We start from the raw sequence: 115,343 nt of genomic DNA, 5'->3' as shown, positions 1-115,343 counted from the left end.
GACTTTCTTTAAAACTTAAAAGTCCTTTTTTATGTTGATTATGAAAATCTTACATTTCTCAGTTTCATTTATTTTCTAAAAAAATTGCTTTTTTTAAAAAGAAAGCGTATTTTTGCCCCAAATATACAAAGTTCGCTGTTTGATGAGTGATTTAAAAAAGTTGGTAGCGTTATTAGAAGAGAAAGCCATTGTCTTACAGAGCAAATTCAATAGTCTTAGGGAAGAAAATGGCAAGCTAAAACAAACCATTGAAGAACTTCGCAGTGAGAAACAGTCGCTTGAAAGCACTATCACTACACTGAAAGAGAAAAACGAAACACTCGCCATAGCCAACCGTATATTAGGCAGTAAAGATAATAAAAGAGAAACCAAATTGAAGCTCAATACGCTCATTCGCGAAATCGATGCGTGTATCACTCAGCTCACTAAACAATAGCAATGGAACAGGACGGATTGAGAATTAAACTTTCGGTAGCCGATAGGTTATACCCTTTAACCATTGCTCCACAACAGGAAGAGGGTTTTAGAAAAGCCGCTAAAAAGATAAACGATATGATTCAAGATTTTGAAACCGTTTATGAACTGCGCGATAAACAAGATGGCTTAGCAATGTGCGCTATCGCTTTGGCAAGAGAAATAGAACAAGCCAAACTCAACGAAACGCACGAAGATGAATCCCTCAAAGAAACCTTAGCACAGGTGTACAACGCCTTAAACCAAATAGGTTAAAACACGTTCCTTTACATAGAAAACTTACTGCCTATATTGATTGTCCTTTCGGTAAACTCAACATTAACATTTCACAAAAGGGAGAGTTACAGCGGCTAAAGCGTGCCGGTCTTCAGTTGCCGGATACTTGCCCCACTGAGTATCCCTAAACCTGTTTTTCAGAGTTTTACGTGAAACATATTAATCAATATAGGCATTTTTTATATCAATATTTTATTTTTTAAACAACAAAGATGGATAGTACAGTTATTATAAGTATTGCAGTTTTTATCATTGCCCTTTTCATAGGGTTCGCTATCGCCAAATCGCTGGAAAAGAAGAACGCCTCTAAAATCATTCTCAACGCTAAGAATGAAGCCGACGTTCTTCTGAAAAACGCTAAAGCCGAAGCTGAAAATATCAAAAAAGACAAGATATTCCAAGCAAAAGAGAAGTTCCTTGAACTAAAAGCTGAACACGAAAAAACAATCACTGCCAAAGATAAAAAAATGGCAGAGGCTGAGAAGCGTATACGCGATAAAGAGTCACAAGTGTCCAATGAATTGGCACAAAATAAGCGCCTAAAAGATGAGTTGGAAAAGAAAACAGAAGAAGCCGACTTTCGCTTGCAGACACTCGATAAAAAACAAGAAGAAATAGACCGCCTACACAAAAGTCAGGTACAACAATTAGAGGTTATTTCAGGCTTGTCTGCCGAAGAAGCTAAGAAACTACTCACCGATTCATTGCGCAGTGAAGCCCAAGCCGACGCGATGGCTTATATCCAAAATACCATTGAAGAAGCCAAGCTCACTGCTCACCAAGAAGCCCGCAAAATCATCATTAATACCATTCAGCGTATAGGCACTGAGGAAGCAGTAGACAATTGCGTATCGGTATTCAATCTCGAGTCTGACGAGGTGAAAGGTCGTATCATCGGTCGTGAAGGGCGCAATATCCGTGCCCTCGAAGCAGCTACTGGGGTCGAAATCATTGTAGACGATACCCCCGAAGCGATTATTCTCTCTTGCTTCGACTCGGTACGTCGCGAAATCGCACGCCTTTCTTTGCACAAGCTCGTAACCGACGGGCGTATTCACCCTGCACGCATTGAAGAAGTGGTTGAAAAAACTACCAAACAAATAGAAGAAGAAATCGTTGAAATAGGTAAACGCACCGTAATTGACCTCGGTATCCACGGATTGCACCCCGAGTTAGTAAAATGTGTAGGACGTATGAAATACCGTTCGTCATATGGGCAGAACCTCTTGCAACACTCTCGCGAAGTAGCCAAGCTCTGCGGAGTAATGGCAGCTGAGTTAGGCTTGAACCCTAAACTTGCCAAACGTGCCGGACTTTTACACGACATCGGTAAAGTACCGCAGATAGAAAGTGAGACTCCTCACGCTCTCCTCGGTATGGAATGGGCAGAGAAATACGGCGAAAAACCCGAAGTGTGCAATGCTATCGGGGCACACCACGACGAGATTGAGATGACCTCCTTGCTTTCGCCTATCGTACAAGTATGCGATGCTATTAGTGGAGCTCGTCCAGGAGCACGTCGTCAAGTACTCGATTCGTATATACAACGTCTCAAAGACCTCGAAGATGCTGCTTTCACTTTCCAAGGCGTGAAGAAAGCCTATGCAATCCAAGCAGGTCGTGAGTTACGTGTAATCGTAGAAAGCGAAAGAGTAACCGACGATAAAGCCGCAGAACTTTCATTCAACTTATCGCAAAAAATCCAAACCGATATGACCTACCCAGGTCAAGTGAAAGTAACGGTAATACGTGAAACTCGTGCTGTGAATATCGCGAAGTAAAGTTATATGAACTATATACAAGACTACCTATATCAAATTATTGCTACTGCCATTACATTGGTGGTCTTTATTGCTTTGCGTTACTTGGTGAACTCCATCATCAATAAGTTCGGAAAAAAAGCGGAGTTCGTAGAGAGTCGTACTCATTTAGTAAAGAAGTATATAGACTATTTTATTTATGCGCTAGCTATCCTTACCATTGTCTCTATTTGGGGAATAAAAACCGAACAGCTATTCCTTTTTGTTACTTCGATACTTACCGTAATAGGGGTAGCATTTTTTGCCCAATGGTCGATTTTGAGCAATATTACAGCGGGGATTATCGTGTTTTTCTCTTCTCCGTTTAGAATAGGTGATACGATTAAGATTTTAGATAAAGATTATCCTATCGAGGCTAAAATAATCGATATAAAATCTTTCTATACTCTTTTGAAAACAACAGAAGGCGAACAGATAAGTTTGCCGAATAATCTTTTGCTCCAAAAAGGGATTGTAATTGTTTCGGAAAAGAAATATGCGGTGAAGATAAAACCGTAAATTGCTTACGTGCTTTGCTAATAACAAAAACCCTAATATATGCTGACCAATTACATCAAACGTTCCGTGATTATAGCCATCGCATTGGCGGTAGGCTTTTTGCTCTATGGGTTGCTTCCTTATGAAGAGCCTACTAATAAAGGCTTGGCACTCCTTGCCTTTGTAGCTATCTTGTGGCTTACCGAAGCCATACACATTACCGTTACAGCACTCTTAGTTCCTGTATTGGCAATACTCTTGGGCTTAGAGAGTACCAAAAGTGCCCTACAAGCTTTTGCAAACCCTACAATCTTCCTATTCTTTGGAGGTTTCGCTATTGCTACTGCCCTGAGCGTACAAAAGCTTGACAAGTACATCGCTCATAAGGTGATTGCTATAGCCAGAGGCAATTTCCTGTTAGCGGTATTCTTCCTCTTTTTGGCTACTGCTTTGCTCTCTATGGGTATCAGCAATACAGCTACTGCCGCAATGATTATTCCTTTGGCAATTGGCTTGCTCAAAAACATCGACTACGAAAGTAATAAAGGTACGTATGCTTTTGTGATACTCGGGGTTGCTTATAGTGCGAGCATAGGAGGTATGGGTACCTTGGTGGGTAGCCCACCGAATGCCATTGTCGCCTCTCAACTGAATATCACATTCTCAGAATGGTTGCGCTATGGTATGCCTACAGTCTTAGGTTTAATGCCTTTGATGATTGGTACGTTGTACGTAGTGTTCCGTCCGAAACTAAACATTAAAATCACCTCTACTGAAGGTGTAGTAGATAAGCTCAACGGCAAGCAGTATCTTACCATTCTCATCTTCCTTATCACAGCCCTTTGCTGGATATTTAGCGACCTGATTAACGAAACACTCACATCTTTTATAGGCATCGAGAAAATCAAAGACTTTGATGCAGTGGTAGCAATGATTGCTGCCGTGTTCGTATGTTTCTTTGGTGTGGCCGAATGGAAACAAATACAAGAAAACACCGATTGGGGTGTGCTAATGCTCTTCGGAGGTGGACTCTCACTAAGCGTTATCCTTACACAATCGGGGGCAAGTAAGGCATTGGTAGACTCTGTGCAGTTCCTCATCGCTGATAGCAACTATTTTGTAATAGGACTTATGGTAGCTACCTTCATCATTTTCCTAACTGAATTTACCAGTAATACCGCCAGCGCAGCTCTCTTAGTACCTATCTTCATTTCGGTAGCCGAAAACTTAGGAGTTAATCCTTTGGGTCTTTCACTTATTATAGGTATAGGAGCCTCTTGTGCCTTTATGTTACCTGTGGCTACGCCTCCTAATGCCATAGCTTACGGCACGGGCAAGGTAAGTCAACGCGATATGATAAAAGCAGGTTTTGTATTGAATATTCTTTGTATTATCTTTATATCAGTAGTAGCCTACTACTTTTGGAGATAATAGTTAAGATTAATGATAATAAAAAAGCGGTCTACTAAGACCGCTTTTTTATTTCAAATATATTTAAAATCTTATTGTATTAGCAATTAATCATTAAATACTAATAAAATTAATCATTGTTTTACCAACCTGGGTTTTGTTGCCAGTTGGCTCTACCTTGTTCATAGAGAATATCACTTGGAGAAAGAGGCCAAACCATTTTATAATTCCCTGCAGGGATATTAAGCTGATAATACTGGTCAGCAGGATCTGATACAATAGCACTGAGGTTCTGAGGGGTACCACGTACTACGCCCAAATTCCAACGCTTGATATCTGCCATACGGAAGCCCTCAAAAGCGAGTTCGCGGTTGCGTTCGTTTTGAATCTCTGCCCAAAGGTCGGTATAGGTTACACTACCAATACCACGAGCGGTGCGCAATCTGTCTAAGTAGGTTTTAGCATTAGTTTGATCGCCGTTTTTATAAGCGGCTTCGGCTGCTATTAAGTATATCTCAGCAATACGAAATACCTTAGGACGATGCATATAAGTAGGGGAGATACCTGATGTTTGTTTTAGAAGAGGATTGTCAGGGTATTTATTTACCAAATACAAATCGGTGAAAGTAGCACTACCATAATTAGCAAAAAGTTTTTTGATGTAAATAGACTTACGATAATCGCTGTTATTATACAAATCTACGAAATCTTGAGTAGGTATTGCTTTTGGCAAATACCTTATTTCATACCTACGCAATCTATTGTTCCACTCTCTTTGGTAGCCCAAATAAATATCATTGGCTGATGGTAACTCTGCTGTATTACCTACATCGTATTTAGCATAAAGCTGTACAATACTTTCTGCAGTATCATCATCTTTCCATACCTTTTCTAAATCACTACTACTACTCACTAAGCTATAACGACTACCTATAATTGAAGTAGCTGTGGCATAAGCCTCTGCCCACTTGCCTCTATAAAGCAATACACGTGCCTTGAGTGCTGCAACTGCATCTTTGGTAAACTTCTCTGACCCTAAAGCACCTGTTACATCACTAAGGCGAGTTTCGGCTTGTGCTATATCGGCCAAAATAAAGTCGTAAGTCTGTCCTACTGTACTTCTGTTAGGAAAATTGTTGATAGTAGGCCCGCTTAACAAAGGCAATCCATAAGCAGAAGCCTCGTCGGTAGGGCAATAATGCGTAAGCAGATAGGTGTAGTAATAAGCACGTGCCAAATACAATTCGCCCATATTGTGCTTTATTTGTGCCGAATCGGTGCGGTAATTTTCTTGGGGAATAGTAATAGTAGGAATCCCCTCTAAACCTATATTTATATTTTGTATTGCCCCAAAATAGCGTTGCCAAATAGTTGCTGTAGCTGCATTATTGACAGTAAACAACGTCCAGTTTTGAAAGTTTGTAATCGTTTCGTTAGTACCGTCTCTTAAGGCCATATTCAGGAAATCAGCTTGCAAGTCGGTAGCATACATAGCACTTCCGTATATGTTTGTACGCAACTTACCATACATACCATTCACCCAAAATTGAGCATCTTGTACGGTTTTAAAAGAGTTAGCTTGGCTCAAATCTTCATAAGGTTGTTGGTCGAGGTTGAAACAGCCGGTAAAGAACAGAGGAGCTACTACTAAAATTATTATTTTATAAATCTTTTTCATTGTTTTACATTTTTAAAAATTAACATCTACTCCTAAGGTAAATTGACGAGAAGGAGGATAGCCACCTGATGAAATAGCATTATTGTACTCAGGGTCTGCACCTTCGTATTTGGTAAGCGTAAAGATATTGCGGGCGGTAGCATATAAGCGTACTCCTTCAAAGAAATTCAATTGTTTGATAACTTCTTTTGGGAGACTATAGCTAAGGGTAATATTTTTCAAACGCATAAATGAGGCGTCTTGTATCATACGCGCATCCGATGAATTTACGAAAGTGGTAGTGTTTATCTTAGGGTGGCGGGTGTTATCACCTGGATTTTTCCAATAGTCTAATATTTTTCTACTTAGGTTGTGATCGCCAAACTGGTCAGGATTTTCGGTGTACTTCATATCGTAGTTCCACTTATATTTTTCTAACGAAAAAGAGAATGCCATATCGAGCGAGAAAGTTTTATAGCTGATATTCCAGCCGAATCCACCATTGATAGGAGCTTGCATTTTCTTGCCTGTGGTTTGTCCTAATTTACTAGAGTCGTAAGTAGTTGTTACTCTATTATCATCAGTTACTTGCTCCATACGGTCATCACCTGGTATGTAATACTCCATTTGTCCGGTGGTAGGGTTTACGCCTTTGGGAATAACGGCTGCCCATTCAAGGGCACGACCTAATTTATACCCTATTTCAGAAGAAGGAACCACATTAGAGGTTTTATTGCCAAAAAGAGCGGTTATTTCTTGCTTGTTATAGTTTACGTTGAAGTAAGGACGAATGCTCAAGTCTTGATTTTCACTTCTGTAGACTACTGATGAGAAAGTGAAGTCTATCCCACGGTTGCGCATACCCCCTGCATTGTCAAAGAATTGATTTTGCCCTGAAGTACTATTGAGCTCACGGCTTGAAATCATATCGTAAGTCTCGCGGTCGTAGTATTCTATATTGAAAGAAGTACCTCTATCAATCACAATATTAAGCCCTACAGTAGTTTTGCGTTGCTCTTCCCAACGTAGATCAGGATTACCCAAGCCACCTACTGTATAAGCTGTTTTACCTTGATAGAAATTGTCTGGTTTTATGGTAGTGATATGTTTGTAGCCTCCTAAGGCATTTCCTGAAAGCCCTGTACTGAAACGCAAATTGAGGTCTGAAAGCCATTTTACATCTTTCAAAAAGTTCTCTTGTTTGAGTTTCCACATCGCTCCTATTGCCCAGAAGTTACCGTAGTGGTTGTTCTTACCAAAAGCTGACGAACCATCACGGCGCATTGATAGGTCTAAGAAGTAACGAGTGTTATAAGAGTATTCTACTCTTCCGAAATAAGAATTGAAAGTACTTACAGTCTTTTGGTCTTCTATTCTTTTATCTTTACTACCGTGTCGGAGCATTGTTAGCCCTTCTGAAGGTTGTCCGAAAGTAGTAGCATCTAATTGTTTACTGCTATTTTCAACCGACTCTTGTCCTAATAACACATTGAAGCTATGTTTTTTGTTTTCTCCTAATAGGAAGCGATATTCTAACGTGTTAGTAATTGTTTTTCTGAGTGTACGACTGTTAGACACTGAAGTGTAAGGATTAGGGTCATCGAAAAACTTATAATCTATAAACGAAGGTAACTCTTTTAGTTCTGATTCGCCATACCCGTATTGTATCCCTCCTTGTGTTTTGAATATGAGGTTTTTAATAGGCTCTATAGAGACGAATCCCGAAGGCAAGAAGTCATCGGAAAAAGAGTTGCTAGGGTGTGTTTCGGCATAGTAGTCGGGGTGGTAGAAACCAGCTGAACGACTGGTGATGCCAGGGATATAGTTTTTGCGTCTACCATCTTCGTAAGTAGGACTGTAAAGTGGCAAAGCTATCACCTTAGGGGTGTTGAGGGTGGAACCTCCTTCGCGCTCGGTATGTCCTGCTGCAAATGAGAAGCCTGTTTTTAACCATTTAGTGATTTGGGTATTGATACTACCATTGACAGTATAACGACGGTAATCGCTGCGAGGTGCTGTAGAACCCTCTTGGCTGAAGTGCCCAAACGACAAATAATAAGTACTATTATTAGTACCTCCTGAAATAGAGACATCAGTACGTATCAACGGTACAAAATCTCTGAAAAAAACCTTATCCCAACGGGTATTGTAAGGATTATCGGCTAAGATTTTATCTGCTGACTGTCTCGCTACATCCTTGTTTGAACTGAACTTACCTACAGCCAAGTTTACTGCTTCAGGATTTTTTTCTATCCAAAAGTCCATATACTCGCGTGGGGTCATCATATCGTCAAAAAACTTACGGCTAGCGTTAGTAAGCGCTGTAAAACCGAGTTGGTGACTGATAGTTACGCTTGTACGCTCGTTATTACGCCCTTTTTTGGTGGTGATAAGTATCACCCCATTGGCGGCACGAGCCCCGTAGATAGAGGTAGAAGCGGCGTCTTTAAGTACCGTAATACTCTCTATATCGTTAGGGTTGAACCTGCTCATCACACTACTGCTTACCGCTATTCCGTCCATTATATAGAGAGGTTCTTGGGTTCTTTCGCCTCGTAGTGCGCCTTGGAAGTTGTTATACCCGTGGATAAGGATATCGCTATTGCTACCTGGGCGACCTGAATCGCTGGTTACCACTACCCCTGCTAATCGTCCTTGTAAGGCATCGGATACGCTGGCTACCGGAGCGGCACTCACATCTTTACCTTGTACTTGTGCCACTTGTGCAACGGTGCGACTGGCGAGCTTAGGAGCTCCATAGCCGGTAACCACCATCTCTTCAAGCTCTTGTACATCTTCTTTAAGCACTATGTCTAATCGTTTGGTGGAGGCAGTTATTTTTCTCTCTACTGTCTTCATTCCTAAGATCGAAAAACTCAATGTTTCTCCCACTTTGGTTTGGATAGTATAATTCCCGTCCATATCGGTAGCGGCACCGCGCTGGGTACCCTTGATTAATACCAATACACCTAATAAAGGCTCACCTTTTTCATCTTTTACAGTACCTGAAACCTCTATGTTCTGTGCTGTAACACTAAAAATTACCAGCAAGAAGAGAGCCCAAGAGTACAACATTCTCAGTTTTGTCATCTATATTTAATTTTGCGCAAAAGTAGTAAAAAGGTTTCAATAATGCAAGAGTTTTTAATATAAGTAATTACATTTGTTAATTTGTAATGTTTTAGGACTCTTTTATTGGTATTTTTAACCGTCTTATTCGTTGTATATTAAATATTGTTTTTGTACCTTTGCCCCGCTGTAAGAAAACCGCCTAAATGTTTCTTTATGTCGAAAAAACTATTGATAGCCCTTGCTGTTCTATTATGCCTTGTGGGTATTGTCTTTCTATTCTTCAAAACTACTAATCAGGAGGCGTATACCTCCGTAGAGGATATTAATAAAGAAACTCCTCAGGGCTACATAGGTTCGGCTTCCTGCAAGCAGTGTCACCTAAAAGAGTATAATGAATGGACGCTCTCCGACCATTACAAGGCAATGCAAATCGCTAACGATAGCACCGTACTCGGCAATTTCAATAACGTTACCTACACCGCCGATGGCATCACTTCTCGTTTCTTCAAGCGCGATGGCAAATTCTTTATCCATACACAAAGCGAAGATGGCTCTTACAAAGACTATGAGGTATTGTATACCTTTGGTTATTACCCCCTACAACAGTATATTACCGATTTTCCTAACGGCAAAAAGCAAGTCTTCCGTCAGTCGTGGGATAGCCGTCAAAACAAGTGGTTTCACCAATACGCAGGCGAGGTGATTCCCCCCGATGATTACCTGCATTGGACGCAAGCGGGACAGAATTGGAACCTAATGTGCGCCTCTTGCCATAGCACAAACCTGCAAAAAAACCTCAACCCTTATACCAACTCCTATCACACTACTTATAGCGAACTTACCGTAAGTTGTGAATCCTGCCACGGAGGGGCTAAAACGCACGCCGAGAGTAAGGGGAAAACTCGCACGTTTGTCCTTGCCTCGCAAACCCAAGAACTCAATGCCTGTATGCCTTGCCATACGCGTAGGGGAGAGGTAACCCAGCACCACGCTATGGTAACAGAGGTAATGGACGAATATCTGCCCGAAGTGCCCGTAACCGACCTTTATTTTCCCGACGGACAAGTGTTAGGTGAAAACTATAAATATTCGTCTTTCTTGCAAAGCAAAATGTATCACCAAAACGTGCGCTGTACCTCTTGCCATTCGCCTCACACAGGTAAGCTGAAAGCCGAAGGTAGCAAAGTGTGTTTGCAGTGTCACGCACCTAAGTACGCTTCTCAGGCACACACGTTCCATAAGGGCAACCCAGCCGAAACCGATTGCCGTGTGTGCCATATGCCTACCCGCACTTATATGGGCAACGATGTGCGTCACGACCACAATTTCTACGTCCCTCGCCCCGATTTGTCTGCTCAGTATGGCACACCCAACGCTTGCAATGCTTGTCATACCGATAAAACCGCAGGGTGGGCAGCCGAAGCTGTTGCCAAGTGGTACGGCAAACAGCGCAAACCGCATTTCGCCGAAAATCTTATTAAAGGAAGTAAAGGAAATATCACCGCACTCAGTAGTCTGTTAGAAGACAAAACAACCCCCGCCATTGTGCGTGCGGGAGCCATTCACTATCTGGGCAATCACCCTTCTGAAAAGAGCTTTGCGCTTATTAAAAAAGAACTCCACAATCCCGACCCACAAACGCGTTATCGTGCCGTGGTGGCTATTAGCGAATATCCTCTAAACCTCTATGAAAATGATTTGTTGCCCTTACTTACCGATAAGGTGAAGGCGGTGCGTATGCTCGCCGCTAATGCCTTGCTCACCCAAAAAGGATTAGAGGCTTGCAGGGTCTATAATGGATTTGAACAAGCACACCAAGAGTACAAGGAGTTTGTGCTCTCACAGTCCGATTTTCCATTAGGAAGTGCTACGGCAGGCGACTATTTTGTGAAGATAAACGATACCGATAACGCCATTCGTTTCTACGAGCGCGCTCTACTGAAAGACAAACAGCTGAACTACATTCGCCTAAACCTCGCCGTTCTTTACAGTGGCAAAGCCCAAAACGACAAGGCAGAAAGCTTCTTAAACGAAGCCTTGAAGTACGAACCCAAAAACGCCCAAATCTATTACGATTTGTATTTGCTCTACAACGAACTTGGGCGCGAGGCAGAAGCCAAAGTTGCGCTTAGTAAAGCCAAAGCCTTAGGATTTAAGGGTAGGTTTTAATCCTTAAAGCATACCGCTTACAATACTCCTACTGCTTACAACCAGCCCTTCTCCGCTTCTTAATCATTAATCATTAACCATTAATCACTAATCATTAAATCCTAATTGGTATATTTTTTGCAATGGTCTTGTTACTATGAAAATACAATTAAAACGCGTATACGAAGCAGAAAGCCCTGAGGACGGCTTTCGTATCTTAGCCGATAGGCTTTGGCCTCGTGGCATCAAAAAAGAAGCGCTTCATTTAGATTTTTGGGCAAAAGAGGTAGCTCCCTCCACAGCTTTGCGCAAACGCTATCATCAAGACGGCAAATTCGAAGATTTTAAAGCAGATTATACCCAAGAACTCTTGGCAAACCCCGCTTTTGCATCTTTCTTAGAGATGCTTAAACCTCATAAAGTAATCACCCTCCTCACCGCTTCCAAGCTGATTGAAAAAAGTGCCCTCCCCATACTCGAAGAGGCAATCTCCAAAAACTCCCTAAAAACCTCTTAAAATAACATTAGCCGAGTATCTGACTATCAATAGCCGAGTGTGTGTATAGAAGAATATTTTCCCCACATTACCTCCGACTTTCCGTCACTACATTCCCCCTTTGAAGGGGGCTAGGGGGATGTTTCTTTCGCTTCCCTGTCACTACATTCCCCCTTTGAAGGTAGCCAGCAAGAGATTTTCATCACATTTCCTTCGTCTTTCGTCTCTCGTCATTCGTCATTTCTTCCCTTTTCCATCATACTCCCCCCTAGTGCCTATGGCCTAAGGCCTAGTGCCTCTTCCTCTTTCTTTCGCCTCGAAACCCCGTTTTCACCATTTTTTACATCGCTGTATTATACTATTAATCAACCTCTTATATACCCTTCCTATACCAATCGTCCAAGATTCGTATAAGCTTCCTATAAGCTCTCTATAAGCTAACCCCACCCTTCTTACACCCTTTTTTCATCAAAATTCCTCTCAGCTCTCTTCCGTTCTTCTCCGTTTCCTTCCGAACGCACCTAATAGTCTCAACACGTCGCTTTTTCATCTCAAACTTTGCCCAAGTTTCAAACTTGGCAAAGTTGAATAAACTGACAATAGCTCCGCTGGTTCACAAGGCGTAGCCTTGATTTTGTTTAAAATTTGTTTAATTTCTGAGGCACAGCCTCATTCCTCTAACACAACCTCACAACCCATTTACCAATTCTCTCATTTCCTCATTCTCTCATTTTCTAATTTCCTAATTTTTACCGCTCTTTTGGCATTTTTGGTATTATCAGTATTATTCCCTATCTTTGCACCATAAATAAACAAACTAATGGAAAACAACAGACAAAAGAAAATAGCAGGCATTATTCAAGAAGAATTAGCCAAAGTGTTGCAGCAATCCATACGCGATGCAGGGCAACAAAACCTACTCATCTCGGTAACCAAAGTAAATGTAACCGTCGATTTATCGGTAGCCAAGGTGTACCTCAGTGTATTCCCAGAAGCAAAGGCTGCTGAGGTGCTCAAAGGCGTAACCTCCAATGCGCCCCTCATCAAGCACGAACTGTCGCAAATCACCAAACACCAATTCCGTCGTATGCCCGAGTTGTATTTTTATATCGACGATTCTTTGCAATACATCGAAGGTATTGAGCAATCCCTCAAAGAGGAAGAAAACCCCATCGAAAACCGAGACTTGCTCTACAAAAGAAAAATGACGTAAAAATATTAAAAATAAAAGTTTGCTAATTTAACCTGCAAAAAATGGAAAACCAAAAAGGAGAAATCTTATTCTATCAGCGAGAAGATGGTTCAGCCCAAATAGATGTAAGACTCGAAGAGGATACCGTATGGCTTACACAACAATTAATGGCTGAGCTTTTTAACACTTCCAAACAAAATATAAGTTTACACATTCAGAATATATTTGAAGAAGGGGAACTTATACCCGATTCAACTGTCAAGAAATTCTTGACAGTTCAAAAGGAAGGTCCCCGAGATGTTAGAAGACCCTCAAAGGCAATGGAGGAGGTAATTTTAGAGAGTTTAAAAGTATTAGAAAAGAACACAGCTAAATTATTAAAGAAATAAAATGCTTTTAAAACAATTATTACAAGAGAAAGAAACAAAGCTAAAGGGCGGTATTTATCACCGCACTCAAATAGATTTTTGCTATAATTCCAATCATATAGAAGGTAGCCAGCTCACACACGAACAAACGCGCTATATTTTCGAAACCAATACCATTGGCATTACAGAACAAGCGGTAAAAATTGATGATATTCTCGAAGCTATTAATCATTTTAAGGCTTTTGATGCAATGTTGGAATGCGCTACTGAACCTCTTACCCAAGAGATGATTAAAACCTTTCACAGCATTCTCAAAGCAGATACTTCCGATAGCAATAAAGATTGGTTTGCCATAGGCGACTATAAGAAACTACCTAACGAAGTAGGAGGCAATGCCACCTCTCTGCCTGAAAATGTAGAACAGGAAATGACCGCTTTGTTAGTCGATTACCACCAAAAACAAACCAAAACCTTTCGTGATTTGGTCGATTTTCATTGGCGTTTTGAAACCATTCACCCCTTTCAAGACGGCAACGGACGCATAGGGCGTTTGTTGCTCTTTAAAGAATGTTTAGCTAACAACATAGTGCCTTTTATCATTACCGAACAACTCCGTTGGTTCTACTATCGCGGGCTACAAAATTGGCAACAAACAGAAGGCTTTTTGCTCGATACTTGCTTAACAGCACAAGATGAGTACAAGGCAGTAATGGCGTATTTTAGAATTTGCTAATTCCCAAATTTTGCCTTTTTGCTAATTACTCCATACCTTTGCACTTTTCATTAACCACTAACCATTAATCACTAATCATTAACAATGACTTCTATTTTCTACATAGCAAGGCGTTATATGTTCGCCAAAAGTTCGCAGAACGTTATCAACATCATCAATAGGGTTACGGCTTTTGTGGTAGTGTTGGGCGGTGCTGCCCTCTTTATTGTGCTCGCCGGCTTCGCAGGTCTCAAAAACTTTACGCTTTCCTTCTCCTCTACTTTCGACCCCGACCTAAAAGTGTTTCCTAAAACAGGCAAATACCTATCACTCACCAATCAAGATACGCTCAAATTAAGCCAACTCTCATCGGTAGTACACTTTACCAAAGTGTTAGAAGAACAGGTGTTTCTCACTCACAACCAAAAAAACCACATCGCCTATATCAAGGGAGTAGATGCTGAGTACCCCAAAGTAAACGATGTCGATAGTATCCTCGTGCTGGGCAATTGGGAGCTCTCACCTCCCAGTGTGATAGTGGGCGCTACTATTTTCAATAATCTCGGTTTAAATCTCCTCGATGGTTCTTCCCCTCTACAAATAGTAGTTCCCAAGGCAGGCAAAGGCAGTATCTTAAACGACCCAATGCCCTACCGTCAAGCCTTTTCAGTAGTACAAGGCATCTACCAACTCACGGAAGAATTAGATAAGAAATACGTATTTTCATCATTAGACGAAGCCCAATTCTTATTGGGGCTAAGTAAGGGTCAGGTCTCAGCGATAGAAGTGAAATTAGCTCCAAATGCTGATGAAAAGCAAGTCGTCGAACAGCTCTCACAACTCTTTCAAGAGCCCGTAGTAGTGAAAAACCGCGCACAGCTAAACGATGCGCTTTACCGTATGCTCAATACCGAAAATATAGCGGTGTATCTGATTTTCATTTTGGTGCTCATCATTGCACTTTTCAACCTCGTAGGTGCTATCATTATGATGATACTCGACAAGAAAGACGACCTGCAAACGCTCTATGCACTCGGTATGAACGAAAAACAAATGCGACAGATATTCTTCTGGCAAGGCACGATGGCATCGGTAATCGGCGCTCTGATAGGCATTGCCTTAGGCGTTGCGGTAGTCCTCTTACAACAACATTTCCAGTTTGTAATGATAAGCCCTACCTTAGCCTACCCTGTCGCCATTACTCCTTTAAATGTACTCATTGTATTGGCTACGATTGTAGTTTTGGGCGTTTTAGCCTCTTTAGTAGCTTCCTCACGAGTACGAGTAAAATAAAAAGAAATAATAGACCTTCTTTTTTTGGCGCAATTATTGCAGGATAATCACACACCCAATGATTTTTGAAAATGAATTTAATAATAGACGAAGGTAATACGTCCATAAAAGTAGCGCTGTTCAAAAAAGGAATACAAACATTCTTTCTTTCCTTTGCCAAAGACGGTTTTCAAGAATCTTTTTTAAGCAAAGTACCTTTAAACGAGGTAACTCATTGCATCATCGCTTCGGTGGTAACAGAAGTTAAAGAGCGTTTCTCTTTCTTAGAACAACTCCTGCCAGATGTGTTATACCTCACAGCTGAAACCCCTGTGCCTTTCGTCAATAAGTATGCAACCCCTCACTCGTTAGGTATCGACCGTTTGGCTCTGGTAGCAGGTGCGGTGACACGTTTTCCCAACCGCAACGTACTCATTATCGACGCGGGTACCTGCATTACTTTTGATATAGTTACCGATAGAAAAGAGTACCTCGGGGGAGCTATCGCCCCAGGGATAGCAATGCGCCTAAAAGCGATGCACCATTTCACTTCCAAACTGCCATTAGTATCCGAACAGTTTTTTGATACTGAACAGTTTATAGGAAATACTACCGAAAGCTGTATGCTCTCAGGTGTCTATCACAATGTGGCGTGCGAAATCGAGGGAGTGATTAAAAAATACGAAGCAAAATTCCCTTCGCTTATCACTATTTTAACAGGGGGTAATCAAAATTATTTGCAAGAAAGAATAAAAAATCAGATATTTGCAGGCTCATACGTGTTGCTCGAGGGGCTCAATGCCATCTTAGAATATCAAACAAAAGAAGGAGAGGCACACGTTACTAATATTGGATAAATATTTATGAACAAGAAACTAATCACACTTATTAGTGCTTTATTTACAACCGTTTACGTGAGTTTTGCGCAACAAACTACTGAGTCGCCTTACTCTTTTTACGGAGTCGGTGAACGCAATTTTAACGGTATAGCCGAGGAAAGTGCTATGGGCGGAATTGGTGTTTATGCCGATTCTACTCGTATCAATATGCAGAATCCTGCCTCACTTTCACACTTAAAATTCACCGCTTTTTCAGCCGGATTTACAATGCAAAGCAAAAATATTGTTACAAATGAAACAAAAATAGGTACTAAATCCTCCGCCTTCGATTATTTTACACTCGGGTTCCCTATTCTCGAAAACTTTGGGGTATCGTTTGGGTTGGTGCCTTACTCATCGGTAGGTTATAAACTGAAGCACACCACAAGCGAAACAGTAAATCAGTTTGAAGGAAAAGGAAATGTGAATCAGTTTTTTCTTTCCTCTGGGGTAAAGATATTTGGCGGATTCAGTTTAGGAGCTTCTTTCCGTTATAACTTTGGAACCATTGATATGACCGACCTCTTGCAACAAAAAGATGTACAATTCTATACCCAAGAGTTTAGCAAATCACGCCTAAAAGGAGGTGCTTTTAACTTAGGTTTGTATTACGAAGAGACTTTGAAACACCGCTTGCGTTTGTATACCTCATTGGTATATACACCACAAAGCAAACTGTCTTCTGAAAACCAACGCAATATCTCTACCTTAGGCTATGTAACAGGAAATAACAGGCGTTCCGCACCACAATTGGCAATACGCGAAACACGTGCTTTAGATTTAGAAGCCTTAGGGCTCAAAAATACCTCACTCACCTTACCCACTCAAATAGAGTTTGGATTAGGTTTAGGAGAACACCAAAAATGGTTTACAGGGATTGAATATACCTATGCGAATACAAAAGCATTTTCAAATCCGTTCCTTACTACCACCAATGTCAGTTATACCGACGGATACAAAATAGCCTTAGGAGGTTTTTGGATTCCTAACTACAATTCCTATTCAAGTTACTGGAAAAGAGTAACCTACCGTATAGGTTTGCGCTATGAAAATACAGGAATTGTGCTCAATAATCAAAACATAAACGACTTTGGCACGTCTTTTGGACTTAGTTTACCCGTAAAAGGATTTTCAAATCTTACCCTTGTGGGAGAATACGGCATAAGAGGTACTACCTCAGCCAATTTAGTAAAGGAAAATTATTTCAACTTAAAAATAGGTTTCACTTTAAACGATAAGTGGTTCCAACGAACAAAATATCAATAAAAAACAAACAAAGAATGAGAAGAAGAATTTTATTAGCCACAGTAGTTGCAAGTTTCTTTTATGTTGCCTATGCACAAGCACAAGATTGCAAAAACAACGAAGAATTAAAGCAAAAACTCTCTATATTTAGTGAGTATGCCAAAGCCAAAAATTACAAAGAGGCTTATCCTGTATGGAAGGAAGTATATACCCAATGCCCTTCTTTACACTATGCTACCTTTGCCTATGGCGAACGCATCTTGCAAGACAAAATGAATACAACCACAGGTGCTGAAAAGACTCAAAATGCTAAAGAATTGTTACAACTCTACACCGATTATAACAAAACATTCCCTACGCGTCTTTCAGCTACTGAAATGCGTATTCGTCAAGCCCTCTTGATGTTCGATGAAAAAATAGGAACAGATAAAGAGATTTACGATCTTTTGCATAAAGCCTTTACCGAAGATAAAGCTAACTTTAAAAACGAAAAGGCTCTGTATTTGTACTTCTCTGAATTAGTTTCTTTACACGAAAAAGGACAAAAAGAATTGCAAGAAGTATTCGATGCTTATGATAACGTATCCGATAAGATTCAAGACGAAAAGAATGAGCTTTCTGAAACTATCAACAAGTATTTAGCTCAAGAAGAAGCAGGTACTCTTAGCGAAAAGGACAAAAGGCTCTTGGACGGTTGTCGTAAACGCGTAGATAACTACGAAACTATTGCAGAGAGCGTAGATGCTAAACTCGGTCAGCTTGCTGATTGTAAAAACCTTATTCCTCTTTACACCAAGAACTTTGAGGCAAATAAGAACAATGAAGAATGGTTACGCCGTGCAGCAGGTAAAATGTCCGATAAAGATTGTACCAAAGACCCTCTATTCGTGAAAATCGTAACCTCATTGCACAACGTAAAACCGTCAGCAAACTCAGCTTACTATTTAGGGGTAATGAATGACAAAGCAGGAAATTCTGCCAAAGCTATTCAGTATTACAATGAGTCAGTGAACTTAGAGACAGATAACTTTAAGAAATCAAAATTGCTCATTCGTATTGCCTCTAAACACAGTAAAGCACAAGCGGTTGCCTATGCTCAAAAAGCACTTTCTTACAACCCTTCAAACTCCGATGCTTATCGTATTATGGCGCACGCCTACGCAAGCTCAGCTAATGAATGTGGTAGTACTCCTTTTGAAAAAAGAGCCGTATATTGGTTAGCTGCCAAAACTGCTCGTAAAGGAGGTTTGGAAAGTTTAGCTGCTCGTTACGATGCTTTAGCTCCTTCAAAAGTAGATGTATTTGAATCTGGTTTAGCAGGTAAAAACATTACTTTTAAATGCTGGATAGGACAATCTATCACAGTGCCACGTTTGTAATTCATATGAAGGTATTGATTTTAGATATTACGAAAAGTATTGCCGTACTAATGAGTATGGCAATGCTTTTTTCGTGTAATAACGATATGCGCAATCTCCAACAGCTGAGCATTCAAAAGAAATTCCCGCAAGGAGAAGCCTTTGATTTTAAACTCGTATACACCGATTCTACTAAGGTGGTTGCTGTTGTTACCAGTAAATTAAATAAAGATTTTACCAATCAGCGTATGCCGTACTCTGAATTCCCAGAAGGGGTGAAAGTAGAGTTTTACGACCAAGCACGACATAAAAATATCGTAGAAGCTAACTACGGCATTATCTATCCGAGCTCCGATATGGTAGAACTGCGCGACAATGTAGTACTCACTACTTATGACGGTAAGAAGCTAAAAACATCTCAGCTCTTTTGGGACCAAAAAGAAGATTGGATTTTTACCGATAGAGAATTTAGTTTTACCGATGAAACTAAAGGTACTGTTACTAATGGTATAGGTATGGATTTCGACAAGAAATTTTCGACTGTAAAAGCGCATAAAACTACAGGTATCTTAGCTATTGAAGATAACGAAGAAGAATAACAATATAAAATAATATGAACGCACGTATATTTTTTGAATATGCCTATTTGGCAATCGCTCTTTACTGTGCCTATGAAGTTTATAACTTGTGGGGCACTGTTGACCGCACTCAGTGGTATTTGTACATCGCCTTTGCTTTGGGAGCCTTGGCAATGTTTTGGTTCAGACGTCAAACCCGACTTAAACGCAAAAAATAATGATTGATATTATTGGTTATGCTGCTTCACTATTTGTGGTGCTCAGCTTTTTGATTAAAGATAACCTTGTGTATATACGCCTTACTAATTTGGTGGGGTGTGCTCTCTTTGTTGTTTACGGTTTCTTAATCAATAGTATTCCAGTGATACTGCCTAACAGCTTTTTAATAATAGTACAAATAGTATATATTTGGCGAGAATTACGCAAGAAGAAATAAAAGAACTTTCTTGCATAATTATTATTTATCTTCATATAAAATCTTTCAATAAAAAAACGTTTCTTCCTATACAAAAACACCCTACTTTTGCACCCGTAAAACAAAACACAATATTATATGTCATTTGTAGGAAAACAATTCCCCAATATCGAAGTGAATGCTATGAGCGACCTTGGGGATACATTCAAAATAAACGTGCTTTCAGAAGCAGTGAACAACAAAAAGAAAGTTCTCCTTTTCTGGTATCCTAAAGATTTTACCTTTGTATGCCCTACTGAGCTTCACGCTTTCCAAGAAGCTTTGGCTGAGTTTGAGAAACGCAATGTGAAAGTAATAGGTGCTTCTTGCGATACTCCCGAAGTACACTTTGCTTGGCTCAATACTCCTAAAAACAATGGAGGTATAGAAGGCGTAACTTACCCTATCCTTGCTGATAGCAACCGCAACCTCGCTCGTATTTTAGGTATTCTCGACTCTCGTGAAATTTACGACGAAACAGCTGATGCTTATCTTCTTGAAGGTGATGATGTAACTTTCCGTGCTACTTATCTTATCGATGAAACGGGAAAAGTATTTCACGAAAGTATTAACGATATGCCATTAGGACGCAATGTAAAAGAATATCTGCGTTTGGTAGATGCTTATACTCACGTACAACAACACGGTGAAGTATGCCCTGCTAACTGGGAAGAAGGTAAAGAGGCTATGCACGCCGACCGCAAAGGAGTAGCCAGCTACTTGGCTTCTCACTAAAAAGTAAACAACACTCTTATAGATAACTTGATCATTGTAAGGAACTCATTCTCCCCCTCTTCTCTTTGCGAGAGGGGGGATGAGAATGAGAAAATCACACACTAAAAAACTCATCACTATTTTATTTTTATAATGACAGAACTTACCCAAGATAACTTGCAAGAAATAATAGCCTCTAACCCTCTTGTATTCGTACAATACGGCGCAGGATGGTGTGGTAATTGCAAGATAATGAAACCAAAGTTTAAAAAGTATGCCAGCGAAACTCCTAATGCTACTTTTATTTATGTAGATGCAGAAGCTTTCGCAGAGTCGCGCAAATTAGCCAAAGTAGATAATTTGCCTACCTTCGCTGCTTTTAAAAACGGTACTTTGGTGAACCAAATACAAACGAATAAAGCCGAACTCTTAAAGCTATTTATAGATGAGATTACCGGTAATTAAACACATCGTTCAATTTATTGAGACAAACGACCAAGATTACGTAAATGAGACAGTAGAAACGCTCGAAAATCTCATAGAATGTGAGCAACTCAAAGATGAGGAGCTGGACGTAATAGGCGAATTGCTCTCGAACTTCTACGGAGCTATCGAGGTAGACAATATGATTAAACAAGGTACTCCACAGAAAGACGCCCTTAACAGCTTTATGAAGCGTGTAGTAGGGTCTATTGACAAGTAAAATTATTATTATTTCTTTCACTAACTAGAAACGAAAGAGCCGTTCAGAGATGTCTGAACGGCTTTTTCTATTTTATATACTCCCAAAGGTAAGACGAAGAAAGATTAGACCGACACAACATCAGTTTGAGTTAAAATAACCTGTGAAAGCTCGGGAGTTAAGGTATGTTAGAACGTTAAATATTTGTTAAACACTTTGCTTTATATCTCTTTTATAACTACCTTTGTAGGGTAATTTAACTACAAAACGGAATTATTCATTTTAAAAACGTATATATTATGAAACAAAGAGTACCTGTATCACAAATTATGAGTAAGGAGTTAGTAACTCTTACTCCTACTCAATCGCTTTATGAGGCTGAGCGACTGTTTAAGAAGCATAATATTCGCCATATTCCTGTGGTGGAAGGAGATAAGCTTATAGGTATCGTAAGCTATTCTGACCTTTTGCGCATTAGTTTTGCTGATATGACTGATGGCGAAGAGGAGGTTACTTCGGTGGTGTATGATATGTATACTATTCCGCAAATTATGGCTAAAACACCTCTTACGGTGAGCGCTGATACCTCGATTAAAGAAGTGGCTGAAATACTAGCCGACCAAAGTTTTCACTCTATACCGGTGGTAGATAATGGCAAGTTAGTGGGATTGGTTACAACCACTGACCTTATTAAATATCTTTTGGAACAATACTAAGTGCGAGCCATACAGACGGGGAAAAATTAGAAAATTAGAAAATGAGAGAATTAGAAAATGGGGTACGAAGTTAAGTTAGAGAAATGAGGCTGTGCCTCAGAAATTAAACAAATTTTAAACAAAATCAAGGCTACGCCTTGTAAAACAGCGGAAGAGATTAACTTTGCCAAAGTTTGAAACTTTGGCAAAGTGTGTACTCCTAAAAGTGACACATCTAAGGAAGCGGAAAGAAACGGAGAAATTCAAAAGGTAGTTGAGAGAGATTTTGGTGAAAAAAGGCTGTAAGGAGGGTGGGGGTAGCTTATAGAGAGCTTATAGGAAGCTTATACGAATCTTGGACGATTGGTATAGAAGGGGTATGTAAATAGTTGATTCATACCATAATACAACAAGGCTAAAAATGCCAAAAACGAGGTTTCGAGGCGAAAAAAATCGCTCCTTATAAAGGAGCTGAGGTATTGCGGAGTGCTTTGAAAGTAGGGAAGAATAGCTATACTATTTTTATAAAAAAAGCGACTCAAAAATGAGTCGCTTTTTTGATTCTCGGCTATGAGCTCTCATTGACTTCCTCGCTACCCTCAGCTGTCCTCATTTCTAACAACTAACTACTAATGAATAAAATTTGCTGATTAACAATTTATTATTACTTTTGCATCTAAATTCATAAAATATTACATTCAATGAAAAAAATTTTATTCAGTATCGCAGCAATAGCAATGCTTGTAGGCTGTGGCAGTAAAGACGATGATACTCCTCCTAATGGCGGTAATGGCAATGGCGGTAATGGTAATGGTACTACTACCCCTACCACTCAAAACAACTATTTACCTGCTAAAAAAGTAAAGGAGATTGTTTCTAACTTTATTGAAGTTAAAAACAGAGATTACAATGGTAATGACCCAGCTCCGTCTATTTCAAGTGTTTTACAACCTACTCTCAATAGACAAGAGTTTGTATTGAAAATGGTTCGTTTTCTGTATGAGTATGACAATCAAGGGAGAATCAAAAAGATTACTACCAAAGAAGAGGGAGAGAATGATATCGTAAAAACATTTGATTATAAGGCTACCTCTGTAAAAATTACAGTACCTAACGAAGATACAGGGGTTATAGAAACCGTAGAATGGGGGCTTAATGCAGCAGGGAATGTATTGGCTTTAGGGACATACGACAGCAAACAACGTTTAGCAAATGTTAACGATGTAGGTGTTTTTGAGTGGACCAATGATAATTTGACCAAAATCATTGAGAAGAAAAATAGAAATGGTAAAGTCATTACTTATGGGAGTAAGCTTAGCTACGGCAATGAGTTGAACAAAAATAAGTTTTTGATGTACAACTTTGAAGGGGATGCTGTGAGTAGCTATATGCAGTATTTTAATTTTCAAATAGGTTGGATACAGGGGGTAGCTCCTAAGAACTTGCTAAAACAAGTGGTTTTAACAAAAGAGGAAGCTCCGTTAAATTATATCTGTAACTATACTTATACTTTTGACAACGATGGTTTTGTAAAGACTATTAACGAAACCCGAAATGCAAGAGCTGGTAGTAATACAGGTCTTGGTTATTTTACTGATGCTGATTATTTAACAAAATTAAACACACTTATTACTAACATTCAAAATGGTACTGAGAAAAGCAGAGAGTATCGATTGGTAAGTGATAAAGACGATGAAAAAGTGTTTGATATTATTATCCCTATAAAAGTAGAGAAAGATAAGAATGGTAAAACTATCGACTTAACAGTGAATAAAGTAGCTCGCCACACTTTCAAACTTAAAACTAAAAATGGAACACAAGTAATAGATAATATTGGTATTGATATTAGTTATAACAGTGATATGACTACTACTTATCAGTTGAATTACTAATATTTGTAACAAAGTTTCCAATATACAAATAATGAAAAAGCGACTCCTTTTTGAGTCGCTTTTTTGTATCTTAGAAGAGTGTTTGCAAAATGCCCCTACAAAAACGATATAAATATAACTATTCATCAGTTTATTTAACTTTGGCAAAGTGTGAAACTTTGGCAAAGGTCGTAGCACGACACGCTTTTAGAAAATTTGGTAAGGTTGATAACGAATACTAAATCTTTACTTTCAAACCTACAAACACGGTGCGAGGTAGCGAAGGACCATAGATGTAATCGGCGTCGCGTTCAGCACCTTTGTCGAAATCTTTTTGATATTGGTTGAAGAGGTTTTTGATACCACAACTTACTTCTAAGGGGAAGAAGCTCGGGAATTTAAATTCATAAGCGGTGTTCACACCTACGTCCCACATTGCGGGAGTGGTCTCCAAACGCGTATCAGGAATATAGCCTTTTAAGTGAGTGGTTTTCATACTTCCTGTATATACGGTTACAAAGTTGATATCCCAATTAGGGCGTGGTTTATAGGTTGCCATCAGGTTGCCATACACACTTGGCGTGCGGAGAATTTCATCAGTATAGACGTTTTCTTCGGGGTTTTGCACACTATTGTATTTAGAACTTTGGATAGTGGTGGCGAGTTGTACCATAAATTTGGGATTGGGACTATATTTCACTTCTATATTTACTCCCTTCACTACGGCACCATCGGAATTGCGTTTCTCACGGATAGGCAATCCGTTTTCTAAACCTGCATCTTCATAAGTAAAACGATCGTGCAAAGCTGTATAAAACCCTTCAATCATCGCTACAAATTGGTGGTTGTCGTGAGCGTGGTTATACTCAAAAGAAGCGGTAAAGCTATCGGAGGTCTCTTTTTTAAGATTATCGGCGAGTTTTACGCGTCGTGCTTCACCTCCTTGCAATTCGCTGTGTACATCTTCTGAATAGAAGAAAGGCGCTCTAAATCCTCTTGAATACGAACCCCGAGCAATGAAATTCTCATCGATATTGTAGAGCACGCTCGCACGAGGGTTGAGCGCTGTAACACTTTTCTTCATTATATCGGAATTGACATTGTCGAATCGGACACCCCCGAGCACTTTGATTTTGGGAGAGATACGCCAATCGGCTTGAGTGAAGAGACCAAATGTATTCGCTTTTTGGTTTACGGCAAGCACATTAGGATTCTGACGCTTTTCGGCTATCTTGTCGTATTGATATTCGGCGCCTGACGTCCATTGCAAATTGCCGTTGCCCGTAGGCAAATAAGCCGTATGCTGTCCGCCGAGTAACCATATGTTTTCTTTAGTAACGCCATAGTTGCCAGAAGAGGCTACTATATCGGTGCCATCGAAGCTGCCGTAATAGTTATCGGCGCGAGTGCGTTCGGCACTGGTATAGGCGGTGAACTTATGGTTATAAGCAGGAGAAAAGTAGTCGAAACTTGCATTACCCCCTAACATTTGCGTGCGAATGCTCTCGGCAAGGTCAGCAAGGTGTTCGGGTTCGTCGAGTTTATTACCTCCGCGACGGTTTTCGTTGCTCACGTTCAGTTCGGCGGTGAGCTTATGACGGTCGGTGAAATCGTTAAAGAGTTTTGCTCCTGCATTGAGGTTGCGCAAACGAGTGATTTCGGTAAAATCATCGCCATTATCGTCGTAAGACTGACGTGTGCGTTGCATAGCGTGGAAAGAGATACCGCGCATATAGTTCTCGCTCACGAGAGAACCGTTGAAAGCACTCACCACATCGGCTGATTTACCGCCTATGAGGTTGCCCACAATACCTGCTTGTGCCTCGTTTTTGGTAGGGTTTTTAGTAATCACGTTGATAGTTCCGGCAATGGCATTAGAGCCAAAAAGCGCTGAGCCACCTCCACGGATTACCTCTATGCGCTCAATCATATTGGCAGGGATTTGGTCTAAGCCATACACACCATTGAGCGAGCCAAAGATAGGACGGCTATCGATGAGGATTTGGGAATAAGCACCCTCTAACCCATTGATGCGCACTTGGGAAGTACCACAGTTCTGACAGTTTACTTCGGTGCGCAAACCCGGTTGGAATACCAGACCTTCCATCAAGGTATGAGCTTTGACGTTTGCTAGTTCGCGATTGGTAGTAACACTCACCAGTACAGGTGCGTCCTTACGGTTTTCTTTGGTTTTGGTAGCTGTTACGACCACTTCTTCCATTCCGACTACATCTTCTTTGAGAGAGACATCTTGAGAGAGGGTCTCTTCTTCTGTGATAACCACTTTATCGTTATAAGGAATATACCCCAACGAACGCACTTTTAGCCTATATTCGCCAGCGGGTAAGGAAAGAGAATACTGACCATTGCGGTCGGAGGTTGTCCATTTTTTGAAGGTTTTACCTTCGAGTTGGACAGTTACGGCTTCTAAGGGCTGCCCCTCCGCCGTGATAGTACCTTTGATAGTACCTTCCTGAGAGAAACTCAAAATACTAAAAGCTAAAGAGATAGCTAATAAAAAAGTTTTCATATATTACTAATATCATTATTTTAGGGCAAAGGTAGTATATTTTTAGATACTACAAAAATAAATTAAAAATTATTTTTAGGTTAAAGTAAAAATAATTACGCTATGAACATTAGAGGTTGAAAATCAACGGTAGTTGTTTACATTTTGCGAAATACACCTTGTGTGTGGTTACATCTATGTTAGCCGATTATAAACGTTCCTCCCTATTCACATACTCAGCTACGCCAGCTCGCTGACTTCCTTCAAAGGGGGAAGTAGCGATGCTTATCATACACGAAGAACATAACTCTTAATAAAACAATATACTATTTTTCTTCAACTCTTAATTCGCTTTGTACATATCGAACTGAGTTATAGTTGATAATTTTGCGCAATTGCTCTGTGAGACCTCTGACGGACTTTAAATAAACTTTAAACGGAACTACAGTGGGTTTTTAGTGGCTCTACAGTGGCTCTACAGTGGCTCTACAGTGGCTCTACAATAAATTACAATTGAAGATTAATTGAGTTTATGAAGAAAATAGGGGGCTTTGCTACTATACTTTGGAGTAACGTAGGTTTGATGTAAGAGAAGTGTGACTTACGCTACAGAAATCTTACAAATCTTTACAAATCGGACAAATAGATAGCAAACTTTCTGGAAATCTCGCACGGATTGCACGGATTACACGAATTTAGCAGAGATGATTTTTTTGTAAAACATTATCGTTTCACGGATTACTCAGCTAAAGCTGAGTAATTTCACGGAACAGTAACGGGAAGCAATTGTAAATAGATGCTGTATAAAAAAGGCTGTTCAATAATATTGAACAGCCTTTTTTATAATATGAAAACAATATTTTTTTATTGTTTATATAACTTTGCACTAATTGTCTGTGCGACTCGTACTATTTTTGTTGAGCGTCAATTATTGCAAGGGTAGCGAGATTTACCATTTCGTCGACAGTAGAACCGATAGTGGTGATGTGAATAGGTTTAGAAAGACCTAAAATCACAGGGCCTATGGTGTCTAAGTGTTGGGTTTCTTTGAGGAGCTTGTAACTGATATTCGCCGCTTCGAGGTTAGGGAAGATGAGTACATTAGCCCCTTTGCCCTTGTTGAGCTTAGAGAACGGATAGGTCTTAGCAATCTTCTCAGGATTGAGAGCAAAATCGGCTTGGATTTCACCATCGACTACTAAATCGGGGTGGTGCTTGTGGAGGTAAGCTACTGCCTGACGCACTTTCAGGCTACTTTCGGATACTGCCGAACCAAAGTTAGAATACGACAACATCGCTACCGAAGGTTTTAAGCCGAAGAACTTCACGGCACGTGCGGTAAGCAAGGCGATGTTAGCCAACTCTTCGGCAGTAGGGTCGATATTGATAGTAGCATCTGAAAGGAATAAAGGCCCCTGTTTGGTGAGCATAATGCTGGTGGCAGCGATACGCTCTACACCTTCGTCCTTTTTAATGATTTCGAGTGCCGGACGAATCGCATTAGGATAAGCGTGAGAGTAACCAGTAATCATTGCATCGGCTTGACCGGTTTCTACGAGCATCGTACTAAAGTAATTGCGCTCGCGCATTAGGCGTTCGGCTACTTCGTAGGTGATACCACGGCGTTCGCGCAGTTTCCAATAATGCTTTACAAACTTCTCACGACGTGCTTTTTCGGCATCACTTTTGGGGTCGATTACATCTACACGACCGGTGAAACCTATTTCGTATTTGAGCGCTTTTATCACTTCTTTATTACCCAAAAGCACAGGAATACCGATACCATCTTCATAAATGCGTTGAGCAGCTTTAAGCACTTCTATTTGGTCGGCTTCAGCAAATACTACGCGTTTAGGATTTCGTTTGGCACGGTCTTGCAATAGGCGTATTTCTTTGCTACCTACACCAATCCTGTCCATTAGTTCGCCTTTATAGGCTTCCCAGTTAGTAATAGGTTTTTGTGCTACACCTGATTCCATAGCGGCTTTGGCAATAGCGGGCGGTACTTCGTATATCAAACGAGGGTCGAACGGTTTAGGAATAATATAGTTACGACCAAAGGCAAGATTTTCACCTCCGTATACCAAACTTACTTGCTGAGGTACAGTTTTCTTGGCAAGATCGGCGATAGCATGTACCGCAGCGAGTTTCATCTCTTCGTTGATTTTAGTAGCGCGAACGTCCAACGCTCCGCGGAAGATATAAGGGAAACCGAGCACGTTGTTCACTTGGTTAGGGAAGTCGGAGCGACCTGTTGCCATAATGATATCTTTGCGGGTTTGGATAGCCAAATCGTAATCGATTTCAGGAATAGGGTTTGCCATTGCAAATACAATAGCGTCCTTATTCATAGAGAGCAACATCTCGGGGGTGAGTACATCTCCCTTAGAAAGACCGATGAACACATCAGAACCTTTTACCGCTTCTTCGAGAGTGCGAAGGTTGCGGTCGGTAGCAAATTCGGCTTTTTGTTCGGTGAGGTTAGGAGCGTCTTTACGAATCACACCCTTACTGTCGCACATTACGATGTTCTTAGGGTTGGCACCCAAAGCCACGTACAAGCGTGTACAAGAAATAGCAGCGGCTCCTGCGCCATTTACTACTATCTGCGCTTTGGCAATATCCTTACCTACTATTTCTAAGGCATTGACAAGAGCTGCTGCCGAGATGATAGCTGTACCGTGCTGGTCGTCGTGCATTACAGGGATATCCAATTCCTCTTTTAGGCGACGTTCAATCTCGAAAGCCTCAGGTGCTTTGATATCTTCGAGGTTGATACCCCCGAAGGTAGGAGCAATAGCTTTTACGGTTTCTACGAACTTATCGACATCGGTAGCATCTACTTCGATGTCGAACACATCGATACCTGCAAAGATTTTGAAGAGCAAACCCTTTCCTTCCATTACAGGTTTAGAGGCTTCAGCACCTATATCGCCTAAACCGAGCACGGCAGTACCGTTGGAAATTACGGCTACGAGGTTGCTCTTGGCAGTATACTTATAGGCGTTGCTTTTATCTTCGGCAATTGCCAAGCAAGGTTCGGCTACTCCAGGAGAGTAAGCCAACGCGAGGTCGTGTTGTGTAGAATGTTTTTTGGTAGGCACAATAGCGATTTTACCAGGTTGTGGAAACTCGTGATAATGTAGTGCCTCTTCTTTTTTTCTTTGATCCATTTGATTTAGGTAAGAGGTAAGAGGTAAGAGGTAACAGCATTTGTTACCTAATTACGTGTTACCTATTATTTGTTTAGGGGGCAAAGGTAATAAATAATTACGAATGACGAATGAGGAATAGTGAGAAAGTTATTTAATTTAGATTTTATATGGTCATTTTAGTAATTTCCTTTGCTTCAATGGTAACGCTATCGCCTAATTGTAAGGCTTTTTTATACCAATATTTTTTAGGTTTGTCTTCACTATCCATACACTCGGTAGCTACAAAATCTACAAATATTTCACACTTGTCTTTATCATTTAGCAACGTAGCAATCAAATGAATACTTCCTTTCCTTATATGAGCAGAAAGCACCTCTTCTCCAACTATCACTTCAAGACCTATGTTTGAAGGAACTTTGACAAAGTTTTCTCTATTAGCTCTATTTTGAAGAGAAGTCGCAATTTCATTACTAGTAAGTTCTATAACTTTTACAGTAATGGTATTGTTTATAGGTAATTCCTCATCTAACCAAACTGTATGGCTGTCAGTCTCTTTATCGTATCCTCCAAAATTAATAGCTAAATAATTTCGGTCATCTAAAGCTAACCGTTCTATAATAACAGAGATAACTCCATCTTGAATTCCTCCTACAAGAGATTTTTTATTAATGATAACTTCAAATCCTATCATTGGCAATTCTAATTTCTTTGTACAATACAATTCTATGGTTTATTATTCATTATTTAGGGCATACATAACCAATACCTAACCAGACATTACTGTCTTTAACATCTATTTCCACAAAAGAGAGGAAAAGGAAGAAAACCAATAACCCTAAGTTTAATTTTACTTTATTTTTTATGTTAATTATAATATTTAATATAACTCTGTATGGTTGTATATAAAAATAGCCCCTATAATCATCGTTGTAAATAATATACCTACCGATACGACAAACACTGTATCAATCGGGAAAAAGCGTCTTCCTATCTCAAAGGGGAGTACTCCTGATAAGAAAACAAATAAAAAGCAAATAATAGGCTTGATTTCTTTCTTTTTAAAGAGAGCTTTTTGTTGGTATATCCTTTTACAGGAAGGACAAGTTATAGTTCCTTTTGTAGAGGTACAAAAAGTTTTAAAACCAATATGTGTATTACAAGCTGGGCATTCCATTGGTTAAATGTTTTTAGTTTTAAGACGATGCAAAACTACAAAAAAAATCTGTTTTTTCTTTTCTCTTTTATGTCTAGAACATTCTTTGATAAAGCACAAACTTTCTTAAATTCCTTCTTATTTATAAAATATATCTAGGATTTATCTATTAGGCTGGATACTTATTACTTTTATAAGGGCATTAGAAATGATATAAACCAGCAGTGCAAATACAACAAGATTTATTGATAAGACAAATAAATTCTTTTTTAAGGAAGGGTAGGTTAGTTAACTTCCTTCAATCATTTTGTTGTCTGTGATTTCATTGAGCTTTTCGAGAGCTTGCACATATTGAGTCACACCAACTTTCCTCACCGCAAAACTATTTGCTTGGAGTTCTTATTATTTCTTCATCATCTTTGCTGAAAATATAAAAATAAGTAGTACAATCACTCCCATTACCCACCAAAGGAGTTGCTGATGAGATTTTTCGGCAGGAGTGGAAGATGCTTTTACAGAAGCGCTTTCTGTTTTGGGTTGTTTGAGGACTTCGCCATATTGCAATTCGGTGAGTTGTTTGGGGATATCGGTTATGAAGTGCTCTATATCATATTCGGGGGTGTAATCATCTTCTTTGCCATAAGCTAAATAATAGGTGCGATTAGGGTCTAAAAAACGAGCTGCTAAGGTATAACGTATTGCATATACTACGACTTCGCTAATAGGAAGAGGTTCGTTATCTCCGTTTTCTATTATTATTTGTCCGTATTTCACAAGAATATCATCAAAGGAGAAGGTATTATTGGTTTTAGAACTAAGAGGCGCTTCTCTTAAATCGTAAGAACAATAACTATCACAACGCTTTTGCGCATACGATTCGGTAACAGAAGTAGCGAGATTTAGCTTCCTGTAATAATCATAAGAGGCTTGAGGGACAACGCGTATCTTACAGATGCGAAGAGCCTGAGGCAGACTGAAGTTTATGTAACTGCATTTGGTTTCTTTACTGTTTATTACTGAGAAATTGACCTTGTGCTTTACGATATTATTAGTGTCGATTACTGTATAAGGGACTTCGATAGTATCAGTAGCCGATACGCCATAAATACGGAGGTCTGTGCCATAACTTTGAAATTGTGCAAAGGTATGGTCGGGTAAAATGAGTTTATGCCAAGCGTTCCCCTTTACACCTTTCAGTTCTTGCTTATAGGTGTAAGAAGAGAGTTGTGCATAAGTTGTAGCAGTTAGGAGTGTAAAGAGCAAAAGAAAGCGTTTCATATCATTGCTTATTAAAATATCTGTGCAAAGATAGCCTGTTTTAACTAAAAAAGCAAATGTTTTGGGTTATTACCACAGTTTTGCCACCAAAAAACACACTACTATGCCATATAGTACGGGCAAGAGTGTAGCAATGAGCGTCCATTTCTTGCTATGGGTTTCTTTGTATATCGTATAGATAGTAGTACTACAAGGATTATGTAACAAGCTGAAGAGCATTAGGTTCACGGCGGTGAGGAGCGTCCAACCCCCAGCGTGTAGCAAGGTACCTACTTGAGAGGTTGAGGCTTCCATTAGTACGCCTGCCCCCTCGCCTACTGCTGTTTGCCCTAAGACCATAGTGGTGAGCATCAGCACGGTGGGAATGACGATTTCGTTGGCTGGAATGGCAACGATATAGGCAAGCAGAATTACGCCGTTTAAGCCTATAAACACGCCTATGGGGTTTAACCCTTGAATGAGCCAGAGAGCAATGGGCTGGTGAGCTATTTGGAGATTGCATATTAGCCATATTACTGCTCCCGCAGGCGCAGCAAATACAACAGCGCGCCAGAGTACGATAAGGGTTCTATCGATAAGCGATGTGTAGAGCGTTTGGAAGAAGCGCGGTGGACGATAAGGAGGCAACTCTAATACAAAGAACGACGATTCGCCTTTGAGAAGTGTCTTGCTCAATAGCCACGAGGTGAAGAATGAAAAGACAATACCCAACACGGCTATGCCTATGACAGCAAGCATTGCTACTGTATCGCTCCACTGCTTGGGCACTAAAGCCCCGATGAACAATGTAGCGATGAGTATTTGGGTAGGCCAACGACCGTTGCAGAGCGAAAAGTTATTGGTGATAATAGCAATGAGTTTTTCACGCGGACTGTTGATAATACGTGTTGCTACCACTCCTGCGGCATTACAACCAAAGCCCATACTCATTGTAAGGGCTTGCTTGCCGTGAGCGCCTGCTGTGCGAAAGAGCTTATCGAGATTAAAAGCCACACGAGGCAGGTAGCCAAAGTCTTCGAGGAGGGTGAACAGCGGAAAGAATATAGCCATTGGGGGTAACATCACTGAAATGACCCATACCGTAGCCAAGTACACTCCATCGATAAGGAAACCGCTAAGCCACCAAGGGAAATGCAAGACATTCGCTCCATTTTTCAGGAGCGGATAGAGCCACCCTACAAATAAATCGGAGAGCCATTGCGAAGGGTAGTTAGCCCCGATAATGGTAATCCACAGCACACCTGCCAAGAGCAGAAACATAATAGGGAAACCCCAAATTTTATGTGTTACGATTTTATCTATTGCGCGGTCGATACGGAAAGAGCGCGCAGTAAAATCGGTACTGACGGAGGCATTGGTAAGGGCAGTAGCTTGGGCGTAGATTGCTTCTACCAAATCGTTGCGGTACGTATCGCCTAAGAGATGATGATATTCTTCGGCAATACGCAAGATACGCGCCTGCCTTTCGGGATTATTTTCAGCAGAAAAAGCTCCTTCTTCTATACCTTTTTGTACGCTCTCATCACCTTCGATGAGTCGCATTGAGAGCCAACGTGTATTCGGTAAATCGGGATTTAGTTCAGAAAGTGCCTTCTGTAACTCAGCAATGGCTTCGGCATTTTGCTTAGGAAGGTCGATAAAGGTTTGTTTCTTCGTTTGGAATTTACCACTTACCACTTCTTCGATAGCAAAGAGCAAATCGGCGATACCTTCTTTGGTACGTGCAGATGTTGCCACTACGGGAATGCCCAAATCGCGTGAAAGGGTGCGCGTATCGATATTGATGTGATGCCGGCGCGCCTCGTCCATCAGGTTGAGACAAAGCACTGCTTTATCGGTGATTTCGAGTATTTGAAGTGCCAAGCTGAGGTTGCGTTCTAAACGACTTGCATCTACTACGATGACTGTTACATCGGGTTTGCCAAAGAGAATAAAGTCGCGTGCTACTTCTTCGTCTTCGGAAGTAGAAAGCAGAGAGTAGGTGCCAGGTAGGTCGATGATGCGGTATCGTTCCTTATGGAATGAGAAACTGCCTTCGGCACGTGTTACGGTTTTACCAGGCCAGTTGCCGGTGTGTTGGCGCAAGCCGGTAAGAGCGTTGAAGACGGTGCTTTTGCCGGTATTAGGATTCCCTGCGAGGGCAATGGTATAGTTATAAGTGCCTGCCTCTTCGCCTAAGGGTTTTAGGGAAGCGGAGGGGTTGAGGGCACAAGTATCGCAAGTGTTTTTCATAGTTGTAGTATAAAGCCGAACGTTTGTTTGATTTGTTTATATTTATTTTTTCTTATTTACAAGGATTATCAACTTTGCCAAAGGTGCGAGCCGCACAGGCAAAAACTTTGGGAAAGTGTAGCACTCCTGACACCTAACCCCTATCCTCTGCCACCTGAATCAGCACACAGAGGGCATCAGTTTTGCGGAGGGCGATTTGGGTGTTGTGAATGCTATACGCAACGGGGTCGGATAAGGGACTGACGTTCTCTATCTTGATTTTTGACCCGCGTACGAAACCTAAGTCGAGCAATCGTTGCCTTACTTCTTGTCGGCTTTCAGGGGTAAATCCTGCAATGACAGCGGTTTGTCCTATTTTCAGTGAGGCTAAGGTAATGGTCATATAAGCGTTTGTATTATCAAAATATATTTTTAGACAAGCAAAATTACAATCTTTTATTGAATTGACAAAATTATTTTAGATTTTTAGGTTTGAGACCTTAGACCATAGGCAGTAGGAATGGCGACGCAAAAGCGATGAGCGGAAAATGAGGAAATGGGATAAACGCCAGAAATGCCAGAAATGCCAATAATACCAATAATACCACTAATCAACTTTGCCAAAGGTGCGAGCCGCACAAGAGAGGGAAATTAGAAAATTTGGAAATGAGGAAATTAGCAAATGTGGAGGGTTGGAGGATTCGGAAGGAAACGGAGATTTCCAAAAGGAGGTTGGGAGAGATTTTGGTGAAAAAAGGGTGTAAGGAGAGTGGGGGTAGCTTATAGAGAGCTTATAGGAAGCTTATACGAATCTTGGACGATTGGTATAGGAAGGGTATATAAATAATTGACTCATAATATAATACAACGATGCAAAAAACGGTAAAAACAGGGTTTCGAGGCGAAAGAAAGAGGAATCCTCACCCCGTCCCTCTCCCAAGGAGAGGGGGAATGTAGCGACGGAAAGGGGGGGAATGTGGGGACGGAAAGGAGAAGAGATAATTAGAGAATTAGCAAATTGGGAAATGAGAAAATGGGGTAGTGTGGGGTGTTATGACGATTTTTTGGTGAAGATAAAATAATTTTGTACTTTTGCGCCCTCAAACTAAAAATACTAACACATATGAAGAAATTTTTATTTGGGGCATTTGTTGCCCTTGCCACAATGATTTCGTCTTGCGGAAGCAAAGATGATAAAACGCCTGAGCCTCCACAGAAAACTGCCGAACTGATAGGAGCGTGGCAAATGGAATCGTCTACCATAGACGGGAAACCGAAGGCGGTTTCAGAATGTACACTAAAAGAAACGATTGTTTTTACTGAAAAGACAATGGAACGTCTTTCGTTTAAGAAGAGAAATGGTAATTGCTCCTATGAGAAACAAGACCTTTTGACTTACACTCTTTCGGGAAACACCTTTACAACCAAAGATGGTACCACCACTTTTACCATTACTGAGGGTAAACTTGTGATAGAGGGAGTCTATACAGATGTACAAGGAAACAAAAAGCCTTCTACCACTACCTATAAAAGAATTACCGAAAAAGAATTGACAGCTCTTAGAGCGATGGAGTATAAAGCTCCTGATTACAAAAAACAACTGATAGGGGCGTGGCAAATGGAATCGGCAACTCTTGATGGTGAGAAGTTAGAGCTTTCGGAGTGCTCTTTAAAAGATGCTGTTATTTTTACTGAAAGCACGGTAGAAGAGCTTATCTTTAGAAAGTATGACGAATATAATTGTACCTATAAAAAACAAGAAATAAAACCCTATACTATATCGGGGACAACTATTACACGTGAAGGTAAGACAGTTACTTTTACTGTGACTGAAACTAAATTTGAGATAAACGGAACTGGATTAGATGAACAAGGAAAAATGCGTTCTTTTTCATATACCTATAAGAAAATCAGCAAAAAAGAATTGACAGCCCTTAGAGCGATGGAGTATAAAGTTCCTGAAAAAACTACCGACCCCAAAGCACTCATAGGGGCGTGGCAGATAGAAAAAGCTACCTTTAATGGACAACCTATCGAAAAAGAACCCTGTGAAGATAAACAAGTAGATATTTATACCGCCAATACAGTAACTAATTATGACTTTGGCTTCAATAGTAATACTAATCGTTGCGAGTTTGAAAAAGGCAGAGCGGTGCCTTATACTGCTTCTAATGGTACGATTACTAAAAAAGACGATACTCCTGAGAACTTTTTTGTAAGAGGAAATAGGCTTGTTATTTCATTTATAGATAAAGATGATGACGATAATAAAGGAACGTATGAGTATACATTTAGGAAACTTACAGAGGCAGAACTTGCGGAGATAAATAAATTGGAGAAGAAATAAAAGAAAGATACTAAACGCTGATAATCAGTGATAAAGACATTATAGATACGTTAAAGTTTTGTTAAACTCTGGAATTATTTTGTTAGTTAAAAAAAACGCCGTACCTTTGCCGACGCAATGAGGGTGGTAGCTCATTGTAAAACTTCAAATAATAGTTTTCATAATTTAAAGTTTTGGTTGGTTAATGGAAAAGTCCGATAGTAATATCGGGCTTTTTTTTTGCAGAAAAAGTATTGTTATTTAAAAAAGATTTTATACTTTTGCGGAGAAAAACTGATATAAAGAATGACACCCATATACAGCCAATTACTTATTCCGTTTCTCATTGCAATGGCAGTAGCCATTACGATGGGAGGTAGTGGTACGGCTCCTGCATTCTCGGCAAGCTATGGCGCTAATGTGATTAGAAAGACTGTTATCCCGGGGTTATTTGGGATAATGGTGTTTGTAGGAGCGTTTTTGGCAGGGAAGAAAACGGCAGGTACAATGGGGAGTGGCATATTACCCTCGGAGTATTTGGATTTTACGGTGGTATCGATAGCCTTATTTTCGATAGCGGTAACGATGCTTATTTCGAACATTTCCGGGATACCGCAGTCTACCAGTCAGGCAGCAGTATTAGCCTTAGCGGCACCAGCGTTGTATTTTGAGAAGTTAGACACGAATAAGCTCTTTTTGGAGATTATACCTGCGTGGTTTATATTGCCTGTGATTGCTTATTTTCTGAGTTATTTTGCAGGGAAATACATTTACCAGCCGATGCGCAGGCGAGGGCTGACGATACAGCGGGCGCAGAATGAGAACAAGAAGCGTATTTGGGATGTGGCGTTGGTGATAATGGCTTTGTATGTATCGTTTGCGATAGGCTCTAACAACGTAGCTAATGCGACGGGACCTTTGTATACAATGACGATTAATGAGTTACACATTCGCGAGAGCGACCATATTGTTATCTTGATGTTGGCTACCTTGGTGGTAGCACCGTGTTTTGGCATTGGTGCTTCGCTTTTTGGACATAAGATACTGAAGAATACAGGGAAGGAAATAATACTTTTTGGGAAGTTTGAAGCGGTGATTATCGCATTTATATCGGGGAGCTTGTTGTTACTGGCTTCGATTGTAAAAGGAATACCCACCTCATTGGTACAAGTGAATGTAGCAGCTATCTTAGGAATAGGCGTAGCGAAGATGGGACATAAGAATATTTTTCGCAAGACTCAAGTAAAGCGATTCTTTGCGATGTGGATGATAGCGCCTATTATAGCCTTCTTTTTGTCGTTGTTATTGGTTTTTTTAGCTGATAAGAACCAAATGTTATAAACAAAATACTTAAAGAATTGTTAAAAAATAGGATGGGAGAAGAGGAAATATGAGAAACAAGAGAAGGAGGAAATAGAGTGTATAAAACTATAAATCAAACATATATAAAAAATACACAAAAAATAGAATATTAATATATAGTTAAAATTGAGAAAAGATGATACTACATTAAAAAAAAGTAGTATCTTGCGCCCGAATTTTTATGCTAACAAGTGTTTTTACTATGAAAAGAAATTTATTAAAAGTACCTGTTTATATGGCCTTAGCAGGATTGTTGCTCGCAGGTTGTGGCAAGAAGACTGATAAGAACACATCGAGTGCGACAGGTTGGAAAATCAACGCGAAAGAAGGTGGTTTTCAATACAATACAGATTTTAAAGACCAAGAGACAGGTCCTGGTCTTGTGCTCATTGAGGGAGGTACCTTCACTATGGGGCAGGTGGAAGACGACATAATGCACGACTGGAATAACACACCTACCCAACAACACGTACAGTCTTTTTATATGGACGAAACAGAGGTAACCAACAAGATGTATATGGAATACCTCGATTGGTTAAAACGTGTGTTCCCACCAGATGAAGAGCAATATAGAAATATATATATAGGTGCCCTTCCTGATACCTTAGTATGGAGAAGCCCTCTAAGTGCTAATGAAGCAATGGTTAGCAATTACTTGCGTCACCCTGCTTATGCTGAGTATCCTGTAGTAGGGGTAAACTGGGTGCAAGCAGTACAGTTTAGTTCTTGGCGTACTGACCGTGTGAACGAGGCAATCTTGGAACGTGATGGTTATCTTGCAAAAGATGCTCGTTACCAAGTAGATGCTACTAGCACATTTAGTACCGATACTTACCTAAACGCCCCATCACAAACTTACGGAGGTAAGATAGCTGGTGAAATGGGAGGTAAGAAAACTAATAAAGAAGGAGAAGCAACTTATGCTAAACAAACTAGCGGTATTTTATTGCCTGAGTATCGTTTGCCTTCTGAAGTAGAGTGGGAATATGCTGCTAAATCTTTGGGTGGTATTCGTGAATATAACTCATTGCAAGGTAGAAAGAAATACCCTTGGGATAGCCAATACACTCGTTCTACCAAACGCAGAACTCGAGGAGACCTCTTAGCTAACTTTAAACAAGGTAAAGGTGACTACGGCGGATTGGCAGGTTGGTCAGATGATAAAGGTGATATTACTGTAGCAGTTAAAACTTACCCACCTAATGACTTTGGTTTATATGATATGGCAGGTAACGTAGCCGAGTGGGTAGCTGATGTTTATCGTCCTATTGTTGATGATGAAATAACAGATTTCAACTATTACCGCGGTAACGTGTATATGAAACACGCTATTGGTGAAGACGGAAAACAGATAGTAGTAACTCCTGAGAATGTGAAGTATGACACTTTGATGAACGGTAAAATTATCGCTCGTAATTTGCCAGGTAACCTTGCTACTGTTCCTATCGACTCAAACGAAACCTATTTGCGTTATAACTTTACACACTCCGATAACCGTAGTTATCACGATGGTGATAAATCATCTACACGCAACTATCGTAACCAAAATGACTTGATGGCAGAAGGTTCAGAGTATACAAACTCAATGTACAATGCTCCTCGTCCTAAAAGACCAGGTAGCGATATCAGCGGTAAGGGCTATGATACTTCTAACGACCGTACTTCACTTATCGACGACGAAGTACGCGTATACAAAGGAGGTTCTTGGAGAGACCGTGCTTATTGGCTTGACCCAGCACAACGTCGTTTCTTACCTCAGTACATCGCTACTGATTATATAGGGTTCCGCAACGCTATGAGCCGTGTAGGTTCAAAAGCTAAAAAGAACCATAAAACTCCTAAAGGATAAAAACCATAAAATATTTCATAGGCAAAGAGTCTTCTTGAACTTTTCAAGAGGGCTCTTTTCTTTTTTTACAGAAAGTAAGAGAAACAATTTGTTTAACTCAAAAAAACGCTGTAGTTTTGCATTATAAAAGAACTAATAGTTTATGATAGAAGAGCTTTATCAAAGATATATAAATTCAGCGGGCGTAAGTACTGATACCCGCAATATAACACCTAATAGTATTTACTTTGCCTTAAAAGGAGCTTCGTTTAACGGCAACACCTTTGCTCAAGAAGCTCTTGCCAAAGGAGCCTGCTATGCAGTTATTGATGACCCTGCTTATCACATCGCCGATAAAACACTTTTGGTAGACGATGTCCTCACTACACTCCAACAGCTCGCTACCTATCACCGCAGGAAGCTAAAAACACTCGTTATTGGTATTACCGGTAGCAATGGAAAAACCACCACAAAGGAGCTTATCAAGTCGGTATTATCACAACAACTGAACATAGTAGCTACACAAGGCAACCTAAACAACAATATAGGAGTACCTCTCACTTTGCTCACAATTAAACCAGAAACGGATATTGCTATTGTGGAGATGGGTGCCAATCACCCCGGTGAAATTGCCTTCTTATGTTCTATTGCTGAACCCGACTACGGCTATATTACCAGTATTGGTAAAGCGCATTTAGAAGGCTTTGGTTCTTTTGAAGGCGTCATAAAAACCAAAGGCGAGCTCTATGATTACCTCAAAACACACCATAAAACCATTATTGCCAATGCCGATAATCCTATCACCGAAGCACTTTTGGAAAACTATAACAATGTGTACAGTTTTGGAGTAGGCGAAGGGGTAAACGTCTCTGCGCAATGTCTCAGCACTCAACCCGTGAAAATACAGTTTGCTGACTCGTCCCTACAAACCACCACAGAAGGATTCCCTGCCAATATAGAGGGCTTTACTGATACTCCCACTGTCGCAACTTCTCATCTGGTAGGAAGCTATAACTTCACTAATATTGCTGCTTCGGTGGCTTTTGGGCGTTACTTCAAACTCTCTACAAAGGCTATTCAGAAAGGCATAGAGAGCTATATTCCTCAAAACAATCGCAGTCAGCTATTGCAATGGGGTAGTAATACAGTTTTGCTCGACGCCTATAATGCCAATCCTAGCAGTATGACTGCTGCTATCGACAATCTTCTTTCTATGAACAGCTTCCCTAATAAAGTGCTTATTCTCGGCGATATGTTTGAGCTTGGCGATTACGCTACTCAGGAGCATCAAAGCATTGTCGATAAACTCAAAGAGCACCAATGGGCAGGGGTATACCTCATCGGAAAGAATTTTAAACAAACTAAAGCGCCTTATCCGCAGTATGAAACCTTTGAGGAATTCCGAGAAGTCTTTAAGAAGCTTTCTTTTCAAGACAGCCTAATACTCATCAAAGGTTCAAGAGGAATGGCGTTGGAAAGACTTATAGCCAACTCTTAAAGAGCATAAAAAAAACAGCGAAGGGCTGTCGGCATTGCCGACAGCCCTTCGCTTATCCTCTGATAACTACTGATTGTGTTTCTTCACATAATCAATAATTCTTTCTGTAAGATTGATATGGTCAGTACCCCGTACACCGTGTGCGTGCATCGGGTAGATAAATAACTCTATAAAGTCGTTTTTCTTGATAGACTCACGTGTAATACTCATCAGGTGCTGAGGCACTACTACATCGTCTACACTGCCGTGAATAAATAGTAGTGGACGCTTCAAGTTCGTAAGGTATTTGCCCACTCGGCTATTCTCGTAACCCTCTGGGTTTTCCTGTGGGGTGTCCATATAGCGCTCGCCATACATCACTTCGTAATACTTCCAATCGGTTACAGCCCCTCCTGCCACAGCAGTTCTGAATATTTCAGGGTGACGAGTGAGCAAGCTCGAAGCCATAAATCCTCCAAAACTCCAGCCGTGTACTGCTATCCTATTCCCATCTACATAAGGCAGACACTTCAAATAATCCACCCCTTTAAGCTGGTCTTTTACCTCTATTTCTCCCAAACGACGGTGGATTACGCTCTCAAAAGCAAAACCTCTGTTTTCACTACCGCGGTTGTCTAAGGTAAACACAATATACTGTTCGTTTTCTACAAAAGCGTGTAACCACAAGTAAGTATCTGCCAACCATTCGTTTTTCACCTGTTGAGCGTGTGGTCCTCCATATACATAAATCAGCACAGGGTACTTTTTGTTAGGGTCAAAAGTCTTAGGTTTGTGCAATTTACCGTAAAGAGGCGTACCGTCTTCGGCTTTCAGCGTTACAAACTCAGTGGTGCCTACTGCAATACCTTCCAGCGGATTCTTAGCCGTAAGCAAACGCTGTCTACTGCCTTTATCTGTATTTACAAGGTCTATATTTTGTGGAACGCTGATACTGCTATAGCTATCCAAAAGATATTTCCCGTCACTGCTCAGCTGTACGTTATGAGTTCCTGCTTCGGGAGTAAGAGCACTCACCTTTTTAGGGTTTTTGAGCTCTATCTTAAAGCAATGTTGCTCACGTGGGTCAGCACCTGTACCGGTGATAAATACGTATTTCCCTTGTGCGTCGAAACCTAAAATATCTTGCACTACCCAACGGAAATTGCTAACTTGCTTAATGAGCTTACCGTTCACATTATAATGGTATACATTTGTAAAACCATCGCGCTCGCTTAGCCATAAAAACTCATTTGCGTTATTAGGCAAGAACACAGCTGGCTTTTCGGGCTCTACCCATTTAGCGTTGCGCTCTTCAAAAATTGTATTTACCTTTTTGCCCGTACGTGCGTCGTAACGGTTTAAGGCAAAGTGGTTCTGCGCTCTGTTTATTTCCGCCAAAAGGATATATCGCTCATCAGGGCTCCAAGCCAAATTCGTGAGAAAGTGCTCATCGGTAGTGTTGATGTCTAAATAAGAAACCTTCCCGCTTTGGAAATCGTAAATCCCTACTGCTGCCTGCTCGCTGGGCTGACCTGCCATCGGGTATTTAATCGCTTTTAAGGTAGCAGGAGTAGTGGTAATATCCACCAAAGGGTAATCAGCCACCTTGCTTTCATCTTTCTGATAGAAAGCTAAATAATTGCCCTTAGGCGAAAAGAATATACCTTTATGAATGCCAAATTCGTTGCGGTGAATCGATTTACCCGCTACAATATTCGCATCAGTAAAAGCAGTAACCGCTTGTTTTTCATTCTTTTCAGTAGCCAAATACAAATTATTATCTAAGGTATATGCCACCGATTTTGTAAGAGGATTGTATTCAGCGTTTTCAGCCCCTTGGGGTAGCGTGATACTACTGAGCACATTCTTGCGCTCGTAATTGTAACGGTAATAAGTATTATCCACTTTTAAAACCATTTCCTCTTTACCGATATAGGTGATAGGAGGTAACGAACCACTGCTTCGCAAGTAGCTTTGCAACCACTCAAACCCCATTGTGAGCTCACTGCCAATAGCGCCCACTTTTTCACCTTTGGGGTTGAAAATCTCATACGTATCACCTTTGCTGTACAGATACAGGTCAGTGCCCTCAATCCACTGCAAATTATCCAAAGTTTCAGGAGAGAGCAAGCGGTATCCCATTTCAGAAGAAGGGTCTTGTACCGCGTGAAAAACCGCTTCGGCAACCGTCAGTTTACGGTCTTGAGCTAACGCCGAAAGCGTAATAAAAGCTACGAATAGCGAAGTAATAACTCTTTTCATAATTCAGTTTTACCAATGTAATGAATTGTTTTTACAGCGCAAAAGTAAAACATTCTCTTCAAATAGCCAAAGCCTTCACCACTTATTTTTACCCTTTTTCTCGAAAAAAATCCCTATAAATTTGGTCAATTCATTTTTAAATACTACTTTTGCACCGTCTTAATTAAAAACAGACAGGTCTCATAGCTCAGCTGGTTAGAGCATCTGACTCATAATCAGAGGGTCGTTGGTTCGAGCCCAACTGGGACCACCCTCAAAACAAAAGCACTTACAAACGTTTGTAAGTGCTTTTTTATTATACCCCAACTTCGGTTTGACTACATTTTCCATCACCACACACCTCCCTTTCTTTTCGCTGTCCTATCGCTGGCGCGAGCTTGTAGCTCGTGCCCATTTGGTTCCTCCTAACCTCTCTAGAACCTTTTACAACTCCTCTTTGGTCACCACAATTCCCCCTTTTCCGTCCCAACATTCCCCTTTTGAAGGTAGCCAGCGACAGCTGGGTATGTGCCCTGCGAGAGCGGAGTATGTGAGAAAGGGGAGTTTGTCACCTTTCCCAGCTTGTCCCCCTTCGGGGGTTCGGGGGCTTACCGAATAAATGACTCGTCACAGTTCCCCCTCATTGAGGGGGCTAGGGGGAGGTTTCCTCCGCTTTTTCGTCACACTCCCTCCTAGTGCCTATGCCCTAAGGCCTAGTGCCTCTTCCTCTTTCTTTCGCCTCGAAACCCCGTTTTTACCGTTTTTTGCATCGTTGTATTATACTATTAATCAACTGCTTACATACCCTTTCTATACCAATCGTCGAAGATTCGTATAAGCTTCCTATAAGCTCTCTATAAGCTACCCCCACCCTCCTCATAGCCTTTTTTCACCAAAAATCCTCCCAACCTCCTTTTGGAAATCTCCGTTTTCTTCCGAATCTTCCAACCCTCCACATTTGCTAATTTTCAAATTTGCTAATCTGCTAATTTCCCCCCGCCTGCCGTGCTACGGCTGCCTGTCGTGCTACGACTGCCCGTGCGGCTCGCACCTTTTTTTCACTATTTATTATTATTCAAAATAATTTTCTTATCTTTGCACCCAAGTTTTCATTACATTAATGTTAACCTAATACAAAGGCAATCCACAAATCTATCAATTAAATTGCCCATCGGTACACATCACAATTGTCAATTGAAAGACTATTCGTGTAATTTGTGCGAGACTTAAAAACAGTGAAGCTGTTCATTTACTCGATTTTTTTAAAGATTGGTAAGATTTCTGTAGCCTAAGCTACACTTTTCTTACATCGAACTCACGTTAAAAACAAACATTTTACAAAGCATTACCTTGATTTTGCTTAATTTCTGAGGCACAGCCTCACCTGTTCACATCAAACCTTTTTGTCTAATTTATAAAACAATCTGTTGTCGTGCTACGACCCACAGCAATAAGATGAAAAAAAAGATTCTATCCATCATTGCCCTGCTCCTTATAGTAATAGCAGGTTATTTCGTATGGCGAAAATACATCGCCCCCACCCGTATCGCATTGGTGAACTTCATCAGCTATCAGGCGTCCAATATCGCCCTTTCTAATTCCGATAAGTTTATCAAAATCGAAGAAGTCCCTCTCGACCAACTCGATAAACTCAAAAACTACGACTTCGTCCTCGTATGGGCAATGGGACTCAAAATTAGCGACGAACAGCGCAATCAGCTCATCGATGCTGCTAACCGCGTGCCTTTTCACAGTTTCGCTGTTACCAATCCCGATAACGATATCAGTAGCCTCAACGAAACCGAACTCAAACACGTAGGCGACTATCTGATGAGTGGCAATAAGGCAAACTACCAAAACCTCGTTCGTTATGTCCGCAAATATATCGACAAGAAATGGTTTGCTACCGAACCCGCACCGCCTATCGAACGCAAAGAAAACGTCTATTTTCATTTAGACGACGAGCGCTCTTTCAGCTCTCTTAAAGAATATCAAGAGTATATTCAGAAGAATAATTTCTATAAAGAAGGCGCTCCTCACATCGCCATAGTAGCAGGCTTACACGAGCCTTTTGGCGGAAATAAAGAACACCTCAATGGGGTAATAAACGCCTTGCAGAACGAGGGTATGAACGTCTATCCTTTCACCGCTCAAGAAAAACGCATCGACTTCCTTACCGAAATCAATCCCGATGCTATTGTCTATTTTCCTCACGGACAAATGATGATGGGGCAACCCGAACTGTTTATCAATTGGGCTAAGGAGCACAACGTACCCCTCTTCACGGGACTATCGGTCTTAGCAATGAAAGACGATTGGGAAAAAGACCCTATGGGTATGTCGGGCGGCTTTATGGGGCAAACCATTGTAATGCCCGAGTTAGACGGGGCGCTCTATCCTTATGTAGTCATCGCCCAAGAACAAAACAAACAAGGTTATTACTTCCTCAACACTATCGAGAACCGCGCCCGGAAGTTTGCCAAAATCATTCATAACTTCACCTATTTAAAACGTAAACCTAATGCCGACAAGAAGTTGGCGATTGTTTACTTTAAAGGTGTGGGGCTTACACCTGCTGCCGCTCAAGGGTTGGAGGTCGAACCTTCACTATTCCGCTTTTTACATCAACTCAAAAACGAAGGTTATAACGTAGGAACGCTTCCCGCTACACAAGCCGAATTCAACCAGCTACTGCTCACGCACGCCGATACTTATAGAGCCAATGCCAAAGGCGATATCGAAAAGTTCATCAGTACAGGTGCTCCTGCTTTGGTAGAAGCTCACGAATTAGATGCTTGGCTCAAAAAAACTTTACCCGAAAAACTCTATAAGCAAGTAATCGAAAAGAACGGCGCTGTACCGGGCACTTACCTCAATACTTCTAAGGACGGTAAAAATTATCTGGCAGTAGCCCAACTCACTTTCGGTAATATCACCATTCTGCCTCAACCTCCTGCCGCGATTAGTACTGATGATGATTTTAAAGTGTTGCACGGTGTAAAAGAAATCCCACCTTATGCCTATATGGGGGCTTATCTTTGGATACAAAATGGCTTAAAAGCCGATGCGCTCATTCACTTCGGTACGCACGGCTCATTGGAGTTCACCCCTAATAAACAAGTAGCCCTCTCCGATTACGATTGGGCAGATATCTGTGTGGGTACCGTACCTCATTTCTACTATTATACTATCGGAAATATAGGCGAAGCGATGATGGCAAAACGCCGTTCGTACGGCAGTATTGTGTCTTATCTTACCCCTGCTTTCACCGAAAGCGATATGCGCAATACCTTTAATAATTTAGAGAACACCATTCTTTCTTATCAGAAAGCAAAGAACCCTATCGATAAACAAACCATTGGGTTACACATCAAAAAGTTAGCCGTAGCAATGGGCTTACATCGTGATTTGCGTTTGGATAGTATCCTCTCCAAACCGTATACCGAAGCCGAAATCGACCGTCTTGCTAACTTCGCCGAAGAGATTGCCACCGAAAAGATTAATGGCGAATACTACGTAATGGGAGTCCCTTATACTCCTGATAAAATTAATTCTACCGTCTTGGCTATGAGTGCCGACCCTATTGCGTACAGTTTGGCTACCTTAGATAAGTACCTCGGTAAAGTCACCGAAGCCGACCTTAAACGCAAAGCCTTTTTCACAACTCATTATCTAAACCCTGCTAAGAGCTTAGTAAACCAAATACTCGCAGGCAAACCCATTACTACTGAACTGATTTGCAACTATGCTCATATCTCTGCTGACGATTTGCAAAAAGCCAAAGCTACAATGGCTAAAGAAGAAGGAAGTGGTATGCCTTATTTCTTACAACAGCAGATGAAAAAACAAGCGACGGCTTCAGCAACCACTACTGCTACTCACACAACAGCCACAGCTTCGGCTACTGCTAAGAAACCTGATGCCGTAGGTCGTCCTACCAAAATCAAAGCTCCAGCCAAAAAAGAAGACCGCAAGCCTCTTACTAAGGAAGAGCTGGCTGCTCTCAACGCTCAAAAAGCTAAGATAGATTATGCACGTGCCTTGGTAGATATCGAAAGAACCATTACCAATGTAGCCCTCTATAAAGACGCCTTGCAAAACAGTCCGCGTTTAGAAGAAAAGGCTTTCTTCAATGCTCTAAATGGTGGTTACACCCCTCCTTCCTCAGGAGGTGATGCAGTAGCCAATCCTAAAGGCGTACCTACCGGTCACAACCTCTATGGGGTGAATGCCGAAAGTACACCGTCTAAACTCGCGTGGGATAGAGGCGTAGCTTTAGCCCAAAATGTAATTAGTGAATACCAAACCAAACACCACGAATATCCCAAGAAGATAGCCTATACCTTTTGGAGTTCTGAATTTATAGAAACCGAAGGCGTTTCTATCGCCCAAGCCCTGTATATGTTAGGTGTTGAACCCGTATGGGATAGCTTTGGTCGTGTAGGCGATGTGCGCGTCATTCCTTCTGAAGAGTTGGGTCGCCCTCGTATCGATGTGGTGATTCAAACCTCAGGTCAGTTCCGCGATTTAGCAGCTTCTCGTTTGTTCTTGCTTACCAAAGCCATTCAAATGGTATCAGCTCTTCCCGAAGAAGCGTATGCCAATGAAGTGAGCGCAGGTAGTGTAGATATCGAAAAACAATTGGTAGAAGCCGGAGTGTCGCCCAAAGAAGCCCGCGAACTTTCTACCGAACGTATCTTTGGTGGCTTGCAAGGTCGTTATGATACAGGCACTAAGGAGTTGATTAATTCCGGCGATAAATGGGAAACTCAAAAGGATATCGCTGAGGTTTATATGCATAATATGGGCGCTTTCTACGGCAGTAAAGACAATTGGAGCAAATTCCAAGAAGGTATGTTCCGCGCCGCTATCAAGAACGCCGATGTGCTCATTCAGCCTCGCCAAAACAACACTTGGGGAGCGCTTAGCCTCGACCACGTCTACGAGTTTATGGGGGGTATGAATGCTGCTATCAAAGAAGTAAACGGCAAAGACCCCGATGCCTACCTCGCCGATTATCGCAACCATAAGAATATGCACGTGCAAGAACTCAAAGAAGCCGTAGGGGTCGAAGCTCGCAGTACAATATTCAATCCTAAATACATCAAAGAAATGATGAAGGGTAAGGCTTCAAGTGCCGGGCAAATAGCCGAAATCGTTACTAATATGCACGGTTGGGAAGCTACTCGCCCCGAACTCATCGACGATGCAATGTGGAATGAGGTATATAACACTTATATAGAAGATAAACATCACCTGGGCATCACCGATTTTATAAAGAAAGAGAACGTAGCAGCCTTGCAAGAGGTAACTGCTGTAATGCTCGAAGCTACCCGCAAAGGTATGTGGAAAGCCTCCGATGCCCAAATCAGTAAACTTGCCGATATCCATACCGACCTTACTAAGCAATTCGGTGTAAGCTCTTCTCATTTCTCTTCCGAAAATAAGAAGTTGCAGGATTATATCAGCAAAAAGGCTTCTCCTGCCAATGCCCAAGCGTATCAGCAACAGCTCACTCAATCGCACCAAGGCAGTCAGGCACAAGCCAATACCCAAGATGCTAAAGTCCTCAAAAAAGAAGAAACCACTGCCGGAAGTCCTCAAGAAAAAGTATCACTCAGCGCCCTTTGGATAGGCGGAATAGTGCTCCTCGCTTTCGTCGGTCTCATCATCTTTATTCGCAAAAGAAGAAGATAATTTAAAGTTATAGCAAATAAGAAAGGCTACCCAATAGAGTAGCCTTTCTACTTTTAATTTCATTATAAATTTAATAACTCCTCCACGTACTCCCTACTGTTCGAGAGTCGAGGTACTTTGTTTTGCCCGCCAAGCTTATCCTTGTGTTTGAGCCAGTCGTGAAAAAGCCCCGTGCGAGCCTTGTGCACTTTGGGCATATTCAGCGTCATATTGTTGTAGCGTTTAGCTTCGTAATCCGAGTTGAGTTTTTGCAGTTCGCGGTCTAATATCTCGGTAAATTGCTCCAAACTCTCAGGAGGGGCATCAAACTCTATTACCCATTCGTGCCCGCCTTTCAGCTTGTCTTGCATAAATATAGGCGCTACCGTGTAGTCTATCAAGTGACTATTAGTCTGCTCACAAGCCTTTTCTAACGCGCGTTCCGCATTCTCTACGATGAGCTCTTCTCCAAATACATTAATAAAGTGCTTGGTACGACCCGTAATCTTAATCCGATAAGGCACTACCGAAGTAAACCTTACCGTATCTCCTATCATATAGCGCCACAAACCGGCATTGGTAGTAATCACCATCGCATAGTTCTTCCCTATTTCCACCTCACTCAGCGGAATTGCCTTTTGTCCCGCAGTACCAAAAGTCTCCATCGGTATAAACTCATAGAAAATCCCGTAGTCGAGCATTAGCAACATCTCGTCCGAATTGTTGCGGTCTTGAATTGCAAAGAACCCTTCGGAAGCGTTGTATATTTCGTAATAACGAAAACTATCCGAAGGAATAATATGCCTATACTGTTCGCGATACGGTATAAAGCTCACCCCCCCGTGAAAGTATACTTCTAAGTTTGGCCACAACTCCAAAAGATGTTCCTTTTGGGTTTCTTCTAAAATCCGATTTAAAAGCACTAACATCCAGGAAGGAACCCCCGCAATACTAGTCACATTCTCTGTTTTCGCCTCTTTGATAATCGCTTGTAACTTACTCTCCCATTCACTCATCAGCGATACTTTGTTGCTGGGGGTACAACTCCATTCTGCCCAAAAAGGCAGGTTTTCAATCAAAATCGCCGATAAATCCCCAAAATAAGTACCGTTTTGTTCATACAGTTGCTTGCTCCCCCCCAGTCGCAAACTCTTGCCTTTAAACAGATTCGAATCCTCATTGTTATTTAGGTATAAGCACAGCATATCCTTCCCCGATTTGTAATGACACAGTTGCAGTGCCTCCTCACTTACCGGAATAAACTTACTCTTAGCGTTAGTAGTCCCACTGCTCTTGGCAAACCATTTTATCGGCGTATGCCAAAACACATTCCGCTCCCCTCGTCTTGCCCTTTCTACGTAAGGCTCAAAGGCTTCATAAGAAACTAATGGTGTATTTCTACTGAATTGCTCATAGTTTTTCACCTCAGCAAAGTTATATAGTTTGCCGAGTTCAGTGTCTTTGGCAGCATCGAGAAGCTCCAAAAGCACACGTTCTTGCACCTTATGTGGGTGCTCTACGAACTCTTGTATTTGGTCAATACGGCGTTTTAAAAACCACGAAGTAATAGAATTGAATAAAGCTAATGGCATATCCTGTATAACAAATTACAAGTGACAAAAGTAATAATTATTTCTGAACTAACAAGAACCTACTATTACAATTAAGTTACAAAAGTAACTTTTCTCCGCCGGTTTGTTGTCTTTCTGCAAGTTAAACATCTTATTCTTTTCAATAATCAGCAAGCAACCCTCCCCTAAGCGCTATCTTCCCCCGATAACAAAAAGTCCATTCTATAAATATCCCCTTCCTCTATCCGCCCCATTAAGCAACTTCTCCCGTCCCTAATTCCGCTTTTGAAAGGTTGTCCACGATAGCCAAGTAAGTGAATAGGGAGATGTTATTCCCTTATTGCTTATTCCCTAAGCCCCCACACTTCCCCATTTTCTCATTTTCAAATTTGCTAATTCTCTAATTTCTCTTCCCCTTTTCCGCCACCACACTCCCCCTATTACCTCCGTCATTCATCATTCGTCCCCCGTCACTACACCCCCCCTCCTTGGGAGAGGGACGGGGTGAGGATTCCCTTTTCTTTCGCCTCGAAACCCTGTTTTTAACATTTTTTACACTGTTGTATCATATTATGAATCAACTCTTTATATACCCTTTCTATACCAATCGTCCAAGATTCGTATAAGCTTCCTATAAGCTCTCTATAAGCTACCCCCACCCTTCTTACACCCTTTTTTCATCAAAAATCCTACTTCTCCTCTTCCGAACTTTTCCGTTTCCTTCCGAAAGCTCCTAATGGTTCCAACACATCGCTTTTTCATCTCAAACTTTGGCAAAGTTTTAAACTTTGCCAAAGTTGATGTTCTAAAAAGTTACCTCACAAGGCGCAGCCTTGATTTTGTTTAAATTTTGTTTGATTTCTGAGGCACAGCCTCATTCCTCTAACTCAACCTCACACCCCATTTTCTCATTTTCTAATTTCCTAATTCTCTAATTTTTAACCCTTATCCTGCTACGACTTGCTAATTTGCTAATTACGTTGTATCTTTGCACCCAATAATAAAAGAAAACATCAAGAATAAATACACCGCAAGAATTGTGGCGCAACAAGTAATTAGTAATAAACACCGCAAACTTTGCCAAAGTTGAAACCCACTAAAAAATGACAGTAAAAATAAAAAACCTATCAAATAACGAGCTCCCTTCATATCAAACCGAAGGAGCCGCAGGCGTAGACCTAAGAGCTAATTTGCCTAACAGCAACATCACCTTACAACCCTTAGAGCGCACCCTGGTGCCTACCGGCTTATTCTTAGAAATACCCGAAGGTTATGAAGCACAAGTGCGTCCGCGTAGCGGTATGGCAATCAAGCACGGCATTACAGTAATCAATAGCCCAGGTACTATCGATTGTGATTATCGTGGCGAGGTGAAAGTACCTATCGTAAACCTATCCAATGAACCCTTTACCATTGCCCACAGCGACCGTATTGCCCAAATGGTATTTGCCAAGTATGAGAAAGCCACTTTTGAAACTGTAACCGAGCTTTCACAAACTGAAAGAGGTGCCGGAGGCTTCGGAAGCACCGGAGGTAATTAAGCAAATAGTCTCATTGAGAAATAATATATTATGAAAAAAATCATCTTAATCCTTACAGTCTTGCTATTGGTGAGCTGTAAAACCAAACAAGCAGTGGCAACCCCCGCTGGTAGAACAAGCGTTGATAAACAAGCCAAAGAAATTATCAACCGCCACCTAAAATCGTTTCCTGCTTTTAAAACACTTAGCGCTAACCTGCAAGTAACTTATAAAGACGGTAAGAATGAACAGAGTTTACCTCTATCTTTCCGTATGGAGAAAGACAAAACAATATGGATATCCGCTCCTTTGGGAGTAGCCAAAGCACTCATCACCCCCGAAAAAGCCGAATATTATAACCGTTTAGACAGTTCTTTTTTCAGCGGTGATTTTAGTTATATCAGCAAACTGTTAGGCATTGATGTAGGTTTTAACGAATTACAGAACCTATTATTAGGCAATGCGCTTTACAGTCTCAACTTTAAAAGCGAAGGTTTTATCAAGCTCCTCCCTGAGGACAACAACCGCTATAATATTGAAGTCACCGGCGAGTCGCCCGTAGAAGTGATTTACCGTTTCCTACCTGATAATTACCGTGTGGAGGTTACCGAAGTAAATCATTTGGGAGCAAACCAAAAGGCAATAGCAACTTACAGCTATCAGCAAGTGGGGGAACTCTTATTACCTCTCTCCATTAAGATAGTTGCCAGCGAGGGAGAGAATAGCACCCAAATCACTTTAGAGTTCAAAGGATTGGATTTAGATAAAAAACTGTCCTTCCCCTTTAAAATCCCATCGGGAATGAAAGAAATAACAATAAACAAGTAACAAATGTGTCACAAACTTTGCCAAAGTTCTTGCCTGTGCGGCTCGCACCTTTGGCAAAGTTAAAAATACGTTAAACTGTCCGTCGTGCTACGACCTATGAATATACTAAAAATTACACTGCTTTTGCTTTGCTTTCCGCTACTCCTTACAGCGCAAACTAAGCAAAAAGAATTAGAACAACGCAAGAAGGCACTGCTCGAACAAATCAAGCAGATGTCCGCTTTACGCCAACAACAAAGTCAGCAACACAAAACTACCATTCAGCAGATAGAAGTTGCTAATGAGAAGATATTAGCGCGCACACGCCTAATACAAATCAATCAGCAACAGGCGAATTTGCTTTCCAAAGAAATAGCTGACAACGAGGAACAACTGCGTACCCTCAAAAAAGAATTGGAATACCACAAAGGCGAATACGCTAAGATTATCAAACAGTCGTTCAAAAGTAAATCGGCACAAAACCGATTGTTATTCTTGCTCTCTTCTGAAAGTTTTTCGCAAGCCTACAAGCGATTGGCTTATATGAAACAGTATGCCAACTATCGCAAAGAGCAGGTGAGCCTCATACGAGAAAAGACTGATAAAATAAAGACAATCAACAATACTTTGGTAGCCCAACGCAATACTAAAAACCAAGTATTGGAAGAACAACGCCAAGAGCAAGCTACTTTGGAGACTGAGAAAAAGGAATTGGAAGTGTTGGCTACCAATATCCGTGCTGCAGAGCGCAACTATGAAGCACAGATACGCGAAAAACAAAAACAAGCTAACGCTATCGACCGCGAAATACAGCGTCTGATTCGTTTAGCTATTATAGAGGCAAATAAACGTGAGAAAGAGCGTTTAGCTGCTTTAAACAGAGGAAAAAACGCTCCTAAAACTACTTCTTCTCCTTCCTCAGGTTCCAATACTGAAATTATTTTTGTACTTACTCCCGAATCGCGTAAAGTAGCCGATAGCTTCGAAGCCAACAAGGGTAATCTTATTTGGCCAGTGGCAAAGGGCTACAAATCGCAAGGTTTTGGGGTGTATTACGACCCTGTATATCCTGAGTTGCAACATTACAATAATGGGGTGACCATTGCTACTGAAAAAGGTTCAGAAGCCCGTTGTGTGTTTGAAGGCGAAGTATCAGCCATACAATCGATACCAGGAAGTAACAAAGTAGTGCAGGTGCGACACGGTAACTACATCACTATTTATTACAATCTCACTGATGTGTATGTAAAGAAAGGAGATAAGGTAAAAGCCAAAGAGCCTCTTGGCAAAATCTTCACCGATAGCAATGGCAAGACTGAAATGAAGTTCTTTATATATAAAAACACTACCCGCCTCAACCCCGAATTCTGGATACATAAAATGTAATAACATAACAAAATCCCTACAAAAGAAAGTAATCTTTTGTAGGGATTTTTATTTGAGTGCTATTGTTAGTTCCAGTAGTAAGTTAAATATTCAGTGTTATTTTTTTCTTCTCATGATAATTGTCCTCCTAAAAATTATTTCTTTTTATAACTTGCAATTATTTTGTATATTTGCATTGGAATTAGCTTTTATAAAAAAGGTGAAGCTAATAAAGTAGAATGTTTAACAAATTAAATTTAGGTAAAATGGGAGAAAAACATCGTATATTAAAAATTCTCAATAAAGAATATAATGACAAAAGTTATAGTGGAACCAATTATACAGAGGAAGGTAAATCTTTGAGTGAACAGGATTTACATAGAAAAACAAATATCCATCTTGATAAATTGAATCTTATTTTAAGCTCTTTAAAAAGTTATGATTATATAAAATCTACTAAACTATGTGATGGCAAAAACTTAACCTATTACTATATTACAGATAAAGGTAGAGATGCATTATTAGAAAGAAGGTTTATATGGTACTTATCTTCGTCAAATTGGGCATTTATAATATCAATCTTTTCATTAATAATAGCGTTTTTACAATTGTTTTTTCCTCGTTAAACAATAATAGACAAGTCTGCTCGGTCCGACAAGTCGGCCTTGTCCAATACCTTGCTAATATGAGTTCCTTCCCTAAAACAAACTCAACTGTTCCACGGGCAGTAACTGAAACGTTTTGCGGTGGTGCTCAGTAGCACCGTACTCGGCAATAGCTTTGCGGTGTTCGGGGGTGGGATAGCCTTTGTTTTGCTGCCAATGGTACTCAGGGAACTGCTGGGCAAGGTCTTCCATATAGGCATCGCGGTAGGTTTTCGCAAGTATCGAAGCCGCTGCGATGGTTTGTATTTTGCCGTCGCCTTTCACCACACAAGCATAAGGAATTTTCTGGTAAGGTACAAACTTATTGCCGTCTACTGCAATAAATTCGGGGGTAGGGGAGAGCTGAGCAATAGCGCGGTGCATAGCCGTGATAGAAGCGCGGAGGATATTCAGCTCGTCTATTTCGGCAGGGAGTACGTGACAAACAGCATAAGCTACCGCCTCGCTCTCAATGATAGGTCGCAAGAGGTTGCGCTGTTTTTCGGTGAGTTGTTTAGAGTCGGTGAGGAGGTCGTTTTTGAAGTCGGGGGGCAATATCACAGCGGCAGCCGTTACAGGACCCGCCAAACAGCCGCGCCCCGCCTCATCAGTGCCCGCTTCTAATGAAGAATGATAGAATAATTGTAACATAATCAGGTTTTCAGGTGTCAGGTTTCAGGTGTCAGGGGATAGGTGTTAGGTTTTGTAATCTAACGTCAGTTCGATATAACAGAATATTGATTTACAGCTTTGTAACATAATATATTCACAAAATAATTCACCGTCAGGTGAAAATTCGTGAGATAATATAAAGTAAAGAGTTTTTATACAGTCTCAATTTCGTGAAAATTCGTGAAATTCGTGGGAGATTTAAAATATTTTGCTGATTGTTAAACAATTACTTACGTCGAACTCACGTTAATCTAATAACCAGATTGTCCTCCTTTGGCAAATGGGGCTACTAACGACTATTATCTTTCAATTTTTGATTGATATTATATCTGCCTCCCTTTGTGAAAAAGCAATATAAAAACCCGATTTATTAACTAAAATCGGTTTTTTCTTAATTTTATTTTTGTGTAATGAATCTCGAGTAGTAGCTTACATCAAATATTTCATTTGTCCCTGAAATTTCGTTGTAGGTAGCTACGCTAATAACAGATAAGGCTATGATTCCTGCAAAAAACAGCACTTTTCTTTCTGAAAATATAGCACAATACACCAAATATACAACAGCAGGTACGAAAAGCAAATAAGGAAGTACTACCCTTATATTGTTGAGAAACAAAGCAGCTACCATTAAAATTAACAGAAAAGGAGTGTGCATAAGTAATAACCCCTTGCGTGTCTCTTCTTTACTTTTTCTTCTGAACAAAAAGTAAGAAACTGTCGCCGATAGAGTTGAGAATACAACCAACATATAAGGTAGGTATCCGTTGAAGATAAATCCCGCTAAAATGTAAAGCGATACGACTATCAAGTTGTTTTTAAGAGCCTGTTTCATAATATGATTTTTTAAGATTAGAGTACAAATCTATATAATAAGAATCTAACAACCAAATAATTAATAAAGTTTAACTTTTTAATAGGGTAGAAAACTAAAAACAATCACTGTGCCAAATAATTGCTTTTCTTTATTTAGTTATATTTTATTGTTTTCAGTGTGCAACTATTTTAGCATATAACCTAATAACCATTTCTTTTTTGGATTGTCCCTCTTCGGGATTGTTGGCAATTGCCGAGTAAGTGAGCCGAGGGGTCTATCCCCTAATCCCTATCCTCTATCCCCTAAAATTAAAGTAGAGCAGTTCCCTCCAAAGCCAAAGGAGTTGGAAAGAACGTGCTGTATAGGTTTGTATTTCAGTTCGATTTGCGGACGGATAGGCACTTCTTCCATTGGAGTGCTGAAGTTGAGATTAGGGAATACCACCCCGTATTGTAAGGCTAAAACGCTAAATACCGCTTCTACTGCCGAAGCTACTGCCAAAGTATGCCCCGTAAAGGCTTTGGTAGAACTAAAATCGGGGACGTGCTCACCAAAGATACGCATTAAAGCGCGACTTTCGGAGAGATCGTTGTTTACGGTAGCAGTGCCGTGCGCATTGATATAATCGATATCAGCAGGGGTTAATCCTGCTGTTTGTAGGGCTTTTTGCATTGCTAAAAACGCACCTTCACCATCGGCGGAGGAGGCTGTTTGGTGATAAGCATCATTGGCATTGCCCCATCCTTTGATTTCTGCTAGTATAGTAGCCCCGCGTTGTAGGGCATTTTCTTCGGTTTCCAATACCAAAAAAGCACCTGCTTCCCCTAAGTTTAAGCCCTTGCGATGTTGGTCGAAAGGAGTGCAATCGGTATCCGAGAGAATCATCAGGGTATTAAAGCCATTGATAGTGAATTTAGAGAGGGCATCGGCACCACCGGCAATGAGGCAATTGGCTCTGCCAGTACGAAGCAGGTTGATAGCCGTTATGATGGCATTTGCCGAAGAAGAGCAAGCAGTACTCACGCTGGTTACAACGCCTTTTATGCCTACATAATTGGCGATTTGGTGAGTTACTTCGCCTATGTTGTGAGTAGTGATATAGCGTCGCAGGGGTTCATCATCGCCATATCGGAAAAAATAGTTTTCGGTCATATCCATACCCCCCACAGTAGATGCCATAATAAGTCCGCAGTGAGAGAGGTCTTTTGGGGTAAGACCAGCATTGGCAATCGCTTCCTGCAAGGCGATAATCCCCAAGAGAGAGGTGCGTGAATAGGCGTTCACTTCGGGTAATCGCAAAGCAGTAATAAGCTCAGCGTTCGTGCGTTTGATTTCGCCTACTTTGATATGGTCACGGTGAATGGTTTCTACATTTTCAATCCTGCTGATACCTGCTTGGCGATGGGTAAGGGCATAAAAATGCTCTCCGACAGTGTTACCTATCGAAGAGTTAATACCCATTCCCGTGATGACTATTTTTTTCGGCATCGCTATTTGGTGCGGTGAGCGGTGATGTAATCAGCCATTGTTTTCACCGATTGGAAGATTTCTTTTCCTTTTTTAGGGTCGTCTAAGCGGATACCGTAATTCTTGTCGAGTAGTACAATAAGTTCGAGAGCATCAATAGAGTCGAGGGCTAAGCCAGTGCCAAAAAGAGGCTCGTTTTCATCGATATCCTCAGGGGTTACTTCTTCTAAGTTGAGTACTTCAATAATCTTGTTCTTGAGTTCTAAAATAAGTGCGTCCATTATAAATAAGTTATTAGGGGGCAAAGATAGTGAAGAATTAGCAAATGAGCAAATTTGAAAATTAGCAAATTGTGCAATGAAGGTTATAAAGCATTTGTAATTCTGTTCTCTATACTTTTAGCTAAAGAAACTATGGTTTCATCATAGTTTTGAGGTGTTTTTAAAATCTCGTTTAAATGATGCTTTATCTTCATTAATATTTCTGTTCCTATAGCACTATATCTTATACTATCGGATAATTGTGTTGCTATTTCAGTATGTCTTTTCTGCTTTAAAATGTTGATAAGATGGTCAGTCTCTTTGTATAAATCCATAAATTCTTTATAAACGTGATGAAAAATAACTGATTGTTGTTGTAATTAACTTAGCCAAAGTTAAAATTTAGGCTAAGTTTGTGATGCTACACATTTTCTAATCTGCTAATTGGCAATTTTTACTAATCTATTAAAGTTGCTATGGCTCTATAATCGCCCTCTAAGAACTCTACCCACGCCATTAGTACACTTTCGGCTTTGCCTTGCGCTAAAAGCGAGTTGCTGTATTGCTCTAAAAAGGGTTGCGCCTCCTCGTAACTATCGAATACAAAAAAACTGTTCTCGGTTTTCAGCTGGTGGCGTATGCTTATCTCGCCTAAACAGATGTTGGGTAAGGTGTAAACAAACACAGCGGGACTGGGGTAATATTCGTGTGGGTTCGCGATAGTAGCTTGATGTTTGAGGTCGGTATCAAGACTGGCAGAACGATTGGCGAATACAAGGGCAACGCTATTTTTCTCCGACTGCGAAAACGGACGCAAGAGGACTTCGGCTGCTAAAAAAGCGAGCTTGCTGAGGTTATCCATTTTGAAGAACTTGGGATAATCCATTTGCAGGGCTTTGAGGGCTTTTTTTGAGAAATCGACGAAAGAAGTACTTTTATCGGAGAAAAGCACAGAGTCGTTGAGGGTTATGGTATTATTTTCTATCGTACAAGTTTTCATATTTTAAGTGATACTATATAAGGGAGCTCCTATGAGTTCAAAATCTTTCTTATTCAAGGTATAGATACTCATATCATAATAAATAGCAGTAGCTCCTATCAATGTGTCGGCAACTTTTGAATGAGGTTTTTGGAAAACAAGTTTCATTGCGACGTTACAAATATCATCGTTGATGTTAATTACTGGAATGCTATTTATTACTGCTTTTAGCTTCATTCGCTTAGCCCTTTCGATACCCTCATAGAAAGCGGGCCATTTCATCAATGGTTATCGTTATTTCTGCACTACTATTAAGAATATAACGGCTTATTACATTCGTATCGCAAATTACCTTTTTCATTTTATCGGATAGGGTCACAAGGAGCAATTAACCCTTTTTTATAAAGGTCGGCTCCCACTTTTTGGGCTTCTTTTATAAGAGTAGTTAGGTTTTCTTCTTGATGAGCGTCTTCTTTTTCTTCTTTTATAAGAGCAAAACCTATTTTTTTATTACCTACATCTAAGGTAGTTTGCTTTTTTTTCTTTTCTAAAACATCTGTTCCCATAATATTCATAATTTTCTGCAAAGATACAAATAATTTGCCAATATACTAACGTGATTTGTAAACATTTCTTATGATATTTTAGAAATATCTAATCACTATTGACTTTTATAACTAATGCTGTGTTGCTTCCGCCAAAACCTGAGGCGGTTTTTAGGAGGTGTTTTACTTCTGTGTGTTGGGTTTGTTTTAGTACATTGATGGGCTGTGAAACGCCTAAGGTTTCATAATTTAGGCTCTTTAAGAGGATTTTATGGCGAGCAAATTCGATGGTGAGTACGGTTTCGAGCAATCCTGAAGTGCCTAAGGTATGACCGAAGTAACCTTTATAGCTGTTTAGCGGAGGTGACAAGAGTCCGGCGCGCATAAAGGCATTGCTCTCCATCTCGTCGTTATAAAGGGTGCCGGTGCCGTGAGCGTTGATGAGGTCTATCTGTTCAGGGCGTAACTTTGCCTCATCGAGGGCGTTTAGGACGCTTAAATAAAGCCCTTCGCCTGTGCGTGAAGGTCCTGAAATATGGTTGGCATCGTTGATAGAACTGCTACCCAAAAGTTGTGCTTTAGCGCCTGTTGCCTCACGGGTTACATAAGCCACTGCGGTAGCCTCGCCTAAGGTAATACCATCGCGTTGAGCATCATAAGGTCTGCAAGGTTGTGCACTCATCGCTTGAAAGGATTGAAAGCCCGAAAGCACAAATTCGCTTATCTCATCGCCTGCTAATACTATGGCACTATCGTAAGCATCGGCTTTTAGGAGTCTATCGGCTACCGAGAGTGCCATTGCTCCTGATACACAAGCGTTGGAAACGACTATGGGAGTAGTGGTTACCCCTATGGCATTAGCCATTTTTTGAGCCAAAGTTGAAAGCAGAGGAGCGCTATCGCCATTGGCAAGCGCTGAAATATTGCCTTTGGTAGAGGAAAGGATAAGAGCGGTTCGAGGGGTAATTTTGATTTTATGGAAAATAGGTGCTATTGCCAAGAGCAGAAGCTTTTCTAAGCGTGAAAAGTCATTGCGTTCTACCACCTGCTGAAATCGGCTTTCGATAGCTCCGTCGCCAATCTTAGAAAGGCAAACATCGGTGAGCTGTCCGTACATAGGATAACGGGCGATAGCTGAGCGTTCGCGCAGTAACAAACGGGCGGTTGTAGAGAGGTCGAAGCCTAAAGGGGTTACTATATTATAATGCTGGATATACATTTTTGGTGGCAGGAGCCTTAGAAACTTTTGATATAAAGTGCAAAGATACGACGTAATTAGCAAATTAGCAAGTCGTAGCACGACAGGCATAGAAAATTAGCAAATTAGCAGATTAGAAAATTAGAAAATGGGGTGTGAGGTTGAGTTAGAGGAATGAGGCTGTGCCTCAGAAATCAAACAAAATTTAAACAAAATCAAGGCTACGCCTTGTGAGGTAACTTTTTAGAACATCAACTTTGGCAAAGTTTAGAACTTTACCAAAGTTTGAGATGAAAAAGCGATGTGTTGGAACCATTAGGAGCTTTCGGAAGAAAACGGAAAAGAACGGAAGAGAGCTGAGAGAAGTTTTGGCGAAAAAAGGGTGTAAGATGGGTGGGGTTAGCTTATAGAGAGCTTATAGGAAGCTTATACGAATCTTGGACGATTGTTATAGAAAGGGTATATAAATAATTGACTTATAAAACAATACAGCGATGTAAAAAACGGTAAAAACGGGGTTTCGAGACGAAAGAAAGAGGAAGAGGCACTAGGCCTTAGGGCATAGGCACTAGGGGGAGTATGATGGAAAAGGGAAGATAATGACGAATGACGAGAGACGAATGACAAGGGGAATGTGGTAAAAATATCTTCCTTTATACATACTCCGCTTTTGCGGGGCACATACCCAGCTGTCGCTGGCTACCTTCAAAGGGGGAATTGTAGCGACGGGAAAGGGGAATATAGGGACGGTAAAAGTATCGAGGACTTTCCAAAAGAATGGGGGTGTAGTGATGTTTTCTTATGTTTGTCAATTATCGAAAATGAACTTTTTGCCATCTTCGGCTAAAAAGACGTTCTTAAAGACTTCTTGTGCTTCCTGCTTGAAGAGATTGACATCGGGATATCGAGAGGAGTAGTGCCCTAAAATGAGAGCATCGGCGTGGGCATTCTTAGCTGTGAGTCCTGCTTGGTAGGCGGTGGAGTGCATTGTTTTAACAGCAAGTTCTTCGTTTATCTCTAAAAAGGTAGATTCGTGATACACAACTCTTGCGCCTTGTATTTCGGTAGCCAAAGCTTCGAAATAAAGAGTATCGCTACAATAGGCATAGCTTTGCGGGCGGTGAGGGTCGAAGGTGAGCTCGGTATTGGCAATAGTTTTGCCGTTTTCTAATGTTATATCTTTGCCGTTTTTGATGTTCTGATAGTCGCACGTTTGTATCTCGGGATACTCAGCAATTGCGTCGATATTTAGGCGACGTTCGCCTTCTTTTTCTTGAAAGAGAAAACCATTGGTATAGACGCGGTGTTGCAACGGAATGGTACGCACGAGTACTTTGTCGTCTTCGTATAAGAGTTCGGAAGTTTTGGAAGATAGCTCGTGAAAATGCAAGGGGAAAGGGGTATAAGCGCCGCCGAGTTTGAGAATGAGCAAAACGGCTTCTTTGATGCCCTTAGGACCGTAGATGTGCATTTCGGCTTCGCGACCGAGGAGTTGGAAAGTAGAGATGAGTCCGAAGAGTCCGTAGAAATGGTCGCCGTGGAGGTGAGAGATGAAGATGTGCTTGATGCGGGAGAACTTAGCATTGGCATTGCGGAGGGCGATTTGGGTAGCCTCTCCACAATCGATGAGGAACAGATGACCGCGCATTTCGAGCAGTTGAGCCGAAGGACGGGCATTGGAGCGAGGGGTCGCACTGTGACAACCTAAGATAGTTACTTCCATAAGTCGCGTTCTATTTCGTCGAGTTCAATAAGGTCGTACGCCTCTTGGAGGGTAGGAGCGATATGCAGGGGGAGTTCAAAATCTTCGAGCGCTAAGGCACGTTGCACCACCACCACTGATTTGTGATGTTGCTGATTGTGCTGTTGGGCAAAGACGACGAGTGGTTTGAGGTCTTTCTTTAACCAGTGTTCCTCTTCGGGAAGGGTAATGATGATGTGCTGTTTTTTAAGGATTTCGTTGGTATTAAAATTGGCTACCCAAGAGGGAAGTTGCGTTTTAGTGAGGGTAATTACAGTAGTTTCTTTCATTGAGTAATATTTAGATTGTTAGATTATCATAACTTTCTTCTACTTTTTCAGATTTAGGAATAAAAGCAGTTTTGTGTATATTTCCTATAGGGTAATGTATTTCCTCATAGGCTTCAACAAGGTCAGTGAGAATCATCAACTCTATGTAATCGGGGTCATTTTCGTGAGTATCATCATTTACAACCTGCAAGAGCTCGTCGATACGTTTCATTATAGCGTTGTATTGTAGTTCATTTTTTATCATAATGTTATACTTTATTTATTTTTTCGATTTTATCATATTCTTTATGAGTGCCTATAAAACGGATATATACTATTTTGGGGACAAAAAGAATAAGAACAACCAATCTAAAGTGGTTTCCTTTGATATTGAAAACAAATCTGCCATTTCCTACAGCATCTACACTGTTAAAGTCGTTTTTAATATCTGCAAAACAAGACCATTCTGCGGAGATAGCTTTTTTATACCAGTCTTCTAAAGGGATTTTTGCCCCAGAATGCAATGTATAAAAATCAATTATAGCTTTCTTAGCGATGATTCTCATTTTAATCGGTTGTAAATTTAAGGCAAAGTTATGAATAATATTTAAAATACAAAATAATCTTTTCAAATAAATAATCTAGAAGGTCGTAGCACGTATAGGTAATAAAAAACTTTGCCAAAATTTGAAACTTTGGCAAAGTTGTATAATATGTAGTTCGCACTAATTAATAATATCGAAGCCTGTGTATTTTCTGAGGACTTCGGGTACTACAATACCATTGGGGGTTTGATAGTTTTCTAAAATACCGGCTAATACGCGCGGGAGGGCAAGTGAACTACCGTTGAGGGTATGTGCTAAGCGGTTTTTACCGTCGGCGTCCTTGAAACGCAATTTAAGACGGTTGGCTTGGAAGGTTTCGAAGTTAGACACTGAGCTTATCTCTAACCACTTTTCTTGAGCGGTGGAATATACCTCGAAATCGTAAGTAATTGCTGAAGTAAAGCCTAAATCGCCACCACAAAGGCGCAAGATATGGTAAGGTAGTTTCAACTCATTGAGAATGCCTTTTACGTGTTCTATCATTCCTTCGAGTGCTTTATAAGAGCGGTCGGGGTGTTCAATGCGTACAATCTCCACCTTGTCGAACTGATGCAAGCGGTTGAGTCCGCGTACGTGAGCGCCATAGCTACCGGCTTCGCGACGGAAGCAAGGTGTATAGGCGGTACAGCAGATAGGCAAATCGCTTTCGTTGAGCAAGGTATCGCGGAAAATATTAGTCACAGGCACCTCAGCGGTAGGGATAAGGTAGAGGTTATCTACCCCTATGTGGTACATCTGTCCTTCTTTATCAGGTAACTGACCGGTGCCATAGCCTGAGGCTTCGTTTACTACGTGAGGCACTTGGTATTCGTTATAGCCTGCTTCGGTGTTCTTGTCGAGGAAGTAGGTAATGAGAGCGCGTTGCAGTTTTGCTCCTTTGCCTTTGTACACAGGAAAGCCTGCACCAGTGAGCTTTACGCCTAACTCGAAATCGATGAGGTCGTACTTCTTGGCGAGTTCCCAGTGAGGAAGAGCGTCTTTACCTAAATCAGGAATAGTGCCTGCCTCGAATACTACTACATTGTCGGCTTCGGAAGTACCTTCGGGCACCAACTCATTAGGGATATTAGGCACGCGGTAGAGCAAATCGTTAAGCTCCTCTACGGTAGTGTTGAGGGTATCGGTAAGGGTTTTGATATCTTCTTTAAGGGTAGCGGTTTGCTCTTTAAGGGTATTAGCTTTATCGGTTTCGCCTGCTTTGAAGAGGTTGCCTATTTCCTTAGAAAGGTTATTGGATTTCGCCAGTGTTTCATCGAGGGAAAGCTGAGTGCTACGGCGTTTTTCGTCTAAGGCGATAATATCGTCTATGAGAGACAACTCTTTAAAGTTGCGCTTTTTAAGACCGGTGAGCACGCGGTCTTTTTCTTCTCTAATAGTGTTTAGTTGTAACATATCTTTTCAATTAACAATTGACAATTGACAATTAACAAGGGTGTAGGGGGTTAATCTTCCATTGTTCTTCTAAAAGCATTTTACGCATTTGTTCTTTACTAACTTTTGTCTTTTTCTCAGCACGAGCCTTATCAACCATACTAAAGAACTCTTGCTCTGTCATTTCAGTATCATCTGTTACTTTTAGTATCTTAAATTTTAAACTTTTAAGTGCTAATTTAGCTTCTTCTAAGGATATTCCTTTAGGAGGTTCAATGGTTAAAGTTCCTGTTCTCATTTGTTATTATTTTTTAAGTGTTAGGATTTGACGTAAAATGTAATAAGTATTTTCAACTTTGCCAAAGTTTCGAGCCACACGGGCAAGAAACTTTGGTAAAGTGTGTGATACCTCAATTACAAAGCAGTTGCAAAGGCAAATAGACCAAAGACAATACCTGGTAAGTTCGCTAATAATATAGGATAGTCTCTTTTGGGTTTTTTGAAAAAGCCATATATCACCCATAACGAGCAGTTAATTGCTGCTACCAAAGGCTGTATAGGATTCCCCTTGTGTCCTGCAAGGTTATCACTGATTTGTGGTATGTATGACACATACATACTAATAGAGGCAGCCATTGCTACCCAACCTAAAATGTTAAAGAGTTTTCCGTTCTCCATATATAATTATTTTTTAAGTTTATATACTACGATAAATTTGTAAATAGATAATTGCTCGTGCGACTAACATCTAATTACTCCGTAGGTGATAAGAAAGCAGTTTTATCAGCAATTTTTTGAGCAAAGGAGGCTATGGAGTTCTCGCTAAGTTCTCGCATAAAATTATCTCTGAAAGGCTGTACGGAAGCGTGTAACGGACAGGGTTTCTCTGATGAACACTCTTTGAAGCCCATCGCACAAGCGATAAACTTATCGGCTTCACCTATTTGCTCTACAACGGTCATTAAAGGAGCTTGTTTTTCCTCATCGGAGAGCCAAAAGCCTCCTCCAGGTCCTTTGTTGGAGCTAATTACCTTTTTGCGGGCTAAAGTTTGCAATATTTTTGCCAAAAAGGGCGTAGGAATATGTAGCGCTTCTGCCACGTCTTTGGGCGCTATTCTATGGCTTGCCGACGAGTGTATGGCAAGGTATATTACTGCATTGATGGCATACTTGCTGGAATTGGATAACATATTCGTTCGTTTTTAATTATGAGTTCTTATCTATTTGTCGACTGATGACTAATTTCTGTATTTCGGTTGTTCCCTCGCCTATGGTACACAATTTGGAGTCACGGAAGAATTTTTCGACCGGAAAATCTTTCGTATAACCATAACCGCCGTGAATTTGAATGGCTTCGGTAGCTACACGCACACACACTTCGGAGGCGTACATCTTTGCCATTGCCCCCGATAGAGTTACGCGCTGACCGTTGTTCTTTTGGAAAGCCGACTTATGCAAGAGCAGTTCGGAAGCTTCTATTTCGGTAGCCATATCGGCGAGTTTGAAACCAACGGCTTGTAGGTCGATGAGGCGTTTACCGAACTGCATACGTTCTTTGGCGTATTTGAGGGAGGCTTCGTAAGCGCCTTTGGCAATACCCAAAGAAAGAGCACCGATAGAAATACGTCCGCCGTCTAATATCTTCATTGCTTGAATAAAGCCGTCGCCTACTTCACCCAAACGATTGGCATCGGGGATACGACAATCTTGAAATATCATTTCGGCGGTTTCGCTGGCGCGCATACCGAGTTTGTTTTCTTTTTTACCACTGCTAAAACCCTTCGTACCACGTTCGACTACAAAGGCTGTAATGGCGTGTTTGTTACCCTTCTCGCCGGTACGAGCAATGACTACGGCTATCTGTCCTGTTTTGCCGTGAGTAATAAAGTTTTTAGTACCGTTCAGTATCCACTCGTCGCCGTCTTTTACAGCCGTAGTAGCCATACCTCCGGAATCAGAACCGGTATTGTGTTCGGTAATGCCCCAAGCACCTATCCATTCACCTGAAGCCAATTTGGGCAACCAGCGTTGTTTTTGCTGTTCGCTACCAAAGCTAAGGATATGATTTGTACAAAGAGAGTTGTGAGCTGCTATTGAGAGCCCTATAGAAGGGTCGACTTTTGAGATTTCTTCCACAATCGCGATATAATCGTGGTAGTCGAGACCTGAGCCACCATAGGCTTCGGGTACTAAAACGCCCATAAAGCCAAGTTCGCCTGCTTTGCGGAATACCTCCACAGGAAATTCCTGACTTTCGTCCCATTCCATCACGTGTGGACGGATATATTTTTCGGCAAACTCTTTAGCCGCATCGGCTACCATTCGTTGTGTTTCAGAATAGTTAAAATTCATTCGTTATATGCTTATTCTAATACCAAGGGGCAAAGATATAAAATAATTACGAATTACGAATTACGAATTACGAATTTTTTAATCAGAGGGAGAAAAGAAGAGTGTTAATTGTCAGAGAAGTGTTATTCAATAAAAATGGTGCATAGTGGCAATAAGATTGAAGAAAAAATGTTAAAGTTTGTTATATGTCTGCATTTTTTTCAGTATTAAACAAAGAAAATACTTTTAGGTATTTTATACTATAAAACATATTAATCAGCTGTAAAACAAATAAATAAATGTTTTACGTTTTCTGAAGAACAAGCGAACCTACACTGAAGGTAAAGCGAAGCTAAGACGAACCTAAGACGAAGGAAAGACGAAGGAAGGGCGTTAGTTAGTTGAATTTCAGTTGGTAGAAAGAGGGAGTTTACTTATTGAAAAAAAAGTGTTAAAGAAGAACGATATTCTTTTTAATCATCTTGAAGGCTACTGTTCGATATAGAGATACAACTGCAATCGGGCGATACGTTGTTTATCAAAACCCTCTATTTGCAAAAGGTCGTCGAAGGATTTGAGGGTACCGAGCTCAGAACGCAAGCCTACTATCTTTTTGCCTTCTCCGTATTTCACATAAGGAATTTTGCTGAGTTCGTACATATTGAGAGTATTGATGTCCTTCTTCTCAATCACGGGTGTTGTTTGTACCTCAAAGCGCTCGGCTACTCGTTCGTACACTTCCTTTTCGAGTCCGTAGACTTCTGCCACTTGGTTGATATAGGTAAAGCCGTGCAATTTGTTGCGGTATTTCAAGATGCGATTAGAAAAGCCTTCGCCTATACCGTAGATTTTCATCAGTTCTTCGGCAGTTGCGGTGTTGATATCTTGTTTGGGAAAGTGTTTTTGAGGGTATTTTTCATAGACATAAGAAGAAGTTCTGCGGTTTTTCACCCATTCGGGGAACTTAAAAGAAGGGGCTATTTTGTGTAGAAGACTGTCAGGCACACCGGTTACTTGTTGGAACTCTTCGGCAGAATTGACATACTTATTCTGTGCGCGAAAAGCTTGCAAGCGGTCGATTTGCTCTGGAGAGAGTCCGAGTTTGAAGCCTTTGTAGTCTGTAATAAAATTGGGATTGAAGGGGTAAATGGTATCTTTTTTAGGCAAGGAAACAAGAGTTCTTAACGAGTCCATCTCCCGTTGAAGTACAGTAGTTTCAGTAGGGGCGAAAGTGCGGTTAAAGCTGAGATTACGAAAGGCGAATTGTAGTGCTATGATGAGCAATAGCAAAAAAAGGACACCTCGGGTTTGTTGGCGGTTCATCGGTTTTAGGAGATAGGGGTTGGAGAATTAGAGTCGTTGTTTGAGAGCTTCGTACAAGAAAACAGCACAAGCTACCGAAACATTTAGTGAGCTAATATCGCCTACCATTGGCAATTTGGCTTTGCTATCTACTACTTTGAGTACTGCTGGCGATACCCCGACGTCTTCCGCCCCCATAACAATAGCGGTAGGTACCGTAAAGTCTTCGGTGTATAGCAATTGACTAGTCTTTTCGGTCGCTGCCACTACCCTAATGCCACTGCCTTGCAGGTAGTAGACCGCATCTACAAGGTTTTCGACCTTGCAGATAGGCACGCGAAACACAGCTCCAGCCGAGGTTTTGACAGTATCGGCGGTGATACTCACACTGCCACGCTTAGGAATGATAATCCCCGAAACACCTGTACACTCTGCTGTGCGGATAATCGCACCAAAGTTGCGCACATCAGAAAGGTGGTCTAACACGAGGAAAAGCGGTGTGGCTCCGCTTTCGGTAACTGAGATTACCAAATCCTCAAAATTGTGATAATCTACGGGGGAGAGGTTAGCGACTACCCCTTGGTGGTTTTTCTTGGTAAGGCGGTTCAGTTTCTCAACGGGCACATATTGTACGGGCACTTGGGCTTCTTGCAATAAGGGCATTAGCTCTCTAAACAAAACACCTTGTAAGCCTTTTTGCAAAAAGACTTTATCGATGGTTTTACCTGCTTTGAGAGCTTCTATCAGGGCACGAATGCCGTATATTTGGGATTCTTGTTGCATCTTTCAAGATGAGGCTTGCGCCTCAGAAATTTTACAAATCTTTTTCAAAATCAAACAAAGGGTGATTGAGGGGACAAAGGTAGTGTATAATTAGCAAATGAGCAAATTTGCTCATTTGCTAATTAGTAGCGAACCAAAGTTGATATCACAAAAACGATGGAGAGGTTTATAACCATTTGATTATAAACCTCCCCTTATTCACATACTCACCTGCGCCAGCTCGCTGACTTCCTCAAAGAGGGGGAATTGTAGTGACTAAAAGTGACAACCAAGCTTTTTATGATACCTTATAGAGTGCTACTACGCATTGGCTAATTTACTCATTTTTAAATTTACTAACTTCTTTGATATCTTTTCTCTTGGAATAAGCTACGGGCTTCGCATAGCCGATGCGCAAGAGGATTTGTGGATAGGCTTTTGCAATGGGTAAATCGGCTTGGAGTTGCGCACGGAGTTCGGGCACTTCACACGGTTGATTGAGGTAAGCATTGGCGATGCCTGCTTCGGTGAGGACGAGCAAAAAGCGTTCTAATAAACGACCTGTGTTTATCCAAGTGCGGATATCGTCTTTCTCAGAAGTGATAAGCACTATATCGGAGGAAGATTGTATCTTCTTCAAGTCGGTTTTGTTTTGCTTATCGGCTTTTAGTGATGCCTTTACAATGGGCTCGGTTACCCAACGAGGGAGATTAGGAGCGCCGAGCACTGCGTAACTGAGTCCGTCGTGAGTGCTTTCAGAATGCTTTTTGTTGAAGCGTATCCACGAGAGAAGTTCGTTTTTGAAAGCGGGGTCAGCCATTTGCACGGCATTGCCTTGCATTACTGCTTCGGTGAGTGTTGCAAAAAGCGGAGAACCATTGGCGAAAGTGTAGAGCTTTACGCCTGTATCGTCCATAGCTTTGCTTACTAAACTTTCGAGTAAAGAAGCGTCGATGCGCTTGCCGTCGTATACCGAGCGGTTGGTTTGGCGTTTAGGAATGACAGCTGCTAAGGAACTGGGTGTTACATCTTCTCGTTTTTGCAAAAGCACGGTGATGACGCCTTCGCTGGTGAGTTGCACCTGAGTGTGATAGTGCAATTCGGTAGCTTTTAGGCAGAGGTTTTCCAGAGCACAGCCCAAGCTCATAAACAATTCGCGGTGTTTGCCGTCTACGGCAGGAAGCGCTTTGGTAAAATCGGGCGTAATAATGATGCGGTTGTTCTCAACAGTGAAGAACCAAGGTTGAGAATTGTGACCTGAAGGGGCTTGTGTAGCCGCAGTGACCAATGTGAGGAGGTCAGGATTTTGACCGTTGGACTTTAAGGCAGTCAACGTCATAAGAAGTGTGATACTAAACATTTTTAAGTTCATTTTTAAGTTGTTTTTGTTTTACAGTGCAAAGTAACGGTGAAAAAGCGATGAAAAAATGAATTTGGGTTAAGAAATGCGTGAATGACAATTAGAAAATTTGGAAATTAGCAAATGAGTAGTGGTAAAAATAGTTTTTTGACAGGTCTGGCTTGTCGAACAAATCGGACTGGTCAGGGAGTTCGGAAGGAAACGGAATTTTTCAGAAGGGGGTTAAGGGGTTTTTTGGTGAAAAATGGCTGTTAGGAGGGTATGCTTAGCTTATAGAAAGCTTATAGGAAGCTTATACGAATCTTGGACGATTGGTATAGGAAGGGTATATAACTAGTTGATAGTGAATAGTTAAAAGCGAGTGGTTAGAGGGTGAAAAGCGAGAAGAAAAGCGAAAGAAATCGGTATTTATATATAAAGATTATTCATAAGAAGTAAATGGATTAAAAAAAGCTGCTTCATTTTAAGAAGCAGCTTTTTTGTTGATTGTTCATTATCAATTGTTCATTAAATTAAACCACGCCTTGATCGAGCATCGCGTGAGCTACTTTCATAAATCCTGCGATGTTAGCCCCTTTCACGTAGTTAATATAACCATCTTCCTGACCATATTTGAGGCAAGCGTTGTGGATGGACTCCATAATTTGGTGTAACTTAGCATCAACTTCTTCAGCTCTCCACGCGAGGTGCGCTGCATTTTGAGTCATTTCAAGACCCGAAGTAGCTACTCCTCCTGCATTCACTGCTTTACCTGGGGCGAAAGGCAATTTAGCATCTTGGAACACTTTGATTGCCTCAGGAGTACAACCCATATTCGATACTTCGGCAACGAGTTTTACACCATTTTTGATAAGCATTTGAGCATCATTGCCGTCTAATTCGTTTTGGAATGCACAAGGTAAGGCAATATCACAAGGGATAGTCCACGCTTTTTTACCTGCGGTAAACTTACTTTCTTTAGCAAATTTTTCGGCAAAAGGAGCTACAATATTGCGGTTAGAAGCACGAAGCTCCAATAGGTAGTTAATCATTTCGTGAGTCATACCATTAGGTACTTCTACACAGCCATCGGGACCTGAAAGTCCGATAACTTTGGCGCCCAACTGGGTTGCTTTTTGTGAGGCGCCCCACGCTACGTTACCAAAACCTGATACTACTACGCGTTGTCCTTTGATGTCTCTGCCGAGTTTTTTAAGCATATGGTCTACGAAGTAGAGCGCGCCATAACCTGTAGCTTCAGGACGAATGAGCGAACCTCCCCAGTTGATACCTTTACCGGTGAGTACCCCAGTGTTATACTCGTGGGCTAATTTCTTGTACATACCGTACATATAGCCTATTTCGCGTCCGCCTACACCCACGTCGCCAGCAGGCACGTCGGTATCAGGACCTATGTATTTCCAAAGTTCGAGCATAAATGCTTGGCAGAAACGCATAATTTCAGCATCGGATTTACCGGTAGGGTCGAAATCAGAACCCCCTTTAGCGCCTCCCATAGGTAGGGTAGTAAGGGCGTTTTTGAAAGTTTGTTCAAAACCGAGGAATTTAAGCATTGAAGGGTTTACAGCTTTGTGGAAGCGGATACCACCTTTATAAGGACCTATGGCAGCGTTGAACTGCACGCGGTAACCGAGGTTGCTTTGCACTTCACCTTTATCGTCAACCCAATCCACGCGGAAGGTATGAATGCGGTCGGGCTCTACGATGCGCTCTATAATTTTAGCTTTGGCAAATTCGGGGTGCTGGTTGTACACCTCTTGTACTGATTCAAGCACTTCGTGTACTGCTTGCAAGTACTCTTTTTCTCCTGGATGTTTTGCCTCTAAGGAGGTCATTATTTTTTTTACGTCCATAATATATTTAATTAGTTATGAATTATGTGTTAATGAATTATTTAGTTACACAAATATATTAATGAGCGACAAAAGTAGTTAATATTATTGAAACATACAAAGAAAACGAAAGAAATTTTTATTAAAAAGATTTATTTTCAAAAGAAAATGAAGTTTTACCTCACATATAAAAAGCCTTTTTGTTGTTCTTCTTTTCCGTGCTTGCTGTAACAAACGATATAGAAATAAGTGCCGTGAAGAGCTTTGTTATTCCCTATAAAACCTTTGGTATTGGCATAACCTCTAAAATAATCGCCTTTTTTGCCATAATGCTCGTTTTCATATACTTTTAACCCCATTTGACCAAAGATGAGGAGATGAATAGGACTATTAGCTTCTGCTCCTTCTGGCAATTAGTAGTTAAAGAAAAACTCCCCCTACTTGATAGTAAGAGGAGTTTTAACTATGTCATTTAAATATATAAATTACAAGGCTACGCGTTTGAAAGCTGTAATCTCTACATTTTTAGATTTTACAAAATCGGATACTTTTTTACTTTCATCGTAGATGTACACTTGGTCGAGGAGAGCTTTCTCTTGGTCGAGGGTAGTGTTATCGGAGATGAAGCGTTGCATCTTACCAGGAAGGATTTTATCCCAAATTTGTTCTGGTTTACCTTCAGCTTTCAATTCAGCTTTAGCATCGGCTTCAGCTTTAGCTAATACTTCGGGAGTGAGTTGCGCTTGTGAAACGTATTGAGGTACGTGTTTGAGCGGTTTGCCCAAGCGGTGTAGCTCTTCGTTTTCTTTTTCGATAATAGCGATGCGTGCTTCAGTTTCTTTAGCGATGTACTCAGGAGAGAAATCTTTGTAAGAAAGAGTTTCAGCACCCATAGCAGCGATTTGCATTGCCAAGTTTTTACCTACTTCGGTAGCATCAGCGATTGCAGCTGATAAGCCTACGATTGCAGCGATTTTGTTGCCGTGGTGAATATAAGAACCTACGAAAGGAGCTTCTACTTTTTCGAAAGCACCGAGTTCTATTTTCTCACCGATAACGCCTGTTTGTTCGAGGAGTTTTTCGGCTACGGTAATGCCTTTGTAGTTAAGGGCAAGAAGTTCGTCTTTGCTATTTACAGTAAGAGCGAGATCAGCTAAATCTTTAGCAAGGGCTACGAAATCGGCGTTTTTAGCTACGAAGTCGGTCTCACAGTTGAGAGAGATGATAGCACCTACAGTGTGGTTAGCATTTACTTGAGCGATAGCAGCCCCTTCTTTAGAATCGCGGTCAGCGCGTTTAGCAGCTACTTTCTGACCTTTTTTGCGCAATACTTCAATTGCTTTATCGAAATCGCCTTCGGCTTCGATGAGGGCAGCTTTACAGTCCATCATACCTGCGCCGGTAGCTTGGCGGAGTTTATTTACGTCTGCGGCGGTAATATTTGCCATTTTTATTAATGTTTATCCTCTCCCCAGCCCTCCCCCGAGGGGAGGGAGAAGCCGGTGAAAGTGAGTTAAAAAATAATTTTAAGGCTTTGACAAAGTTAGGGACTTTGCCAAAGCTTATTTGATTTATTCAGCTGCTTCAGCTTCTTTGTTAGCGTCGGCTGTTCTACCTGAAAGACCTTCGTTTACAGCTTCGGTGATGTAAGAAAGTACTTTTTCGATAGCTTTAGAAGCGTCGTCGTTAGCAGGGATAGCAAAATCCACCTCACGAGGGTCGGAGTTTGTATCTACCATTGCGAAAATAGGAATGTTTAATTTTTGCGCTTCTCTTACAGCGATGTGTTCACGGAGTGTATCGACTACAAATAGAGCACCAGGGAGGCGAGACATATCGGCGATAGACCCTAAGTTCTTTTCGAGTTTTTCGCGCATACGTTCTACGTGTAGTTTTTCACGTTTTGAAAGGGTATCGAAAGTACCGTCTTTTTTCATTTTATCGATAGACGACATTTTCTTTACTGCCTTACGGATAGTTACAAAGTTAGTAAGCATACCACCAGGCCAACGCTCGGTGATGTAAGGCATTTTTACTGAAGTTGCTTTTTCGGCAACTACGTCTTTTGCTTGTTTTTTAGTAGCCACAAAAAGCACTTTTTTGCCAGAGGCTACGATTTTTTTGAGGGCTTCAGCAGCCTCTTCAATTTTAGCAGCGGTTTTGTACAAGTTGATTACGTGGATACCGTTGCGTTCCATATAGATGTAGGGAGCCATATTAGGATTCCATTTGCGGGTAAGGTGACCGAAATGTACGCCTGCATCTAATAAATCTTTAATTTCTATGTTATTTGCCATTTCTTTTTAAATAGTTTACGTTCCTACTATTAGCAATAGCTTGGAGAGGTTTTGTAAATTTTAAATAACCGCCTGAGCCATTTGGATGCTAAACTAAGGAGCAAATTGATATTAACGTTTAGAGAATTGGAATCTCTTACGGGCTTTTTTCTGACCGAATTTCTTGCGTTCAACCATACGAGGGTCGCGTGTTAAAAGCCCTTCGGGTTTCAATACGGCGCGGTTTTCAGCGTCGAGTTCGCAAAGTGCGCGAGCGATAGCCAAACGAACGGCTTCGGCTTGACCTGTGATACCACCACCATACACGTTTACTTTTACATCGTAAGCATCTTCAGCACCTACAAGGCTGAGGGCTTGTTTTACTTTGTATTGTAGTGTAGGGGTAGTGAAATAATTGTTGAGTTCGCGTTTGTTTACGGTGATAGTACCGTTACCTGCTTTAAGGTAGATACGCGCTACGGCGGTTTTTCGTCTACCAATGGTGTGAATTACTTCCATTATTTCAAATCGTTTAAGTTAATGGTAACAGGTTGTTGAGCTTCTTGTTTGTGCTCGGTACCTGCATACACTTTTAAATTACGTAAAACTGCTGCACCCAATCTTGTTTTTGGCAACATACCTTTTACAGCTTTTTCGATGATACGTTCTGGGTGTTTGTCGAGGAGTTGTTTTACTCCTGTGAAGCGTTGTCCTCCTGGGTAACCAGTGTGGCGAAGATAAGATTTATCTTCCCATTTGTTCCCTGTAAGGTTGATTTTCTCGGCGTTGATAACGATTACGTTATCACCACAATCAACGTGAGGGGTAAATTCGGGTTTGTACTTACCGCGAAGTAGCTTGGCTACTTTAGAGGCAAGGCGACCCAAAGTCTGTCCATCAGCATCTACCAAGACCCACTTTTTATTTACAGTGGCTTTATTGGCAGAGATGGTTTTGTAGCTTAATGTGTCCACTCTTTGTGATTTTTATTAAAAATTAAACATTCCTTAATAGTGTCATCAAACGACACTTTTATTTTTAGGGCGCAAAAGTACGACAAATATTTGAAACTGCAAAATTTTTGAGAGGTAAGAGGTAAGAGGTAAGAGGTAAGAGTGTGGGAATTAGCAAATTAGCAGTTAGTAAAAAAGAGCTTTTTTAGACAATAGAAATTTCAACTTTCTTATATTTAATCATTTATTATAAACATTAAAAAAAGCCATTCAGAGAGTCTGAACGGCTTTTTTCGTTATAATTAAATGAAGTGTAAAACAATTTTATTATCGTATCAGTACCTCGGCTAAGCCAATCCCTACCAAACAGGCTACTGCTACAGCGATGAGCCCTGGCACCATAAAACTGTGATTAAAATAATACTTGCCTATTTTGGTTGTACCGGTGGGGTCGAAATTGACTGTGGCAATATCCGAAGGATAGTTAGGGATAAAGAAATAGGCATAAGTAGCGGGCATTATACCGATGAGTAGTGGCACGGGTAAATTCATAGCAATGGCTACTGGTAACATCATCTTGGCAGTGGCTGCCTGACTGTTTACAACTACTGATACTGCGAAGAGGGCAAAGATAAACGTCCACGGATAAGCTTGTACCATTGCAGTAATACCATCGCGGAAGTAAGGCATTGCATAAGAGAAATAAGTATCGCTCATCCACGCAATACCAAAAATGGCGATACAGGCTACCATTCCCGATTTAAACACTACCCCTTCGGGCACTAACTTTACTGGGGTTTTACAAGTGATGAGAATAAATCCTCCAAAGCAGAGCATTATCATCTGGATAATAATCCCCATTGGCACGGTAGTAGAGGTTGCTACACCATCTTCCATCACTTGAAAAGTACGCACTTCGGGCAAAAGCGCCAAAGCTACAATCACTACAATAGACGATAGGAAGATATACACTGCATTTTTAGACGATTGAGGAATGACGTCGTTCAAGGTTGTTTTACTGCTATTGAGAATCTGGTCACGGTACACAGGGTCTTTCAAACGACGTTGGTACTCGGGGTCGTCTTCCAATTCTTTACCACGGCGCAAACTATAGAGCGACATCGCAAGCATTCCGATGAAAGTAGCAGGAATAGTTACTGAAAGGATATTCACCAGAGTGAGATTGTGCCCTCCTTGCATATGAAAGAGATCGAGCAGTTCTTTGCCTAAATAGACGGTTACTACTGCCGAAATAGGACTGGCAGTAAGTGCCAACTGTGAAGCTACTGAAGCTGCTGCCATTGGGCGTTCGGGGCGTATCTTGTTCTTTAAGGCGATATCGCCAATGATAGGCAAGAGAGTAGACAGCGTGCCCTGTACCCAGCATAAAAGTAAGCATATAAGTAGCCATAGGACCTAAGAAGGTGATTTGCTTAGGGTTTTTCCTAAGTATCTTTTCGGCTACTTGAAGCATAAATTTCAATCCGCCAGCAGCCTCTAAGATAGAAGCACAAGTGACGACTGCTAAGATAATGAGCATTACCTCAATAGGGGCTGAAGCAGGAGGCATTCGGAAGATAAATACTTCAACAATGAGTCCTACTCCTGAAATAACTCCTAAACCAATTCCTCCGTAACGGCTACCAATATAGAGCATTACCAAGAGGAAGAGAAATTCGAGAACTAATACGTATGTATCCATAAAACCATAATTTTTATAGAAAGATAATTTCTTTCGTCAAGTTACTTTTTCAAGCAACAAAAGTATAAAATAATTACGAAATACGGATAAGAAATGACGAATTTTTTCTGTTTTTATTTTTAGTTTAAACTAATATCTCTTCTATTACTTTTGGGAAATATTCATATTCCAATAAGTGAATTTTTTCGGCTAAGGTGTCGGGAGTATCGGTGGGAAGTACGGTTGTTTTGGCTTGAAAGATGATATTACCTTCGTCGTAATGTTCGTTTACATAGTGAATGGTGATGCCACTTTCTTTTTCGGCATTGGCAATGATGGCTTCGTGCACGTGTGAGCCATACATTCCTTTACCGCCATATTTGGGCAAAAGAGAAGGGTGTATGTTGATGATTTTATGAGGATAAGCCTCAGTGAGATAAGCAGGTACTTTCCACAAAAAACCTGCCAGCACGATAAGGTCGGGGTGCTGGGATTTAAGGACATTGAGGACGATATCCGACTCATAGAACGCTTGTCGGTTGAAGACTAAAGAGGGAATGGCTAAGCGTTTGGCACGCGTGAGTACGCCTGCCTGAGGGTTATTGCAGAGTATAAGGCTTACCTGCGCAGTGCCTTTTTGGTGAAAATAGGTAGCGATACGTTCGGCATTGGAGCCTGAACCTGAGGCAAAAATGATAATCTTTTTCATAGGGGGTAATTTAAACATCTCCCTAACCCCTCTTCAAAAGGGGAAGGTGGAGCGCAAAAGTGATGGGTTATTCTTGGGTGAGCTGATGAGAAAAATCTTCTATGAGTTGGGTTACGGATTTGTAAATGGTGGCGTAATCGGCGAGTTCTTTCCCTATATAGAGAAAGGCAAGGGCATACTTTTCGGTTTTTACGGGCAATAGGTGTTTTTGGAGTCGGTAGCTTTCGCGCAGGCGTCGTTTTAGCAAATTGCGATGTACAGCGCGCTTGAAAGTGCGTTTGGGCACACTGATAAGCAGTTGGTAAGAAGCTTCTAAGCTACTAACAGGAGCGTACAACAACCTAAGCGGATAGCAGGTAAGTGCCTCGGCTTGGGCAAAGAGTTGCTGAATGGCTTCACGCTTGCAGAGTTTTTCGGTTTTGGGAAAAGTAGGCAAAATAAAACACATTAAATTCGACGGCAAAGGTAAGAAAGAATTAACAAATGGACAAATGAAAAGAGTGGTCTTAGCTTATAGAAAGCTTATAGGAAGCTTATACGAATCTTGGACGATTGGTATAGAAAAGGCGTTAATTCACTGAATATCATATGTTAAATAAATGTTAATGAGAAAAAGGAATAATCAAGGAAAGAGCTAAGAAACGAAAGGGTGGCAGATAGCTGAAAAATCTTTTTATTGCTATTTGCTATTTAATTTGTACATTTGCACCTTAATTACTGAACTGAGATATTTAAGCATATGAATTTAACACCAGCAATCAGAAAACAATACACTACTGAACAAAAAACGGCTTTGGAAGCTCAGCGCTTGGCTCAAGAGATTGCTTTTGCGCCTGTGGTGTTCCAAATATCACATCTAATGGTAAAACTCGGCGTGTTCGAGGCTTTGTGCAATGCCCCTGAAGGATTGACAATGCAGGAGGTGGCGACTAAAACACAGCTGAGTGACTATGCTGTGAAAATACTTTTGGAGTCGTCGCTTTCCATAGGTACGGTACTCTTGAAAGAGGGCGACCGTTTTGCAATATCGAAAGCAGGTTGGTTTTTGCTTCGCGACAAGAGCACCCGTGTGAATATGGAATTCATTCAAGAGGTGTGCTACGAAGGGTTGTTTCACCTTGAAGAAGCCCTTAAAGAAGGGAAACCTGCTGGGCTTAAAGTGTTTGGGTCTTGGCCTACGATTTATGAGGGGCTCTCACAATTGCCCCAAAAGGCGCAAGAAAAGTGGTTTGCTTTTGACCATTACTATTCTGATTATTCTTTTGAAGATGCTTTAAATATCATTTTTAAACGCCCTGTAAAGACGCTCTTAGACGTGGGAGGGAATACGGGACGCTTTGCGTTAAAGACCGTGAGCTTTAACCCCGATGTGCAGGTAACCATTATGGACTTACCTCAGCAACTGGGTTTGATGAAAAACAATATCGCAGGCAAAGAAGGGGCTGACCGTATTGGAGGCTATCCGGCTAATCTGTTGGACGCCTCTGTGCCTTTTCCGAAAGGGTTTGACGTGATATGGATGAGTCAGTTTTTGGATTGCTTCTCAGAGGAGGAAGTAACGAGTATTCTCAGTAGGGCAGCTGCTGCGATGGACGCTCATACCGAGTTGTATATTCTGGAAGCCTATTGGGACAGACAACAACACGAAACGGGGGCGTATTGCCTTACCCAAATCAGTGTGTATTTTACGGCAATGGCAAACGGCAATAGCAAGATGTACTATTCGGGTGATATGATAAAATGCGTAGAACGCGCTGGACTAAAGGTAGTGGATATCTATGACAACTTAGGCAGTGGCAATAGCCATACGCTGTTTAAGGTAGTGATTAATGGTTAATGGTTAGTGGTTAATGATTAATGGTGGTTGTGCGACAGGTAGGTGGAAGCCACAGGGGTAACTTTTGGGAGAAAATAGATGTATAGGAATATTATAAAACCGGCGTTAGACTTTCTTACAGCACTGATTGCCTTTATTGTGCTGAGTCCTATCTTTGTGGTGGTGATGGTAGGGTTGTGGTTTGCTAATAACGGAAAGCCGTTCTTCTATCAGTTACGACCTGGGAAAGGAGAACGCATTTTTAGGATTATCAAGTTCAAAACAATGAATGACCGTTGTGATGCCAACGGACAGCTTTTGCCTGATGCTAAGCGACTCACGAAAATAGGAGCTTTTGTACGGAAGACTTCGCTTGATGAGATACCACAGTTGCTGAATGTATTGAAAGGGGATATGTCGGTTATAGGTCCGAGACCGTTATTACCTCAGTATTTACCTTTGTATAATGAGACTCAGAAGCGTAGGCACGAGGTAAAACCAGGTATCACTGGTTGGGCGCAAGTGAATGGGCGCAATGCTATCAGCTGGGAAAAGAAATTTGAGTTGGACGTGTGGTACGTAGACCACCAATCATTCGTATTAGACCTTAAAATACTGTTTCTTACGGTGAAGAAAGTGTTTATACGCGAAGGGATATCACAAGAAGGACAAGCTACAATGGAGGAGTTTAGAGGGGGTCGTAACACGACAAGCAGTTTGTAGCACAACAAATATTTTTTATAAATGAAAGGAGAAAATAACAAACCTGATATTATACTGATAGGAGGAGGAGGTCATTGTCTTTCCGTAATTGATGTTGTTGAACAAGAAGATAAATATAATATCAAAGGAATTCTAGACGACACAAAGGAAGGAGATGTTTTAGGTTATCCTATTTTAGGCAATAGAGATTTAGTGAAGGAATTATCTACTGAAGGAGTATTTTTCTTAATAACAGTAGGTCAAATAAAATCATCTTTTGTAAGAGAAGATATTGCCTTGTTATTAGAGTCTTGTAAAGCAAGATTAGCCACAGTGGTATCTCCTTTTGCCTATGTTTCAAAATATGCTACTATAGGCGAGGGAACAGTTATAATGCATAATGCCATCATCAATGCCAAGGCAAAAGTAGGTAAACATTGTATTATCAACACAAAAGCAAATATCGAACACAATGTGCAAATTGGTGATTTTTGTCACATTTCTACTTGTGCTACAGTAAATGGAGATACTGTAGTAGGTAAAGGGACTTTTATAGGTAGTAATGCAACCATTTCAAATGGCATAACAATTGCTGAGCAAAGTATTATAAATGCTGGAGATTTTATAAAAAAATAATAGTATGAAAGAAAAAATATGGCTTTCTTCCCCTCATATGGGAGGGAACGAACTTAAATATATCCATCAAGCCTTTGAGGAGAATTGGGTAGCGCCCTTAGGTCCTAACGTAAACGGCTTTGAGGAAGATTTACAGCGCTTTTTAGGCAATGGAGTGAAAGTATCGGCGCTTTCGGCGGGTACGGCAGCCTTGCACCTAGCTCTTATAGAATGTGATGTGCAAGCAGGCGATGAGGTGCTCTGTCAATCGATGACTTTTTCAGCTTCTGCTAACCCTATCGTATACCAAGGAGCTACGCCCGTGTTTGTAGACTCGGAAGAGAGCACCTGGAATATCTCTCCCGTTTTCTTAGAAGAAGCTATTAAAGACCGCATTAAGAAAGGCAAGAAGCCTAAAGCGGTAATCGCTGTATCGCTCTACGGAATGCCTTTCAAAATAGAGGAGGTGCTCACTCTATGTAAAAAGTATGATATTCCATTGGTGGAAGATGCCGCCGAAGCCTTAGGAAGCACTTACAAAGGAAAACCTTGTGGTACTTTTGGTAGGTTTGGGGTACTGTCGTTCAACGGCAATAAGATTATCACTACCTCAGGAGGAGGGGCTTTGGTATGTCACACTCAAGAAGAGAAAGATAAAGCTGTATTTTTGAGCACCCAAGCGCGCGACAACGCTCCTCACTACCAGCATTCGCACATAGGGTATAACTACCGTATGAGCAATATTACGGCAGGCATAGGTCGCGGACAAATGGAGGTATTGCCACAGCGCATTGAAGCTCGCCGAAAGATGCACGCTTTTTATGCCGATTTGTTCGAAGGAATTGAAGGGATAAAATTACTTACAGAGCCCAATGAAGATTACTTTTGTAATTATTGGCTTTCGGCTATTACCATTGATAAAACTAAAACAGGATTTGATAGAGAAGACTTGCGATTAGCCTTTTTGGAAGAAAATATTGAAACGCGCCCCTTGTGGAAACCTATGCACTTGCAACCTGTGTTTGCCTCAGCTCCTTACTATGGTAAAAAGACCTGTGAGCACTTATTTAACAATGGTTTATGTTTGCCCTCAGGTTCTAATCTTACTGATGCAGACCGAGAGAGAATAAAAGGCGTTTTTAAGAAATTATAAAGTGTCTCTATAAAATTAAAAAGAATTTTGTACCTTTGTGCAAATTTTTCCATTTATATTTAAAACAATGCCTCAAGCACATACATATAGTGATAGCACTTTGGTAAACTTAGCTACTGCCCGTTACACCCCACGTTGGATAGTGGTGTGTATGGAAGTGTTTTTGCTATTTATAGCTCTATTCTTTTCCTTTTTTGTAGTAGAGCGCTTGGGGGTATATATTCCTGACAGTATTCCTCTTTACAAACGCTATTTATTAGTTATCGGAGTGAACATCTTCTTTATGTTCATCTTCCGTACTTATTCAGGGATTATACGGTATTCTACTTTTAGAGATTTGTTTCGCATTCTGCTTTCAAGTGGGTGCACGGTAATAGCAATGTTTATTGCCAACAAGATAAGTCTGCACGTTATAGGCGAAAAAGTGTTGTTGAACCCTATTCTACTGATATATTTTACAGTGTCGTTCATCATACTATTCGTATTTAGGTTATCGGTAAAAGAGTTTTTCTATTTGGTAAAAGAAATTAATAGACGTACTTCTAAGAGGCGTATTCTTATCTTGGGGATAGATGATGAAGCAGTTGCTTTTGCCAATGGGATTATAGGCAATGCTGCGATTCCTTATTCGGTAGTAGGTTTCCTTACAGGGCGCACGAATCCTAAACAGGCTACACTATTGGGTAGACCTATTATCTCAAAAGATAAATTTATAGATACTCCTTGTGAAGAATTAGAGGCTGATGGGGTGCTCATAAACAAGAATCATCTTTCGAAAGAAGAGATGACTTTTTGGGTGAATGTGTGTTTAGACAAAGGTTTACAAATACTCAAAACCCCCGCATTACAGAAATTACGTCCAGAAAAAGAAGGATTTAATCTTCATAAAATACAAATAGAAGACCTATTAGGGCGTAGACAGATAGTATTAGATAACGAAGAAGTACGAGAAAAACACTATCACAAAAATATATTAGTAACAGGAGGAGCAGGGTCTATTGGTAGTGAGTTGATACGACAGATAGCTACCTTCACCCCTGCCTTAGTAGTTGTGCTCGACCAAGCAGAAACGCCTCTATACGACATAGAGTTAGAACTTAAAGAGTGTTTCCCAGACATTGCTTTTGAGTTTGTTTTAGCCGATATTACTAACTGTGAACGTTTAGAAAGTGTGTTTAAAGCACATAAGTTTTCAGTAGTGTATCACGCGGCTGCCTATAAGCACGTACCGATGATAGAAGAGAATCCGCACGAAGCTGTGTTAGTAAACATACAAGGGACTAAAAATGTAGCACTTTTGGCTAACAAATATGAAGTACCTCACTTTGTGATGATATCCACTGATAAAGCTGTAAACCCCACCAATGTAATGGGAGCTTCAAAGAGGGTGGCAGAGCTTTTTGTACAAGCCTTACAAAACAAAGAAGGCAATAAAACAGCTTTTATCACTACTCGTTTTGGCAATGTGTTGGGCTCTAATGGGTCGGTAATCCCCCATTTTAGGAAACAGATAGAAAAAGGAGGTCCTGTAACCATCACCCACCCTGATATAGTACGCTACTTTATGACTATACCCGAAGCGTGTGAGTTGGTGCTTCAAGCAGGGACTATGGGCAAAGGTGGCGAGATATTTGTTTTTGATATGGGTGAACCCGTGAAGATACTCAACCTTGCTACTCGTATGATTAAACTATCAGGCTATGAACCAAACGTAGATATCAAGCTCGTGTACACAGGTTTGCGACCTGGTGAGAAACTCTATGAAGAATTATTAAGTGACAGTACTAAAACAATGCCTACGCACCATAAGAAAATAATGATTAGCAAAGACCCTTCAATGTCGTTTACTGAGATAGAGGCACTCACTACCCAAATATATAAAGTAGCTACACAAGGCGATAAGAGAGAAGTAGTGCGTTTATTAAAACAAATAGTGAAGGAGTTTAAAAGCAATAACTCCGAATATGAAACCTTAGATAAGAAAATAGAATGAGAATAGCAGTCATAGGCACTGGGTATGTGGGGTTAGTATCAGGGACTTGTTTCGCTGAGATGGGCAACAAGGTAACTTGCGTAGATGTAAACTCTGAGAAAATAGAGAAGCTCAAACAAGGTGTGATTCCTATTTACGAGCCAGGATTGGAAGAAATGGTACAGAGCAATTTAGCTAAAACACTATTTTTCACTACTGACCTCGCGGAGGCAATCAAAGGTGCTGAGATAGCTTTTATAGCTGTAGGCACGCCTATGGGTGATGATGGGTCGGCAGACTTGCAATATGTGCTTTCGGTAGCCCAACAGATAGGTGAGACAATGCAAGGAGAGTTAATAGTAGTAGACAAATCGACCGTGCCCGTAGGCACTGCCGACAAGGTACGCACTACCGTGCAAGCTGCCTTGGATAAACGCGGAATGAATTACAAATTTCACGTGGTGTCCAACCCCGAGTTTTTAAAAGAAGGTAAAGCTATTCAGGATTTTATGAAACCTGACCGCGTGGTAATAGGGGCTGATAGCGATGATGCTTTTACTAAGATGAAAGCCCTTTACTCATCCTTTTTCTTACAAAACGAACGCTTTATCACGATGGACATTCGTTCGGCAGAGATGACCAAATACGCTGCGAATACTATGCTGGCTACTAAGATTTCATTTATGAACGAAATTGCGAATATCTGTGAGCGTGTAGGGGCTGATGTAAATAAAGTGCGTATAGGGATAGGTTCTGATAGCAGGATAGGCTATAGCTTTATTTACCCAGGATGTGGTTATGGTGGTTCTTGTTTCCCGAAAGACGTATTGGCACTTAAAAAATTAGCAGAAGAGGTAGATTACAAAGCAGAACTGATTGAATCAGTAGACAATGTGAACAACCGTCAGAAGATAGTGATCGCACAGAAAGTAGTCGACAAATATGGGGAAGACCTCAGTGGTAGGACTTTTGCGGTATGGGGGCTCTCGTTCAAGCCCGAAACCGATGATATGCGCGAAGCACCTGCGATTTACATCATCAAGGAGCTCATAAAACGCGGTGCCAAAGTACAAGCCTACGACCCCAAAGCAGTTCACGAGGCAAAGGTATGTTACCTAAAAGACGTACCCGTTACTTATGTAGAGAGCAAATACGAAGCTCTTAAAGGTGCGGACGCTTTGTTGTTGCTCACCGAGTGGAAAGAGTTCCGCGTGCCCGATTTCGACGAGATTGCTAAAATGCTAAAAGAAAAAGTAATCTTTGATGGCAGGAATCAGTATAATGCCTTTGAGTTACCAAGCAAGGGTTGGGAGTATGTACAGATAGGAGTATAAGGAAGATAAGACGACATTATTTATAAAATATTTTGAGTAAGTATACCATACATTTAAAAAACGACAAATCTTATCCTTGTGATGAGAATACCTCTTTACTAAGAGCCGCCTTAAATAACGATATCAGTTTAGAATATTCGTGCTTTGAGGCACGTTGCAGGAGTTGCCGTGTAAAAATACTTCAAGGCAAAGTTGAGAATTTGCAAGACGAAAAAGTGCTTACAGCAGAAGAAAAAGCAGCGGGCTATGTACTCTCGTGCAATGTAGTACCTAGATCAGAAGTAATATTAGATGTAGAAGACTTGGCAGTAAAATTGCCTAAACCACAAGTTACACCTTGTAAAATAAATAACATCACTGTACTTACTCCTAATATTGTAGAAGTAGTATTGCGCTTGCCCCCAAAGATAGTCTTTCAGTTCTTAGCTGGGCAGTATGTAGATATTATCAGAAACGGACAAAAACGCAGTTATTCTATCAGTCATAGCCAATGTGAAGCCAATGAACTAAGACTCTTTATCCGTAATTATGAAGGAGGTTTATTTAGTCAGTACTGGTTTAACGAAGCCAAACCTAACGACTTATTACGAATGGAAGGCCCGCTGGGTACTTTTTTCTATCGCAATAATCCCGATTGTGAGGAGATCGTTTTAATAGCTACAGGCACTGGAATCGCACCTATAAAAGCAATTTTAGAGCAGCTGCAATCTACACCTGAATTAACAACTCATAAAAAAATATGGTTACTTTGGGGAGGAAGAAAGAAAGAAGACCTCTTTTGGCAACCCGAAACAACACTACCTAATTTCACCTATATACCCGTACTCTCTCGCGAAGAGCAGTGGCAAGGTGCTAAAGGTTATGTACAAGAAATAGCATTACAGCAACCTATCCTTTGGCAAAAAGCACAAGTATATGCTTGTGGTAGTGAACTAATGATACAAAGCGCCCAAAAGCTCCTCACCCAACAAGGATTAAAAGAAGAAAACTTCTTCTCCGATGCCTTTATATCAGCAAATTGACAAATTAACAAATTGACAAATTATCTCTATGAAAGCAGTAATATTAGCAGGCGGTCTTGGTACACGCCTCAGTGAAGAGACCGTTGTAAAACCCAAACCAATGGTAGAAATAGGAGGAATGCCCATCTTATGGCATATCCTCAAAATTTATTCGCATTATGGCATCAATGAGTTCATCATCTGTTGTGGCTATAAAGGCTATATCATCAAAGAGTATTTTGCCAACTACTTTATGCACCAATCGGATATCACTTTCGATATGGCAAACAACGAGATGCACGTACACCAAAAACGTGCTGAACCGTGGAAAGTAACCCTCGTAGATACAGGAGAACACTCTATGACCGGAGGACGCCTTAGAAGAGTATTGCCTTATATAGCCAATGAGGAAGCTTTTTGCTTTACCTATGGCGATGGGGTAGCTGATATTGATATTGCTAAATTACTAGCTTTTCATAAAGCTCACGGCAAGCAGGCTACCCTCACTTCTGTCTACCCCCCAGGTCGCTTTGGAGCTTTAGATATAGTAGACAATCAGATTATGAAGTTCCAAGAAAAACCAAAAGGCGATGGTGCTCTCGTAAACGGAGGTTTCTTTGTCCTTTCTCCCAAAGTGATAGAGCGCATCAAAGACGATAATACAATTTGGGAACAAGAACCTCTCAAAGGATTAGCTGCCGACGGACAGTTGATGAGCTACAAACACGAAGGATTTTGGCAACCTATGGATACCCTTCGCGACAAAATGCTCTTAGAAGAATTATGGCAAAACAATAAAGCTCCTTGGAAAGTATGGCAATAGGAAAAGTAAATCCACAATTTTGGAAAGGCAAACGCGTATTTGTTACAGGGCACACGGGCTTCAAAGGTTCGTGGCTATCCCTATGGCTACAGCTGATGGGTGCTGAGGTAAAAGGATTTTCTTTAACTCCTCCTACCCAACCCGCACTCTTTGATGTAGCTAAAGTAGGCGATAATATGCAAACTGAAATAGGCGACATTCGCAACCTGCAACAGCTATCGCAAAGCATTCGTGCTTTCAACCCCGATGTGTTGTTACACTTAGCAGCCCAACCTTTAGTGCGACTTTCCTACAAAGAACCTGTAGATACGTATAGTACCAATGTAATGGGCACTGTAAACGTTTTAGAAGTAGCTCGCCATACTCCTAACCTAAAATCAGTGGTAGTCATCACAACCGATAAGTGTTATGAGAACCACGAATGGGAATGGGGCTACCGCGAAAATGAACCTATGGGAGGATACGACCCTTATAGCAATAGCAAAGGATGTGCTGAGTTAGTAGTGTCTGCTTATCGCCGTTCGTTTTTTTATACTGACGATACCGCAGCCATAGCTTCAGCCCGTGCAGGTAATGTAATAGGAGGTGGCGATTGGGCTGAAGATAGATTAATACCCGATATCTTGCGCGCTTTCGAAAAACAACAACCTGTAATCATCCGCAACCCACTATCCACCCGTCCGTGGCAACACGTTTTGGAACCCCTTTCAGGCTATTTAGTATTAGCTGAACGATTATATAATGAGGGCAATGTCTTTGCCGAAGGTTGGAATTTTGGACCTAAGGACGACGATTGCCAATCAGTACAATGGATATTAGAGAAAATGGTACAATTTTGGGGTGAAGGAGCTCGTTATGAATGGGACAAAAGCGAACAGCCTCACGAAGCTAATTTCTTGAAACTTGACTGTTCCAAAGCTGCCACCCGACTCAAATGGCATCCTCAATGGCGACTCGCCGATACTTTAGAGAAAATCATCCACTGGCATCGCTCTTGGTTACAAGGAGCAGATATGCAAACCCGATGCTTATATGAAATCAAAGGCTATATGGAATCCTAACCCCATCAGCGCAAGCTGAAATATTCGTGCAAATTCGTGCAATTCGTGGGCAAACCCATCAGCGCAAGCTGAAAACTTTTATAATCAAAAAATAAAATATGTCATTAGAAACAATCAGAGAAGAAATAGCAAAATTAGTAACCCAATATGCCGAAGAGGCTTATAAGCCCAAACCCTTTGAAGCAGGAAAAACAGTAATCCCTCCTTCAGGAAAAGTAATCGGTGAGCAAGAACTCCAAAATATGGTCGCCGCCTCACTCGACGCTTGGCTCACCACAGGACGCTTTAATACCGCTTTTGAAAAGAAGTTAGCCGACTTTCTGGGGGTAAAATACTGCATCACTGTAAACTCAGGGTCTTCAGCCAACTTAGTAGCCTTTAGTGCGCTCACATCACCTAAATTAGGCGAACGTGCTATTAAAAAAGGGGATGAAGTTATTGGGGTAGCAGCAGGCTTCCCCACTACAGTGAATCCTATTGTTCAGTTTGGGGCAGTACCTGTATTTGTAGATGTCGACCTACATACTCACAATGTAAACGCCGACCTTATAGAACAAGCTATCACCCCTAAAACCAAGGCGATTATGCTCGCTCATACTTTAGGAAATCCTTTCAATTTAGAGAAAATAAAAGCCCTTTGTGAGAAATATAACCTTTGGCTTATAGAAGACTGCTGCGATGCACTCGGCGCTACTTACAACGGACAAAAAGTAGGTACGTTTGGTGATATTGCAACACTTAGTTTCTACCCTGCCCACCACATCACTATGGGCGAGGGAGGTGCAGTATTTACTAACAATGCCGAGCTAAAAACCATAGCCGAGTCTTTCCGCGATTGGGGGCGTGATTGCTATTGTGCACCAGGTTGTGACAACACTTGCAACTGCCGTTTCTCGCAACAGCACGGTGATTTGCCTTTTGGATATGACCATAAGTATGTATATTCACATTTAGGTTACAACCTAAAAATTAGTGATATGCAAGCAGCCTGTGGCTTGGCACAATTAGACCGAGTAGAGGAGTTTATAGAAAAACGCCGTAAGAATTTTGCTTATCTAAAAAATAGATTGCAAACACTTACTGACTTTTTATATCTGCCAGAGGCAACCCCCAATAGCGACCCTTCGTGGTTTGGCTTCCCTATCACCCTTAAGGAAGAGTCTGGTACCGCACGGGTAGATTTGCTCCGTTTCTTAGACCAGCATAAGATAGGCACGCGTTTGTTATTTGCAGGTAACCTTACTAAGCAACCTTATTTTAAAGGAGTGGAATATCGTGTAGTAGGAGACCTTACTAATACTGATATTACGATGAACCAAACCTTTTGGGTAGGTATTTATCCTGCTTTAGGGGAAGAACATTTAGAATATATCGTTGAGAAGTTAGAAGAATATTTTGGGGTGAATTTCTAACGGTATAGCGCGACAAACAATTAATAAATTAATATTATGGTAACAATACAATTAACATTTAACAACGAAGCTGAACATACACTCTTTGAGACTCTTTTCGAGAAATTTAAAATTAAAACAAAGGTGATAAATACTGAATCACAAGTAAATACTTATTCAGAAACTACGGCTAAAAAAATAAGAAAAGCACGTGATCAAAAGCAAAAAGGAACTCTTACCACTATAACCCCTGATACTTTATGGACACTAACAAATTAGCTTTTACTGTACAAATTTCTGAAGAGGCTTTACAAGAACTAAAAATTATCAAAAAATCAGGAACTCCAGCTGTAAGAAAGAAGATTGAAAGAATAGTTCAGGAGCTTCAAGAAACACCAGAAAAAGGAGTAGGAGCACCAGAACAACTCAAAGGTAAGGAAGGAATAGTTTATAGCAGAGCACTTAACAAGAAAGATAGACTCATCTATGAAATATTTAAAGAGGAGAACCTTGTAGTTATAGTTCAATTCTTAGGACATTATCAGGATAAATAATCAGCAAATTATGACGATACTTTTAACGGGCGCAACAGGATTCCTCGGCAGTCATTTGCTGAAGGCATTGGTAAACAAAGGCTATGAGGTAGTAGTACTCAAACGCTCTACCTCTAATATGTGGCGTTTAAAAGGCTTTGAAAACACTTTTAAAAGCTATGATATAGACCAAGTACCTTTGCGAAAAGCTTTTGAAGAACAATATATAGATACTATCATTCATACAGCTTGTGTGTATGGTAGGAAAGGTGAAAGTATGCAACAAATACTTGAGACCAACTTGATGTTTGGTATAGAGTTGCTTAACACCGGGACCTTTTTTAACACCGGGACCTTTTTTAACACCGGGACCTTATTATATAAATATTTAAATTATTACGCTTTATCGAAAAAACAATTTGAAGAGTGGTTGCAATTGGCGTCTGATAAAATACAAGTGGTAAACTTAAAATTAGAACATATGTTTGGAGAACAAGATGGCAATGACAAATTTACCTCTTGGATCTTGAATGAACTCCAGCAGGAAAAAAACATCATCCCACTCACCGCAGGCACACAAAAGCGTGATTTTATTTATATAGATGATGTGGTAAGTGCCTACCTTACTTGTTTAGAACAAGCTCCACAACTAAAATCCTTTAATGATATAGAGGTAGGTACAGGTGTACTCACTCCCGTAAAGACTTTTGTAATGCTTGTCAAAGAGGTATTAGAAAAACTTAAAGGCAAACCAATACAAACACAGTTGAATTTTGGCGCTCTCCCCTACCGAGAGGGGGAGATTATGGAGCCCCAAGTAGATAATAGTAGGTTGTGCTCTTTAGGCTGGCAACCTAAAAGAGGTTTAGAAGAAAATATAGAACGATTTGTAAAACACGAGATACAATGAAATATTTGATAACAGGCGGTTGCGGCTTCGTAGGAAGCAACTTAGCTCAAGAAGTATTAAAACGAGGAGAAGAATTGGTTGTTTTAGACAATCTTTTCCGTTATGGTAGTGCCCAAAACTTAGATTGGCTCAGAACACAAGGGAGCTTTACTTATTACCCTTATGATATACGCAACACTAACGATGTAGAAACTGTTATCAAAAAAGAACAACCTGATATTGTATTTCATTTGGCTGGACAAGTAGCAATGACTACTTCTATTGAAAACCCTCGTTTAGATTTTGAGGTAAATGCAATGGGTACCTTCAATTTATTGGATGCTATTAGAAAATATTGCCCTAATGCTTCCATTTTATATTCATCAACCAATAAAGTGTATGGCGATTTTGCTAACCTTACCTTCAAAGAAGAAAAAATGCGCTATACCTGCCAAGAGTACCCCAATGGATTTCCCGAAACTTATCCTTTAGATTTTCACTCCCCTTACGGATGCTCTAAAGGAACAGCCGACCAATATTTATTGGATTTTCATCGTATTTATGGACTTAAAACCCTAGTATTTAGACATTCATCAATGTATGGAAGTCATCAGCACGCTACCTTCGACCAAGGATGGATAGGGTGGTTTGTACAAAAAGCTATTGAAATTAAGCAGAATACAAACCAAGGGCTATTTACCATTTCGGGCAATGGCAAACAAGTGCGCGATGTGCTTTATGCCGAGGATGTAGTAAACCTTTATTTTCAAGGAGTGAAATATTTAGAACAAGCCAAAGGGCAAACTTTTAATATAGGAGGAGGCATTGAAAACAGTCTTTCTCTATTAGAACTCTTTGCTATGTTAGAAAAACTTTTAGGTATAAAAATGCAATATAAAGAGCTCCCTTTTAGAGAGAGTGATCAATTAGTATTCGTAGCCGATAATACTAAAGCTCAAAAAATATTACAATGGCAACCTAAAATGACCTCTGAACAAGGTATAGAAAAAATGGTAGAATGGGTAAAGAAAAAATAGATGAATATAAAAAGAATACGAGAGGTTGTCTTTGATAAATTAGGAATAGATGGAGCTATACTCTACACCACTTCTGCAAGGATTATCCAAGCAGGAGGGGGTATTGTTACTGCTTTTCTGATTGCTAAGTTCCTTTCAAAAGAAGAACAAGGGTTCTATTTTACTTTTGCTTCTGTATTAGCTATTCAAATATTTTTTGAGTTAGGGTTAGGAGGTATCCTTACCCAATTTGTAGCTCACGAAATGGCTCATATAAGAATAAAAAATAATACTTTTGAAGGGGACAAAAAACACATTTCTCGATTAGCTTCTATTTTACATTTTTCACTAAAATGGTATACCGTTTTTGCTTTCTTATTGCTATTAACACTTACTTTTGGAGGGGGCTATTTTTTTTATAGAAACACTGTGGGTATCGAGCATATCCAATGGAAGGCTCCTTGGCTAATAGTAGCTTTTTTTGCAGGAAGCAATCTGTTGCTATCTCCTATAATGGCTATTCTGCAAGGAATGCATAAAGTAAAGGAAATGGCTCGGTTAGCACTCATTCAGCAAATTACAGTAATGAGTATTTCTTGGTTGAGCTTACTATTGGGTGCGAAATTATATGTAGTGGCGATCAATGCAATGGTAGGGTTTATAGTGCTTGTAAGTTTATATTTAGGAGGGGGTTATGCTAAAATCCTATATACATTGTGGAAGCAACCTCTCTTTGAAAAAATAAGCTATTGGCAAGAAATATTTCCATTGCAGTGGAAAATAGCTCTTAGTTGGGCAAGTGGCTATTTTATTTTTCAGGCTTTTAACCCTATTGTTTTTGCTTTTTATGGACCAGTAGTAGCGGGACAAGTAGGGATTACCCTCACTATTCTGAATGCTATTCTCTCGTTAGTAGTAAGTTGGACGTCTACTAAAATACCTTTGTGGTCTTCTTTGATTGCTAAAAGGGAATATAAAGAATTAGATAATTCTGTAGAGAGGACTCTTATCAAATCGAGTTTAGTAGCTATGTTAGTAATCTTAGGGGCGCTTGTATTTATTGCGGGACTACAATATTTTGATTTCAGTTTAGGATATCGTTTCTTGCCTTTACCGTTATGTGCTGTGTTTTTTCTATCAGTACCTTTTAACAATATCATCAATACGTGGGCAACAGCTTTGCGATGTTTTAAGAAGGAGCCTTTTTTGTTCCAAGCCTTTTTTATTGGGCTCTGTTGTGTGTTTGAAATGTTTTTTACTGCTAAATATTTTACTATTGTGGTACTTATTTATGGGTACTTTCTGATAGTAACTTGTGTAAGTTTACCTATGAGCTACTATATCTTTAAAACTAAAAAAAGAAACTACTATGAATCAACATAAAAAAATATTGAGTATCTGTATTCCTACTTATAATAGGGCAAAGATATTAGACAACGCTCTAAATGCTATACAAAAAGAGCTGAAAACAATTGATTGCAGCAAGATAGAACTTATTGTATCTGATAACTGTTCTCCTGATAACACTGAGGAGGTAGTAGAGAACTACATTCAAGCAGGAATGCCTATCGTTTATAGCAAAAACCATACTAATTTAGGTATGGATGGCAATTTTGTACAGTGTTTTAAAAAAGCAAGCGCTCAATATGTTTGGGTATTAGGGGATGATGATTTTTTAAAAGAAGGCGCTTTGTCCTTCTTATTGGCTAGCCTCAAGAATACTAATTATGGATTGATTCACCTCAAGATTTTTCCTAAAGGAAATGAAGAAATACAAATATATCAAACTATTGAAGATTATTTAAGTGATATTAGCTATTGGATAACATTTATAAGTTCAAATATCGTAGCTACTAAATTTGTTCCCCTTATTAACTTTGAAAAATATATGGGGACGTGGTTTACCCTTATTCCTCTTTATATAACAGCAGCTAAAGAAAGTTCCAAAAACCTAATGATTAATAAACGGATTTTTGAAGATGCTGCTGATGGGGCTACTAATGGAGGCTATAATTTTTTTGAAGTATTTGTGGTAAATTATCTAACTATTCGTCAGGAAATGTTGGCAGGTGCTAAAAATGAGATGTATTACTACAAGAAAGAAAAAAAACGTTTGTTTAATGAATTTTTGTTAGGAAATATATATAGATTTTATTTCAAAAAAGATATAGGGAGATATAAAGTAGAAGGTGGTTGGAAAATCTTATTCCAGTACTTTGGAGGAAATTTCTATTTCTATAAAGGAATACTGAAATTGACAATTAAGAGATTATTACCCCCTCAAATTATACAAAGAATAAAGAAGATGTTGTCATAGTATATGCGGGGGAAATCCTGCAAAATTATAAGATTTAGGAATAATAAAGTATTTAGAGCTACCCTCCCCAATCTAATTGATATTCCAAAAGAAGTGGTGATAAAAAATATTAATTTATTTTATAAAGAACTCACAGAAGAAGTAGTACAACAAATTAAAGAACTCTTAAATGGAAAATAAAGAAAAAAAATATAGGGCTATTGCTTTTTACTTACCACAATATCATCCTATTCCTGAAAATGATGAATGGTGGGGAAAGGGTTTTACAGAATGGACAAACGTAGGAAGGGCTAAAAAACTATTTAGAGGACACTATCAACCTCGTGTTCCTGCAGATTTAGGCTATTATGATTTGCGACTCCCTGAAATAAGAGAAGCACAAGCTCAAATGGCAAAAGAAGCTGGTATAGAAGGTTTTTGTTATTATCACTATTGGTTTGGAAATGGGAAACGTCTATTAGAACGTCCTTTTGACGAGGTAGTGAAGTTAGGAAAACCTGATTTCCCTTTTATGTTGTGCTGGGCAAATGAAAGTTGGCACGCTAAATTTTGGGATGTAAATGGAGTTTCAAGCAAAAAAACACTTATTGAACAAAAATATGACAAAAGTGATTGGGAGCTACATTTCCAAACTCTTTTGCCTGCATTTAAAGATCATAGATATATCCAAATAGAAGGGAAGCCAGCTTTTATGATTTATAAACCATTTGACTTTATAAATATTAATGAGTTTATCGCTTTTTGGCAGGAATTGGCAAAAAAAAACGGCCTAAAAGGCATTTATTTTATAGGACAGCTAACAAATATTGATAAACAACTTGAAGCAATAAAAGAAATTACAATAGATGGCTTCAACTCCTTAAGAATGTGGAACTATAGTCTCAATAGAAGCTTTATAGAAAGAGCATATAGAAAGATTTACAGAAAGATTTTTTCTGTACCTGATATTGTAGATTACTCAAAAATCTACAAAAGTTTTATTACTCCATTGGAAGCTCAAGAAAATATTTTTCCAACAATAATTCCTAATTGGGATCATACTCCTAGAAGTGGGAAGGGTGGAACAGTATTTAAAAATACTAATGGAGAGAACTTTAAACAACATGTAATGGAAGTATTGAAAATAATTTCACAAAAGGAATATGATAAAAGGATTGTATTCATAAAATCATGGAATGAATGGGGAGAGGGAAACTATTTAGAACCAGATTTGAAAAATGGATATTTATACTTAGATATATTGCAAGAACTATTAGTTTCTCAAAAATAGTATAGTCATAATTAAAACTATAGAAGTAAATAACATACAAAACAATATGGCAATAACAAAACTTCTTTTCATATTTGGCACACGTCCCGAGGCTATTAAAATGGCTCCGCTTATAAAAGCTTTTCAAAAAGAAAAAACTTTTGAAACAAAAGTATGTGTAACAGCACAACATCGTGAGATGCTTGACCAAGTGTTAGATTTTTTTGAGATAAAAACAGATTACGACCTTAATGTGATGAAGCCTAATCAGAATTTGTATACACTTACCGCAACCATCATTACAGAACTAAAAACTGTTTTAGAAGATTGTAACCCTGACTATATATTTGTGCATGGCGATACTACTACTACTATGGCTGCAAGCATTGCTGGGTTTTATGCAGGAGCAAAAGTGTGCCATATAGAAGCAGGACTTAGAACTTTTAATAAATACGCTCCTTTCCCCGAGGAGATAAACCGCAAAGTAACAGGAGCTATAGCAGATTTTCATTTTGCTCCTACCCAACAAGCAAAACAAAATTTATTAAGAGAAGCAGTAGATGAGAAAAACATTTTAGTAACAGGAAATACAGTAATAGATGCTCTTTTAGAAAGTTCTAAAAGAGTGGTAAATTTACAAGACGAAGAGATTGATGCTTTAAAAAAGATTGTAGATCGCACTAAAAAACTAATCTTAGTTACAGGACACCGACGTGAAAACCAAGGCGAAGGCTTTATACATATCTGTCAGGCACTGAAAAAAATCGCTTTACAAAATCCTGAGGTACAGATAGTCTATCCAGTACACTTAAATCCTAATGTAAAAGAACCTGTTTATCGTATATTATCAGGCATTGAAAATGTAAAGCTCATAGCACCCTTAGCCTATCCTGCTTTTGTTTGGCTGATGAACCAATCCTACCTTATCATTACCGATAGTGGTGGCGTACAAGAGGAAGCCCCTAGCTTAGGCAAACCTGTATTGGTAATGCGTGACACGACTGAGCGCCCTGAAGCTGTAAGTGCAGGGACTGTTATCTTAGTAGGTACTAATGAGCAAAAAATAGTAGATGAATGTGAACAACTACTTAATAACCAAGAGAAATACTCAAAAATGAGTGCTTTACACAACCCCTATGGCGATGGTAAGGCTTGCGAACGAATTGTAGAATTTTTTAAGAAATAATGAATAAATGAATATATTCAGTAGTCAAAATATTAAAATTTTTCTACCTCCTGAGCGAAATAGTCTGAATGATGCCACTCAATATTATATTGAACTCATTGAAAAGGCTATTGAAAAAGCAGGAGGGAGTTCAATGCGCTGTAATAGTTTGAGTGAAATAAAAAATAAAGATATTGTACTTACTATTGAGCTCAACAGCTTTATGCAATGTTTTTTTAAGCGTCGTGGTATTAAAATTATCCATTGGGTACAAGGCGTTTCACCAGAAGAAGTGATGCTTACTAAACCCAATAAACTTTTCTACTATTTAAGATGTATAATAGAATGGTTGATAATGAAATTTACTACAAAAATATTTTTTGTTTCTGAAGCAATGCTACAACATTATGAAAAAAAATATAAAGTAAAGGTAAAACATAAAGCAATGATTATTCCTTGTTACAATAAACATTTGCAGAAAGACACCTTCTTTACTCCCAACAGATATACTAAACCATACTTTGTATATGCAGGAAGTTTAAGCGCTTGGCAGTGTTTTGATGAAATGCTAACTATCTATAAAAAGATAGAGGAAAAACTACCTCATAGCAAATTGACAATTCTAACTGCTGAAATAGAAAAAGCAAATACAGCCTTAACTGAAAAACAAATACAACATTTTGAGGTAAAATATATCCCTTTGGAAGAATTGGAAGTAGAATTATCAAAATATAAATATGGATTTCTCATTCGTAAAACAAGTGTAATAAACTATGTGGCAACACCTACAAAAATGAATTCTTATCTTTCAGTAGGATTGATTCCTATATTCACAGATGCTGTAGGTGATTTCAACGAAAAGATTAATTTAAAGGAATATGAACTAAAACTTTTAGGGAATATAAATATAGAAAAAGCTGTACAAAAAATTTTGGAGTTTGAAAACAACACAAATATGAACCGTGAGAATTATTATAATATTGTAAAAAGTATCTTTGATAATTATTACAATGATGAGAAATATATAAAGTTGATGGGGTAGCTTATGCAGCAGATTTTAATCAAAAAGAATACTATAGTATTTTTATTGGTGTCTCTTTTGGTTGCTTTTATTGTAGGTAACAGAGGTGATACTCGTGATACTATTGTGTATTATTCAGTGTTTAAATATATAGATGTTTTTGATCTACTAAACCCTATACAATTTTATGCCTTTACAGGAATGGAAATAGGTTTTGGATGGTATTGCTTTTTAATAAGTTTACTAACCCAGTCTCATATTATATTTTTTACTATATTTTCATTTCTTACCTTTTATATAATATTTTTAGTATCAAAAAAAATAAATATAAAAATAATACCCGTTCTATTACTTTATCTTTCTTCAGGATACTTTTTATTACAACAATTCACACAAATACGGCAAGGTTTTTCCACCCCATTAGCTCTATATGCTTTAGCTTTTTTTATATCAAAAGATAATAAATTCTCTATGAAATTTTTATTTCTTACACTTTTAGCACTATCTTTTCATCAAACAGCTTTACTTATTGTAATTATAGGAATTTTTTTTAGTCTCATTTTGAAATTTTTATCATTATCCTTTAATGAATTTAGATGGTGTTCAGTAATTATTCTTATAGTATTTATTATTATAGCTAAATTTGTATTAGTCGATATTTTGATAAGTATATCAAGTAGGGTTGAAGAATATTCATTCTCTACTGAATATGCAGAAGACCTTGGTATTTTTAGATTACCTAATATCAAGGCTTTTTTTACATTTCTGTTTATATTATTTTTTATGAATGGAAAAATGTATGAAAACAACTTATTCAAAGTCTTTTTTCTACTTTTTGTTGTAGGAGTAGCTTTTAGGATAGGCTTTTCAGACTTTGCTATTTTAAGTGGCCGTTTTGCTACAGCTTTTTCTTTTTCTGAAATTTTCATATTACCTTTTGTTTTTTATAGATTTAAATATTTTAGCACTATATTATTGGTGTTATTTGTTATTTTACAAGCTATTGCAACCTATGTGTTTCAAGCTCCTTATGTGATAGATGATTATTTTAAACCGTTAGCTTTATGAAAAAAAAGATAGGTTTTATTGTTCCAGAAATAAAAAATTGTGGACCTATAAATGTAGTGTTCAACATTATTTCTTTCCTTAGCAAAGAAATATTTGATGTCCAACTTATCGCAGTGAGAAAAAACAATATAGGATATGAAATACACATTCAAAAGGAATGTTCTTTAGGGATTATTTATATGAGTGATTATTCTTCTAAAGATTCTTTTTTTAGTGATCTTAACAAATTAGATATATTACATTCCCATGGTTATTTTCCTGATAAATATATGAAGTTTGTAAATACTAATGTGAGAAAACTAACTACTATACATAGCCTATTTTTTAAAGATTACATTAAAGAGTATGGACTACTAAAAGGAACTATAGGAGCTATAATGCATTTTCATTACCTCAAGAAAAATCACTTTGATAAAATAATAGGTTGCTCTAAGTCAATAAAAAAATACCTTTCTAAATATCTAAAAAAAGATAATTTAACTCATATATATAATGGAGTAAACCCAAAGGTCTATAAACCTTTATCTAACGAACAAAAAAGTGAAGCTCGCAAGAAATTAGGGTTCAAAAATGATTGCAAAATATTTATTTTCGCAGGGCGTTTTATAAGAAGAAAGCGAGTGCCTGAACTTATCATTTTTTTTAATAAAAAACAATTTAGCAACTCTCAATTACTCCTATTAGGAGAAGGAGCAGAAGAAACTATTTGCAGAGAAAAAGCAAACAATAACCCTAATGTTGTTTTTTTAGGATTTAGTAACTCTCCTGAAAAATATTACCAAATTGCCGATTATGTTATTTCAACCTCAAGTGCTGAAGGCTACCCAATGAGTATTTTAGAAGCTGTATCGTGTGGTTGCTATGCTTATTTATCAGATATTCCCTCTCATAAAGAGTTCTTAGAAAACAACCCCTCTTGTGGAGATTTTATAGAGAATATTTCAGAAAATAATCTTTTAGAAAATAAAAATACTAATTTACACAATTTGTCTGCTCAAAAAATGGCTGATGAGTATACAAAAATATATTTGGAAGAAGAAGAATGAATTTTTCAGTTTTATTATCACTTTACACTAAGGAAAAACCGCAATTCTTGAGAGAATGCTTGGAGAGTTTAAAAAATCAAACACTTCCTGCTACTGAAATTGTAATGGTTTATGACGGAGCTATTACCTCTGAATTGGAGGAAGTAGTAACACAATTTATTACTATTTTACCTATTAAAATTATCAGACTACCACAAAATGTAGGTTTAGGGGAAGCTCTTAATGAAGGTTTAAAACACTGTTCTTATAATTGGGTATTTCGTATGGACTCAGATGATATTTGTTTACCTAATCGTTTTAAAAAACAAGTAGCTTTTATAACTCAACATCCTAATGTAGTTTTACTTAGTGGATATATAGCGGAATTTGAAGAAGATAAAAATACTATTTCAAGTTATAGGAAAGTACCTATAGGTAATGAGAAAATTAAAAAATATGCACTTTCAAGAAGTCCGTTTAATCACGTAACCATTGCCTTCCGTAAAGATATTATTAAAGAAGCAGGAGGCTATCAACACCATCTTTTTTTAGAAGATTACAATCTATGGTTGCGGGTAATCGCTAAAGGATATGAAGTAGGAAACTTAGGAGAAACCTTAGTATTAGTGCGAGCAGGTGATAATATGGTCTCCAGAAGGAGAGGAAAAGAGTACATTAAAGGAGAGTGGCAATTGTTTAAACTTAAACACAGTTTAAAACTACAACCTCTACTTCCTAATTTCTTTATTTTTACCTTAAGAGCAAGTTTGAGAATACTCCCTACAAGTCTTTTAAAAGTGGTTTATAAATTTCTTAGAAAGAAAAAATGAGTTATAAGCCTTAAAATCAAGCCACTAAATTAACTTGAATTTAAATAGAAGAAAATAAACAAGTGCAAAATGAAAATAGCATTTATAATACCCTCTCTCATCAACGAAGGTCCTGTGATTGTTGCTAAAGATATTATTGAGGGACTTATAAATAAAGTCGCTCTAATAGATGTGTATTATTTTGATGTGAGAGAGGATCCTCTTTTTTTTCCTTGTAATACTTATAGAATTTCTTTCTTTGAGAAAATAGATTTCAATAAGTATGATGTGGTGCACACCCATATGCTCAGACCTGACCTTTACATTTGGTATCACCGAAAAAAAACTGATAAATGTAAGTTTGTGTCTACCATACATCAGTTTATGTATAAAACTTTAAAAAATACCTATAATAGTTTTATAGCATTCATTTTTGAGAAAGTATGGATAAATGCCCTTAAAAAACAAGATGAGATAATATTTCTCACTCATATAATGGAGTGTGCTTACAAAAATCGTATAAAAAAAGCGAGTAACATAATTTATAATGGCAGAACTTTTTCTGAAGAAAAAATAAATGCCCCGGTAGAAGAACATTCACAACTATTAGCTATCAAAAAACAGTTTAAAATAATAGGCATTCACTGTATGGTCAGTAAAATAAAGGGAATACACCAAACTATATTAGCCCTAAAACACCTCCCCGATTATTTCTTTATCATAGTAGGAGATGGTATAGAGTTAGAAAATTTAAAATCCTTAGCTAAGCGAGAAAACGTGTACGATCGCTGTTGGTTCTTGGGCTACAAAAAAAATGCTATTAGTTACTTAAAGTATTTTGATGTATATGCAGCGACCTCTTATTCCGAGGGGTTTAGCCTTTCACTTATAGAAGCAGGACAATGCAAATTACCTACCGTATGTTCTAATATAGCAATCTTTAAAGAACAATACAACCAAGAAGAAGTAGTTTTCTACGAGTTAGACAACATATCTTCTCTAGCCAAAGCTATTGCAAAAGCTTATGATAATAGACAGCAGTACGCTGAAAATATATACAAACGTGCTGTAACAAATTATAGCATTGAAAATATGAGTAATCAGTATTTAAAACTATATTGCAAAAACTAATGAAACTCTCTGCCTCCATAGTATTATACCAAACCGACCTTACCCCTTTAAAAAGGGTTATTGATAGCTACTTCGCTTGCAAAAGTGGGTCACTACAGTTGTTCCTTGTCGATAACTCGCCTACCGATACTCTCAAAGGTGTTGTAACGATGTACCCCGATAAGGAAATACACTATATTTTCAACAACGAAAATATGGGGTATGGCAAAGCTCATAATATCGCTATCAAAAAATCTATAGAGCAAGGGCTACCCTATCACATAGTCTTAAATCCTGATATTGTCATACAAGAAGGAGCCTTAGAAAAACTCACTCATTATATGAATGAGCACTCCGAGGTAGGCAATATAATGCCCAAAATCATCTATCCCGATGGTCAGTTGCAATACCTTTGCAAACTCTTTCCCTCCCCTATTGATCTTATTTTTAGGCGTTTTATTCCTTTTAAAAAATGGAGAGATAAAAGCAACAAACATTTTGAGTTACACAACTTTAGCTATAACCAAACGATGAATATCCCTATTCTCTCAGGTTGTTTTATGTTCCTGCGCACCGAAGCCCTTAAAAAAGTAGGATTATTTGATGAGCGTTTTTTTATGTATATGGAAGATTTCGACCTCAACCGTCGTATCCACCGTGCCTACAAAACCATCTTCTTCTCCGAAGCCATTGTTGTACACGAATACCAAAAAGCATCCTATAAAAATATCAAACTATTGAAAGCCCATATCAAATCGGCTATTTATTACTTCAATAAATACGGTTGGTTTTTTGATAAAGAAAGGAAGACTATCAATGCTAAAGTATTAAAAGAAATTAAGCAATTATCTTAAAAAACATCTTTTAAATATGTGATAAAGCTTTCTTTTTCCAAATAGGCTTAGCTTATACAAACCTCAAAGATATGTGAAACAAAAAAGCTGTCCTATCTCAGGACAGCTTTTTTATTGTTTCAATAGATATACTATACTATTTGATAGCCTCATAAGCACGAATAGCTTTGTCGAAGCGGTCGTTTACACTTTCTAAAGTGTAGAGACCATCGGCATTGGCTTTCACACCTTTAAGCTTTAGAGGGAATACTACTGGTGGATTTTGCATATCCAATAGTTCCATTCCACGCAATTGCTCGGTGGTTTGGTATACGATGTTTACTGATACAAACTCTTTACCGCTGTTGTCTACCCATTTTTCAAACACGAGTTTGCTACCTATTGGGGTCTTCTTCTCAATAGATTTAGGCAAACTGTATTCTTCTACTTCCAAAGCGGCATTCACGCTGGCAATGTTAGAATCGTGACCACAAAGGAATGTGAATTTGCGGTTTTTGGCGTTGAGTTCGTCTTTCATATACACTAGTAGAGGGTGCGCTACGTTCACGGCTACGATAGGAGCGGTGAAAAGCACATCGCCATAGACATCTTTTACCTTAGCGATTTTTTCCCAGTCGGAGGTGGTGAGGTTGTTGCCAAAAGCTGCTTGCACAGGGTCTTTATCTTCATAATATTGCAAAATAAAAGCATCGGAAGCGGAGTTAGCTAACTTCAACGAACCTTTCATATTAGGTTCATCACCTTTTTCGAGTTTCAACTGGGTGTTGTAATCGTTGAAAGCACACACTTCACCGGATTTACAAGCGGGTGAGTTCTTCAAATCGAGTACTTTTTCCAAGAGTTGGTAAGAGTCTTTCAATCCCTCGTTGATGCCCACAATACCTTTTTTACCTCCCATAGCAGCAATTTCTTTCATTGCTTGTGCTTTGAAAGCAGGGCTACTTTTAGTAAGCGCAGGGAAGAACACAGGGTCCATTTTGCTGGGGGTAAAGCGGTGGTTGATATGCAAATTGGCTACGGGCATAAATCCTGAGGAGAAATATTGTGCCGTCGCAATGGTGCGTTGCATACTATTAGCATAGAAATTCACTTCATCAACAGAGGGAACTGCATTCTCAGCAAAGAGCCCTTCGGCTACTGTCCATTTGCGGAAAAACTGACCCATAATGGTTTCGAGTGCTCCCCCACGAAGGGTAAGTTCACTGGGGGCAGCGCTCCATTTTATCCATTCGTGAGGCGTCATTTTTTGTAAGGTACTCCCGTTCACTGATAGTGAGGAGCGAATGTTATGACGGCTGAGGATCACCACTTCTTTGAGCTTGTATTGGCTTTTAAAACTTTCGGAGCGGTTGAGTTGTGCCATCGCTAAGAGCGGACACAAGAGGAGTAGTAATGCTTGTAGAGTTATGATTCTTATTTTCATACTGTGTTTTAATTAGAAAATTATATTCTTTAACTTTGTAACTTTGGCAAAGTTTTAATTGCATCTCGTGCTACGAGCTTTGGCAAAGTTTGTGACTGCCATATGGTGGGAGGTCTTTTATAACTATATGATAATAAACCTCCCCCGTTCCCCCTCCAAAAGGAGGAGAATCCACAATTATACCTCTATAAAAACTTTTCAAACAGTCCCTTTACAATTGGCTGTACAGCTCGCACTTAGAACTTGATTTGCAAACGAGTTTCGATAAGACTTAAATTGGTGTCGGGAATGCTTTCACGGTAAGTAACACCGGTGTAGGAAGCACGTACACGCCAAATCATATACTTATTGATATAATAGTTGAATGTAAGTGAATAATCGTTGAGGCGACCTCCTAAGATACCCGCTTTAGGGTCGGATAAATCGGTGTAGTTATAACCAGCAACGAGTTCCATAGCACCAGGTCTGGGGGTAGCGATACCTCCATCGATGTCAGTATATTCGTAAGGGTTTCCTTTTACGATAGCACGGAACATACCATAAGCACCACTTGCTTTGAAATTATCGAAACCACTCTTGCGATTTACATTCACATAGTAATATTGGGCTTCTAAACCTAAACGACCACGTGCAAAGAGCAATTCGGGGGAGAATTTATAAAGGAAAGTAGCGTTATCAATAGTTGCTTGTTGTGCGGTTACCTTAGCGATACGAGTAGGGAAAGGTGTTTTGAGCACATAAGAGTTGTGGTTAAGTGCTGGTGTTTCGTTATAACGAGGTGTTTCGAAAGCACCTGAGAGTCCTACGTGAAAAATCTTGCCTTCTTCACGTTGTGGGCGATAGAGCAAACGGCTCATCATACCCATACCTTGGTCGCCTGTAGCATCAGAGCTTTTCTTCATCGTTTCACCTTCGGCAAAGAGGCTTAAAGTACCCATAAAGTCATCTTTTTGGTGTAAGAGCATCAAACCGATGAGACGAGAGTTGAAGAAAGCCTCGTTACTTTGGGGTTCTTCCATCGATATTTTGAAAGAAGAACTGGTGGCACTTTGCATACCGAATTGGTGTACGAAATAACCTCCACGCAAAAGTGTGTGTTTGCTGAAACCGTATTCGATAAAGATATCCTTAGGAGAAACTTTGCCATAAGCAAAGCCGATATCTACTTTTCCTTTCCAATTACCATAGCGTACGCCTAAGCCCATACGCACATCGGGGATAGCTACCCCACTTACGAACTTATCTTTTTGCTCATTGGCATTGAAATAACCAGCGTCCAATAAAATACGTCCTCCGGGTTTTACTTCTAACTTTTCTTCGGGTTTAGGAGCTTCCTGTATAGGTGTAGCGGGCATAGGTTCGGTGGTATCGGTAACGGTGGTTGGTTCTTCTTGGGCATAGGTATAGCCCACAGCCATTAGGCTGAACATCATAAAATATATCTTTTTCATAGTTTTAAATTTTATTTAGTCATACGTTCACTTTTCTTTACTTTGCTTTTTTTTACAAGTCCTTCAAACTCTTTTTTAGCTTTTTCGAGTTGTTTCATAAAGGCATCATTGGCGTGGAGACGCGCTACTACGGCACTTGCTACGAGACGAGCAGCATCTACATCACTTTGGAAATGGTAACCACAAATCACGCGACTTTGTCCCATTTCATATCCGCGTTTGAGGATTTCGTTTTGTCTATCGACATTGATTTCGGCAAGCACCAAAGCGGTAGCCCACCCAATAGCGGTGTGACCAGAGGGATAAGAACCATTAGTAGAGAGTTCTTTTTGTTGTTCGGGATTGCAAGTGGTCTTTTCGTAGAAAGCAAACGGACGCACGCGCATATAGTGTTCTTTGGCGGCACGAGTAGCGAGGTCGCCTGCATCTTCGCGCATATTTACTACAAGTTTGAAGATTTCGGGAGTAGTTTCCTTAGAAATCTTGATGCCAAAAGCTTCGGAAAAAGCATTAGGCACGCCAGGACCCTCTACACGAGCATCCGATACGGCTTGCTCACCACGAGGGGTACGGCGTTGCATTAAGCCCCATTGGTATTGGGCTTCGTCGTTAAGGAAAAGAATACTACCTGGTTGAGGAGGAGGAGGTAGGAGCTCAAGACTGTTTGCCACCTCACCGATTTGCAAGAAGTAGAGGTCGGGTTTGGTTCTTACGTCTTTGATTTTCTCTTGTGCGAATGTAGTTGCCATCACCGATAGCAAGGCTACGAATAATAATGTTTTTCTCATCTTATTATACAGTTAAAATTTATTGTATTCTCTTTTGGAAGGTATTTAGGTTTTAAAAGACACTACAAATGTAGAAAAAAAAGAATAAATGTGCAAATTATTTCAAAAAATATTTACTAAAAAAGAAAGAAAAAAAACAAATGTGGTGATTTTGTGGTTTTTAGGTGTGAGGTGCACGGGCGGGGGAGAAATTAGAGAATGAGAAAATTAGAAAATGGGATGTGAAGTTGTATTAGAGGAATGAGGCTGTGCCTCAGAAATCAAACAAAATTTAAACAAAATCAAAGCTACGCCTTGTAAACCAGCGGAGGGATTGTCAGTTTATTAAACTTTGCCAAAGGTCGTAGCACGACGGGCAATTAACTTGGGCAAAGTTTGAGATGAAAAAGAGATATGCTGGGACTGCTAGGGGCTTTCAAAAGATATCGGAAAAGAACGGAAGAGAGCTGAGAGAAAATTTGGTGAAAAAAGGGTATAAGAAGGGTGGGGGTAGCTTATAGAGAGCTTATAGGAAGCTTATACGAATCTTGGACGATTGGTATAGAAAGGGTATATAAGTAATTGACTCATAATATAATACAGCGGTGCAAAAAATGTTAAAATCGGGGTTTCGAGACGAAAGAAAGAGAAAAGGCATTAGGCCTTAGACCATAGGCACTAGGGGGGAGTATGACGGAAAAGGGAAGGAATGACGAGGAACGAATGACGAATGACGGAGGTAATAGGGGGAATGTGGTGACGGAAAAGCGAAGGTAAAAAGGCGGTAAGGCGAGGCTAAAACGAAGTTATTGCTTGTAAAAAAGCCTTAGTAGCGCCTTGTTTTTCGTTTATATATTGGCGATTGATATTGCCTATAGCGATGCGCTTTTCGGGTGAAGTAACAAGGTTATTCATCACCTGGGCGAATTCTTCTTTACTGCTTACGGAGAGAACGCCTCCTAAGGTGACTAACTCCTTTGCTTCATTGAACTTTTCATAATTCTTACCGATGATTACAGGTACCCCAAATACGGCGGGCTCTAAGACATTGTGTAAGCCCGTAGTGCCCATTCCACCTCCTACATAGGCTATATCGGCATAGCTATACACTTTGGTGAGAATGCCTATGGTATCGATGATGAGTACGTCGTAATCAGAAAGGTTGAGAGAATCTTTCTCGGAGAATAGGGCAACTTTACGGTTTAACTTCTGCTGGTTGTGTTTGAGTTCTGCGATATCGGTAGGGTGAATATTATGAGGGGCAATAATGAACTTCACTGGGGCAGTGCAAGTGTTGATATATTGCAAGTAAATGTCTTCGTCGGTAGCCCACGAACTACCGAAGACCACACATAGATTGTTTCCTTTGAACTGCTCTACAAAATCTAAATGGTTGTCTCGTTCCAATATTTCAGCCACACGGTCGAAACGGGTGTCGCCACTGACAGTTACATTATTGAAGCCTAAGTTTTTAAGTAGTTGCTGAGAAAGCTCGTTCTGCACGAAGAAATGAGTAAAGCAATGGAGAGCTCGGCGCATCATTCCGCCGTAAGGCTTGAAAAAGATTTGATTTTTGCGAAAAATACCGGAGAGCAAATAAGTGGGTACTTGTGCTTTTTTGAGCTCGGTAAGGTAATTGACCCAAAACTCGTATTTCACAAAAATAGCCATTGCAGGATTTACCATTTGCACGAACTTGCGGGCATTAGCGGGTGTATCAAGGGGAAGATAGACCACTATATCGGCATCGGGGGTGTTTTTGCGCACCTCGTAGCCTGAGGGAGAAAAGAAGGTAATGAGTATTTTATAGCCTTGTTTTTTCAGGGCTTTAACAACGGGCAATCCTTGTTCGAACTCGCCGAGAGAAGCGGTATGTATCCACACATAGCGGGTATGAGGGTCGAGTTTTGCGGTAAGGGTAGTCCATACGGTTTTACGTCCGCTTACAAAGAGGTGTATTTTTTTGTTGAATAGGGCAACGAGGGGGAGGATTGCCTTGATGATATAAAGAGAGAATCTATACATTTTAATGACGAATTACGAATGAGAAATGACGATACAAGGCGCAAAGGTAGTAAAAAAGTAAAAAGTATCGTCTTTTTAGTATTATTTTGTACTTTTGCAATCTCAGAAAGCGAATTGCTTAAACTCTATTGTTAGATGAAAAAATATCTTTTTGAAATACTGCTATTGCTCTTTTCAGTAGCAATACCGTTGGCTTTAGATATGAACTTAGCAGTCTACGGAATGCTTGCTACTTTCTTGTTATTTTTGACGCTTAGGCGGGTAAACTACTGGTTGTTTGCTATTATCTTTGGTTTTGTACTACTCACTTGTGTGCTCTTTTTACCTCAAATTATCTGGTTTGGTCATCCGCCTGCTACGATGATTGGCGCCTTCTTTGAAACAGATTTCCAAGAGTCTAAAGAGTTTATGCAACAATTACCTTTTTATTCCTATGGAGTATCGGTACTTACTTTATTATTTGGAAGTTTCATTCTTTACTTAGGCAAGAAGAAAAAGACAATATACAATCGCCAACAGTGGTTTATTACTTTGGGGATAGGTATAGTAGGCGTGGCACTTACAGTGTACCGTCCTTTTACAAAGATTCAGGAAGAGGGCGGTTTCCAGTGGCAAAACACACGCACGGCGCCTATTGCGTTCTATGCTTCTATCTACCACAATGTGAAGAACTACAAACAATTGCGCAAGGAGCTCAACCAAAGCATTGAAGGCACACCTTCGTGGCAGGTGGTGAGCGCTAAACCTAAGTATATGAACTATGTGCTTGTGATAGGCGAAAGCGTACGGAAGGACTATATGTCGTTATACGGATTTCCAATAGAGAATTCCTCTTTCTTGAAGAGTGCTAAGGGGACAATAATAGATGGCTATACGGCAACCGCTCCCAACACTACTACTGCCCTTTTGCGAATGTTCTTAAAGCAAAAGAACGGTGATTTTGTTTATGCTGATAATCTCATCTCTTTGGCAAAAATGGGAGGTTTTGACACCTATTGGCTTTCAAATCAAGGGTCAGTAGGCGAATGGGATACGCCTATTGCTAAGATAGCCTCGTTATGCGACCATAAGGTCTTTACAAAGAAAGGTGACTACTCATCAATGAATATCTACGACACGGCTTTACTACCCGTACTGCAACGCTTTTTAGAAGAAAAGAGCGCACGCCCGCGTTTGTTTGTATTACATATTATGGGCTCGCACATTTACTTTCCTGAACGCTTAGAGCAATCGGTACATTACAACTATTACAACCGTAACTTTTCGGCTTACTTACAAACGATTGAGCAGACTGACAAGTTCTTACAACGCGTTTATGAGCTTTTAGAAGCACAACATCATCCCTTCTCTATGCTTTACTTTGCCGATCACGGACTGATGACCAAAGACCGATCGTCATCGTTTTTTGCCACTCTTACTCACGGCGATACTCATCCTAACAAAGCCGTTTACCGTATTCCGTTTGCTTTGCTAAGCAGTGACGACAGAGAGCACAAGGTAGTAAAAGTTCCTAAATCGGGTTTTTACTTTCTAAAAGGTTATGCCCACTGGTTAGGAATAGACGAGCCGACTCTTAGAGGATATGAGTTTTTATCGGCAACGCCTGATTCTTTAAAAGTATTCAACCAATATGAGAATGTTCCTTTTGAGAGCTTAGAAGAAGACAATATAATAACTAATAACAAGTGAAAAAGCACAAGCCGACGGCTTGCGCTTTTTCACTTGTTATATTTATCTGTTTACAATGAGTTTTCTTTAGTGAATTTTACGATTTCGGAAATACGTCCGAAGGCAACGCCCACTACTGTATCGGCAGCACCGTAGTACACTGCTACTTTGTCTTCTTCGATAGAATGCAAGGCAGCACAAGGGAATACCACATTAGGCACATCGCCGGTAGTTTCGTAGAGAGTTGCAGGTGCCAAGAGGTAAGGCTGTGTACGAGCAATTACCTTGCTTGGATCGTTGAGGTCTAATAGTGCAGCCCCCATAGAGTAGCGGAAACCGTTGCAAGTGTTGATTACCCCGTGATAGAACAATAGCCATCCGTCTTTTGTTTTGATAGGCACGGCTCCTGCCCCTATTTTGGTACATTGCCAAGCGCTATCTATAAAAGGCGTTACTTTCATCACACAGCGGTGTTCACCCCAGTATTTCATATCGGGGCTATAGCTGATGAAAATATCACCGAAAGGTGTATGTCCGTTATCACTTGGACGGCTAAGCATTGCGTATTTACCGTTGATTTTCTCAGGGAAGAGCACTCCGTTGCGGTTGAAAGGCAAAAAGGCATTCTCGCATTGGAAAAACTCTTTGAAATCAAAAGTATAAGCAATCCCAATAGTAGGACCACAATAGCCATTACACCAAGTTACCCAATAGCGGTCTTCAATAAACGTTACGCGAGGGTCGTACTTATATTCAGAATGTAAGAAATCAGTATTACCACCTTTCATCACGATAGGTTCGTGGTTGATTTCCCAGTGAATAGCATCTTTACTGAATCCAGCGAAGATGTTCATTTGCACTGCTTTGTTGTCGCAACGGAAAACCCCTGCATAGCCGTCGCCAAAAGGCACAACAGCCGAGTTAAAAATACTGTTAGAGGTAGGGATATCATACCTACCGATAATAGGGTTTTCAGAATAACGCCACATTACATCGGTACAACCCGCAGGGCGTTCTTGCCAAGGAATTTTTTGACTCATTATTTTTGTTTTAGTTATTAAATTTTTTAAAATATTCATCAATTTCATTATGTAACTCTATCCCTACACGTTCAAAGCAATCTAACAAATCCTGATAGGCATTCTCTCCTGCGAGAAAATCCCAAAACTCTTGGGCTACTTTTAGCTCGTTATCTAAATCTAACATTCCCGCCATCGTCCAACGTGAATAGGGCTTAGGCTCATACGGATTGTAAGGTATAGCAATAAGGGTATGTATTTTTCTGTTAGGGTTTTCTGCCAATACACAACCCACCCACTCTAATAAAGTGCGTTTAAACTCTTTAAAGCCTCCTTTGTTAGGCTTAGCTGTTTTAATGTCAAACAAGAAAAGCTCATCTGAATGACTTTCTAACCATACATCTACTTTGGTAGGCTTTACGGTGTTCATTTTTCCTTCTTGGCAAACAGCTCTAATAGCTTCTATTTCATCTGTCTTATTAGGGTTACCATTTACGGTGAGATTATCCATAATATCTTGAATAACCCGTTCCGCTTTTTCACTTATTTTATCACCAGCTACCGCTTGTAGTTTAGCAACCTTAAACCGAGATTCAGCTAATGATTTAGCTACAGGCTCAAAAATGCTCGTCCCAAAATTAGTATTCAAAGAATGAATAAACGAAAACAGTGCCATACGGTCTTTACCCAATAAGCGTGTATGGAAAGGCATTACCGCAGGCTCAGGGTTATAGTGCTGAAACTTTGTTCTAAGACTATGCCTAAGTGTGTTTTCTACATTAGCTATTTGTTGTGGGGTTAGCATTTGTTAAAAATGTTATAAGTTCTTGTGTTTTAGGATTTGAATATAATCCCCTTCTTTCAAATAGATATTCTTGATTATTGAGAATATTTACCGTCTCTAAAATTAAATTCGTAGCATTATTTTCATTATCTAAAAAACTAATTTTATTATCAATAGAGTTGATTTGCTTTTTCTCTAAAAAAATATCAGAAGCCATTAAAACATGCATATCCATTGTCTTTGATCTCAAAGTAAACTTCTCGTTAACCAAAAGATAATTAAACCAATACCACAAAAGTGCACAATAATAATATTGGTTAAAATCTCTTGTAGAATTAAATATTAGATTTTCCCCTTGATAATACTTTATTATAGCAAGAGCATTGCTCTTCATTTCATGAGGTTTCTTTAAAAATACAGAAATAAATACTCTAGCCAATGTTTCTATATTTATTTTACTGTAAGGAGGTGTAACGTTTGAATGCTGACCTCTCAGTCTCTCAAAATATAAATGATAGTTACAGGAGTCTTTTCCTAAAAAATAATTCTCTATTTTTTCATGAATTTCATTTAAAGATTGTAAGTCTTTACTAATGGAATTTTGATTGTTTGCAGAATAAATAATTCTTTTCTTTATTTCATTGTCTTTTGTAGATATTACCTTAGCTACTATTTCTACTGAATCAATATCATTTGATTTTTTATATTTCTTGAACAATTCATTAGTTGTTTGACATCCATTGATAATTCTTGGAAAAGTTAATTTAAAACTATTTTCAATAACAGAATGTCTCTCTATTTTATCACAAATAATAACTAGCCCATTATTTAAAAAAGGAAAATACTGTTTCTGTAAATCTGTGTTTAAAGTATTTCTAATATCTAAATTTACATTTGTTGAACCAATGTAACTTCTCACATTTTCAACAAATAATCGTTCTTTCAAATTACCATCAGGAGTAAGAATTAACTTCTTCAACTCTGAAAATTTTATAATAGTTAAAAGGCTTAATTCTACTTTATCTACAGAAGATAATGAAATACTTTTTTCAAATGTTATTTCTGAAGTATGAAACTTAGATATTTTATCATATTCATTCTTTATATCTTCTTTTTGATAAATACAAAAATTATCTAAATGACATTTATTTTTAAGTTCACTTCTTGAAGTAATTTTTGCTTTTTCAATATTAATTTTATCTTCTTGTATATTATGTAATGTTTTTGCTGACAGAAAAAACAATGAGACGCGAGGAGTTTCAGCAATTTTTTTAATATAATCACCTTCTTGATCAAGTAATTTATTATAAATACTACAAAACGGTTCAATTCTAATGTCTCCTACAAGAAAATTAACAACTTCATCTGTAAAAGATCGTAATTTCTGTTCATCAAAACTCCCTTTTATAGTTGACTGTATGAATCCTATTCTTATTTTTAATTTTTCAGATTCTCCAAATTTTGATAAATCAGACTCTTCAGAGATTAATTTATCATTAATAATGATTGCTATACCATCAATTCCTTGTGCCTTATTTGTTGAGACAGACTTAACATTCTCTACCTCTTCTTCCAATAAAGTAGAAGCAATGGTATAGTTTGCAAAATCTTCAAAGATATCGTCATCTTTGATTTTTTCCCTATCTATATTAAATTTTTTTGCAAACTCATTTATTTTTGCATTTAATCCAATGTCAAAATTTTGTTCCATAACTCTTTCTATTTCTCTTTTAAATGAAATATAATCTCAGCGTACGCATTTTTGTCTTTTTCGGTACGGTTGAGTACAGGGCGTTTGTATTGATTTACAATGCGCATTCCTGCTCGCTCGGCTATTTCGGGGTATAAGCCGTACTTGTCGTTGGCTACCAAAAATACATCGTAATCATCGGCTAAAAAGCGTTTGCTATTGGTAAGTACCTCAGCAATACCCGATACATACATACGTTTGGCTTCCTGCCCTTGTCCTTTGTAAAGGGGACCTATCTCTTTATCGTCATTGCGCTCAAAACCAAAAAGGTCGTAAGCATAAGCGTGTTGCTCGTGATAATCAATCAGCCCTACATAAGGGGGCGATGAGAAAATGCCTTTAATCTTCTGCTTTTTTGCTAAAGCGGCAAACTCTGGGCTCTTATGCTCTAATGCCTCAAAGATGTCAATAGTACGACTGTCGCCTTGTAAACACTTTTGGTAGGTATTAGTACGCAATTCTTTAAATTGTTGCAAACGCTTGATAGTGTCTTTGGTGTAGGTTTCCCACCATTTCAATATCGAAAAAAGTGGTTTGCACACCTTGCCGTGTTTAGCACAATAGTAAGTGGTAGTTATGGGCTCTATCAGGGTTGCTAAATCGGCGTGAGTAGTGGCACGACAACTGCGAATGGTTCGGCTCAATATGAGGGTAACTATACGCTTGGTAGCGAGATTAGCAATCTGTTTAATAAGGTTAAACACAAAATCTATTTCCTCGCGCACGTGCTGTATATACCACTTGTCTAAGAAAGTGTCAGCTTTAGGTTGTTTCAGCTGAATGTGATACTTTTCCACAAGTGCCTGATAAATAGGTAAAAACTGTTGTTCTTTTTCAGCACCATATATTTTGCCGTCTATCTCCTTGCGTTGCAAACGGTATTTATAGTCGGGTACGGGGAAGAACTCTTTATTGAAATTATTGAGCGCTTCGGTAAGTTCAGCATCAAAAGCAAGTATGTGTTTTTCTGCTAAAAACTCCTTTAAAGCTTGGGTAATGCGGTGCGTTTCGTTATACACATCTACCAAATCGTAATGCCCTACTTTAGCATTGCCTATGAGAGCATTGAAAGCTGATACGTCTATCCCTATAGCGTGCATTCCTAATTCTGAGGCTTGTACCATAGTAGTACCACTACCCGAAAAAGGGTCGAGGACTATATCACCTGCTTTAAAAAAGACTTCTTTTTTGAAAGCATCAGTATGCCCATCTAAAAAATACTCTACCAATTGCGGAATAAACTTCCCCTTGTAAGGGTGCAAGCGGTGTACGTGCTTAGTAGTTTCTGCTTCTTTATATTGCTCAAACGACAGACTCCAATTGAGGTCATCGCCTAATTTCTCTTTCCACTGTGAGGCGCGATTTCCACCCAAAGCATCGTAATAGGCTTTAAGTTCCTCTTTAGCGATTTGAGTGATGCCATTGTTTTCAAA

104 protein-coding genes, 1 tRNA gene and 3 pseudogenes (1 of these 108 only partly in view) are annotated in these 115,343 nt (G+C 39.8%); 58 read left to right on the top strand and 50 right to left on the bottom strand.

What is annotated here, in order from left to right; genetic code table 11:
- Nucleotides 1-142 precede the first annotated feature (142 nt).
- The 5 genes from COCH_RS04000 (at nt 143) to COCH_RS03980 (ending at nt 4,478) form a co-directional block, all read left to right on the top strand.
- A complete protein-coding gene (locus COCH_RS04000) occupies nt 143-436 on the top strand; it encodes a hypothetical protein (protein ID WP_002674144.1) in 294 nt (97 codons plus the stop codon).
- A gap of 2 nt (nt 437-438) precedes the next feature.
- On the top strand, nt 439-729 hold the full coding sequence (locus COCH_RS03995) for a cell division protein ZapA (RefSeq protein WP_009410520.1): 291 nt from the start codon (nt 439-441) through the stop codon (nt 727-729).
- A 233-nt stretch (nt 730-962) separates the two neighbouring features.
- Nucleotides 963-2,531, top strand: coding sequence for a ribonuclease Y (gene rny / locus COCH_RS03990; RefSeq protein WP_009422343.1), 1,569 nt, complete (start codon nt 963-965; stop codon nt 2,529-2,531).
- A gap of 6 nt (nt 2,532-2,537) precedes the next feature.
- On the top strand, nt 2,538-3,068 hold the full coding sequence (locus COCH_RS03985; RefSeq protein ID WP_009418516.1) for a mechanosensitive ion channel domain-containing protein: 531 nt from the start codon (nt 2,538-2,540) through the stop codon (nt 3,066-3,068).
- 39 nt (nt 3,069-3,107) lie between these two features.
- Nucleotides 3,108-4,478, top strand: a complete 1,371-nt coding sequence (locus COCH_RS03980; protein WP_015782034.1) for an SLC13 family permease — start codon at nt 3,108-3,110, stop codon at nt 4,476-4,478.
- A 121-nt stretch (nt 4,479-4,599) separates the two neighbouring features.
- On the opposite strand, the gene COCH_RS03975 is transcribed toward COCH_RS03980, so the two are convergent.
- Nucleotides 4,600-6,135 (bottom strand): RagB/SusD family nutrient uptake outer membrane protein, encoded by a 1,536-nt coding sequence (locus COCH_RS03975; RefSeq protein ID WP_015782033.1) that lies wholly within the window; start codon nt 6,133-6,135, stop codon nt 4,600-4,602.
- 12 nt (nt 6,136-6,147) lie between these two features.
- Nucleotides 6,148-9,204, bottom strand: a complete 3,057-nt coding sequence (locus COCH_RS03970; RefSeq protein WP_041546671.1) for a SusC/RagA family TonB-linked outer membrane protein — start codon at nt 9,202-9,204, stop codon at nt 6,148-6,150.
- A gap of 195 nt (nt 9,205-9,399) precedes the next feature.
- On the opposite strand from COCH_RS03970, the gene COCH_RS03965 reads away from it, so the two are divergent.
- The 17 genes from COCH_RS03965 to COCH_RS03885 all read left to right on the top strand — a co-directional run bounded on the left by COCH_RS03965 (nt 9,400) and on the right by COCH_RS03885 (nt 23,870).
- Complete coding sequence (locus COCH_RS03965; protein WP_015782031.1) at nt 9,400-11,355, top strand: multiheme c-type cytochrome; 1,956 nt, start codon at nt 9,400-9,402, stop codon at nt 11,353-11,355.
- A 136-nt stretch (nt 11,356-11,491) separates the two neighbouring features.
- On the top strand, nt 11,492-11,851 hold the full coding sequence (locus tag COCH_RS03960) for a DUF488 domain-containing protein (RefSeq protein ID WP_015782030.1): 360 nt from the start codon (nt 11,492-11,494) through the stop codon (nt 11,849-11,851).
- A 799-nt stretch (nt 11,852-12,650) separates the two neighbouring features.
- Nucleotides 12,651-13,043 carry a 30S ribosome-binding factor RbfA gene (rbfA, locus tag COCH_RS03950; protein ID WP_002674172.1) on the top strand — a complete coding sequence of 131 codons (393 nt, stop codon included), beginning with the start codon at nt 12,651-12,653 and terminating at the stop codon, nt 13,041-13,043.
- 41 nt (nt 13,044-13,084) lie between these two features.
- Nucleotides 13,085-13,411, top strand: a complete 327-nt coding sequence (locus COCH_RS03945; protein ID WP_015782029.1) for a virulence protein — start codon at nt 13,085-13,087, stop codon at nt 13,409-13,411.
- Between the two features lies 1 nt (nt 13,412).
- On the top strand, nt 13,413-14,123 hold the full coding sequence (locus tag COCH_RS03940) for a Fic family protein (protein WP_015782028.1): 711 nt from the start codon (nt 13,413-13,415) through the stop codon (nt 14,121-14,123).
- Between the two features lie 117 nt (nt 14,124-14,240).
- A complete protein-coding gene (locus tag COCH_RS03935) occupies nt 14,241-15,395 on the top strand; it encodes an ABC transporter permease (protein ID WP_081433011.1) in 1,155 nt (384 codons plus the stop codon).
- A gap of 71 nt (nt 15,396-15,466) precedes the next feature.
- The gene (locus tag COCH_RS03930) at nt 15,467-16,231 is read left to right on the top strand and encodes a type III pantothenate kinase (protein WP_015782026.1); all 765 of its coding nucleotides are present in this window, start codon (nt 15,467-15,469) and stop codon (nt 16,229-16,231) included.
- Nucleotides 16,232-16,237: 6 nt separating this feature from the next.
- Nucleotides 16,238-17,518, top strand: coding sequence for a membrane protein (locus COCH_RS03925; protein ID WP_015782025.1), 1,281 nt, complete (start codon nt 16,238-16,240; stop codon nt 17,516-17,518).
- A 14-nt stretch (nt 17,519-17,532) separates the two neighbouring features.
- On the top strand, nt 17,533-18,876 hold the full coding sequence (locus COCH_RS03920; RefSeq protein WP_015782024.1) for a hypothetical protein: 1,344 nt from the start codon (nt 17,533-17,535) through the stop codon (nt 18,874-18,876).
- 5 nt (nt 18,877-18,881) lie between these two features.
- Nucleotides 18,882-19,454, top strand: coding sequence for an LPS export ABC transporter periplasmic protein LptC (gene lptC / locus COCH_RS03915; RefSeq protein ID WP_015782023.1), 573 nt, complete (start codon nt 18,882-18,884; stop codon nt 19,452-19,454).
- Nucleotides 19,455-19,468: 14 nt separating this feature from the next.
- Nucleotides 19,469-19,651: a hypothetical protein gene (locus COCH_RS11355; protein ID WP_015782022.1), complete on the top strand. Its 183-nt coding sequence runs from the start codon at nt 19,469-19,471 to the stop codon at nt 19,649-19,651.
- Complete coding sequence (locus COCH_RS03910) at nt 19,651-19,869, top strand: SemiSWEET family transporter (RefSeq protein ID WP_015782021.1); 219 nt, start codon at nt 19,651-19,653, stop codon at nt 19,867-19,869. The genes COCH_RS11355 and COCH_RS03910 overlap by 1 nt, the downstream gene beginning before the upstream one ends.
- A gap of 117 nt (nt 19,870-19,986) precedes the next feature.
- A complete protein-coding gene (locus COCH_RS03905) occupies nt 19,987-20,622 on the top strand; it encodes a peroxiredoxin (RefSeq protein ID WP_002674187.1) in 636 nt (211 codons plus the stop codon).
- 132 nt (nt 20,623-20,754) lie between these two features.
- Nucleotides 20,755-21,066, top strand: coding sequence for a thioredoxin family protein (locus COCH_RS03900; RefSeq protein WP_009409976.1), 312 nt, complete (start codon nt 20,755-20,757; stop codon nt 21,064-21,066).
- The gene (locus COCH_RS03895) at nt 21,047-21,304 is read left to right on the top strand and encodes a DUF6952 family protein (RefSeq protein ID WP_002674192.1); all 258 of its coding nucleotides are present in this window, start codon (nt 21,047-21,049) and stop codon (nt 21,302-21,304) included. Before COCH_RS03900 ends, COCH_RS03895 begins: the two co-directional genes overlap by 20 nt.
- A gap of 278 nt (nt 21,305-21,582) precedes the next feature.
- A complete protein-coding gene (locus COCH_RS03890; RefSeq protein WP_009417089.1) occupies nt 21,583-21,999 on the top strand; it encodes a CBS domain-containing protein in 417 nt (138 codons plus the stop codon).
- A gap of 680 nt (nt 22,000-22,679) precedes the next feature.
- A complete protein-coding gene (locus COCH_RS03885) occupies nt 22,680-23,870 on the top strand; it encodes a DUF4595 domain-containing protein (protein ID WP_015782020.1) in 1,191 nt (396 codons plus the stop codon).
- Between the two features lie 217 nt (nt 23,871-24,087).
- Here COCH_RS03885 and COCH_RS03880 read toward each other — a convergent pair whose 3' ends face one another.
- The 3 genes from COCH_RS03880 to COCH_RS03870 form a co-directional block, all read right to left on the bottom strand.
- Nucleotides 24,088-26,379 (bottom strand): TonB-dependent receptor, encoded by a 2,292-nt coding sequence (locus COCH_RS03880; protein WP_015782019.1) that lies wholly within the window; start codon nt 26,377-26,379, stop codon nt 24,088-24,090.
- A gap of 887 nt (nt 26,380-27,266) precedes the next feature.
- Nucleotides 27,267-29,531, bottom strand: coding sequence for an NADP-dependent malic enzyme (locus tag COCH_RS03875; protein WP_015782018.1), 2,265 nt, complete (start codon nt 29,529-29,531; stop codon nt 27,267-27,269).
- A 145-nt stretch (nt 29,532-29,676) separates the two neighbouring features.
- Nucleotides 29,677-30,204: a hypothetical protein gene (locus COCH_RS03870; RefSeq protein ID WP_015782017.1), complete on the bottom strand. Its 528-nt coding sequence runs from the start codon at nt 30,202-30,204 to the stop codon at nt 29,677-29,679.
- Nucleotides 30,205-30,409: 205 nt separating this feature from the next.
- On the opposite strand from COCH_RS03870, the gene COCH_RS11915 reads away from it, so the two are divergent.
- A complete protein-coding gene (locus tag COCH_RS11915) occupies nt 30,410-30,694 on the top strand; it encodes a hypothetical protein (protein ID WP_143713215.1) in 285 nt (94 codons plus the stop codon).
- Between the two features lie 374 nt (nt 30,695-31,068).
- Here COCH_RS11915 and COCH_RS03860 read toward each other — a convergent pair whose 3' ends face one another.
- The 3 genes from COCH_RS03860 to COCH_RS03850 form a co-directional block, all read right to left on the bottom strand.
- Nucleotides 31,069-31,944, bottom strand: a complete 876-nt coding sequence (locus COCH_RS03860; RefSeq protein WP_015782015.1) for a hypothetical protein — start codon at nt 31,942-31,944, stop codon at nt 31,069-31,071.
- A 69-nt stretch (nt 31,945-32,013) separates the two neighbouring features.
- Nucleotides 32,014-34,176 carry a ferrous iron transport protein B gene (gene feoB / locus COCH_RS03855; RefSeq protein ID WP_015782014.1) on the bottom strand — a complete coding sequence of 721 codons (2,163 nt, stop codon included), beginning with the start codon at nt 34,174-34,176 and terminating at the stop codon, nt 32,014-32,016.
- A 133-nt stretch (nt 34,177-34,309) separates the two neighbouring features.
- Nucleotides 34,310-34,558: a FeoA family protein gene (locus tag COCH_RS03850; protein ID WP_015782013.1), complete on the bottom strand. Its 249-nt coding sequence runs from the start codon at nt 34,556-34,558 to the stop codon at nt 34,310-34,312.
- A gap of 720 nt (nt 34,559-35,278) precedes the next feature.
- Between COCH_RS03850 and COCH_RS03845 the strand changes: the two genes are divergently transcribed.
- The 4 genes from COCH_RS03845 to COCH_RS03830 all read left to right on the top strand — a co-directional run bounded on the left by COCH_RS03845 (nt 35,279) and on the right by COCH_RS03830 (nt 41,169).
- Entirely contained in the window at nt 35,279-36,502 is a 1,224-nt protein-coding gene (locus COCH_RS03845) for a lipocalin-like domain-containing protein (RefSeq protein ID WP_015782011.1), read from the top strand.
- 285 nt (nt 36,503-36,787) lie between these two features.
- Entirely contained in the window at nt 36,788-37,822 is a 1,035-nt protein-coding gene (locus tag COCH_RS03840) for an inorganic phosphate transporter (protein WP_015782010.1), read from the top strand.
- 223 nt (nt 37,823-38,045) lie between these two features.
- Nucleotides 38,046-39,692, top strand: a complete 1,647-nt coding sequence (gene gldJ, locus COCH_RS03835; RefSeq protein WP_015782009.1) for a gliding motility lipoprotein GldJ — start codon at nt 38,046-38,048, stop codon at nt 39,690-39,692.
- Between the two features lie 142 nt (nt 39,693-39,834).
- Nucleotides 39,835-41,169 carry a UDP-N-acetylmuramoyl-tripeptide--D-alanyl-D-alanine ligase gene (locus tag COCH_RS03830; protein WP_015782008.1) on the top strand — a complete coding sequence of 445 codons (1,335 nt, stop codon included), beginning with the start codon at nt 39,835-39,837 and terminating at the stop codon, nt 41,167-41,169.
- Nucleotides 41,170-41,235: 66 nt separating this feature from the next.
- Here the strand turns inward: COCH_RS03830 and COCH_RS03825 are convergent, their stop codons facing one another.
- Entirely contained in the window at nt 41,236-43,410 is a 2,175-nt protein-coding gene (locus tag COCH_RS03825; protein WP_015782007.1) for a S9 family peptidase, read from the bottom strand.
- A 176-nt stretch (nt 43,411-43,586) separates the two neighbouring features.
- Between COCH_RS03825 and COCH_RS03820 the strand changes: the two genes are divergently transcribed.
- Nucleotides 43,587-43,660 (top strand) — tRNA-Ile (locus COCH_RS03820).
- Between the two features lie 219 nt (nt 43,661-43,879).
- Here the strand turns inward: COCH_RS03820 and COCH_RS12370 are convergent.
- Nucleotides 43,880-44,010, bottom strand: a pseudogene (locus tag COCH_RS12370) (phosphinothricin acetyltransferase); the annotation flags it as partial.
- 834 nt (nt 44,011-44,844) lie between these two features.
- Here COCH_RS12370 and COCH_RS03815 point away from each other — a divergent pair.
- The gene (locus tag COCH_RS03815; protein ID WP_015782006.1) at nt 44,845-49,086 is read left to right on the top strand and encodes a cobaltochelatase subunit CobN; all 4,242 of its coding nucleotides are present in this window, start codon (nt 44,845-44,847) and stop codon (nt 49,084-49,086) included.
- Nucleotides 49,087-49,148: 62 nt separating this feature from the next.
- Here the strand turns inward: COCH_RS03815 and COCH_RS03810 are convergent, their stop codons facing one another.
- The gene (locus COCH_RS03810; RefSeq protein ID WP_015782005.1) at nt 49,149-50,657 is read right to left on the bottom strand and encodes a GH3 auxin-responsive promoter family protein; all 1,509 of its coding nucleotides are present in this window, start codon (nt 50,655-50,657) and stop codon (nt 49,149-49,151) included.
- A gap of 1,082 nt (nt 50,658-51,739) precedes the next feature.
- On the opposite strand from COCH_RS03810, the gene dut reads away from it, so the two are divergent.
- The 4 genes from dut to COCH_RS03785 all read left to right on the top strand — a co-directional run bounded on the left by dut (nt 51,740) and on the right by COCH_RS03785 (nt 54,954).
- A complete protein-coding gene (dut, locus tag COCH_RS03800; RefSeq protein WP_002674355.1) occupies nt 51,740-52,177 on the top strand; it encodes a dUTP diphosphatase in 438 nt (145 codons plus the stop codon).
- A 30-nt stretch (nt 52,178-52,207) separates the two neighbouring features.
- Nucleotides 52,208-52,984: a DUF4292 domain-containing protein gene (locus tag COCH_RS03795; RefSeq protein WP_015782004.1), complete on the top strand. Its 777-nt coding sequence runs from the start codon at nt 52,208-52,210 to the stop codon at nt 52,982-52,984.
- A 96-nt stretch (nt 52,985-53,080) separates the two neighbouring features.
- Nucleotides 53,081-54,349 (top strand): murein hydrolase activator EnvC family protein, encoded by a 1,269-nt coding sequence (locus COCH_RS03790; protein WP_009409901.1) that lies wholly within the window; start codon nt 53,081-53,083, stop codon nt 54,347-54,349.
- A 245-nt stretch (nt 54,350-54,594) separates the two neighbouring features.
- Nucleotides 54,595-54,954 (top strand): hypothetical protein, encoded by a 360-nt coding sequence (locus tag COCH_RS03785; RefSeq protein ID WP_143713211.1) that lies wholly within the window; start codon nt 54,595-54,597, stop codon nt 54,952-54,954.
- A 72-nt stretch (nt 54,955-55,026) separates the two neighbouring features.
- Here the strand turns inward: COCH_RS03785 and COCH_RS03780 are convergent, their stop codons facing one another.
- The 31 genes and pseudogenes from COCH_RS03780 to COCH_RS03630 form a co-directional block, all read right to left on the bottom strand.
- Nucleotides 55,027-55,623, bottom strand: a complete 597-nt coding sequence (locus tag COCH_RS03780) for a ribonuclease HII (protein WP_015782002.1) — start codon at nt 55,621-55,623, stop codon at nt 55,027-55,029.
- 418 nt (nt 55,624-56,041) lie between these two features.
- Complete coding sequence (locus COCH_RS03775) at nt 56,042-56,476, bottom strand: hypothetical protein (RefSeq protein WP_015782001.1); 435 nt, start codon at nt 56,474-56,476, stop codon at nt 56,042-56,044.
- Between the two features lie 270 nt (nt 56,477-56,746).
- Nucleotides 56,747-57,946, bottom strand: a complete 1,200-nt coding sequence (locus COCH_RS03770; protein ID WP_015782000.1) for a beta-ketoacyl-[acyl-carrier-protein] synthase family protein — start codon at nt 57,944-57,946, stop codon at nt 56,747-56,749.
- Between the two features lie 2 nt (nt 57,947-57,948).
- Entirely contained in the window at nt 57,949-58,206 is a 258-nt protein-coding gene (locus COCH_RS03765; protein WP_002674344.1) for a phosphopantetheine-binding protein, read from the bottom strand.
- Nucleotides 58,207-58,289: 83 nt separating this feature from the next.
- The gene (locus COCH_RS03760) at nt 58,290-58,520 is read right to left on the bottom strand and encodes a hypothetical protein (protein WP_015781999.1); all 231 of its coding nucleotides are present in this window, start codon (nt 58,518-58,520) and stop codon (nt 58,290-58,292) included.
- Between the two features lie 122 nt (nt 58,521-58,642).
- The gene (locus COCH_RS03755) at nt 58,643-59,185 is read right to left on the bottom strand and encodes a hypothetical protein (RefSeq protein WP_009417120.1); all 543 of its coding nucleotides are present in this window, start codon (nt 59,183-59,185) and stop codon (nt 58,643-58,645) included.
- A gap of 3 nt (nt 59,186-59,188) precedes the next feature.
- Nucleotides 59,189-59,446, bottom strand: coding sequence for a PIN domain-containing protein (locus tag COCH_RS03750; RefSeq protein WP_009422439.1), 258 nt, complete (start codon nt 59,444-59,446; stop codon nt 59,189-59,191).
- Between the two features lie 80 nt (nt 59,447-59,526).
- Entirely contained in the window at nt 59,527-59,730 is a 204-nt protein-coding gene (locus COCH_RS03745; protein WP_223375700.1) for a 3-phosphoshikimate 1-carboxyvinyltransferase, read from the bottom strand.
- An 88-nt stretch (nt 59,731-59,818) separates the two neighbouring features.
- The gene (locus COCH_RS03740) at nt 59,819-60,928 is read right to left on the bottom strand and encodes a beta-ketoacyl synthase N-terminal-like domain-containing protein (protein ID WP_015781997.1); all 1,110 of its coding nucleotides are present in this window, start codon (nt 60,926-60,928) and stop codon (nt 59,819-59,821) included.
- Nucleotides 60,929-61,715: 787 nt separating this feature from the next.
- The gene (locus tag COCH_RS03730) at nt 61,716-62,630 is read right to left on the bottom strand and encodes a ribonuclease Z (protein WP_015781996.1); all 915 of its coding nucleotides are present in this window, start codon (nt 62,628-62,630) and stop codon (nt 61,716-61,718) included.
- A complete protein-coding gene (locus COCH_RS03725; RefSeq protein ID WP_015781995.1) occupies nt 62,621-62,938 on the bottom strand; it encodes a hypothetical protein in 318 nt (105 codons plus the stop codon). The genes COCH_RS03730 and COCH_RS03725 overlap by 10 nt, the downstream gene beginning before the upstream one ends.
- A 10-nt stretch (nt 62,939-62,948) precedes the next feature.
- Nucleotides 62,949-63,182: an XRE family transcriptional regulator gene (locus COCH_RS03720; RefSeq protein WP_009417114.1), complete on the bottom strand. Its 234-nt coding sequence runs from the start codon at nt 63,180-63,182 to the stop codon at nt 62,949-62,951.
- A 4-nt stretch (nt 63,183-63,186) separates the two neighbouring features.
- Nucleotides 63,187-63,483 carry a type II toxin-antitoxin system HigB family toxin gene (locus COCH_RS03715; RefSeq protein ID WP_015781994.1) on the bottom strand — a complete coding sequence of 99 codons (297 nt, stop codon included), beginning with the start codon at nt 63,481-63,483 and terminating at the stop codon, nt 63,187-63,189.
- Between the two features lie 159 nt (nt 63,484-63,642).
- A complete protein-coding gene (gene serS / locus COCH_RS03710; protein ID WP_015781993.1) occupies nt 63,643-64,914 on the bottom strand; it encodes a serine--tRNA ligase in 1,272 nt (423 codons plus the stop codon).
- Nucleotides 64,915-64,945: 31 nt separating this feature from the next.
- Nucleotides 64,946-65,191, bottom strand: coding sequence for a hypothetical protein (locus COCH_RS03705; protein WP_009419478.1), 246 nt, complete (start codon nt 65,189-65,191; stop codon nt 64,946-64,948).
- 116 nt (nt 65,192-65,307) lie between these two features.
- Entirely contained in the window at nt 65,308-65,571 is a 264-nt protein-coding gene (locus tag COCH_RS03700) for a SemiSWEET family transporter (protein WP_009412761.1), read from the bottom strand.
- A gap of 74 nt (nt 65,572-65,645) precedes the next feature.
- Nucleotides 65,646-66,083 carry an RrF2 family transcriptional regulator gene (locus COCH_RS03695; RefSeq protein ID WP_009419476.1) on the bottom strand — a complete coding sequence of 146 codons (438 nt, stop codon included), beginning with the start codon at nt 66,081-66,083 and terminating at the stop codon, nt 65,646-65,648.
- Nucleotides 66,084-66,099: 16 nt separating this feature from the next.
- Nucleotides 66,100-67,245, bottom strand: coding sequence for an acyl-CoA dehydrogenase family protein (locus COCH_RS03690; protein WP_015781992.1), 1,146 nt, complete (start codon nt 67,243-67,245; stop codon nt 66,100-66,102).
- A 468-nt stretch (nt 67,246-67,713) separates the two neighbouring features.
- A complete protein-coding gene (locus COCH_RS03685) occupies nt 67,714-68,547 on the bottom strand; it encodes a helix-hairpin-helix domain-containing protein (protein WP_015781991.1) in 834 nt (277 codons plus the stop codon).
- A 27-nt stretch (nt 68,548-68,574) separates the two neighbouring features.
- Nucleotides 68,575-69,309, bottom strand: a complete 735-nt coding sequence (rlmB, locus tag COCH_RS03680; RefSeq protein WP_015781990.1) for a 23S rRNA (guanosine(2251)-2'-O)-methyltransferase RlmB — start codon at nt 69,307-69,309, stop codon at nt 68,575-68,577.
- 316 nt (nt 69,310-69,625) lie between these two features.
- Nucleotides 69,626-70,660, bottom strand: coding sequence for an Acg family FMN-binding oxidoreductase (locus COCH_RS03675; RefSeq protein WP_015781989.1), 1,035 nt, complete (start codon nt 70,658-70,660; stop codon nt 69,626-69,628).
- A gap of 500 nt (nt 70,661-71,160) precedes the next feature.
- Nucleotides 71,161-72,501 (bottom strand): NADP-specific glutamate dehydrogenase, encoded by a 1,341-nt coding sequence (gdhA, locus tag COCH_RS03670; RefSeq protein WP_015781988.1) that lies wholly within the window; start codon nt 72,499-72,501, stop codon nt 71,161-71,163.
- A 155-nt stretch (nt 72,502-72,656) separates the two neighbouring features.
- Nucleotides 72,657-72,887, bottom strand: a pseudogene (locus COCH_RS03665) (T9SS type B sorting domain-containing protein); the annotation flags it as partial.
- Between the two features lie 78 nt (nt 72,888-72,965).
- Nucleotides 72,966-73,928 (bottom strand): translation elongation factor Ts, encoded by a 963-nt coding sequence (gene tsf / locus COCH_RS03660; protein ID WP_015781986.1) that lies wholly within the window; start codon nt 73,926-73,928, stop codon nt 72,966-72,968.
- A gap of 123 nt (nt 73,929-74,051) precedes the next feature.
- Entirely contained in the window at nt 74,052-74,777 is a 726-nt protein-coding gene (gene rpsB, locus COCH_RS03655; protein WP_015781985.1) for a 30S ribosomal protein S2, read from the bottom strand.
- 111 nt (nt 74,778-74,888) lie between these two features.
- Nucleotides 74,889-75,275, bottom strand: a complete 387-nt coding sequence (rpsI, locus tag COCH_RS03650; protein ID WP_002674299.1) for a 30S ribosomal protein S9 — start codon at nt 75,273-75,275, stop codon at nt 74,889-74,891.
- Nucleotides 75,275-75,730, bottom strand: coding sequence for a 50S ribosomal protein L13 (rplM, locus tag COCH_RS03645; RefSeq protein ID WP_002674296.1), 456 nt, complete (start codon nt 75,728-75,730; stop codon nt 75,275-75,277). Before rplM ends, rpsI begins: the two co-directional genes overlap by 1 nt.
- 306 nt (nt 75,731-76,036) lie before the next feature.
- Entirely contained in the window at nt 76,037-77,065 is a 1,029-nt protein-coding gene (locus COCH_RS03640; protein WP_262481559.1) for an anaerobic C4-dicarboxylate transporter, read from the bottom strand.
- Nucleotides 77,066-77,174: 109 nt separating this feature from the next.
- A pseudogene (locus COCH_RS12580) lies at nt 77,175-77,366 on the bottom strand (anaerobic C4-dicarboxylate transporter family protein); the annotation flags it as partial.
- A gap of 169 nt (nt 77,367-77,535) precedes the next feature.
- Nucleotides 77,536-78,099, bottom strand: a complete 564-nt coding sequence (gene purN / locus COCH_RS03635; RefSeq protein WP_041546917.1) for a phosphoribosylglycinamide formyltransferase — start codon at nt 78,097-78,099, stop codon at nt 77,536-77,538.
- 67 nt (nt 78,100-78,166) lie between these two features.
- Nucleotides 78,167-78,547 carry a ribonuclease P protein component gene (locus COCH_RS03630; protein ID WP_015781983.1) on the bottom strand — a complete coding sequence of 127 codons (381 nt, stop codon included), beginning with the start codon at nt 78,545-78,547 and terminating at the stop codon, nt 78,167-78,169.
- A gap of 291 nt (nt 78,548-78,838) precedes the next feature.
- Between COCH_RS03630 and COCH_RS03625 the strand changes: the two genes are divergently transcribed.
- The 24 genes from COCH_RS03625 to COCH_RS03510 all read left to right on the top strand — a co-directional run bounded on the left by COCH_RS03625 (nt 78,839) and on the right by COCH_RS03510 (nt 103,023).
- A complete protein-coding gene (locus COCH_RS03625; RefSeq protein WP_009422444.1) occupies nt 78,839-79,936 on the top strand; it encodes a methyltransferase in 1,098 nt (365 codons plus the stop codon).
- A gap of 78 nt (nt 79,937-80,014) precedes the next feature.
- The gene (locus tag COCH_RS03620; protein WP_015781982.1) at nt 80,015-80,638 is read left to right on the top strand and encodes a sugar transferase; all 624 of its coding nucleotides are present in this window, start codon (nt 80,015-80,017) and stop codon (nt 80,636-80,638) included.
- A gap of 21 nt (nt 80,639-80,659) precedes the next feature.
- Complete coding sequence (locus COCH_RS03615) at nt 80,660-81,253, top strand: acetyltransferase (protein WP_015781981.1); 594 nt, start codon at nt 80,660-80,662, stop codon at nt 81,251-81,253.
- A 4-nt stretch (nt 81,254-81,257) separates the two neighbouring features.
- Nucleotides 81,258-82,385: a DegT/DnrJ/EryC1/StrS family aminotransferase gene (locus COCH_RS03610; protein ID WP_015781980.1), complete on the top strand. Its 1,128-nt coding sequence runs from the start codon at nt 81,258-81,260 to the stop codon at nt 82,383-82,385.
- 67 nt (nt 82,386-82,452) lie between these two features.
- Complete coding sequence (locus tag COCH_RS03605) at nt 82,453-84,378, top strand: nucleoside-diphosphate sugar epimerase/dehydratase (protein WP_015781979.1); 1,926 nt, start codon at nt 82,453-82,455, stop codon at nt 84,376-84,378.
- Nucleotides 84,375-85,691 carry a UDP-glucose dehydrogenase family protein gene (locus COCH_RS03600; protein WP_015781978.1) on the top strand — a complete coding sequence of 439 codons (1,317 nt, stop codon included), beginning with the start codon at nt 84,375-84,377 and terminating at the stop codon, nt 85,689-85,691. Before COCH_RS03605 ends, COCH_RS03600 begins: the two co-directional genes overlap by 4 nt.
- 32 nt (nt 85,692-85,723) lie before the next feature.
- Nucleotides 85,724-86,713, top strand: a complete 990-nt coding sequence (locus COCH_RS03595) for a 2Fe-2S iron-sulfur cluster-binding protein (RefSeq protein WP_015781977.1) — start codon at nt 85,724-85,726, stop codon at nt 86,711-86,713.
- A 28-nt stretch (nt 86,714-86,741) separates the two neighbouring features.
- A complete protein-coding gene (rfbF, locus tag COCH_RS03590; protein WP_015781976.1) occupies nt 86,742-87,515 on the top strand; it encodes a glucose-1-phosphate cytidylyltransferase in 774 nt (257 codons plus the stop codon).
- On the top strand, nt 87,506-88,576 hold the full coding sequence (rfbG, locus tag COCH_RS03585; RefSeq protein WP_015781975.1) for a CDP-glucose 4,6-dehydratase: 1,071 nt from the start codon (nt 87,506-87,508) through the stop codon (nt 88,574-88,576). The genes rfbF and rfbG overlap by 10 nt, the downstream gene beginning before the upstream one ends.
- A gap of 98 nt (nt 88,577-88,674) precedes the next feature.
- A complete protein-coding gene (rfbH, locus tag COCH_RS03580; RefSeq protein WP_015781974.1) occupies nt 88,675-89,988 on the top strand; it encodes a lipopolysaccharide biosynthesis protein RfbH in 1,314 nt (437 codons plus the stop codon).
- A gap of 36 nt (nt 89,989-90,024) precedes the next feature.
- Nucleotides 90,025-90,246, top strand: coding sequence for a hypothetical protein (locus tag COCH_RS03575; RefSeq protein ID WP_015781973.1), 222 nt, complete (start codon nt 90,025-90,027; stop codon nt 90,244-90,246).
- Nucleotides 90,228-90,521, top strand: a complete 294-nt coding sequence (locus tag COCH_RS03570) for a type II toxin-antitoxin system YoeB family toxin (protein ID WP_015781972.1) — start codon at nt 90,228-90,230, stop codon at nt 90,519-90,521. Before COCH_RS03575 ends, COCH_RS03570 begins: the two co-directional genes overlap by 19 nt.
- A gap of 10 nt (nt 90,522-90,531) precedes the next feature.
- Nucleotides 90,532-91,410: an NAD-dependent epimerase/dehydratase family protein gene (locus COCH_RS03565; protein WP_015781971.1), complete on the top strand. Its 879-nt coding sequence runs from the start codon at nt 90,532-90,534 to the stop codon at nt 91,408-91,410.
- Nucleotides 91,407-92,426, top strand: coding sequence for an NAD-dependent epimerase/dehydratase family protein (locus COCH_RS03560; RefSeq protein ID WP_015781970.1), 1,020 nt, complete (start codon nt 91,407-91,409; stop codon nt 92,424-92,426). The genes COCH_RS03565 and COCH_RS03560 overlap by 4 nt, the downstream gene beginning before the upstream one ends.
- On the top strand, nt 92,427-93,788 hold the full coding sequence (locus COCH_RS03555; RefSeq protein ID WP_015781969.1) for an oligosaccharide flippase family protein: 1,362 nt from the start codon (nt 92,427-92,429) through the stop codon (nt 93,786-93,788).
- Nucleotides 93,775-94,722 carry a glycosyltransferase family 2 protein gene (locus tag COCH_RS03550; RefSeq protein WP_015781968.1) on the top strand — a complete coding sequence of 316 codons (948 nt, stop codon included), beginning with the start codon at nt 93,775-93,777 and terminating at the stop codon, nt 94,720-94,722. Before COCH_RS03555 ends, COCH_RS03550 begins: the two co-directional genes overlap by 14 nt.
- 169 nt (nt 94,723-94,891) lie before the next feature.
- A complete protein-coding gene (locus tag COCH_RS03545) occupies nt 94,892-95,992 on the top strand; it encodes a glycosyltransferase WbsX family protein (protein ID WP_015781966.1) in 1,101 nt (366 codons plus the stop codon).
- Nucleotides 95,993-96,038: 46 nt separating this feature from the next.
- On the top strand, nt 96,039-97,157 hold the full coding sequence (gene wecB / locus COCH_RS03540; protein ID WP_015781965.1) for a non-hydrolyzing UDP-N-acetylglucosamine 2-epimerase: 1,119 nt from the start codon (nt 96,039-96,041) through the stop codon (nt 97,155-97,157).
- 7 nt (nt 97,158-97,164) lie between these two features.
- Nucleotides 97,165-98,178 (top strand): glycosyltransferase family protein, encoded by a 1,014-nt coding sequence (locus COCH_RS03535; protein ID WP_015781964.1) that lies wholly within the window; start codon nt 97,165-97,167, stop codon nt 98,176-98,178.
- 3 nt (nt 98,179-98,181) lie between these two features.
- The gene (locus COCH_RS03530; protein WP_015781963.1) at nt 98,182-99,225 is read left to right on the top strand and encodes an EpsG family protein; all 1,044 of its coding nucleotides are present in this window, start codon (nt 98,182-98,184) and stop codon (nt 99,223-99,225) included.
- Nucleotides 99,222-100,271: a glycosyltransferase family 4 protein gene (locus COCH_RS03525; protein ID WP_015781962.1), complete on the top strand. Its 1,050-nt coding sequence runs from the start codon at nt 99,222-99,224 to the stop codon at nt 100,269-100,271. The genes COCH_RS03530 and COCH_RS03525 overlap by 4 nt, the downstream gene beginning before the upstream one ends.
- A complete protein-coding gene (locus COCH_RS03520) occupies nt 100,268-101,080 on the top strand; it encodes a glycosyltransferase family 2 protein (RefSeq protein WP_015781961.1) in 813 nt (270 codons plus the stop codon). Before COCH_RS03525 ends, COCH_RS03520 begins: the two co-directional genes overlap by 4 nt.
- 69 nt (nt 101,081-101,149) lie before the next feature.
- On the top strand, nt 101,150-102,190 hold the full coding sequence (locus COCH_RS03515) for a glycosyltransferase family 4 protein (RefSeq protein ID WP_015781960.1): 1,041 nt from the start codon (nt 101,150-101,152) through the stop codon (nt 102,188-102,190).
- A complete protein-coding gene (locus tag COCH_RS03510) occupies nt 102,190-103,023 on the top strand; it encodes a glycosyltransferase family 2 protein (protein WP_015781959.1) in 834 nt (277 codons plus the stop codon). Before COCH_RS03515 ends, COCH_RS03510 begins: the two co-directional genes overlap by 1 nt.
- A 136-nt stretch (nt 103,024-103,159) precedes the next feature.
- On the opposite strand, the gene COCH_RS03505 is transcribed toward COCH_RS03510, so the two are convergent.
- From COCH_RS03505 to COCH_RS03485, 4 genes are all read right to left on the bottom strand, one after another.
- Complete coding sequence (locus COCH_RS03505) at nt 103,160-104,446, bottom strand: histidine-type phosphatase (RefSeq protein ID WP_015781958.1); 1,287 nt, start codon at nt 104,444-104,446, stop codon at nt 103,160-103,162.
- Nucleotides 104,447-104,682: 236 nt separating this feature from the next.
- On the bottom strand, nt 104,683-105,897 hold the full coding sequence (locus tag COCH_RS03500; RefSeq protein ID WP_009750631.1) for an OprO/OprP family phosphate-selective porin: 1,215 nt from the start codon (nt 105,895-105,897) through the stop codon (nt 104,683-104,685).
- An 11-nt stretch (nt 105,898-105,908) separates the two neighbouring features.
- On the bottom strand, nt 105,909-106,685 hold the full coding sequence (locus COCH_RS03495) for an acid phosphatase (protein WP_015781957.1): 777 nt from the start codon (nt 106,683-106,685) through the stop codon (nt 105,909-105,911).
- 774 nt (nt 106,686-107,459) lie between these two features.
- Complete coding sequence (locus COCH_RS03485; protein WP_015781956.1) at nt 107,460-108,689, bottom strand: 3-deoxy-D-manno-octulosonic acid transferase; 1,230 nt, start codon at nt 108,687-108,689, stop codon at nt 107,460-107,462.
- A 135-nt stretch (nt 108,690-108,824) separates the two neighbouring features.
- Here COCH_RS03485 and COCH_RS03480 point away from each other — a divergent pair, with 135 nt between their 5' ends.
- Nucleotides 108,825-110,378 (top strand): sulfatase-like hydrolase/transferase, encoded by a 1,554-nt coding sequence (locus COCH_RS03480; RefSeq protein WP_015781955.1) that lies wholly within the window; start codon nt 108,825-108,827, stop codon nt 110,376-110,378.
- 50 nt (nt 110,379-110,428) lie between these two features.
- Here the strand turns inward: COCH_RS03480 and COCH_RS03475 are convergent, their stop codons facing one another.
- The 4 genes in view from COCH_RS03475 to COCH_RS03460 are tightly spaced (at most 10 nt apart) and all read right to left on the bottom strand, a layout consistent with a single transcriptional unit that may run on beyond the window.
- Nucleotides 110,429-111,397 (bottom strand): glycoside hydrolase family 130 protein, encoded by a 969-nt coding sequence (locus COCH_RS03475; RefSeq protein WP_041546913.1) that lies wholly within the window; start codon nt 111,395-111,397, stop codon nt 110,429-110,431.
- A gap of 10 nt (nt 111,398-111,407) precedes the next feature.
- Nucleotides 111,408-112,181: a TdeIII family type II restriction endonuclease gene (locus COCH_RS03470; protein ID WP_015781953.1), complete on the bottom strand. Its 774-nt coding sequence runs from the start codon at nt 112,179-112,181 to the stop codon at nt 111,408-111,410.
- Nucleotides 112,156-113,871: an AIPR family protein gene (locus COCH_RS03465; protein ID WP_015781952.1), complete on the bottom strand. Its 1,716-nt coding sequence runs from the start codon at nt 113,869-113,871 to the stop codon at nt 112,156-112,158. Before COCH_RS03465 ends, COCH_RS03470 begins: the two co-directional genes overlap by 26 nt.
- An 8-nt stretch (nt 113,872-113,879) precedes the next feature.
- Nucleotides 113,880-115,343: the 3' portion of a DNA methyltransferase gene (locus COCH_RS03460; protein WP_015781951.1), read on the bottom strand. Its footprint extends 123 nt past the window's final position; 1,464 of the gene's 1,587 nt are visible here — the last part of the coding sequence; its start codon lies off the right edge, out of view; its stop codon occupies nt 113,880-113,882.

It is taken from the genome of Capnocytophaga ochracea DSM 7271, assembly GCF_000023285.1.
Taxonomy (GTDB): domain Bacteria; phylum Bacteroidota; class Bacteroidia; order Flavobacteriales; family Flavobacteriaceae; genus Capnocytophaga; species Capnocytophaga ochracea.
This window is presented reverse-complemented; position numbering and strand designations above follow the sequence as displayed.

Bases quoted from the DNA above. Each gene is read 5' to 3' on its own strand.
- COCH_RS04000 (WP_002674144.1), top strand. From the start codon at position 143: ATGAGTGATTTAAAAAAGTTGGTAGCGTTATTAGAAGAGAAAGCCATT.
- COCH_RS03995 (WP_009410520.1), top strand. From the start codon at position 439: ATGGAACAGGACGGATTGAGAATTAAACTTTCGGTAGCCGATAGGTTA.
- rny (WP_009422343.1), top strand. From the start codon at position 963: ATGGATAGTACAGTTATTATAAGTATTGCAGTTTTTATCATTGCCCTT.
- COCH_RS03985 (WP_009418516.1), top strand. From the start codon at position 2,538: ATGAACTATATACAAGACTACCTATATCAAATTATTGCTACTGCCATT.
- COCH_RS03980 (WP_015782034.1), top strand. From the start codon at position 3,108: ATGCTGACCAATTACATCAAACGTTCCGTGATTATAGCCATCGCATTG.
- COCH_RS03975 (WP_015782033.1), bottom strand. From the start codon at position 6,135: ATGAAAAAGATTTATAAAATAATAATTTTAGTAGTAGCTCCTCTGTTC.
- COCH_RS03970 (WP_041546671.1), bottom strand. From the start codon at position 9,204: ATGACAAAACTGAGAATGTTGTACTCTTGGGCTCTCTTCTTGCTGGTA.
- COCH_RS03965 (WP_015782031.1), top strand. From the start codon at position 9,400: ATGTCGAAAAAACTATTGATAGCCCTTGCTGTTCTATTATGCCTTGTG.
- COCH_RS03960 (WP_015782030.1), top strand. From the start codon at position 11,492: ATGAAAATACAATTAAAACGCGTATACGAAGCAGAAAGCCCTGAGGAC.
- rbfA (WP_002674172.1), top strand. From the start codon at position 12,651: ATGGAAAACAACAGACAAAAGAAAATAGCAGGCATTATTCAAGAAGAA.
- COCH_RS03945 (WP_015782029.1), top strand. From the start codon at position 13,085: ATGGAAAACCAAAAAGGAGAAATCTTATTCTATCAGCGAGAAGATGGT.
- COCH_RS03940 (WP_015782028.1), top strand. From the start codon at position 13,413: ATGCTTTTAAAACAATTATTACAAGAGAAAGAAACAAAGCTAAAGGGC.
- COCH_RS03935 (WP_081433011.1), top strand. From the start codon at position 14,241: ATGTTCGCCAAAAGTTCGCAGAACGTTATCAACATCATCAATAGGGTT.
- COCH_RS03930 (WP_015782026.1), top strand. From the start codon at position 15,467: ATGAATTTAATAATAGACGAAGGTAATACGTCCATAAAAGTAGCGCTG.
- COCH_RS03925 (WP_015782025.1), top strand. From the start codon at position 16,238: ATGAACAAGAAACTAATCACACTTATTAGTGCTTTATTTACAACCGTT.
- COCH_RS03920 (WP_015782024.1), top strand. From the start codon at position 17,533: ATGAGAAGAAGAATTTTATTAGCCACAGTAGTTGCAAGTTTCTTTTAT.
- lptC (WP_015782023.1), top strand. From the start codon at position 18,882: ATGAAGGTATTGATTTTAGATATTACGAAAAGTATTGCCGTACTAATG.
- COCH_RS11355 (WP_015782022.1), top strand. From the start codon at position 19,469: ATGAACGCACGTATATTTTTTGAATATGCCTATTTGGCAATCGCTCTT.
- COCH_RS03910 (WP_015782021.1), top strand. From the start codon at position 19,651: ATGATTGATATTATTGGTTATGCTGCTTCACTATTTGTGGTGCTCAGC.
- COCH_RS03905 (WP_002674187.1), top strand. From the start codon at position 19,987: ATGTCATTTGTAGGAAAACAATTCCCCAATATCGAAGTGAATGCTATG.
- COCH_RS03900 (WP_009409976.1), top strand. From the start codon at position 20,755: ATGACAGAACTTACCCAAGATAACTTGCAAGAAATAATAGCCTCTAAC.
- COCH_RS03895 (WP_002674192.1), top strand. From the start codon at position 21,047: ATGAGATTACCGGTAATTAAACACATCGTTCAATTTATTGAGACAAAC.
- COCH_RS03890 (WP_009417089.1), top strand. From the start codon at position 21,583: ATGAAACAAAGAGTACCTGTATCACAAATTATGAGTAAGGAGTTAGTA.
- COCH_RS03885 (WP_015782020.1), top strand. From the start codon at position 22,680: ATGAAAAAAATTTTATTCAGTATCGCAGCAATAGCAATGCTTGTAGGC.
- COCH_RS03880 (WP_015782019.1), bottom strand. From the start codon at position 26,379: ATGAAAACTTTTTTATTAGCTATCTCTTTAGCTTTTAGTATTTTGAGT.
- COCH_RS03875 (WP_015782018.1), bottom strand. From the start codon at position 29,531: ATGGATCAAAGAAAAAAAGAAGAGGCACTACATTATCACGAGTTTCCA.
- COCH_RS03870 (WP_015782017.1), bottom strand. From the start codon at position 30,204: ATGATAGGATTTGAAGTTATCATTAATAAAAAATCTCTTGTAGGAGGA.
- COCH_RS03860 (WP_015782015.1), bottom strand. From the start codon at position 31,944: ATGAAACGCTTTCTTTTGCTCTTTACACTCCTAACTGCTACAACTTAT.
- feoB (WP_015782014.1), bottom strand. From the start codon at position 34,176: ATGAAAAACACTTGCGATACTTGTGCCCTCAACCCCTCCGCTTCCCTA.
- COCH_RS03850 (WP_015782013.1), bottom strand. From the start codon at position 34,558: ATGACCATTACCTTAGCCTCACTGAAAATAGGACAAACCGCTGTCATT.
- COCH_RS03845 (WP_015782011.1), top strand. From the start codon at position 35,279: ATGAAGAAATTTTTATTTGGGGCATTTGTTGCCCTTGCCACAATGATT.
- COCH_RS03840 (WP_015782010.1), top strand. From the start codon at position 36,788: ATGACACCCATATACAGCCAATTACTTATTCCGTTTCTCATTGCAATG.
- gldJ (WP_015782009.1), top strand. From the start codon at position 38,046: ATGAAAAGAAATTTATTAAAAGTACCTGTTTATATGGCCTTAGCAGGA.
- COCH_RS03830 (WP_015782008.1), top strand. From the start codon at position 39,835: ATGATAGAAGAGCTTTATCAAAGATATATAAATTCAGCGGGCGTAAGT.
- COCH_RS03825 (WP_015782007.1), bottom strand. From the start codon at position 43,410: ATGAAAAGAGTTATTACTTCGCTATTCGTAGCTTTTATTACGCTTTCG.
- COCH_RS03815 (WP_015782006.1), top strand. From the start codon at position 44,845: ATGAAAAAAAAGATTCTATCCATCATTGCCCTGCTCCTTATAGTAATA.
- COCH_RS03810 (WP_015782005.1), bottom strand. From the start codon at position 50,657: ATGCCATTAGCTTTATTCAATTCTATTACTTCGTGGTTTTTAAAACGC.
- dut (WP_002674355.1), top strand. From the start codon at position 51,740: ATGACAGTAAAAATAAAAAACCTATCAAATAACGAGCTCCCTTCATAT.
- COCH_RS03795 (WP_015782004.1), top strand. From the start codon at position 52,208: ATGAAAAAAATCATCTTAATCCTTACAGTCTTGCTATTGGTGAGCTGT.
- COCH_RS03790 (WP_009409901.1), top strand. From the start codon at position 53,081: ATGAATATACTAAAAATTACACTGCTTTTGCTTTGCTTTCCGCTACTC.
- COCH_RS03785 (WP_143713211.1), top strand. From the start codon at position 54,595: ATGGGAGAAAAACATCGTATATTAAAAATTCTCAATAAAGAATATAAT.
- COCH_RS03780 (WP_015782002.1), bottom strand. From the start codon at position 55,623: ATGTTACAATTATTCTATCATTCTTCATTAGAAGCGGGCACTGATGAG.
- COCH_RS03775 (WP_015782001.1), bottom strand. From the start codon at position 56,476: ATGAAACAGGCTCTTAAAAACAACTTGATAGTCGTATCGCTTTACATT.
- COCH_RS03770 (WP_015782000.1), bottom strand. From the start codon at position 57,946: ATGCCGAAAAAAATAGTCATCACGGGAATGGGTATTAACTCTTCGATA.
- COCH_RS03765 (WP_002674344.1), bottom strand. From the start codon at position 58,206: ATGGACGCACTTATTTTAGAACTCAAGAACAAGATTATTGAAGTACTC.
- COCH_RS03760 (WP_015781999.1), bottom strand. From the start codon at position 58,520: ATGGATTTATACAAAGAGACTGACCATCTTATCAACATTTTAAAGCAG.
- COCH_RS03755 (WP_009417120.1), bottom strand. From the start codon at position 59,185: ATGAAAACTTGTACGATAGAAAATAATACCATAACCCTCAACGACTCT.
- COCH_RS03750 (WP_009422439.1), bottom strand. From the start codon at position 59,446: ATGAAATGGCCCGCTTTCTATGAGGGTATCGAAAGGGCTAAGCGAATG.
- COCH_RS03745 (WP_223375700.1), bottom strand. From the start codon at position 59,730: ATGGGAACAGATGTTTTAGAAAAGAAAAAAAAGCAAACTACCTTAGAT.
- COCH_RS03740 (WP_015781997.1), bottom strand. From the start codon at position 60,928: ATGTATATCCAGCATTATAATATAGTAACCCCTTTAGGCTTCGACCTC.
- COCH_RS03730 (WP_015781996.1), bottom strand. From the start codon at position 62,630: ATGGAAGTAACTATCTTAGGTTGTCACAGTGCGACCCCTCGCTCCAAT.
- COCH_RS03725 (WP_015781995.1), bottom strand. From the start codon at position 62,938: ATGAAAGAAACTACTGTAATTACCCTCACTAAAACGCAACTTCCCTCT.
- COCH_RS03720 (WP_009417114.1), bottom strand. From the start codon at position 63,182: ATGATAAAAAATGAACTACAATACAACGCTATAATGAAACGTATCGAC.
- COCH_RS03715 (WP_015781994.1), bottom strand. From the start codon at position 63,483: ATGAGAATCATCGCTAAGAAAGCTATAATTGATTTTTATACATTGCAT.
- serS (WP_015781993.1), bottom strand. From the start codon at position 64,914: ATGTTACAACTAAACACTATTAGAGAAGAAAAAGACCGCGTGCTCACC.
- COCH_RS03705 (WP_009419478.1), bottom strand. From the start codon at position 65,191: ATGAGAACAGGAACTTTAACCATTGAACCTCCTAAAGGAATATCCTTA.
- COCH_RS03700 (WP_009412761.1), bottom strand. From the start codon at position 65,571: ATGGAGAACGGAAAACTCTTTAACATTTTAGGTTGGGTAGCAATGGCT.
- COCH_RS03695 (WP_009419476.1), bottom strand. From the start codon at position 66,083: ATGTTATCCAATTCCAGCAAGTATGCCATCAATGCAGTAATATACCTT.
- COCH_RS03690 (WP_015781992.1), bottom strand. From the start codon at position 67,245: ATGAATTTTAACTATTCTGAAACACAACGAATGGTAGCCGATGCGGCT.
- COCH_RS03685 (WP_015781991.1), bottom strand. From the start codon at position 68,547: ATGAACCGCCAACAAACCCGAGGTGTCCTTTTTTTGCTATTGCTCATC.
- rlmB (WP_015781990.1), bottom strand. From the start codon at position 69,309: ATGCAACAAGAATCCCAAATATACGGCATTCGTGCCCTGATAGAAGCT.
- COCH_RS03675 (WP_015781989.1), bottom strand. From the start codon at position 70,660: ATGAACTTAAAAATGTTTAGTATCACACTTCTTATGACGTTGACTGCC.
- gdhA (WP_015781988.1), bottom strand. From the start codon at position 72,501: ATGGACGTAAAAAAAATAATGACCTCCTTAGAGGCAAAACATCCAGGA.
- tsf (WP_015781986.1), bottom strand. From the start codon at position 73,928: ATGGCAAATATTACCGCCGCAGACGTAAATAAACTCCGCCAAGCTACC.
- rpsB (WP_015781985.1), bottom strand. From the start codon at position 74,777: ATGGCAAATAACATAGAAATTAAAGATTTATTAGATGCAGGCGTACAT.
- rpsI (WP_002674299.1), bottom strand. From the start codon at position 75,275: ATGGAAGTAATTCACACCATTGGTAGACGAAAAACCGCCGTAGCGCGT.
- purN (WP_041546917.1), bottom strand. From the start codon at position 78,099: ATGAAAAAGATTATCATTTTTGCCTCAGGTTCAGGCTCCAATGCCGAA.
- COCH_RS03630 (WP_015781983.1), bottom strand. From the start codon at position 78,547: ATGTGTTTTATTTTGCCTACTTTTCCCAAAACCGAAAAACTCTGCAAG.
- COCH_RS03625 (WP_009422444.1), top strand. From the start codon at position 78,839: ATGAATTTAACACCAGCAATCAGAAAACAATACACTACTGAACAAAAA.
- COCH_RS03620 (WP_015781982.1), top strand. From the start codon at position 80,015: ATGTATAGGAATATTATAAAACCGGCGTTAGACTTTCTTACAGCACTG.
- COCH_RS03615 (WP_015781981.1), top strand. From the start codon at position 80,660: ATGAAAGGAGAAAATAACAAACCTGATATTATACTGATAGGAGGAGGA.
- COCH_RS03610 (WP_015781980.1), top strand. From the start codon at position 81,258: ATGAAAGAAAAAATATGGCTTTCTTCCCCTCATATGGGAGGGAACGAA.
- COCH_RS03605 (WP_015781979.1), top strand. From the start codon at position 82,453: ATGCCTCAAGCACATACATATAGTGATAGCACTTTGGTAAACTTAGCT.
- COCH_RS03600 (WP_015781978.1), top strand. From the start codon at position 84,375: ATGAGAATAGCAGTCATAGGCACTGGGTATGTGGGGTTAGTATCAGGG.
- rfbF (WP_015781976.1), top strand. From the start codon at position 86,742: ATGAAAGCAGTAATATTAGCAGGCGGTCTTGGTACACGCCTCAGTGAA.
- rfbG (WP_015781975.1), top strand. From the start codon at position 87,506: ATGGCAATAGGAAAAGTAAATCCACAATTTTGGAAAGGCAAACGCGTA.
- rfbH (WP_015781974.1), top strand. From the start codon at position 88,675: ATGTCATTAGAAACAATCAGAGAAGAAATAGCAAAATTAGTAACCCAA.
- COCH_RS03575 (WP_015781973.1), top strand. From the start codon at position 90,025: ATGGTAACAATACAATTAACATTTAACAACGAAGCTGAACATACACTC.
- COCH_RS03570 (WP_015781972.1), top strand. From the start codon at position 90,228: ATGGACACTAACAAATTAGCTTTTACTGTACAAATTTCTGAAGAGGCT.
- COCH_RS03565 (WP_015781971.1), top strand. From the start codon at position 90,532: ATGACGATACTTTTAACGGGCGCAACAGGATTCCTCGGCAGTCATTTG.
- COCH_RS03560 (WP_015781970.1), top strand. From the start codon at position 91,407: ATGAAATATTTGATAACAGGCGGTTGCGGCTTCGTAGGAAGCAACTTA.
- COCH_RS03555 (WP_015781969.1), top strand. From the start codon at position 92,427: ATGAATATAAAAAGAATACGAGAGGTTGTCTTTGATAAATTAGGAATA.
- COCH_RS03550 (WP_015781968.1), top strand. From the start codon at position 93,775: ATGAATCAACATAAAAAAATATTGAGTATCTGTATTCCTACTTATAAT.
- COCH_RS03545 (WP_015781966.1), top strand. From the start codon at position 94,892: ATGGAAAATAAAGAAAAAAAATATAGGGCTATTGCTTTTTACTTACCA.
- wecB (WP_015781965.1), top strand. From the start codon at position 96,039: ATGGCAATAACAAAACTTCTTTTCATATTTGGCACACGTCCCGAGGCT.
- COCH_RS03535 (WP_015781964.1), top strand. From the start codon at position 97,165: ATGAATATATTCAGTAGTCAAAATATTAAAATTTTTCTACCTCCTGAG.
- COCH_RS03530 (WP_015781963.1), top strand. From the start codon at position 98,182: ATGCAGCAGATTTTAATCAAAAAGAATACTATAGTATTTTTATTGGTG.
- COCH_RS03525 (WP_015781962.1), top strand. From the start codon at position 99,222: ATGAAAAAAAAGATAGGTTTTATTGTTCCAGAAATAAAAAATTGTGGA.
- COCH_RS03520 (WP_015781961.1), top strand. From the start codon at position 100,268: ATGAATTTTTCAGTTTTATTATCACTTTACACTAAGGAAAAACCGCAA.
- COCH_RS03515 (WP_015781960.1), top strand. From the start codon at position 101,150: ATGAAAATAGCATTTATAATACCCTCTCTCATCAACGAAGGTCCTGTG.
- COCH_RS03510 (WP_015781959.1), top strand. From the start codon at position 102,190: ATGAAACTCTCTGCCTCCATAGTATTATACCAAACCGACCTTACCCCT.
- COCH_RS03505 (WP_015781958.1), bottom strand. From the start codon at position 104,446: ATGAAAATAAGAATCATAACTCTACAAGCATTACTACTCCTCTTGTGT.
- COCH_RS03500 (WP_009750631.1), bottom strand. From the start codon at position 105,897: ATGAAAAAGATATATTTTATGATGTTCAGCCTAATGGCTGTGGGCTAT.
- COCH_RS03495 (WP_015781957.1), bottom strand. From the start codon at position 106,685: ATGAGAAAAACATTATTATTCGTAGCCTTGCTATCGGTGATGGCAACT.
- COCH_RS03485 (WP_015781956.1), bottom strand. From the start codon at position 108,689: ATGTATAGATTCTCTCTTTATATCATCAAGGCAATCCTCCCCCTCGTT.
- COCH_RS03480 (WP_015781955.1), top strand. From the start codon at position 108,825: ATGAAAAAATATCTTTTTGAAATACTGCTATTGCTCTTTTCAGTAGCA.
- COCH_RS03475 (WP_041546913.1), bottom strand. From the start codon at position 111,397: ATGAGTCAAAAAATTCCTTGGCAAGAACGCCCTGCGGGTTGTACCGAT.
- COCH_RS03470 (WP_015781953.1), bottom strand. From the start codon at position 112,181: ATGCTAACCCCACAACAAATAGCTAATGTAGAAAACACACTTAGGCAT.
- COCH_RS03465 (WP_015781952.1), bottom strand. From the start codon at position 113,871: ATGGAACAAAATTTTGACATTGGATTAAATGCAAAAATAAATGAGTTT.